The sequence below is a fragment of the uncultured Azonexus sp. genome (assembly GCF_937982035.1).
Lineage (GTDB): Bacteria > Pseudomonadota > Gammaproteobacteria > Burkholderiales > Rhodocyclaceae > Azonexus.
The window spans coordinates 1-115,343 of sequence record NZ_CALJNI010000008.1 but is presented as its reverse complement, the minus strand read 5'-3'; the positions used below and the strand labels follow the sequence as shown (position 1 = coordinate 115,343).

Genomic DNA, 115,343 nt, shown 5'->3' with positions numbered 1-115,343 from the left:
GACGCGCTCGACGGCATCCTGCATGAAGGCGAGGTCCGCGTTCTCGGCAAGCGCAGCAAGCCGCGTCTGATCCCCGTCGGCGCTCAGGCGCGGCGAGCCCTGGTGGCCTGGGCGGCGGTCCGCGACGAACTGGCGGCGGCCGATGAGCCGGCGTTGTTCGTCAATCGGCGCGGTCGGCGCATCAGTCCGCGTTCGGTCGAACTGCGGCTGGCGCAACGCGCGCTCCGGTTGGGTTTGCCGCAGCACGTCCATCCGCACATGCTGCGCCATTCATTCGCCTCGCACGTGCTGCAGTCCTCGGGCGATCTGCGCGCGGTCCAGGAGATGCTCGGCCATGCCAGCATCGCCTCGACCCAGGTCTATACTCATCTCGACTTCCAGCACCTGGCCAGCGTTTACGACAAGGCGCACCCGCGCGCGAAACGTTGAGGCGTGATGGCCGGCGGCGAAAACGGCCAAAAAATCAAGTGGTAATTGACCATCGGCGCGTCAACCCGGCATAATGCGCGTCTTTCAAAATTTCGCCGAAATCCGGAGTCATCCATGGCCATCAACCGTACCCGCCGCAACATCCTGGAACGCCGCTGTGTTTCCAAGTCCGTCAAGCGCCTGTTCAAGGGCGACGGCAAGACGACGTTCAAGACCATGTACGCCGTCGAGTGCCATCAGCGCAACCGCAAGCCGCTGGGCAACTAAGCCGCATCAAGCATTTCCGGCCCCGGTTATCGCAAGGTAACCGGGGCTTCTTGCATTTACCGGTCGAGAAAGTGATATGGCCCAGTTGATCCTGATGCCCGGCAAGGAACGGTCGGCGATGAAGCAGCGCCACCCCTGGCTGTTTGCAGGTTCGGTCGGCCGCCTTGAAGGGCGTGCCCGTCCCGGCGACACCGTCGAGGTGCTGGCCGACAACCTGCGTCCGCTCGGGCGCGCCGCCTACAGTCCGCAGTCGCAGATCCGCGCTCGTTTCTGGACCTTCGATGCCGACGAGTCGGTCGATGATGCCTTCTTCAAGCGCCGCATCGCCGTCGCCGTCGCCCGCCGCGATGCACTGCCGGAGTTGCGCGGCCAGGACGGCGTGCGCCTGATTCATGCCGAATCCGATGGTCTGCCCGGCGTCATCGCCGATCGCTACGGCGATACCGTCGTCGTCCAGCTGACCTCGGCCGGTGCCGACAAATGGCGCAAGGCCATCGTCGCCGGCCTGGTCAAGGCCACCGGCTGCGCCCGCGTCTACGAACGCTCGGATTCGGAAGTGCGCGCCCTCGAAGGGCTGGAGCCGACTACCGGCTGGTTGCACGGCGAGGCACCGGGCGAGCCGCTGTCGATCACGGAAAACGGCGTGCGCCTGGCGGTCGATATCGCCGGCGGGCACAAGACCGGCTTCTACCTCGATCAGCGCGAGAACCGCCGCCTGCTCGGCGAGCTGGCGGCCGGCAAGGATATCCTCAACTGCTTCTGCTACACCGGGGGGTTCTCGCTGCAGGCGCTGGCCGGCGGCGCCGCGAGCGTGCTGTCGATCGACTCGTCCGGCCCGGCGCTGGCGCAGGCCCGCGCCAACCTGGCGCTCAATCCGCAACTGCCGGCCGAACGCGCCGAATGGCAGGAAGCCGATGTCTTCCAGGCCTTGCGCGACTTCCGCCAGGCCGGCCGCAAGTTCGACCTGATCGTCCTCGACCCGCCCAAGTTCGCCCCGTCGGCGGCCCATGCCGAACGCGCCGCCCGTGCCTACAAGGACATCAATGTCCTCGGCTGCCGCCTGCTGCGTCCGGGTGGCATGCTGATGACTTACTCCTGTTCCGGCGGGATTGGCCTCGAACTGTTCCAGAAGATCGTCGCCGGCGCTGCCCACGACGCCGGCCGTGATGCGCGCATCGTCCGCCGGCTGGCCGGCGCGGCCGATCATCCGGTGGCGTTGAACTTTCCCGAGGGTGAGTATCTAAAGGGCTTGCTGGTCCAGGTCGATTGAAAGTGTGATGACATTTTCCTAGCCGCTGCCGTTGCCATAAATGGGCGGTGCGTGCTAAAACAGACACTCAGCGTGTGGAGTGGTCATGGTTTTTTCCTTCTTCAAGAAGCAGCCGCAAAAAATGCCGGAACGGACGGCGGCACGCCCGCGCGCGCCTTTGCCGGAAATGAAGCTGAACCCGCCGGTTGAAGAAGCGCCTGTTTCCTTGGAACCCTTGCCCGATCTCGAATTCAGCGTTGACAAGCCGGCGCCGGCAGTGGCCGGGCCAGCACCGGCCAAGCCGGTTGCTGCTGCCGTACCGCAACGCAAGATCGATGTCGCCATGGCTATCGATGATTTCGACAGCGATTTCACCGAGTCGAGCGTCATGGCAATCGACGTCGAGCACGACGTCGATCCCTTGCAGGCCGATGTCGAGCAGGTTGCGGTACTGTTTGCCAACGGTCAGGATGACGCGGCGCGCAGCATTCTCGAAAGCCTGTTGCGGGCCTATCCCGGGGATGAGGGAATACGCCTGTGGCGCTTGCTTTTCGATCTGCTGCAGATTCTTGGCGATCGGGCGGCTTTCGATCGCTACGGACTCGAGTTTGCCGAGCGCTTTGAATTGTCGCCGCCGGCTTGGCGGGCGGAGCAATGCCTTCAGGCATTGCCGGCGGAGGGCGGACAGGCGCTTGCCCTGCAGGGTGTGTTGACCGCCGACGATTGTCGTCAGGTCCAGCAATTGACCCAGTTGCTGGCGCAAGCCGGGGAGTTGCGCCTCGATTTCAGCCGCCTGGCCGGGTGCGACGATCTGGTGGCAGGCATGCTGGCCGAGGCACTGATCGACGCCCGGCGTCGCGGCAAGGCGCTGGCATTGACCGGTGCCGATGCCTTGATCAAGCGCCTGGACGAACGTCTGAAGGTCGGCGACGCGGCGCATGAACCGTCCTGGCGCCTGTTGCTCGAATTGCTGCAGCGTCATGGAACGCAGGAGCATTTTGAAGAGCGGGCAGTCGATTATGCGGTGACTTTCGAGCTGTCGCCGCCGTCCTGGGAGCCGCAGCGGGTCGCCGGCAAGAACAAGCCGACGAAGGCGGAGGCCGAGACGGCTCGCGGGGCCGAGATCCATTACCTGAGCGGCGACCTGAAAAGCGAGCGTTTCGAGGACATGCTCCCGCTGCTGGAAGGCAGCGACCAGCCGGTCATCGATTTTTCCTGCGTACGTCGGGTCGATTTTTATTCCGCCGGGCAACTGGTCAACCGGTTGGCACCGTTCAAGGCGGCCGGCAAGGAAATCGTCATCCGCAGCCCGAACCATCTGGTCGCCGAGTTGATGGCCGTGGTCGGCCTGAACAAGCAGGCGCGCATCATCGTTCCCAAGTCTTAAAAGGGTTTTCCATGGAGCAATATCACGGCACGACGATCCTGTCGGTGCGCCGGGGCAACGTCGTCACGATGGGCGGCGACGGTCAGGTGACCCTGGGTAACATCGTCATCAAGGGGACGGCGAAGAAGGTACGCCGGCTGTATCAGGGCAAGATTCTCGCTGGTTTCGCCGGCGGTACCGCCGATGCCTTCACGCTGTTCGAACGTTTCGAGGCCAAACTGGAAAAGCATCAGGGGCATCTGGTGCGTTCAGCGGTCGAACTGGCCAAGGACTGGCGGACCGACCGGGCGCTGCGTCGCCTGGAAGCGATGTTGTCGGTCGCCGACCGTGAATCGTCGCTGGTCATTACCGGCAACGGTGATGTGCTCGAGCCCGAATACGGCATCGTCGCCATTGGTTCCGGTGGCGCCTACGCGCAGAGCGCGGCGCGCGCCTTGCTGGAAAACACCGAACTGAGCCCGCTGGAGATCGTCACCAAGTCGCTCGAGATCGCCGGCGACCTGTGCATCTACACCAATCGCAACTTCACGCTGGAGACGCTGGAATGAGTGGCGCCACGATGACCCCGAAGGAGATCGTCTCCGAACTCGACAAGCACATCGTCGGCCAGAATGCGGCCAAGAAGGCGGTGGCCATCGCCTTGCGCAACCGCTGGCGGCGCGCCCAGGTGGCCGAGCCGCTGCGCCAGGAAATCACGCCGAAGAACATCCTGATGATCGGCCCGACCGGTGTCGGCAAGACCGAGATCGCTCGTCGCCTGGCACGCCTGGCCGATGCGCCTTTCATCAAGGTCGAGGCGACCAAATTTACCGAGGTCGGCTACGTCGGCCGGGATGTCGAGACCATCATCCGCGATCTGGTCGACATGGCGATCAAGGGGCACCGCGAACGGGCCATGAAAGCCAACCGCGGTCGAGCCGAGGATGCCGCCGAGGAGCGCATCCTCGACGTACTGCTGCCGCCGGCCCGCAGCCCCGGCTTCTACGCCGAGGACTCGGCGGCGAACAGCGATAACGCGACGCGCCAGAAATTCCGCAAGAAATTGCGCGAGGGCGAACTCGACGACAAGGAAATCGACATCGAGCTGGCCGCGCCGGCAATGCAGGCCGAAATCTTCGCGCCGCCGGGCATGGAGGAACTGACCCAGCAGATTCAGGGCATGTTCCAGAACATGGGTAGCGGCAAGAAAAAATCGCGCAAGTTGAAGATCAGCGAGGCGTTCAAGCTGCTGACCGACGAGGAGGCGGCGAAACTGGTCAACGACGAGGAAATCAAGCTGGCCGCCGTCAAGGCGGTCGAGCAGAACGGCATCGTTTTCATCGACGAGATCGACAAGGTGGCCAGCCGTTCCGACATGCAGGGGGCCGACGTGTCGCGCCAGGGCGTGCAGCGCGACCTGCTGCCGCTGGTCGAGGGTACGACCGTGTCGACCAAGTACGGCATGATCAAGACCGACCATATCCTGTTCATCGCCTCCGGCGCCTTCCACCTGTCCAAGCCGTCCGACCTGATTCCCGAACTGCAGGGCCGTTTCCCGATCCGCGTCGAGCTCGAATCGCTGTCGGTAGCCGATTTCGAATGCATCCTGACCCAGACCGATGCCTGCCTGACCAAGCAGTACCAGGCACTGCTGGCGACTGAGGGCGTCAGCGTCGATTTCGCCGCGGACGGCATCCGGCGCATGGCCGAGATTGCCTTCCAGGTGAATGAGAAGACCGAAAACATCGGCGCCCGGCGGCTGCACACAGTGATGGAAAAGCTGCTTGAGGAAGTTTCCTTCGAGGCCGGCAAGATCGGGCTGGAAAGGGTCGCGGTTGATGCCACCTACGTCAATGAAAAGCTCGGCGAAGTGGCGGCCGACGAAGACCTGTCGCGTTACGTCCTGTAAGCGTATTTCCCGATGTGCGGGCGGCGGCGTTGCCCGCACAACCCGCTTCCCCATCCTTTGCTGAGGCCGAACCGTGGACGAAAGCAGCCTGACCTTCCGCCTGTTGGCCATCCTCTTTCCGATCTTCGGCATCGTCGCCGCCGGCTATTTTTACGGCCGCAAGCACAAGCCGGAGATGGCGGTGGCCAACCGGCTGAACATGGATGTCTTCGTGCCGGCGCTGGTGTTTGCCGCGATGGCCGGCAAGTCCTTCGATCTCGCCGCTTATGCGCCGCTGGCACTTGGCGGCTTCATCGTGCTTGCCGTATGCGGCCTGCTCGCCTGGCCGATTGCCAGGCTCTGCGGCGTGCAGCCGAAGACGCTGGCGCCGCCGATGATGTTCAACAACTCAGGCAACATTGGCCTGCCGCTGGCCGTGCTTGCCTGGGGCGAAGCGGCGCTGCCGGCGGCGGTGATCCTGTTCATGGTCGAGAACACTCTGCATTTTTCCTTCGGTGCCAAGCTGCTCGACCCGAAAACGCGCATCCTGATGCTCTGGCGCATCCCGGTGGTGTTCGCCGCCATCGCCGGCCTCGCCGTGGCGGTGTTGAAGATTCCCGTCTGGCAACCGCTGGTCATTGCCATCAAGATGCTCGGCGACGTCTCGGTGCCGCTGCTGCTGTTCTCGCTCGGTGTCCGGATGACCGACGTCTCGTTCGGCGAGTGGAAACTGTCGGTGGGCAGCGCACTGCTGCGGCCGCTGGCCGGCATGGTGGTCGCCTATGGGGTGATCCAGCTGCTCGGCCTGGAAGGGCGTGATGCAGCGATGCTGCTGGTGTTCGGGGCATTGCCGCCGGCCGTGCTCAACTTCCTGTTTGCCGAGCGTTACAAGCAGGAGCCGCAGCGGGTGGCGTCGATCGTGCTGGTCGGTAACCTGGCGGCGTTGATCTTCCTGCCGCTGGCCTTGGCAATGGTGCTTGTGTAAGCTGGCTCAGAAACAAACCGGGGCGCCGGATTCCAGCGCCCGGTTATTTTCCCGGTGTTATTCAGCGCAGGCCGGATCGTCCGGGTTGGCGACGCAGTAATCGACATCCTCAGCCACGCAGTCCCAATGATTGCGATGACCGGAAGCCTTGTTTCCCGGTGCTTCGATATGGCCGTTGCCTTTACACCAGCCGGTGTGCTTGCCGTTGTCGCGAGCCTTGAAATCGAAGCCGCCGTTGCTGCTTACTGTGCTGGGATTCACGCCCTGCTTGGCGGCGACGGAAGACGGGCTGATGGCATGAGCCAGCGGGGCTGCGCAAAGCAAGGCAGCGAGAAGGTAGTTGTGAGTTTTCATGGCTTTCTCCGTGGGTGGCCGATTAAACAGCGCTTCTGGTTGTAGCTTAGGCAGTCTCTGCCGCAAATGCGTAAATTTTTGTAATTGGCTACTGGCGACCCACCTGGCCGAGTCGTCGCCGGTCGCGTTTGGTCGGTCGGCCGTGGATGTCGGCGGCCGGCTCGTGGGTGAATTTTCGGCGTAATTGCTCGGCTTCACGCGCAGCGATGCTGTCTGGCGTTTCTTCATAGAGCAGGCGTGCTTCGCTGGCTGGGCCACGTTTTTCCGACAGGCCGAGGACGGTAACCTGCCAGCGCGACTCGCCGTTCGATACGTCGAGCCGATCGCCGACCTTGACCTCACGCGCCGGCTTGGCTGGCGCGCCGTTCAGCTTGACCTTGCCACCGCCAACCGCATCGGTGGCCAGGCTGCACGTCTTGAAGAAACGCGCGGCCCACAGCCACTTGTCGATGCGTACGCCGTTCACTGCGGCAGGAGGGACTCGCCGGCGTAAAGCTGTTCGACGGTCTCGCGCTGGCGGATGACGTGTACCTGATCGCCGTCGGCCATGACTTCTACGGCGCGTGGGCGGGTGTTGTAGTTCGAGGCCATGGCCATGCCGTAGGCGCCGGCCGACATCACGGCGAGCAGGTCGCCCGGCTGGATGTTCAGCGGCCGCGACTGGCCGAGAAAGTCGCCGGTTTCGCAGACCGGGCCGACGACGTCGTAGTCGCGCGTGGCACCTGCCCGCGGCACGACCGGATCGATGTCGTGCCAGGCTTCGTAGAGCGCCGGGCGCATCAGGTCGTTCATCGCCGCGTCGATGATGGCGAAATCCTTGGCTTCGCCATGCTTGAGGAACTCCACGCGGGTTAGCAGCAGCCCGGCATTGCCGACCAGGCGGCGGCCCGGTTCGAGCACCACTTGCAGGCCACGGCCCTGCAGTTTGTCGAGCAGCGGATTCAGGTAGGCTGCGACGGTCGGCTGCACCTGATCGGCGCGGTACTTGATGCCGAGGCCGCCGCCGAGGTCGATGTGATGAATGTGTATGCCTTCTGCCGCCAATTGGTCGATCAACGCCAGGATGCGGTCGAGCGCTTCGGCAAACGGCGACGGATCAAGCAGTTGCGAGCCGATGTGGCAGTCGATGCCGGCGACGGCAATGTTCGGCAGCGCAGCGGCGCGGCGGTAGAGCGCCAGCGCGTCGTCGTAGGCGACGCCGAACTTGGCTTCCTTGAGGCCGGTCGAGATGTAGGGGTGGGTCTTCGGATCGACGTTTGGATTGACGCGCAGGCTTACCGGCGCCTTCTTGCCGAGTTGGCCGGCCACTTCGTTGAGGCGCTCGATTTCCGGGATCGATTCGATATTGAAGCAGAAGATGCCGGCTTCGAGCGCCAGCTTCATTTCTGCAGCCGTCTTGCCGACGCCGGAGAAGACGATCTTTTTCGGATCGGCGCCGGCAGCCAGTACGCGCTGCAGTTCACCGCCGGAAACGATGTCGAAGCCGGCGCCGAGGCGGGCAAACAGGTTCAGGATGGCAAGATTGGAGTTGGCCTTGACGGCGTAGCAGACGAGCGCGCCGGCACCGGCCGGATGCGCGCCGAGGACGTCGTGGAATTCCTTCAGCGATTCGCTCAGGGCGGCACGCGAATAGACGTAGGCCGGCGTGCCGAATTGTTCGGCGATGGTCGGCAGGGCGACGGATTCGGCGTGCAGGACGCCGTTCTTGAGAGCAAAGTGGGTCATCGGGCGGGGCTGCGTTGAGCCGTGCTACCATCTGTCGCACCGCCCTTGGGCGGCAATTCGAGCGGGCCTTTCATGCCGCAGGCGGCAAGGCTCAGGATGATCAGTACGGCGGCGATTCTGGACATGTTTGGGTCGCGGTCGGCGAAGTTGGGGATGTTAGCACACCATGGATGACAGCGAATTCAATGTCCGGGCCGAGCAGGCCATGAACAGGATCGAGGCTGCGCTGGAGGCAAGTTCGGCCGATATCGATTTTGAGCTGGCGAGCGGGGGTGTCCTGGAAATCGAATTTGCCGACAGCAGCAAGATCATCGTCAACCGGCATGCGGTGGCTCGGGAGATCTGGGTTGCGGCACGCAGTGGCGGTTTTCACTTTCGCTGGAACGGTCAGGCGTGGTGCGATACCCGCGACGGAGTCGAACTGATGGCACGGTTGTCGCTGCTCGCCAGCCAGCAGGCCGGCGAGCCGGTCGAACTTGAGTGATCAGTTGTTACCCATGAGGTGACGCAATTCGGCCGGCCAGCCTTCAGGTGGCGGCACGACCGGCGCGGTGCCGGAAGGTTTCTGGGTTTCCGTTGCGTTTGCTGCGGGCAGGTTTTCCGAGTAAACGTGACTCGAGGATGAGCCATCTTCGTTATTCACCACGCTCAGCCCATTTGGCATGAGCGGAAGCTGTTCCGGAACCTTTCTCAAGGCGGTATTCATGTAGCCGATCCAGATCGGCAGCGCAGCGACACCGCCGGTTTCACGGTTGCCGAGTTTTTTCGGCTGGTCGAAACCGACCCAGGCGCAGCCGGCAACGGTCATCTGGTAGCCGCAGAACCAGGCGTCGACGTACTCGTTGGTGGTGCCTGTCTTGCCGGCGAGATCGCGTCGTTTCAGCTGGTTCGATGCGCGGGCGGCGGTGCCGTAGATGGTGACGTCGCGCATCATCGAGTCGGTCAGGTAGGCATTGCGCGCATCGATGGCGCGTATCGATTCGTCGCCAGCCTGCAGGGGGGTGGCCATGGCGACGACCCGATCCTTCTCGTCACGGATTTCGCGCACGACATAAGGCGTCACGCGATAGCCGCCGTTGGCGAAGACGGCGTAGCCTGAAACCATTTGCCAGGGGGTGACCGAACCGGCGCCGAGGGCCATGGTCAGGTAGGGGGGGTGCTTGTCTGCGTCGAAGCCGAAACGGGTGACGTAATCCTGTGCGTATTGAGGGCTGATCGCCTGCAGCAGTCGTATCGACACCATGTTCTTCGATTTGGCCAACGCCGCGCGCATGGTCATCGGTCCTTCGTACTTGCCGTCGTAGTTCTTCGGCGCCCAGGCCTGTGAGCCCGTTTCTCCTGCCGAGATCATGATGGGTTCGTCCTCGATCATGCTGCCCGGGTGAAAGCCTTTTTCCAGTGCGGCGGAGTAGATGAAGGGCTTGAAGCTGGAACCGGGTTGTCGCCAGGCCTGGGTGACGTGGTTGAACTTGTTGCGGTTGAAATCGAAGCCGCCGACCAGGGCGCGGATGGCACCATCGCCCGGTTCGATCGCGACAAACGCGGACTCGACTTCCGGTAACTGACTGATCTGCCAGTGACCTTTGGCATCCTTGATTACCCGGATGATGGCACCACGCACAATGCGCTTCTTCGGCGGCGCCTTATCGCTGAGCATACGCGCCGCGAACTTGACGGACTCGCCGTTCAGGGTGATCGTCTCGCCACCCTTGACGTACGCGCGGATGCTGTTGGGGTCTGCGTTCAGGACCAGCGCCGGGCGAAGGTCGCCGGCGTCGCTGATGTCCTGCAGCAGGACGTCGATGTCCTCATCCTGTTCGGAGGAGATGTTCGTCATGTCCACTTGCGTTTCGACGCCCCGGTAACCGTTACGCCGGTCGTAGGCGAGCACGCCTTCGCGCAGCGCGCGATAGGCGGCCTCCTGTTCGTCACGGATCAGGGTCGTGTAGACCTTCATGCCGCGGGTGTATACGTCCTCGGGGAAGCGTTCGGCGGCGATCTGGCGAGCCATTTCAGCGACGAATTCGGCATTGACGGCGTATTCGGAGAGCTCGCGCTTGATGATCAAGGGCTCCTTGAGGGCGAGTTCGTGCTGCGCCTCGGTGATGTAGGAAAGTTCGAGCATTCGCCGCAGTACATATTCCTGGCGGATTCTGGCGCGCCTTGGGTTGGCAATCGGGTTGTAAGCCGAAGGGGCCTTGGGCAGGCCGGCGAGCATCGCCGCTTCGGCGATCGAAATGCTTTGCAGCGGTTTGCCGAAATAAATCTGAGCGGCAGCACCGAAGCCGTAAGCCCGCTGTCCTAGGAAGATCTGGTTGATGTACAGCTCGAGAATCTGATCCTTGCTGAGATTGCTCTCGATTTTCAACGACAGCAGGGCTTCATACAGTTTCCGCGTGTAGGTTTTTTCTGTAGTCAGGAAGAAATTCCGGGCAACCTGCTGAGTGATCGTCGATGCGCCCTGCTTTTTTCCGCCACTCAGCAGATTTGAGCTTGCGGCGCGAATGATACCGGTATAATCAATGCCGATGTGCTGATAGAATCTGTCGTCTTCGGCCGCCAGAATGGCTTGTTTCAGGATATCCGGAACATCGCCGATGGCCACGACGGCGCGACGCTCTTCGCCAAACTCTCCGATCAGGTGGCCGTCTGCCGTGTATACCCGCAGGGGGATTTTGGGGCGATAGTCCGTGAGCGCCTCAAGGGAAGGCAGATTCGGGTAGGCCAGCGCAATTATGATGGCGGCAACAGCCACGGCAATGGCGATGAGCCCGGTGATGGCAAGTAGCGGGTAGGCGAGCAGTCGAAGCAAAGGGGGCATTGGCGCAGGGGGTGTGGCAAGGGTGTTCGCATTATACGCTGTGGCAATTCACCGGGTATAAAAGTGCTTTACACTGTGAGGGCTTGTTGCTAGCATCTGAAGTGAATTATTGGTTCTTCTTCTAAGATCGTAATCTGTAAGGACTTTTCTGGGGGTGTGGTGGGCTTCGATATCTCCGCTCTGCTGAATCCGAAGGCGCGCCCTTTGCTCGGGCTCGATATCAGTTCGTCGGCTGTCAAGCTGGTGGAACTGACCGCCAACGGAAAGGAAGGGTATCGCGTTGAGCGCTACGCCATTGAGGTGTTGCCCAAGGATGCGGTATCGGACGGCAATATTGCCAATCTTGAGGCTGTGGTCGATGTCGTCAAGCGAGCCTGGAAGCGCCTGGGAACCTCGACGCGCAACGTGGCGATGGCACTGCCTGCCTCCGCGGTCATCACCAAGAAGATCATAGTTCCGGCCGGTTTGCGGGAGGAAGACCTTGAGGTGCAGGTCGAAACTGAAGCAAATCAATATATTCCGTTCTCCATCGATGACGTCAATCTCGACTACCAAGTGCTTGGTCCGGCGCCTGCCGTGCCGGATGAGGTCGAGGTGCTGATCGCCGCTTCCAAGAAGGAGCGTGTCGAGGACCGAGTGGCGGTTGCCGAAGCAGCCGGCTTGAAAGCCGTGCTTGTCGATGTCGAGTCCTACGCAACATTGGCTGCGTTCGAATTGATTGAGCGACAGTTGCCGGAAGGCGGGCGGAATCAGGTCGTGGCCCTGATCGATGCCGGCGCGAATTTGATGAACCTTACCGTCATGCGCAACGGTGTGCAGGTATATGCCCGGGAACAGGCCTTCGGCGGAAGTCAGCTGACGCTGGATATTTCCCGTCATTACGGCATGTCCATCGAGGATGCCGAAGCGGCAAAGCGCTCGGGAAATCTGCCCGAAGGGTACGAAGCCGAGTTGTTGAACCCCTTCATGGAAAACCTGGCGCTGGAAGTCTCACGGGCGCTGCAATTCTTCTTTACATCGACCCAGTTCAACCAGGTGGATCACATCGTCCTGGCCGGAGGCTGTGCCGTCATCCCGGGTATCGACGAGGTCGTGGCCACGCGTACGCAATTCAATACGCTGGTTGCCAATCCTTTTGCCAACATGCTTCTGTCGGACCGGGTCAGAGCGCGCAGCCTGCTTGCCGATTCGTCTTCGCTGATGGTTGCGTGTGGCTTGGCGTTGCGGAGGTTTGATCCAGCATGATACGCATCAACCTGTTACCGCATCGGGAAGAGGCGCGTAAAGCCAGGCGCGAGCAGTTCTACGTCCTTTCCGGTTTGATCAGTGTCCTGGCAATTGTCGTGATTTTTGCCGTTTATTCCCTGATTGATGCCCAAATTGAAGCGCAAGGCAGGAAGAACGACTTTCTGAAGCAGGAGATTGCCCTGCTCGACAAGCAGTTGGAGCAGATCAAGCGCCTTCGGGAACAAACCCAGGCCCTGCTGGCGCGCAAACAAGTCATCGAAGATCTGCAGCGTGATCGTGGAGAAACGGTCTATTTGCTCAGCGAGTTGGTCCGTCAGGTACCTGAGGGGGTCTATCTGAAGTCATTGAAGCAGGAAGGCGTCAATGTCAATGTGACCGGTTACGCCCAGTCGAATGCCCGGGTTTCTGCCTTGATGCGTAACATCGAAGGGTCGTCATGGATGGAGAACCCGCGTCTGATCGAAACCAAGGCAGTGGTACTCAATGGGCGCCGGGTTAACGAATTCGGGATGGACTTCACCTTGAGCCGCGCGGCGGTCGAGGAGAAATTGCAATGAAATCCAAGTCGCTCGCTCTGCCCGAAAAGCTGCGCCAGGTCGACTTTCAGGCGGCGCTGGAAGATTTTCGTCATTTGAATCCGAACGATCCAGGGGCGTGGCCGCTGGTTCCCAAGGTGACGATACTGATCGGTCTGTTCTTTGCTTTGCTGCTGGCCGGTTGGTGGTTCGTCTGGAGCGATCAGCTGAATACCCTGGAAACCCGAGAGAACGAGGAACTGACGCTCAAGGACCAGTTCCTGCTGAAGAAGCGGCAGGCGGTCAATCTCGATCTCTATACCCAGCAACTTGCGGAAATTGATCGCTCCTTCGGTACTTTGCTGAAGCAGCTGCCGAACAAGTCCGAAGTCGAGGCCTTGTTGATCGAAGTCAATCAGGCGGGTCTGGGACGGGGCTTGCAATTCGAGTTATTCCGGCCGGGCGCGGAAGTGGCGAAGGATTTTTACGCCGAGTTGCCGGTGACGGTCAAGATCAACGGCTCGTATCATGATATCGGTGCATTTGCTGCGGATATCGCCAAATTGCCGCGCATCGTGACGCTGAACGGCATATCGGTGACGCCGCTGAAGGGCGGTGATCTGACACTGGATGCGACGGTGAAGACGTTCCGTTATCTCGATGAGAGCGAAATTGCTCAGCAGAAACGTCCGGATCAAGGAGGTGGAAAGTGAGACTTCCGCTTCTGGCATCCGTATGTCTGTTGCTTGTAGCCTGTTCTGGTGGCGATCACGAGGACTTGCGGCAGTGGATGGACGAGAATACCCGGGATCTGCGTGGTCGGGTGACCCCGATTCCGGAAGTCACGCCGTATGAGCCGGTACCTTACGAAGTGAATGATCTGGTTGCCCCGTTCACGGCCAGCAAGATCGAGCCTGATTCCAAATTCCGCCAGGGGGCCGGCAAGGGGGGACAATTCCAGCCTGATTTCGAGGCCCGAGAATTGCGTAATAGCGTGTTGGAAAAATACCCTCTGGAATCGCTGTCGATGATCGGTCACATGGTCATCAATAATCGCCCGATAGCGGTCATCAAGTACGAGGACAACGTCAGGCAGGTTAAGGTCGGCGACTATTTGGGGCTGGATTTCGGCATGGTGACCGAAATTGCCGAAAACGAACTGAAATTGCGGGAATTGATTCAGGATTCTGCCGGGGAATGGAGCGAGCGCCAGAGTTCGCTGTACCTGCAGACCACGGAGGGGAGCGGTAAATGAAATTGTTCAACTACGCAGTGGCGATTGCGGCGACCTGCCTTGTGGCGGCCTCTCCGGTCCGGGCGGAAAAACCGGCGGCAAATGCGATAGAGGCGGTCAATGTCGCCCAGCAGGGTAATGAAACGGCGGTGAAGATTGATCTGCGCGAAGCGCTGGCGACACCTCCGGCCGGGTTTGCCGTGGCCAATCCGGCGCGGATCGCGTTCGATTTTCCATCCACCGCAAACGCACTGGGTAAAACCACGCAGGTATTGAACGAGGGGGATTTGCGTAGCGTCAACGTCGTTCAGGTCGCTGATCGCACTCGCCTGGTGCTCAATCTTGTGCGCAACATGAATTACCGCACCCGCATCGACGGTAAATCCCTTTATGTCACCCTCTCGCCCATTGAGCGGCTAAGCGATACGGTTGCCGAGCGTACGGTTCGTTTTGCCGAGGAAAGCGTCATTGGTGCTCGCCATGCTGTCCGTGACGTGATGTTCCGTCGGGGGCGGGACGGCGAAGGCCGAGTCCTGGTCGATTTGAGCGATGCCGGAACCGGGATTGACATCCGCAAGCAGGGCGCGAACCTGATCGTCGATTTCATGAAGACGAGTCTGCCGGATCACTTACGCCGCAAGCTTGATGTTACCGATTTCGCGACACCGGTCATCGGTGTCGAAACACGCAGCATCGGTGAGAATGTGCGCATGACCATCACCCCCAAGGGTTTGTGGGAGCACAATGCCTATCAAACCGATAATCAGTTCGTGATCGAGGTCAAGAAGATCGTCGAAGATCCGAACAAGCTGGTCCAGGGAAGCAAGATCGGTTATCAGGGGCCGCGTGTCAGCATCAATTATCAGAACGGCGACGTTCGCGCCCTGTTGCGCCTGATGGCCGAGGAACTTGGTCTGAACGCGGTGATCAGCGAAACCGTTACCGGGACGACGACTCTGGTTCTCAAGGATGTTCCGGCGGATCAGGTTATCGATATCATCTTCCAGCAAAAAGGGCTGGACATGCGTAAGAACGGCAACATCGTCATGATTGCGCCGCGCGATGAAATTGCAACGCGTGAGAAGCTGGAGTTCGAGTCGCGTCAGCAGATCAGCGAGCTTGAGCCCTTGCAAGTGGAGCAGTTTGTGCTGAACTACCAGCGCGCCGTTGATGTTTCGAAACTGCTGGCGGGAGAGTCTTCGGAGGAAGGTGCTGTGTCGACGCAGCGCATACTCAGCAAGCGTGGTAGTGCAGTTGCGGACCCACAGTCGAACATTCTGTTCGTGAACGATATTGCTACCAAGCTGGATGAAATCCGGACCTTCATCAGGACCATCGATGTCGGTGCCAGGCAGGTGCTGATCGAAGCACGAATCGTTGAGGCGAGTGATGATTTTAATAAATCAATCGGCACCAAGCTTGGCTTCATAAATAACAAGAAATTTTTAAATCGTGGAGATAGCGGAGTTGGTTTTTCTAGTGGAACCGTTACACCTGGTACTGTAAATGCAACTGCTACTTCTGTTACGGCCGGGCAGTCAGGGAATTTGCTAGGCGTAAATCTCCCTTCGTTTGAGTCAACCGGCGGAACCCTGGCCTTCTCGCTGTTCAACTCCAGTCTGACGAGAATTCTCAATATGGAAATTGCTGCCTTGCAGGCAGACGGTTTGGGTAAGCTGATTTCCAGCCCGCGGGTTATTACGGCAAACAACGTTCGGGCCAAGATTGAGGATGGTACTGAGATTCCTTATGTCACAACGTCCAGTAGCGGCGGTGTGGTGACGCAGACGGTCAGCTTCAAGCCGGCCAAGCTTTCGCTTGAAGCGACGCCGCAGATCACGCCCGAGGGAACCGTCAAGATGGCGTTGTTGGTCAAGAAGGAAGAGGCCGATTGGACGCGGGCGGTGCTGGGGAATCCGCCGATCAAGAGCTCTGTTGTTGAGACCAATGTGGTGGTCGAGAATGGCGGTACGGTGGTAGTCGGCGGTGTTTTTATCACCAACAGCCAGTCCAAGGTTGAAAAAGTACCGTTGCTCGGTGATGTTCCATTCTTTGGCTGGCTGTTCAAGTACAAGAACGATTTCGGGAACCGTCGCGAACTGCTGATCTTCATCACGCCGCGAATCATCTCGGAAAAGCTTCGCCTGGATTGATGCCTGGTAGGGGGAGAGGAAAAAGGCCGGCTTAGCCGGCCTTTTTTGTTCCTTTGCCTGAGTCGGCTAGAATCGCGGCGTGAACACGCATACCAATATCTATCTGGTCGGCCTGATGGGGGCTGGCAAAACGACGATCGGGCGCCAGTTGGCAAAGCGCCTGGAGAGAAATTTCTACGATTCCGATCACGAAATCGTGGCGCGTACCGGGGTGCCCATTCCCACCATCTTCGAGATCGAGGGGGAGGACGGCTTTCGCAAGCGGGAGCAACAGACCATCGCGGAACTGTCGACGATGTCGAATATCGTGATGGCCACGGGCGGCGGGGCGGTGCTGTCGGCGGAAAATCGCCGTTGCCTGCGCGAAAGTGGCTGGGTGGTGTACCTGAACGTGCCGCCGCTGATGCTGTATCAACGGACGCGCAATGACCGCAATCGGCCCCTGCTGCAGGTCGAGGATCCGTTGGCTCGCCTGGAGGCGTTGCATGCCGAAAGGGACCCGTTGTACCGTGAAACGGCAAATCTTGTCGTCGAGGGCGGGCAACTGGTGGCGGCCGGGGTGGTGCAGTATTTACTGAGGGAGTTTGGCCGTCTATGTACGAAAACCTGATGCGTACACTCGAAGTCTCGCTCGCGGAACGCAGTTATCCGATACACATCGGTCCGGGGCTGCTTGACCGTGCCGATTTGCTGCTGCCTGCTGTCAAGGCGAAGAAAGCAGTGGTTGTTACCAATGAAACCGTGGCGCCGCTCTATCTTGAACGTCTGAGCAAGACTCTGCGTCAGGGAGGGGTGATCGTCCAAACGGTGATTCTGCCGGATGGTGAATCATTCAAGAACTGGGAAACCCTGAATCTGATTTTCGATGCACTGCTGGGGACGCATTGTGAACGAAATACCCCGCTGATTGCGCTGGGTGGCGGTGTCATCGGGGATATGGGTGGGTTTGCTGCCGCCTGTTATCAGCGCGGCATGCCGTTCATCCAGGTGCCGACGACCTTGCTGTCGCAGGTCGATTCGTCGGTTGGCGGCAAGACGGCGATCAATCATCCGCTCGGAAAAAACATGATCGGTGCCTTTTACCAGCCGCGTCTGGTGCTGGCCGATATCTCGACGCTCGATACGCTGCCCGATCGTGAACTAAAAGCCGGTCTGGCCGAGGTCATCAAGTACGGCCTGATCCGCGACCCGGAGTTCTTGGGGTGGCTGGAGGCCAATATCGAACGCTTGCTGGCTCGCGATCAGGGGGCACTGATTCATGCGGTCGAACGTTCTTGTGCCAACAAGGCGGAAGTGGTGGCGCGCGATGAACGCGAGAGTGGTGAGCGGGCGCTGCTGAATCTGGGTCATACCTTTGGCCATGCAATCGAAACCGGGCTGGGTTATGGCGCCTGGCTCCATGGCGAAGCGGTGGCGGCGGGCACGATGGTTGCGTGTGAATTGTCGCGAATACTGGGGTGGCTGGCGCCGGCGGATGTGCTCCGAGTCAGGGATATCTTTTCCCGGGCTGGTTTGCCGGTTGTGGCGCCGCCCCTCGGTGTCGCGCGTTATCTCGAATTGATGCGGCACGACAAGAAGGTTCAGGACGGACGCTTGCGTCTTGTTCTGTTGCAGGAAGTCGGGCGGGCCGTTTTGTCGGATGTGGCGAGCGATGAACAGATCGCCGAGGCTATCCGCCAGGCCGGCACCTGATTGGTGTTTGTCCGGCCGTGCGGGCACGGCATTGGTGCGGGCCAGTTGCTTGAATTAGAAGGCCTTAATCCGCTACAATCGACGGTTGCCTGTATTTTTGTGCATCTTCGGACGGTATGGCGTCGTCCGGCTTTTTCATGATTGGCCAAGGTCACGGCCAGCTTAGTTGAAGGAATGCGTGTGATGGAATCGGCTGTACCTGAGCGGCAGGGTCTCTACGACCCCGCCAACGAGCACGACGCCTGTGGCGTGGGCTTCGTTGCCCATGTCAAGGGCCAGAAGAGCCATGCGATCATCGAGCAGGGTCTGCTGATCCTGAAAAATATCGATCATCGCGGTGCCGTGGGTGCCGATCCCCTGCAGGGTGACGGCGCCGGTTTGTTGATCCAGATTCCGGACCTGTTCTACCGCGAGGAAATGGCGGCTCAGGGCGTGGATCTGCCGCCGGCTGGCGAGTACGGTGTCGGCATGGTCTTCCTGCCGCAGGAGGCCGCATCGCGCCACGCCTGCATGGAAGAGATCGAGCGTTCGATCGCTGCCGAAGGCCAGCGTCTGCTGGGCTGGCGCGACGTGCCGGTCAATGCCGAGATGCCGATGTCGCCGACGGTCAAGGCCACCGAGCCGGTGATCCGCCAGGTCTTCGTCGGCCGCGGTCCGGACGTCTTCGTCACCGATGCCTTCGAGCGCAAGCTGTACATCATCCGCCGTCGTGCCGCCAACGCCATCAAGTCGCTGCACCTCAAGCACGGCCAGGAATTCTATGTGCCATCGTTCTCGGCGCGTACTGTCAACTACAAGGGTCTGCTGCTGGCCGATCAGGTTGGTCAGTATTACCTCGATCTTCAGGACAAGCGCACCGTTTCCGCGCTGGCCCTGGTGCACCAGCGTTTCTCGACCAACACCTTCCCGACCTGGGACCTCGCGCATCCGTTCCGCTACATCGCCCACAACGGCGAAATCAACACCGTGCGCGGCAACGTCAACTGGTTCAAGGCGCGCGAGCAGGCGATTTCCTCGCCCATCCTCGGCGACGACCTGAAGAAGGTGTGGCCGCTGCATTACCCCGGTCAATCCGACTCGGCCGCTTTCGACAATGCCCTCGAACTGCTGGTCATGGGCGGTGGCTACTCGCTCGCGCAGGCCGTCATGCTGATGATCCCGGAAGCCTGGGAAAAGCATGCGCTGATGGACGAAAGCCGTCGTGCCTTCTACGAATACCATGCCGCCATGATGGAGCCGTGGGACGGTCCGGCCGCCGTGGCCTTCACCGACGGTCGCCAGATCGGCGCAACGCTCGACCGTAACGGTCTGCGTCCGGCGCGTTACCTGGTTACCGACGACGATTTCGTGGTCATGGCCTCGGAATCCGGCGTGCTGCCGATTCCCGAGAAGAAGATCGTCAAGAAGTGGCGCCTGCAGCCGGGCAAGATGTTCCTGATCGACATGGAACAGGGCCGCATCATCGACGACAAGGAACTCAAGGATTCGCTGGCCAACGCCAAGCCTTATCGCGAGTGGATCGAGAAGATCCGCATCAAGCTCGACGAAGTGCCGGCTGCCGACGAAACCTGTGCCACCTCGGCGGCGTCGCTGCTCGACCGTCAGCAGGCTTTTGGCTACACCCAGGAAGATACCAAGGTCATTCTGGAGCCGATGGCCCAGCAGGGCGAGGAGCCGACCGGCTCGATGGGTACCGACTCGGCGCTGCCTGTGCTGTCGAAGAAGAACAAGACGCTGTACGCCTATTTCAAGCAGTTGTTCGCCCAGGTGACCAACCCGCCGATCGACCCGATCCGCGAGGAACTGGTCATGTCGCTGGTGTCCTTCATCGGGCCGAAGCCGAACCTGCTCAACACCGTCGACGTCAATCCGCCGATCCGCCTCGAAGTCTCGCAGCCGGTGCTGACCTGCACCGACATCGAAAAGCTGCGCAACATCGGCAAGTACACCTCGAACAAGTTCCGCTCGTTCGAACTCGACATCTGCTATCCGGTGGCCTGGGGCAAGGAAGGCATCGAAGCCCGTCTCGCCTCGCTGGCGGCGGATGCCGAGGATGCCGTGCGTTCCGGTGCCAACATCCTGATCGTCTCCGACCGCAAGGTCGATGCCGAGCATGTCGCCATCCCGGCGCTGCTGGCCACCTCGGCCATCCATCAGCATCTGGTCAAGCAAGGTCTGCGCACCAGCACCGGTCTGGTCGTCGAGACCGGTTCGGCGCGCGAAGTGCATCACTTTGCCCTGCTCGGCGGTTTCGGTGCCGAAGCTGTCCACCCCTACCTGGCGCTGGAAACCATCGGTGAAATGGCCAAGGGCGATGCCGAGAAGGCCGACAAGTACGTCAAGAACTTCATCAAGGCGATCGGCAAGGGCCTGTGCAAGGTCATGTCCAAGATGGGCATTTCGACCTACATGTCCTACACCGGCGCCCAGATCTTCGAGGCCATCGGCCTGAAGAAGGAGCTGGTCGACAAGTACTTTACCGGCACCCCGTCGAACATCGAGGGTATCGGCCTGTTCGAAGTCGCCGAGGAAGCCATCCGTCTGCACGACGAAGCCTTCTCCGCCGACCCGGTGCTGGCCAACATGCTCGACGCTGGCGGCGAGTACGCCTTCCGCATCCGTGGCGAAGAACACATGTGGACGCCGGATTCGATCGCCAAGCTGCAGCATTCGACCCGCTCCGGCAAGTACGAGACGTACAAGGAATACGCCAAGCTGATCAACGACCAGACCAAGCGCCATCTGACGCTGCGCGGTCTGTTCGAGTTCAAGCCGCAGGGGGCGCCGATTCCGCTTGAGGAAGTCGAATCCGCCAAGGAAATCGTCAAGCGTTTCGCCACTGGCGCCATGTCGCTCGGCTCGATCTCGACCGAAGCGCACACCACGCTGGCGGTCGCCATGAACCGCATCGGCGGCAAGTCGAATACCGGTGAAGGTGGCGAGGATGCCAAGCGCTTCCAGCCGCTGAAGGCCGGCCAGACCCTGTCGGAAATCGTCGGTGCCTCGCGCATCGAACGCGATTACGTGTTCAAGGAAGGCGATTCGCTGCGCTCGGCGATCAAGCAGGTGGCTTCCGGCCGTTTCGGTGTCACTACCGAATACCTGGTCAATGCCGACCAGATCCAGATCAAGATGGCCCAGGGCGCCAAGCCCGGCGAAGGCGGTCAGTTGCCGGGCACCAAGGTGTCCGAGTACATCGGCAAGCTGCGTCACTCGGTGCCGGGCGTGACCCTGATCTCGCCGCCGCCGCACCACGACATCTACTCGATCGAAGACCTGGCTCAGCTGATCCATGACCTGAAGAATGCCAATTCGCAGGCTTCGATCTCGGTCAAGCTGGTGTCCGAAGTCGGCGTCGGCACGGTTGCCGCCGGTGTCGCCAAGGCCAAGGCCGACCACATCGTGATCGCCGGCTTCGACGGCGGTACGGGGGCGTCGCCGGTGTCGTCGATCAAGCACGCCGGTACGCCGTGGGAACTCGGCCTGTCCGAAACCCAGCAGACGCTGGTGCTGAACCGCCTGCGTTCGCGCATCCGCCTGCAGGTCGACGGTCAGATGAAGACCGGTCGCGACGTGGCCATCGGCGCGCTGCTCGGTGCCGACGAATTCGGCTTCGCCACCGCGCCGCTGGTTGTCGAAGGTTGCATCATGATGCGCAAGTGCCATCTGAACACCTGTCCGGTCGGCGTCGCCACTCAGGATCCGGAACTGCGCAAGCGCTTCACCGGCCAGCCGGAACACGTCGTCAACTACTTCTTCTTCGTTGCCGAGGAAGTGCGCGAGATCATGGCCATGCTCGGCATCCGCAAGTTCGACGACATGGTCGGCCGCGTCGACCTGCTCGACATGCGCGCCGGAATCGAGCACTGGAAGGCCAAGGGCCTGGATTTCACCAAGGTCTTCCACCAGCCCAAGGTGCCGGCCGACGTGCCGCGTCGCCATACCGAAGGCCAGGATCACGGCCTCGACAAGGCGCTCGACCACAAGCTGATCGAACAGGCCAAGAAGGCGCTCGAAAAGGGCCAGAAGGTCCAGATCGAGACGAGCATCATCAACGTCAACCGGACCTGCGGCACCATGCTCTCGGGCGAGGTCGCCAAGCGCTACGGCAACGCCGGCCTGCCGGACGACACCATCCACGTCAAGCTGACCGGCACCGCCGGCCAGGCCTTCGGCGCCTTCCTGGCGCGCGGCGTGACGCTGGAACTGACCGGCGAAGGCAACGACTACGTTGGTAAGGGCCTGTCGGGCGGTCGCATCATCATCAAACCGAGCCCGGATTTCCGCGGCGACACGCAGCACAACATCATCGTCGGCAACACCGTCATGTACGGCGCGACTGAGGGCGAGTCCTTCTTCGCCGGTGTCGGTGGCGAACGCTTCTGCGTGCGCAATTCCGGCGGCACGGCGGTCGTCGAAGGTGTTGGCGATCACGGTTGCGAATACATGACCGGCGGTACCGTCGTCGTGCTCGGCATGACCGGGCGCAACTTCGCCGCCGGCATGTCGGGCGGCATCGCTTACGTGCTCGACGAGGACGGCAGCTTCAAGCAGCGTTGCAACCTGGCTCAGGTGGCGCTGGAGAAGGTGGTGCCGGCGGCGCGTCACGTTGCCGGCGAACCGCTGCACCGCGATCAGGCTGACGAAGTCCAGCTCAAGGAGCTGATCACCCGTCACGCCGAGTACACCGGCAGCGCCACTGCCAAGCGCCTGCTCGCCGACTGGGAAGCCAGCCGCGAGAAGTTCGTCAAAGTCTATCCGCATGAATACAAGCGCGCCCTCACCGAGATGGCCGCTGCTGCACGCAAGGAGGCCGCATAATGGGCAAGCCGACGGGTTTCATGGAGTTCGAGCGCCTGGAAGAGGCTTACGAACCGGTTGAAAAGCGCCTGACCCACTACAAGGAGTTCGTCCAGACCCTTTCTGACGACGCCGCAAAGACCCAGGGCGCGCGCTGCATGGATTGCGGCATTCCGTTCTGCAACAACGGTTGCCCGGTGAACAACATCATTCCGGACTGGAACGATCTGGTTTACAGGGGCAACTGGAAGCAGGCGCTGGAAGTGCTGCATTCGACCAACAACTTCCCCGACTTCACCGGCCGCATTTGTCCGGCACCCTGCGAAGCTGCCTGTACGCTGGGCATCAACGCGGCGCCGGTGGGCATCAAGTCGATCGAGCACTTCATCATCGACAAGGGCTGGGAAATGGGCTGGGTCGTGCCGCAGCCGCCGAAGGCCAAGACCGGCAAGAAGGTCGCCATCGTCGGCTCCGGCCCGGCCGGTATGGCCGCGGCCCAGCAACTGGCACGCGTCGGCCACGACGTGACCGTGTTCGAGAAGTCCAGCCGGATCGGTGGTCTGCTCGGCTTCGGCATTCCCGACTTCAAGTTGAACAAGTCGGTGATCGACCGTCGCGTCGCGCAGATGGAAGCCGAAGGCGTGGTCTTCCGGACCAAGGTCATCGTCGGCGACAAGGCCATCCCGGCCGGCATCAACAACGATGCGACCGAGACGGTTTCCGCCGAACAGCTGAAGAAGGATTTCGACGCGGTGATCCTGGCCGCCGGTTCCGAAGTGCCGCGCGATCTGCCGGTGCCGGGCCGTGAGTTCAAGGGCGTCTATGCTGCCCTGGAATTCCTGATTCCGCAGAACAAGGAAGTCCAGCAGGGCATCAAGAATCCGATCAACGTCAAGGGCAAGCACGTCGTCGTCATCGGCGGCGGCGATACCGGCTCCGACTGCGTCGGTACCAGCTATCGTCACGGCGCCGCCTCGGTGACCCAGTTCGAACTGATGCCGGCCCCGCCGGAGCAGGAAGACAAGCCGCTGGTCTGGCCGTACTGGCCGCTGAAGATGCGCACCTCGTCGTCGCACAAGGAAGGTGAAACCGTGCGCGAGTTCGCCGTCGCCACCAAGGCCTTCATCGACGATGGCCAGGGCAACGTCAAGGCCCTCAAGGCCGTGCGTGTCGAATGGAAGGACGGCAAGATGAGCGAGATCGCCGGTTCGGAATTCGAGTTGCCGTGCGACGCTGCGTTCCTCGCCATGGGCTTCGTCAATCCGGTTGCCAGCCTGCTCGACGCCTTCGGCGTGGACAAGGACGGCCGTGGCAACGCCAAGGCAACGACCGACGGCGAAGGCTGCTATCGCACCAACGTCGACGGCGTTTACGCTGCCGGCGATGTGCGTCGCGGTCAGTCGCTGGTGGTCTGGGCGATCCGCGAAGGCCGTCAGGCCGCCCGCGAAGTCGATGCCTTCCTGATGGGAACGACCGCACTGCCCCGCTGATTTTTTTCCGTGACACTATGGCAAAACCCCGCCGGTTTCGACCCGCGGGGTTTTTGTTTATGTGAAAATGTGGAATCGTTCCAAAGGGGGCAACATGAACAATAATTTACAAACTGCATTCCAGATCACCATGCCGGCGGGTGGCCTTGACGGTCACATGTTGCTGATTCTGGGGATCATGATCCTGGCCGGTATTCTGGGCGGCGCGGCGAATTATTTCCTGGCCGAGCGTCAGGCGGAGTCGGGCGGCAAGGACTGGATCAAGTACCCGGTGTTCGGCATGGTGGCGGCGCTCACCGTTCCACTTTTCCTGAACATGATTTCCAGCACCCTGCTCGAAGGGGCGCGGACCAAGCCGGTCGATTTCTACGTCTTCGCCGGCTTCTGCCTGATTTATGTGGTCGCTTCACGACGCCTGTTCGAGAATCTGGCGCATCGCCTGCTCGGCCAGATGGAGCAGGTGCGCCGCGATGTCGGACAGTTGCGCCAGAAACGCGATGAGGCCCTGCTAGTGCCGGCGCCCAAGCCCGAGCCGGAAGTGCCGAAAGCCAAGGAGGTCGATCCGCGCGAAGTCCTGTCGTACAACGATGTCGAAATCCTCCGCGCCCTGGCCGAAGAAAGCTTCGTCTATGGCAATCTGGCCGGCGTCTGTGATCGTACCGGCCTGCCGCGTGAATTCGTCAGTCAGCGTCTGACCGTGATGAAGTCACTCGGCGTGATCGAGACCCGGATCAACGACAAGAACGTGCTGCACTGGTTCGTCTCGCAGCGCGGCAAGGCCGTGCTGGATGAACTGCTGGGCACCCAGGGTGACCGCAAGAGCGCCTGAAAACCATTTCAAACAAGCAGAACGGCTTCATGAATATCGTCATTCTCGCTGCCGGCCAGGGCAAGCGCATGCACTCGAACCTGCCCAAGGTCCTGCATCCCGTCGCCGGCAAGCCATTGCTCGCCCACGTCATCGACACGGCACGCACGTTGTCTCCGGAAAAACTCGTCGTCGTGCGTGGCCATGGCGGCGATGTGGTGCAGGCCAGGGTGGCGGCACCGGACATCGGCTGGGCCGAACAGGCTCAGCAACTGGGGACCGGCCACGCGCTGGCCCAGGCGCTGCCGCAGCTCGGCGGCGCCGGACAGACCCTGGTGCTCTATGGCGATGTGCCGTTGACCACGCCGGAAACCCTGAAGCGTCTGCTGCATGCCGCCGGTGACGGCCTGGCTGTCCTGACGGTCAACCTGGCCAATCCCGCCGGTTACGGCCGCATCGTCCGCGATGCGGATGGCCGGGTGCGCAGCATCGTCGAAGAAAAGGATGCGACGCCTGCGCAGAAGGCCATTGCCGAGGTCAATACCGGCATCATGGCGATGCCGACGGCGCGGCTGGCCGACTGGCTGGGTGCCTTGAAGAACGACAACGCCCAGGGCGAGTACTACCTCACCGACATCGTCGCCCTGGCCGTCGCCGAAGGCTTGCCGGTCAGTACCGCACAGCCGGCGGGGGAATGGGAGGTGCTCGGGGTCAACAGCAAGGTCCAGCTGGCCGAACTGGAGCGCCAGCATCAGCGCAATATCGCCGACCATCTGCTGGTTGCCGGGGTCCGCCTGGCCGACCCGGCACGCATCGACGTGCGCGGCACACTGACCCATGGTCGCGACGTCGCCATCGACGTCGGTTGTGTTTTCGAAGGGACGGTCGACTTGGGCGACGCGGTCGAGGTCGGTCCCTACTGCGTGCTCAAGAACGTTCGCGTCGGTGCCGGGACGCGGATTGCCGCCTTCTGCCACTTCGAAGACGCGGTCATCGGTCCGGATGGCATCCTCGGGCCTTACGCCCGCCTGCGCCCGGGAACCGAACTGGGACCGGAAGTCCATATCGGCAATTTCGTCGAGGTGAAGAAAAGCCGTATCGGCGCCCAGTCCAAGGCCAATCACCTAGCCTACATCGGCGATGCCGAGATCGGTCAGCGGGTCAATGTCGGCGCCGGTACGATCACCTGCAACTACGACGGCGCCAACAAGTTCAAGACCATCATCGAAGACGATGTCTTCATCGGTTCGGACACCCAGCTGGTGGCGCCGGTTACCGTTGGCCGCGGGGCAACCCTGGGCGCCGGGACGACGCTGACCAAGGATGCGCCGGCCGATGCACTGACCGTGTCGCGGGCCAAGCAGATCACCCTGAGCGGCTGGCAACGTCCGGTCAAGGAGAAGAAATAATGGATGCCTGGTTCGTCACCTTTGCCATGGCCTCGTCGCTGCTGCTGGCCTGCGGTGCCGCGCTGCTGCTGGTCGGCTACATCAACACGCTGCCGGCGGCGCTGAATTTCGGCTGGCGCTTTGCGGTGCCGGTGATCCTGCTGCCGGTGGCCGGGCCCTTATGGTTCGCGTGGACCCGGGGTGAGGAATTCCGCCGGGCCCGCTATCAGTTGATCGGTGCGCTTGTCCTGCTGGCGCTGGCGGCGCTCCTGATTCTTGGCTACGGCCCGTATTTTGCGGAACGACTGGTGGCGGAGATGGCCGAGGCAGCCAAGATGCGCTACTGAGCCTTCGTTTGACAATTTGTTCAGGGAGAAGACGATGTCCAGCTACACACCCGATTCCCTACGCAGCATTGCCCTGGTCGGGCACGGTTCGGCCGGCAAGACCAGCCTGGCCGAAGCCCTGTTGCATGCCGCCGGTGCGATTCCGGCGCGCGGCAGCGTCGACAAGGGCAATACCGTCTGCGATCACGATGCCCAGGAAAAGGAAGCCGGGCATTCCCTGAGCAGCGCGGTCTTCTCGTTCGAGCATGAAGGTTGCCGCATCCATGCCATCGATACGCCGGGCTACCCGGATTTCGCCGGTCAGGCCATCGCCGCCCTGGCGGCGGTCGATACCATGGTGCTGGTGATCAATGCCCAGGCCGGCATCGAGGTCATGAGCGAGCGGATGATGCAGCTCGCTGCCGAGCGCCGGTTGTGCCGGATGATCGTCATCAACAAGATCGACGCCGATAACGTCGATCTGCCGGCCCTGCTTGCCGACATCCGCGAACGTTTTGGCCGCGAGTGCATGCTGCTCGACCTGCCGGCCCATGGTGGCGCCGATGTCGTCGAAGTGCTTGAGCACGACGCCGGCGATGCCGATTTCGCGTCGGTTGCCGCCGCCCACCGCGAGTTGATCGACCAGATCGTCGAGGAAGACGAAGACCTGCTGGCGCGTTATCTCGAAGACGGCGCCGACCCGGCCGGCGCCGAACTGCACGCCCCGTTCGAGAAGGCCCTGCGCGCAGGGCATCTGATTCCGGTGCTGTTCACCTCGGCGAAAACCGGTGCCGGCATCGGCGAATTGCTGCACGTACTGGCCAGCCTGGCACCGAGCCCGGCCGAGGGCAATCCGCCGCTGTTTTATCGCGGCGAACCCGGCGGTGAAGTCGAAGCCTTCGCCGCCGTGCCGGATCCGGAAAAGCATGTGCTGGCGCATGTGTTCAAGGTCATTGCCGATCCCTACATGGGAAAGATCGGGGTCTTCCGCGTGCATCAGGGCACGCTGCGCAAGGACATGCAGTTGTTTGCCGGCGACGGCAAACGGGCCTTCCGGGTCGCCCACCTCTATCGTTTACAGGGTAAGGATTGCATCGAGGTCGACAGCCTGCAGCCCGGCGATATCGGTGCCCTGGCCAAGGTCGACGATATCGTCTTCGATTGCGTGCTGCACGATTCGCACGACGAGGACCATATCCACCTGACGCCGCTGGCCTTTCCCCGGCCGATGGCCGGGCTGGCTGTGGAAACCTGCAAGAAGGGCGACGAGCAGCGGCTATTCGAAATCCTCGGCAAGCTGGCGATGGAAGATCCGACCTTCGTCGTCGAGCGGCATCCGGGCAACAACGAGACGGTGATCCGCGGCCTTGGCGAGATTCATCTGAAGGCCAAGCTGGCGCGCATGGCCGGGCAGTACAAACTGGAAGTCGACACCCGCCCGCCGAGCATCCCCTACCGCGAGACGATCACCGCGCCGGCCGAGGCGATGCACCGGCACAAGAAGCAGTCCGGCGGCGCCGGGCAATTTGGCGAAGTGCATCTGCGTATCGAGCCCAAGGGGCGCGGCGAGGGTTTCGAGTTCGTCGACGCGGTCAAGGGCGGGGTGATTCCTGGCGTCTTCATGCCGGCGGTCGAGAAGGGCGTGCGCCAGGCGTTGGCCGGCGGTGTCGTTGCCGGCTACCCGGTCGAGGATCTGAAGGTCACCGTTTTCGATGGCAAGACCCACGCCGTCGACGGCAAGGAAGTCGCCTTCACCATCGCCGGCCGCAAGGCGGTGATCGAGGCCATCCGCAACGCCCGGCCGATCGTCATGGAGCCCATCGTCAGTATCGAGATCGTCGTTCCGGAGGCCAACATCGGTGATCTCTCGGGCGATCTTTCCGGACGCCGCGGCCACGTCACCGGTACCGAAAGCCGCGGGCGCGGCCTGGCGCTGATCACCGGCGAAGTGCCGTTGGCCGAACTCAACGACTACCAGTCACGACTGAAATCGCTGACCGGCGGCCAGGGTAGCTACAGCATCGACTTTCTGCGTTACGCGCCGGTACCGCCGCAGTTGCAGCAGCAACTGGCCAGCCGCTTCCAGTTGCACGACGAAGACGAGTAAGTCCTCAGCCGTCGGTCGGGCCGTTATCGGCCCAGCTGACGGCAGCCAGGAACAGGTAGCCGGCGCCGTACACGGTCTTGATGAACGACGGGCTGTCGGTCTGTGGTTCGAGCTTGCGCCGCAGCCGCGAGATGCGCACGTCGATGGCGCGGTCGCTCGGGCTGACGTCGCGCGTGCCCATCAGCTTCTCGCGCTGCAGGATGCGGTTGGGGTGATTGACGAAAACCTTGAGCAGTTCGGCTTCTGCATTGCTCAGCACATGCTCTTCACCGTCCTGGCCGCATAGCGTGTTGTTGCCGAGATTGAAGCGCCAGTTGCCGAAACAGGCGATCTGGCTGGGTGGGGTGTCGCTGACCGTTTCCCGGCGGCGCAGGATGCTGCGTACCCGGGCGACCAGTTCGCGCGGCTCGAAGGGCTTGAGCATGTAGTCGTCGGCGCCCAGTTCCAGCCCCATCACCCGGTCACTGACGTGGGCCCGGCCGGTCAGGATCATGATCCCGCAATTGGTCTGTGCGCGGACGCGCTGCATGGCTTCGATGCCGTCCATGTCGGGCAGACCGAGGTCGATGATGCACAATACCGGCGACAGGTTGCGCAGGCGTCGCAACAGGTCGCCGCCGCTGCGGCACCAGGCGGTGCGGAAGCCGAAATCGGCGAGTACCTGTTCGATGATGCGGGCGACGTCCGGGTCGTCCTCGACGATGGCAATCAGCTTGCCGCCGTCGTTGTCCTTCACGCTGTCCTTCATTGTCTCTCCTTGTTGCCGCTGTGGCGCAGGGCTTCCGCCAGTTCCTGGCGGACGAAGGGCTTGGCCAGGATGGGCTGCTGGTTCTGCTCCTGGCGCGGCCCCTCTTCGTCGGCGTAGCCGCTCATCAGCACGATGCGCATCTGCGGGTGATCTCTTTTTATCTGTTCTGCCATCTGTCGGCCGTTGCAACTGCCGGGCATCAGGATGTCGCTGACGACAATTCCGATGTCGGGAATCTGCCCGACCATCGTCAATGCCTGGTCGGCGTCTTCGGCCTCAATGACCGGGTGGCCGAGGTCGATCAACTGCTGGCGGACGACCTGGCGGACGCTCGGGTCGTCCTCAACGAGCAGGACCAGTTCGCCGCTGGCTTCCGGTAGTCCGGGATCGTCCGGCAAAGGAATGGCGAGCGGGGCTGCCGTGGCCGGCAGGACGACGCTGACCTGCGTGCCATTGCCGGGGGTGCTCGACAGGCGCATGCCGCCGCCCGACTGGCCGATGAAGCCGGCGGCCATCGACAGGCCGAGACCGCTGCCGAGGCCGAGGCGCTTGGTGGTGAAGAAGGGTTCGCAGGCACGGGCCAGCGTCTCGCTGTCCATGCCGCAGCCGGTATCGCTGACTTCGATGCACACGTAGTCGCCCGGCGGGCAGTCGTAGCCGGCGGCGTCGGTCGCCAGCCTGAGGGCGCGGGCGGAGATTTCCAGCCGGCCGCCGTCGGGCATCGCATCTCGGGCATTGACGGCGAAATTGAGCAGGGCGCTTTCCAGTTGCGCCGGATCGACCCGCGCGTAAAGTCCGGGATCGTCGCAGCGGATGGCGATGCCGATGCTTTCCGGCAAGGAACGACGGATCAGCCGGCCGAGGTCGTCGATCAGGCGGCTGATCGCCACGGCCTGCGGCTCCGGCGGTTGTTGCCGGGAGAAACTGAGCAGGCGCTTGATCAACTGGGCGCCGCGGCGCGCCGATTGCAACGCCGGATCGACGAAGTCGGCCAGTGCCGGGTCGTTCGGGCGCTGGTCGCGGAGGGCGGCAAGGTTGCCGATGATGACCGTGAGCAGGTTGTTGAAGTCGTGGGCGAGGCCGCCGGTGAGCTGGCCGATGGCTTCCATCTTCTGCGCCTGCAGCAGCGCCGCCTGCATGCGTTTCTGTTCGGTGATCTCGTGCGAAAAAACGAAGAAGCCCAGGGTTTCGCCCTGCGTGCCGCGCTCCGGGACCAGGGTGCTGTGGGCGAAGACCTGCTGTCCCTGGCGTTGCATGTGGTACTCGTAACTCACCTGCTGGCCGGCCAGCGCCCGGCGCACGTAATCGCCGACCTGGGCATAGACTTCCGGGCCGGTCACCTCGATCACCGAGCGCCCGGTGACCTGGCCTTCCGGCAGACCGTACCAGTCCGAATAGCCTTTGTTGGCGTACTGGTAGATCTCGTTGTGGTCGACGTAGCCGATCAGGATCGGGATGGTGTCGTTGATCAGGCGCAAGCGCGCCTCGCTGCGGCCGAGAGCGGCGGCGATCTGCTCCTTCTCGGCATTGGCCCGGCGCAGGTTGGCGTTGGCGTTTTCGAGCTGGGCGGTGCGCCGGCGAACCTTCTCGTCGAGTTGCAGGTTCTGGTGTTCGCTCAGGTGCTCGAGGTAGCGTTGTTCGGTGACGTCGCTGTAGAGCGTGACGAAACCGCCGTGCGGCAACGGTTCGCCGCGCAGCAACAGCAGCCGGCCGTTGGGGCGGCGGCGTTCGCTGACATGGGCGGCGAAGGCGCCGGCGGCGGCCAGGCGTTCGCCCAGGAGCGCTTCGGCATCGCCGGCGTCGTATTCACCGCGGTCGATGTTGTAGCGGATGAAGTCGGCGAAGGGCGTGCCGACCCGGGCCAGGTACGCCGGAAATTCGAGCAGATCGAGGAAGGGGCGGTTCCACGCGACCAGGCGCAACTGGTCGTCGAAGACGCTGATGCCCTGGTCGAGCAGGTCGAGGCCGGCCTGCAGCATGTCCTGGCAGCGGGCGGGTTCGGCGGGCGGGGCGGTGAATGGCATCGCCGGATTCTAGAACATGGCGCAATCATTGGCAGAGTCTGCAATGATTCGTTACATTGCGCCAATACTTGCGCAAGAGTGTTCTGCGATGCTTCTGCCACCAAAAAATAAGACTTGCATAAAGGGAGAACAGCACTCCAAGCAAGTAACGAGAGGAGATGGGCCGGGCCGTCAGGTCCGGCCATCCTTTTCAGCCGATGTCGTAGCCAGGTCCGCGTTTGCGGACTGCCGGGCGCCTGTTCGCCACGGGTGCCGTCTACCCTGAAAGGAAGCTGTGAATGAGTAATTACATCGCCCCGCTGCGTGACATGCAGTTCGTGCTCAAGGATATCGCCGGTCTGGAGGAGATCTGCGCCCTGCCCGGCAACGAGGAATGCTCGGTCGACCTGGTCGAATCGATTCTCGAGGAAGCCGCCAAGTTTGCTTCCGGCGTGCTCGACCCGATCAACCGCAATGGCGACAATCAGGGCGCCGTAGTCAAGGACGGCGTGGTCACCACCTCGCCCGGCTTCAAGGACGCCTACCAGCTGTTCTGCGAAACCGGCTGGAACGCCATGCCCTTCTCGCCGGAATACGGTGGCCAGGGGCTGCCGGCGGCGGTGACGATGGCGGTCAACGAAATGTGGAAGTCGGCCAACATGGCCTTCGCGCTGTGTCCGATGCTGACCGGCGGCGCCATCGAGGCGATTGCCCACCACGCGTCCGACGAACTCAAGCAGAAGTACCTGCCGATGATGGTCGAAGGCACCTGGACCGGCACCATGAACCTGACCGAGCCGAACGCCGGTTCCGACCTGGCGGCGATCAGCACCAAGGCCGCGCGCGCCGCCGACGGCACGTTCCGCATCACCGGCACCAAGATCTTCATCACCTGGGGCGAACACGATGTCGCCGAAAACATCATTCACCTGGTCCTCGCCCGCCTGCCGGATGCGCCGCCGGGACTGAAGGGCATCTCGCTGTTCCTGGTGCCGAAGTTCCTGGTCAATGACGACGGTTCGCTCGGTGCGCGCAACGACCTGGTCTGCGCCTCGCTCGAACACAAGCTCGGCATCCACGGCAGCCCGACGGCGGTGATGTCCTATGGCGACAAGGAAGGTGCCATCGGCTACCTGATCGGCGAGGAAAACAAGGGCGTCGGCTACATGTTCACGATGATGAACCACGCCCGCGTCAATGTCGGCCTGGAAGGCGTCGGCATTGCCGAGCGCGCCTACCAGCACGCGCTGTGGTACGCCAGGGAGCGCATCCAGGGCGCCATCATCGGTGACAAGTCGGGCGAGAAGAAACCCATCCTGCACCATCCGGACGTTCGCCGCCTGCTCATGGAATGCAAGGCCCGTACCGAAGCCATGCGCACGCTGGCCTATTACGCCGCCGCCCAGATCGACAAGGCGCACGCCGGCGATGCCGCCGCGCAGGCGCGCATCGACCTGCTGACGCCGGTGGTCAAGGGCTGGAGCACCGAGCAGGGTGTCGAGCTGTCGTCGACCGCGTTGCAGGTCTTCGGCGGTGTCGGCTTCGTCGAAGAAACGGGGGCCGCGCAGTACTACCGCGATTCGCGCATCACCACCATCTACGAAGGCACGACGGCGATCCAGGCCAACGATCTGGTCGGCCGCAAGCTGGCCCGTGAAAAGGTGCCGGGTGCCGGTATGAAGGCCATGCTCGCCGAAATCAATGCCACCGCCGACGAGTTGGCGGCGAGCGGCGAACTGGCCGGCATGGGCGCCAACCTCAAGGCTGCCGCTGCCGCGCTGAACAGCGCCACCGACTGGATTCTCGCCACCTACGCCGAGCAGCCGCAGGCCGTGCATGCCGGTTCGGTGCCCTTCCTCAAGCTGACCGGCATCGTTACCGGCGGCTGGCTGATGGCCAAGTCGGCTGCGGTCGCCGCGGCCCGTATCGCGGCCGGCGATGCCGATCCCTTCTATCGCGCCAAGCTGGCGACGGCCGATTACTTCGCCGCCCACCAGCTGCCGTTTGCCGCTGCCTACGCCGCCGAAGTCATGGGCGGTGCGGCGTCCGCACTCGGCCTGGCCGAAGACCTGTTCTGAGCGCCATCATGCGGACTGATCGCGATGCGATGGAATACGATGTCGTGATCGTCGGCGGCGGCCCCTCGGGGCTGTCGGCGGCGATCCGCCTCAAGCAGCAGGCGGCCGCCGCCGGTCGCGAGGTGTCGGTGTGCCTGCTCGAGAAGGGCTCGGAAATCGGCGCCCATATCCTGTCCGGTGCCGTCATCGAGACCCGGGCGCTGGCCGAACTGTTCCCGGACTGGCGGGAACGCGGTGCGCCGCTGAACACGCCGGCCGGTGAGGATCGTTTCCTGTTCCTCACCGAGGGCGGTTCGTTCAAGCTGCCGACGCCGCCGCAGATGGCCAATCATGGCAACTACATCGTCAGCCTGGGCAATTTCTGCCGCTGGCTGGGCGAGCAGGCCGAGGCGCTCGGCGTCGAGATCTATCCCGGCTTCGCCGCCGCCGAAGTGCTCTATCACGAGGACGGTTCGGTCAAGGGCGTCGCCACCGGCGACCTCGGCATCGGCAAGGACGGCCAGCCCGGCCACAACTTCCAGCCGGGCATGGAACTGATCGCCCGCCAGACGATTTTTGCCGAAGGCTGTCGCGGTTCGCTGACGCGCGAGCTGTTCGAGCGCTTCAAGCTGCGCGACGGCGCCGACCCGCAGACCTACGGCATCGGCATCAAGGAACTGTGGGAAATCGACCCGGCCAAGCACCAGCCGGGGCTGATCGTGCATTCGGTCGGCTGGCCGCTGACCAACGACACCTACGGCGGTTCCTTCCTTTATCACCTGGAAGACAATCTGGTCGCCGTCGGTTTCGTCGTCGGTCTCGACTACAAGAATCCCTGGCTGTCGCCGTACGAGGAATTCCAGCGCTACAAGACGCATCCCTCGATCCGTGGCTTCTTCGAGGGCGGCCGGCGCATTTCCTACGGCGCCCGGGCATTGTCCGAAGGCGGTTTCCAGTCGGTGCCCAAGCTGACTTTCCCCGGTGGCCTGCTGGTCGGCGATACCGCCGGCTTCCTCAACGTACCCAAGATCAAGGGCACGCACATGGCCATGCAGTCGGCCATCCTCGCCGCCGACGCCGTGCTGGAACTGCTGGCGCGGGAAGACTGGGGCATGGAAGCGACCGGCTACAGCACGCAGGTCAGGCAAAGCTGGTTGTGGGACGAACTCCATCGCGTGCGCAACATCCGCCCGGCGTTCAAGTGGGGCCTGTGGGGCGGCATCGCCTATGGCGCCGTCGACACCTTCCTGTTCCGTGGCAAGGCGCCGTGGACCTTCGCCCACCACGACGATCACAGCCAGCTGGGCAGCAAGACGGCGTACGCCAGGATCGACTATCCGAAGCCGGACGGCAAGCTGACCTTCGACCGTTTGTCGTCGGTCTTCCTGTCGGCGACCAATCACGAGGAAAACCAGCAGAGCCATCTGCGCCTCAAGGACGCTTCGGTGGCGCTGTCGGTAAATTATGCCAAGTACGGCGCGCCGGAAACCCGTTACTGCCCGGCCGGCGTCTATGAAATCCTCGGTGAAGACGAAGGCGCGCCGCGCCTGCAGATCAACGCGCAGAACTGCCTGCACTGCAAGACCTGCGACATCAAGGACCCGACCCAGAACATCGTGTGGACGGTACCGGAAGGTGGTGGCGGGCCGAATTACCCGAACATGTGACGTTTACTCTGCGCAAGAGACCAGGGAGAACAGCAATCGACCGAGTCTCTTTCCTTTTACGGGGCCACGGGCCCCGTTTTTTTTGTATGATGTCGGACCATTTTCCCAAAAAAACAAGTTCATGCGCATGTTGACCAACGCCAATCAGTTCCGGGTACCGGGTTTGCTCGGCAAGCTGGGCATGATGACTTCGATCCGCGATACCGAGCTGCTTGAGCAAAGCCTGCTGCGTACGCTCGGCCCGCTGCTCGGCGTGCTCGACACCTCGCTGTACCGGCTCGACGATGCCCAGTTGCTGGCGCGGGTGATCCACTACCACCGCTCCAAAGTGGTCGAGGCCGACGGTGTCGCCCGCATGGTCGAGCGCATAGAGGAAATCGTCCAGGTTTCCGAAGTGCCGGAGGAGGTCATTGCCTTGACCGAAAACGTCCGCCTGCTCGGCAAGCCCTGCACGCGGGCGCTCGACGGCGAGATGCTGATTGCCTATCCCTTGCTTGGCGGCAACGAAGTGCGCGGTTACTTCGTCTTCAAGCGCGACCGCGAAGCCTCGCCCAACGAGGATGCGACGATCCGCGGCGTGCTCGAAGTATTCTCGAATTACTACGCGCTGCTTGATGTCAGCCAGCGCGACCGCTTGACCGGACTGCTCAACCGGCAGGCGCTGGAAAACAATTTCGAACGCATCTGGTCGGCAATGGCGCGGCCCGACAGCTTCCAGGAGCGTGCCGACGGACGGCGCAGCCAGTTGTCCGGCAAGTTCTGGCTGGCGGTCATCGACGTCGATCATTTCAAGCGCATCAACGATACCTTCGGCCACATGGTCGGCGACGAAATCCTGTTGCTGGCGGCGCGCCTGATGCAGTCCACCTTTCGTTCCTCGGACCTGCTCTACCGTTACGGCGGCGAGGAGTTCGTCGCCATCATCTCGGCCGAGAACGATGCCATTGCCCGTAATGTCTTCGAACGCGTCCGCCTGGCGATCGAAGCGCATGTCTTTCCGCGCATCGAATCGATGACTGTGAGCATCGGCTACGCCGAAGTCGATCCCGAAGTCCTGCCGGTGGAAGTGCTCAGCCGGGCCGACCGTAGCCTTTACCAGGCCAAGCAGGACGGCCGCAACCGCATCTACGACTTCCACGAACTGGTCGAGCGCGGCACCTTCGCCAGCCCCAGCTACGGCGAGACCGAACTGTTCTAGGTTTCCGACGACTGGACGATCGGCAGCCAGATGCGGAAGGTTGTTCCCTTGCCGGGCTCGCTATTGACATCCAGGCGTCCGTGGTGGCGCTTGACGATGATGTCGTAGGAAATCGACAGGCCCAGTCCGGTGCCTTTGCCGACCGGCTTGGTCGTGAAGAAAGGTTCGAAGATGCGTTGCCGGGTTTCCGCCGACATGCCGGTGCCGGTGTCCTCGATCTCGAACCAGACGTGATCGCGTTCGACGCCTGAACGCACGAAAATCTTGCCGCGCTCGGGGATGGCCTGGGCGGCATTGACCAGCAGGTTCATGAAGACCTGGTTCAGTTGCGCCGGCACGCAGTCGATTTCCGGGATGTCGCCGAGTTCGAGAATGACGTCGGCCTTGTACTTGAGTTCGTTGCGGACCACGTTCAGCGTGCTGTTCATGGCCGCGTTGAGGTCGGCCCGCTGGTGTTCGGCCTGGTCGACGCGGGAGAAATCCTTGAGATCCTGGACGATGCGGGTCACCCGGTCGAGGCCTTCCTGCGATTCGGCCAGCAAGGACGGCAGGTCTTCGCGCAGGAACTCCAGATCGGCGGCCTGGCGGGCGGTGGCGATGGCTTGCGGCTGTCCGCTCTCGTAGGCGTCGACCAGGCGCAACAGGTTGGCGGTGTAGCTTTTCAGCGAACCCAGATTGGAATTGACGAAGCCGATCGGGTTGTTGATTTCGTGGGCGACACCCGCCGCCAACTGGCCGATGGCCGCCATTTTTTCCGATTGCAGCAATTGTTGCTGGGCTTCGTCGATCTTGCCGAGCAGGGCGGTCAGTTCAGCTTGCTCTTGCTCCAGCTGACGGTTGGCGTTGGCCAGTTCGTGGGTCCGGGCCTCGACCTGGGCTTCCAGTTGTCCCTGGTATTTCAGCAGTTCTTCCTGGGCCAGGTGACGTTCGGTGACATCCTGCAGGGTTTCGATGGCGCCGATGACGCGGCCTTCGCCGTCGCGGATCGGAGCGGCGGTGAAGAACAGCCAGCGCCCGCTCTCGCCCAGGTTGGGGAAGAAATTTTCTGCCTCGAAGGCATCCTCGATGGTCTTCGAGCGGCGGAAGATGTTGTGGTAATAGGTGTCGAAACGCTCCTCCAGGCTGCCGTCGACGATCAGGTCGGCCATGATCGGTCGTGCCTCGGGATAGAAGGCCTTCCACTGATCCCAGGTGCCGACCATGCGTTCCGCCGGTAGCCCGCTGATGTTGGCGCAGGCCTTGTTCCAGTGGGTGATGCGGTTTGAGGCATCGATCACCAGGGTCGGCACGGGATCGCCGTCGATGATCTGCGACAGGAACAGTTCCAGGTTGCGCCGGGTTTCGGTCGCGCGCCGGTGCTCGGATTCGAGCAGGCGCCGGTTGCTTTCCTTGAGGGCCTCGGTGCGCTCCGCCACCTTGGCTTCCAGGCTGCGGTTGAGTTCGCTCAGGGCGTCGTTGCGGGCGCTGATGATGCGGTAGAGCGAGGCCATCGCGTCGAGCATGCTCGACGTCGCCGGGTCGGTGGTGATCTTCGCTGCGGCGTCGTAGGCCGCCTGCGGACTGTTGCCGCCGCGGATCAGTTCGATCTGGCGGACCATGGCCTTGTCCATGCCGAGGATGTGCTGGGCCAGCCAGCTGGTCAGGAAGTTGAGCAGGTATTCGAGGTCGCCGCCATCGGCGGACGAGTCGCGCAGGCGCACGACCTGTTCGGCGAAGCTGCGATGGACGGCGACGTGGCGCTCGACGAAGCGCGGATCGCAGTGGCTTTCGGCCATCAGGGCTTCTTCGTGGGCGAAGTGCACGACTGCATAATTCACCAGCTGGTCGAGTACCTGCGCGACCGCTTCGGGTGAGGCGTATCTTGACTGCAGGTCGATCAGCGCATTGATGATGCGCACCAGTTCCTGATGTTCGCCGTCGACCTGCGCTTCGCCGGTCATGTAGCGTTGGTCCCAGACAAAGGCATCCATGTTCAATCCTCTCCGGCCTGCGGGCCGAGTACGCGCAGGACTTCTTCAAAGGTGGTGGCGCCGGCGGCAATGCGTTCGGCGGCGTGGTGGGCGATGTTGCGTTGTCCCTTCTGGCGGACCAGACGACGGATTTCATGGATGCTCGCGCTGCCGGCAATGCGGTCGCGCAGATGGTCGTCGAGGGTCAGTACCTCGTAGATGCCGATCCGCCCCTTGTAGCCGCTGCCGTGGCAATGGTTGCAGCCGGTGCCCTGGCTGGTTTGCTTGATTGTCGAAAAGGCCGCGCCAAGACGGGCGCGCAGTGCCGGGTCAGCCTCCCGGATGGTGGCGCATTCCGGGCAGACGCGGCGGACCAGTCGCTGGGCGATGATGCCTTCGAGTGCGGTGGCGATGACGTAGGGCTTGAGGCCAAGGTCGAACAGGCGGGCAATGGTGGCGATGGCCGAGTTGGTGTGCAGCGTCGAATAGACCATGTGTCCGGTCAGGGCAGCGTGAAAGGCCACTTCGGCCGTCTCGAAGTCGCGTATCTCGCCGAGCAGGATGACGTCCGGGTCCTGGCGCAGCAGTGCGCGCAGCACGCTCGGGAAGGTCAGACCGATCTTTTCCCGGATCAGCACCTGGCCGGCCATGTCGAGGTAATACTCGACCGGGTCCTCGATGGTGACGTAATTCTTGTCCGGCGTAGCATCGTGCTGGAGCAGCGAGTACAGCGTCGTGGTCTTGCCGCTGCCGGTCGGTCCGGTGGCGAGGATGATGCCCTGCGGCCGGGCGACCATGTCGCTGACACGGCGCAGGTCGTCGGTGGCGAAACCGAGCCCGTCGAGCGAGTGCACCGCCCCGTTGCGGTCGAGGATGCGCATGACGATCTTCTCGCCGTTGATCGTCGGCAGCGTCGAGATGCGCAGATCGACCATGCGCATCGGCGTCTTCACCGTGATGCGGCCATCCTGCGGCCGGCGGCGTTCGGAGATGTCGAGCTCGGCCATGATCTTCAGGCGCGACACCAGCGATTGGTGGAGCTGGTGCGGTATCTGGATTTTGTCCGTGAGCACACCGTCGATGCGGTAACGTACGACGACGCTCTTGGTCCGGGGCTGGATGTGAATGTCGGAGGCGCCCAGGCGGATGGCTTCGAGAATGATCGCGTTGGCCAGCCGGATCGCCGGCGGCGCCTCGGTGTCGCGCAGCAGGTCCTCGAGGCGGGCATCGTCGCTGTCCTCGATGACGATTTCGATGCCTTCGTAAGGATCGGGGGAGCCAACCAGGGTTTCCAGTTCCTTGAAATCGACCTCGTCGTCCTTGCCGTAGATTTCGTCGATCTTGCGCCGGATGTCGGCGATGTCGGCGGTGACCGTGTCGATGTCGAGGCCGGCGGTGAAACGGATTTCCTCGATCAGCCCTTCGTCGAGGGGGTCGGCCATGGCCAGCAGCAGACGCCGGCCCTGCAGTTTCAGCGGCACCACCAGCTGCCGGCTGCAGAAACTGTGCGGAATCAGCTCGGTCAGGGCCTTGTCGACCTGGAACTCGGGGAGTTGCACCTCGTCGATCAGCATCTCGCTTTTCAGCAATTGGCGGATACGGCGTTCCGGGACCCAGTCCTTTTCCAGCAACAGGACGATCAGCGCTTCTTTCCGGCGTTCCTGGAGTTGGCTGAGTTCCTGCAGCTGCGCGGTGGACAGCAGGTTCTGCTTGTGCAGCATGATGCCCAGGCGGCTGCGGTTGGAGGCGGCGAGGCGCGACAGGGCCCAGATTTCCTTGCTCTTCTTTTCGTTCTCGGCCTTCAGCGCCCGGTTGCGGCTGATCAGGTCGTACTGTTCGAGGGCCAGGGCGACGGTCACGCGCAGGTCGTCGTCGTTCCAGGGTTTGAGAATGAACTTGTAGACCGCGCCCTCGTTGATCGCCCCCATCACGGCATCGGTGTTGGCGTGGCCGGTGAGCATGATGCGGATGGTGTCCGGCGAGCGCTGCTTGACCTCGCGCAGGAAGCGGGCGCCGTCCATGCCGGGCATCATGAAGTCGCTGATGACCAGGTGGAAGCTGCCTTCGGCCATGCGTTGCAGGCCTTCCTCGCCGCTGCCGGCCGTCACCACCTCGTAATTCTCCTGGCGGAAGACGCGGTTCAGGGCACGCACGATGCCCGGCTCGTCATCGACGATCAGCAGCCGGTAGCGCGGCGGCGTCAGATGGCTGGCCGGCGCCTGGGCGGCCGGGGTCTTGCCGGTAAACAGGTTGGAGTAGTCGGTCATGGCGGGGCGGGAAAGTCGATGGTGACGGTGGTGCCGGCATCCGGCCGACTGCTCAGGGAAATGGTCCCGCTATGCGCGAGGACGATGCTGCGCGCGGTGGACAGGCCCAGACCGGCACCGCGGCCGACGCCGCGGGTCGTGTAGAAAGGTTCGAAAGCGTGTTCGAGCTGATCCGCACGCATGCCGACGCCGCTATCCTGGATGCGGATGGACAGGGTGTCCGCGGTGGCCTGCGAGCTGACCTTGATGGTGCCGGGTTTGCCGCTGTCGCTGACGGCCTGGACGGCATTGCGCAGGATGTTGAACAGGGCCTGCTTGAGATGGCCGGGCAGGCAGACCATCGACGGCATGGGCAGCAGGTCGAGTTGCAGGCCGATGCCGGGTGGCAGTTGCGCTTCGATGACGGCCGCCGCCTGGCGGATGCATTCGTTGATGTCGGTGAATGCCTCGCTGGCGCGGTCAACATTGGAAAAGGCCTTGAGGTCGCCGACGATGCGGGCAATGCGCTCGAGTCCCTGGTCGCTTTCGTGCAGCAGTTCGCGGCCGTCTTCGATGAGGAAATCGAGGTCCAGGGCCTGCCAGGCCGGCAGGTCCGTGGTCAGGCGTTCGCGCAGGCTGGAAAACTGCGTCAGGTAGCGCTGGAAGCTGCTCAGGTTGCTGCGCACGAAGCCCAGCGGATTGTTGATCTCGTGGGCCATGCCGGCAGCCAGTTGACCGACTGAGGCCAGTTTTTCGGCTTCGTAGAGCATCTGCTGGCGCTCCTCGAGTTGTGCGACCTGGGCCTTGACGCGGGCGTCGAGCTCGGCCGCGAGCTGGCGGTAACGTGCTTCCGACGCCTGCAGGTGGGCATGCTTGCGCTTCAGGGATTCGAAATCCTCGGCCACGGCTTCCAGGTGGAGTGCCGAGGCCATGTGATAACGCACCTGGGTGCGCAGGATGCCATGCAGCAGTTCGCCGGCGGCGGCCAGTTGTCGGTCGTCGGCGCTGGCGCTGTAGACAACGGCCACCGGCTCGAGCTCCAGGGCAACCGCCCGGTGCCGGGCGCCGGGCGCGATCCGCCCGAAGCGGGCATTGCCGTTGCCGTCGGCAATGGCACAATCGCCACCGAGCAAGGTGGTCAATGCGCCGCCGACACGCGCCAGCTGGGCCGGATCGAGCAGGTCGCCGAGTTGCCATTCGCGGTCGAAATTGGCGTCGCTCATGGCTGTCCCAGCAGGCCTGCGACAAAGGCCGCTTCGCTCAGTCCGTGTTGTTCGGCCAGGCCGCAGGCCGCGTTCTGGCGGTGGTAGAGCAGGCTGAGCAGGGTGGCGAAGGTTTCGCGTACGCCGCGGCCGTGCAGGGCCGAAGCGAAATGCACCGGCCACGGCGTGTTGCCCCAGCGGCCGAGGATTTCGGCTTCGGGGACGGCGCTGGGCAGGTCGCACTTGTTGAACTGGACAAGCAGCGGCAGGCGTTCGAAATCGATGCCGACGCGGGCGCAGTTCTCGGTCAGGCTGCGGAAGGATTCGGCATTGTTGGTTTCCTGGTCGCGCTGGTTGTCGGCGATGAAGGCGACGCCGTCGGCGCGCGACAATACGGCCTTGCGCGTTCCGTCATGGGCGACCTGGCCGGGCACGGTGAACAGGCGACACTTGATCAGCAGGCCGGACGGCGCCCGAAAGCCGAGCGGCAGCAGGTCGAAGAACAAGGTGCGGTCGTCCTGCGTTTCCATGGTCATCACCTCACCCTTCAATTCCGGCGCCAGCAGGTCGTGCAGACGCAGGAGATTGGTCGTCTTGCCGCTTTGCGCCGGTCCGTAATAGACCAGTTTGAAACTCAGGCGCTTGTCGTCCAGTTCGGGCATGCGTCAATCCGGGGTGTCGTCGAGCACCACCGAGCCGTCGGGGCCCCAGTTCACCTTGGTGATGCCGGGTTCCATCCGCTCCAGGCGTTCGGCTTCGACCTGTTCGGCGGTCTTGTCGCCCATTTCCACGCGCACCAGATCGGCCAGCTGGCGGTTTTCCAGCAGCAGTTCGCGGTGGGCCAGGGCCTGGGCAATGGCCGACATCAATTCGTAATCGTTCCACGGCTTGCCGACGAAGCGCTCGATGCCGACTTCGTTGACCGCACGAACCAGAGCGTTCAGGTCGGCATAGCCGGACAGGATCAGGCGCGCGGCATCGGGCTGGATGGCCCGGGCCTGCTTGAGGAACTCGATGCCGTCCATTTCCGGCATCCGGTAGTCGCTGATGAACAGGTCGAATTCTTCCTGTCGCGCACGCTTCAGCGCGTCGCTGGGCAACTCGCAGGCCACGACTTCGAGCGCGAACTGCTTGTTGCCATAGACGCAGGGGGCGGCCCGCAGCAGGCGTTGCAGGGCTTTCAGGATGGAGGTTTCGTCGTCGACGATCAGGATGCGGCTCATTTTTCTTCCTGGCGAATGTAAACCGTGAGGTTGTATTGTTCGACCTGTTCCATGCGCTCCAGCTGGGCGATGATTTCGGCCTTGAGGACGCTGCCGGTGGCGAGCAGCAGGTAGCCGTCGCGGTGCATCAGGTCGCGGCTGACGACCATGCCCGGCTTCAGGTGCATGGTGCGCAGCGGGATCTCCACCGGTCCGGTCTTCAGCGTCTCGGCGATCATCGGCACGAAGGCATCGACGGCTGCCGGGTCATAGCGCTTGCCCCGGTTCTCGACCAGGAAATCCAGCGCTTCCGTGGGCTTCAGCGGGCGTTGCACCAGCGTGCCGACCTGCAGCGAGTCGTAGTCGTTGGCTACCGCCAGCAGCCGCGCGCCCTGGGGGATGGCGATGCCGGCCAGGCGGTCCGGGTAGCCGCTGCCGTCGTAGCATTCGTGATGGTGACGGACGATCAGCGCGGCATCGCGGAAACGTTCGATGCCGAGCAGGATGTTCTGGCCGATCACCGGATGTTTCATCACCTGGGTCCGCTGTTCGGCGCCGAGCAGGTTGTAGGGTTTGCCGAGCAGGTCGTCGGGCAGACCGAGCTTGCCGATGTCGTGCAGCAGGCCGGCGAGCATGATGTTCTGAACCTCGGCCTCGCCCAGGGCGAGGCGCTTGGCCAGCTTGCGGGCATTTTCGGCAACGCGCCGGCCGTGGCCGGCCAGTTGCTTGCCGGCCGGGCCGCTGCGCAGCTCGATAAGGCCGGCGAAGACCTGGACGCTGGTCATGAAGGATTTCTTCAGTTCGCCATGTGCCTGTTCGACGAAGGCCAGGGCCTGGCGCAACTCGGCCGTGCGGTCGGCAACCTTCTGTTCCAGGCCGGCATTGAGGGCTTTCAATTCCTCGTTCTGTGCCTGCGTCAGCGCGGTCAGCCGCCGGTTCTCGGATTCCAGGCGTTGCCGCTCCAGTGCCTCGCGGACGACGGTCTGGATCTCGTTGTCGTCCCAAGGCTTGGCGATGTAGCGGTAGATTTCGCCTTCGTTGATCGCGGCCACGGTCGAACTGATGTCGGCGTAACCGGTGAGCAGGATGCGCATGATCTGTGGCCAGCGCTGTCTGACCTGCTTGAGGAAGGTGGCGCCGTCCATTTCCGGCATGCGCATGTCGGAAATGATCAGGTCGACCGTTTCGCGTTCGAGGATTTCCAGCCCGGCGGTGCCGCTTTCGGCCGTCAGGATGCGATAACCCTGCGGACGGAACAGCCGGCGCAGGGCGGACAGGATGCTGGCTTCGTCGTCGACGAGCAGCAGGGTGGGCGCGTCGCTGGGCTCGCTCATTGTTTTCTCTCCTGGGCGGCGCTGGTGTCGGGGTGGATGGGCAGGGTGATGCGGAAGGTCGTGCCGCGGCCGGGTTCGCTGTCTACGCTGAGTTGGCCCTGATGGCGCTGGACGATGTTGTAGGACACCGACAGGCCGAGGCCGGTGCCCTGGCCGACCGGCTTGGTGGTGAAGAAGGGCTCGAAGATGCGGCGCAGGTTTTCCGGCGGAATGCCCTTGCCGGTGTCGGCAATCTCGATGCACACCTTGTCGTCATCCAGACGGCGGGTGCGGATGGTGATCGTTCCCTTCTGCTCGATCGCGTGCCCGGCATTGACCAGCAGGTTCATGAACACCTGGTTGAGTTGCGAGATCAGGCAGAACACCGGCGGAAGCTCGCTGTATTCCTTGACCACCTGGCATTTGTACTTGAGTTCGTTCCAGACGATGTTCAGCGTCGAATCCAGCCCCTGATGCAGGTCGGCCTCCTGCCATTCCTGCTCGCCGACGCGGGCGAAGGTCTTCAGGTCCTGGACGATCTTGCGCACCCGGCCCAGGCCGTCCTTCGATTCGGCGAGCAGCTTGAAGATGTCGTCGCGGACGAAATCGAAGTCGCGTTCTTCACGCAGTTGCTCGATGGATCTCAGGTTGGGGCAGTTTTCTCCCTGGTGCGCAGCCGCATCGGCGTAGGCGTCGAGGATGGTCATCAGGTCGTTGAGGTAGCCGGTCAGTGTGCCCAGATTGGAATGGACGAAGCCGATCGGATTGTTCAGCTCGTGGGCAATGCCGGCCGCCAACTGGCCGATGGAAGCCATTTTTTCCGATTGCAGCAACTGGTTGTTGGCGTCTTCCAGGCGTTTGTTCAATTGCTGCTGACGGGCCAGGTTGTCGGCGATCAGCAGCTGCTGTTCCTTGCGTTCGGTGATGTCGGTCAGCACCCCGTCGTAGAAAACCGGCAGTCCGTGCGCGTCGCGAGTCACCTTGGTCCGGTCGACGACCCAGATCACCCGATTGTCGGCGGTGATCAGTCGGTATTCCTGCTCGTAGCCGGTGGCGCCGGCCGCCGTATGGCGCATGACCTCGTCGCCGACCCGGACCAGGTCGTCGGGGTGCACGATGCTGGCGAAGTCGGGCTGGCCGGATTGCAGCTGCTCCGGTGTGTAGCCCCACTGGCTGACGTTTTCCGAAACGAACACCACCGGCCAGCCGTTGCTGGCGGCCCAGCGGAAACAGACCACCGGGCTGGCGTTGACTACCTGCATGGCCAGCCGCAGGGCGCGGTCAGCTCGCTGGCGGCGGACGATGCGCCAGGTTTCGTTGGCCAGCAACTGGACGGTTTCGACATCGTAATTGTCGTAATCCTCGCGGCTGTTGCCGACGCTGAAGATCATCCGCACTTGCCGGTCTTCGCAGACCGGGACGCTGATCAGGCGGTGCAGCAAGGGCATGGCTTCATTACTGATGTTGTTCAGGCGTAGGGCGCTGGCGCTGTGAGCCACCTCATGCCAGGGCGCGCTGCGGTCGTTACCCAGCGTCTCCGGCGTCTTGCGCGAACAGATCTGCAATTCGATCGGCTGGTCCTCGGCGGCGACGATGTGGAGCAGGGCGAACTGACTGCCGGTCAGCGATTCCGCGCGTTCCAGTGCCTGTTGCATGAATTCCCGTTCGTCGAGGCCCTCGGCCTGCTGCGGTAGTTCGATCAAGGCTAACGAGCGGCTGACCTGGTTGGCGAATTGCCTTTCGGCCAGTTGGCGCTGGGTGATGTCCTCGATGACCACGGTGAAATAATCGACCTGGCCGTTATCCAGCCGGATGGCCCGGGCCGCCAAGCTGACGAAAACGATGCTGCCGTCGGGGCGGAGAAAACGTTTTTCCAGATTGAAACCGTCACGCTCGCCGGCCAGCACACTGTTGAATAACTGGATGTTGAGTTCCCGGTCGTCGGGGTGCGTCAGGGTGATCCAGTCGCAATGCGTCAGGAAGTCCTCGCTGTAGCCGAGCATCCGGCATAGGGCGGGATTGACCTCGACCCAGTGGCGGTCGATGGTCGAGCGCGCCATGCCGACCGTGGCATGGTCGAAGAAGGCGCGGAACTGCTGCTTCTCGCGCTGCAGGCGGTTCAGCAGCAGGCGCGGCAAGACCAGGGCTAGCAGACCGAGCAGGGCAACCAGCGGCCAGGCCAGGGTCGACAAGTTGCCGGGGTCATTCGGGGTCATGATGTCTCCCGATCATGATTGTCCTGCTGCTTGTCCTTGGCCAGGCGGAAAGCTTCGCGGATTTCCTCGCGCAACTGGTCATCGTCCCAGGGCTTGGTCAGGAATTTGTAGATGGCACCCCGGTTGATGGCGCCGGTGACCGAGTCGAGGTCGGTGTAGCCAGTGAGCACGATGCGGATGGTTTCCGGGTAAAGCTGGCGTACCCGGGCAAAGAACTCGGTGCCGGACATGTCGGGCATGCGCTGGTCGGAGAGGATGACGTGTACCGGCTGCTTGGCCAGGTGCTCGAAAGCGTCGAGCGGCGAGGTCGCGGTCAGGATCTGGAAGCCTTCGCGGCGCAACAAGCGCGACAGGGCGTTGAGGATGTTCGGTTCGTCGTCGACGATGAGCAGGGTCTGCTTGCCGCTCGACGGGATGTCGGCGATCGGCAGGCTGGTCCGCCCGGCCAGCAGTTGTTCGAATTCGGCGGCCGGCAGGGCCGGGCTGAACAGGAAACCCTGGATCGCATCGCACCGGCGGCCGCGCAGGAATCGCGCCTGGGCTTCGGTTTCGACACCCTCGGCGAGGATGGCCAGGTTCAGGCTGCGGGCCATGACGATGGCGGCCGTGGCAATGGCGGCGTTGACCGGGTTCTCGATGATGTCTTCGACAAAACTCTGGTCGATCTTGATCTTGTCGAAAGGAAAGCGCGAGACATAGGAGAGCGAGGAGTAGCCGGTGCCGAAGTCGTCGAGCGAGAGCTTGACGCCGAGTTGCTTGAGCTTGCGGCACATGGCGATGGCTTCGTCGGCGTCGTGGATGAATGCGCTTTCGGTGATTTCCAGTTCGAGCAGATCGGCGGGCAGGCCGCTTTCGGCCAGCGCCCGGGCCACCGTGCGATCCAGTCCGGGCTGGCGGAACTGGCGGGCCGACAGGTTGACGGCCAGGCGCAGGGGGGCGGTCAGGCCCAGGTCGTGCCAGCGGCGTGCCTGGGCGCAGGCGGTGAACAGCACCCATTCGCCGATCGGAATGATCATTCCATTGTCTTCGGCCAGGGGGATGAACTCTGCCGGAGAGACCTTGCCGAAAGCGGGATTCTGCCAGCGTAGCAGGGCCTCCATGCCGATCACCCGGCCGGTTTCGAGACTGACCTGGGGCTGGTAGTGGATCGACAGTTCGTCGTTCTTGAGCGCACTGCGCAAGGCGCTTTCCAGGCCGAGCCGGCGGGCCGCGTCGGCATCCATTTCCGGCGCGTAGAAGCGGAAGGTGTTGCGCCCGGCCTGCTTGGCGCGGGACAGGGCGATGTCGGCGGTCTTGAGCAGGTCGTCGGCGCCGTTCCCGTCACGTGGCGCCAGGCTGATGCCGATGCTGGCAGTGAGCAGCAAGGTCTGCTCGCCGATCATGAAGGGGTCGCCGATGGCATCGAGCAATCGCTGGGCCAGGGCGATGGCATCGCGTTCGTGGCTGAGGTTGGCCATGACGAAACCGAATTCGGTACCGGAGCGTCGGCCCAGGGTGTCGCCTTCGCGCAGCAATCCCTGCAGGCGGCGGGCGACTTCCTGCAGCAGTGCGTCGCCGACCGGCGGCCCGAAGCTCTCGTTGACCAGGCGGAAATGGTCGAGGTCGAGCAGGATCACCGCCGTCTGGCGTTCGAAGCGGCCGGCGTTGATCAAGGCCTGGGCCAGGCGGTCGGTCAGCAGGCTGCGGTTGGGCAGGTCGGTCAGCGGATCGTAGCTCGACAGGTACTGGATGCGTTCGGCGGCCTCGCGTCGTTCCGACAGGTCGCTGAACAGGCCGACGTAGTGGGTCAGCTTGCCGTTGCTGTCGCGTACGGCGGAAATGTGCAGCCATTCATTGACCAGTTCGCCGTTCTTGCGCCGGTTGGTGATTTCACCCTGCCAGCTATCCTCGTTGTTGAGCTTGTCCCACAAACCCTGGTAGAAGGCTTGGCCGTGCACGCCGGACTTGAGCAGTGCCGGCGTCCGGCCGACGGCCTCGTCGGCGCTGTAGCCGGTGACCTGGACGAAAGCCTCGTTGACGGTGAGGATGCGGGTATCGGGGTCGGTGATGCAGATGCCGTCGCTGATCCCCGTGAACACCACGGAAGTGAGCTGGCGTTCGCTCTCGATCTGCTTGCGGCGGCTGATGTCGGTGATCGTGCCGGCGCTGAGCAGCGAGCCGCCGCCTTCGTCGATACGCAGCGACTGTCCGCGTCCCTCGACCCACAGCCAGTGTCCGTCGGCGTGGCGCAGACGGAATTCCTCGACCGAGATCTCGGTGCCGGGCGGCGGCGGGTGACGGACGGCCCGCTCGATCCGGGCGCGGTCCTCCGGATGGACATGGGCCAGACTGGCGCTCAGCGTCCCCGGCGACTCGCCCAGGCCGAGCATCCGGCAAAGATCGGGATTCCATTCCATGCGCTCGCCGTCGCGATGAAATTCCCAGATGCCCAGGCCGGTGGCCGACAAGGTCAGTTGCAGGCGGGTCGCCAGTTGCTGGTTTTCCAGCAGGCGCCGCGACACCTCCTGCTCCAGCGAGGCGTTCTGGCGGGCCAGTTGGTCCCTGGCCAGCTTGAGCTCCAGGTGGTTGCGCACGCGGGCCCGGAAAACCGGCGCCTGCAGGGGCTTGGCGATGTAGTCGACGGCGCCTTCGAGCAGCCCGGAGTGCTCGTCGCCGGGCGAGTCGAGGGCCGTGACGAAGATCACCGGGATGTGCCGGGTGGCCGGGTTGGCGCGCAGTCGCGCCAGTACCTCGTGACCGTCCATGTCGGGCATCATCACATCGAGCAGGATGAGGTCGGGTTGCGGAGCGAGTTCCGCGTACTGCAGGGCGGTCGGGCCATCCTCGGCAAGGCGGATATCGACGTCCAGTTCTTCCAGCATGGCCGAGGCCACTGCAAGGTTCGATGGCAGATCATCGACAGCCAGCACAACCGGGCGCTGCGTCCTGCCTGTCAGGGATTCCGGTTCTGCCATCAGATCCTCCTTGCGGATTTGTCAGTATTGTTATTTTGTTCCCCTGCCACGGTCAAGGCAAGCCGCCAAGGTTAAAATGTGCAACTTTTGCGTGTCATGGGCAAGCGCCATGGGTGCTCTGTCGGCACGCCGGATCAATTTTCCGCAGGAAATCCTCATGCTGCAAAAACTCGCTGCTTTCCCCGGCGTTGCCGGTCCTGTTGTGGTCATCGTCATGGATGGCTACGGTTTGCCGGCCAATGATGCGGGCAGTGCCATTGCCGCGGCCCGCAAGCCGAACCTGGACCAGTTGTTTGCCACCTGCCCGAATATTCGCCTGCGGGCTCATGGTACCGCCGTTGGCATGCCGTCCGACGACGACATGGGTAATTCCGAGGTCGGTCACAACGCCATCGGGGCCGGCCAGGTTTATGCCCAGGGGGCGGCGCTGGTCGCCAATGCGATTGCCGACGGCGCGATCTGGGCCGGCGAGGCCTGGCAGCAGATCGTTGCCGGCGCCAAGGCCGGGCGTGGCGTGATCCACTTCATCGGGCTGTTTTCCGACGGCAATGTGCACAGCCATATCGATCACCTGAAGGCCATGGTCCTGCGCGCCAAGGCGGAAGGTGTCGCCTGCGTGCGCATCCACGCGCTGCTCGACGGTCGCGACGTGCCGGAAACCAGTGCGCTCGACTACGTTGTGCCCTTCGAAGCCTTCCTGGCCGAGCAGTCGACCGGAGGGTTCGACGCCCGCATCGCCTCCGGCGGTGGGCGCCAGTACATCACCATGGACCGCTACGACGCCAACTGGGCGATGGTCGAGAAAGGCTGGAAGACGCATGTGCTGGGCGAAGGCCGGCAGTTCCCGAATGCGACGGCGGCGGTGAACGGCTTGCGTGAAAGCCATCCCGGTACCATCGATCAAGACTTGCCCGAATTCGTCATCGCCGACGAAGGCCAGCCGATCGGTACCATCGAGGATGGCGATTCCGTCGTCTTCTTCAATTTCCGTGGCGACCGCGCGATCGAGATCACCCGCGCCTTCGTCGAAGCGGATTTCGACAAGTTCGACCGCGTCCGCTACCCGCAGGTGACCTACGCCGGCATGCTCCAGTACGACGGCGACCTGCAGTTGCCCAAGCGTTTTCTGGTGGCGCCGCCGGCGATCAAGGACACCTCCGGCGAGTGGTTCAGCAAGCTTGGCCTGGCGCAATTCGCCTGTTCCGAGACGCAGAAGTTCGGCCATGTCACCTATTTCTGGAACGGCAACCGTTCCGGCAAGTTCGCCGGCGAAACCTGGCAGGAAGTCCCGAGCGACGTCGTGCCCTTCGAGCAGCGGCCTTGGATGAAGGCGGCCGAGATCGCCGACGCCATGATCGCGGCGATCGAGTCCGGTCAGTACCAGGTGCTCCGCTGCAATTTCGCCAACGGCGACATGGTCGGCCACACCGGCAATTTCCGCGCGGCGACGATGGCCGTGGAAGCCGTCGACCTGGCGCTCGGACGTTTGCTGAAAGCGGTCGAGGCGGCCGGCGGCGTGGCGCTGATCACCGCCGATCACGGCAACGCCGACGAAATGTTCGAACTCGACAAGAAAACCAAGCAGCCGGCGCAAAATCCGGATGGCTCGTTCAAGGCCAAGACCGCGCATACGCTCAACCCGGTGCCGCTGATCCTGTTCGACGCCGCCAGCGGCGGCCGGCTGGCCCTGCGCCAGACGGAAAGTGCCGGCCTGTCGAACATTGCGGCGACCGTCGCTGCGTTGCTCGGTTACGAGCGCCATCCGGCCTGGGACGAGAGCCTGCTAAGCGTTGGCTGAGCTCGGCAGTCTGCCGGCAAGCCACTTGTCGAGCATGGCGAACAGCACTTCCGGCCTGACCGGTTTGGCGATGAAATCGTTCATGCCGGCTTCGAAGCAGCGGGCCTTGTCCTCGACGAAGGCATTGGCCGTCATCGCCAGGATGGGGGTGTCGGCGTAGTCCGGGAGTTCGCGGATGCGCCGGGTGGCTTCCAGGCCGTCCATGTGCGGCATCTGCATGTCCATCAGGATCAGGTCGTAGGCGGTTGCTGACGCCATCTGCAGTGCCTTCTGGCCGTCTTCGGCGCAGTCGACCCGCAGGCCGATTTCGTCGAGCAGCATCTGCGTGATTTCCCGGTTGATCGGCTCGTCCTCGGCCAGCAACAGGCGGATGTTCCGGTTGCGCAGGTCTTGCGGGGGCGCCGGCGATGGCTCGTTCGAAAGCTCGTTGCCGGCGGTCTGTCCGCGCTTCAGGCGGGCGGTGAACCAGAAGGTGCTGCCCTGGCCGGGGATGCTGTCGGCACCGACCTGGCCGTCCATCAGTTCCGCCAGCTTGCGGGTGATCGCCAGACCGAGGCCGGTTCCGCCGTACTTGCGGGTGGTCGAGTTGTCGGCTTGTTCGAAAGCCGAGAACAGGCGTTCCAGCGCTTCGGGCTCGATGCCGATGCCGGTATCGGCGACAGAAAAACGCAGCAGCACGGAATTGCCGGCGTCTTCGAGTACCTCTGCCGACAGCTTGATGCTGCCGTGTTCGGTGAACTTCAGGGCATTGCCGGCATAGTTGAGCAGCGCCTGTTGCAGACGGATCGGGTCGCCGGTCAGCGGGTCGGGCAGTGGCGGCACATTGACGATCAGGCGGATGTTCTTGCTTTCCGCTTTCGGCTGCAGCATCGAGACAATGTTGCCGAACAGCGCGGCGATATTCACCGAGGTGCTTTCCAGCGTGAATTTCCCGGCTTCGATCTTGGACAGGTCGAGTACGGTATTGATGATGTTGAGCAGGTGGGTGCTTGCCGACTCCAGTTTGTCGAGGCGTTCCCGCTGCTCGTCGGTCAGGCCGGCGCGGCGGATGAGGTGGGCCATGCCGGTGATGGCGTTGAGCGGGGTGCGGATTTCGTGGCTCATGTTGGCCAGGAACACGCTTTTCGCGACATTCGCGCTCTCCGCGGCTTCCTTGGCAATTTCCAGTTCTTCGGTACGCCGCGCCACCAGTTCTTCCAGGTGCTGGCGGTAGTGCGCCAGTTCGGCTTCGGTGCGACGGCTTTCGGTAATGTCGCGGGCGATGACCATCAGCGCCAGGCGGCTGCCATCCCTGGCCATGAGCGGGAACTTGCGGACTTCGCAGATGCGCTGCGGTTGATTGTCCGCATTCAGGTATTCGATGCTGCAGGAAATGTCGCCGGCGCCCCAGGCCGCCTCGTCGGTGCTCGCCGCCTGCTCGTGGAATTTCCGGAAGGCCGGGCGTTCGCGCGCCAGTTCGCGGTTGGTCTTGCCCAGCCAGGGAAAGCCGTGCAGTGCCAGGATGTCTTCAGCGGCATGGTTGATCTGCTGCCAGCGGTTGTTGCCGTCCTTGAGCACGACGGCGTCGGGCAGGGCATCGATGAAGCTGGCCAGACGGGCGTTGCTGTCGCGCAGCGCGGCATGGGCGTTGTCGATATCGGTGATGTCGCGGAAGGCAACGACCGAGCCGCAATGGCGACCGTCGCGCCACAAGGGATTGACCGTCAGGATGACCGGGAAACCGCTGCCGTCCTTGCGCCAGAACCAGTCGTTGCCGCTGCGCAGCAAGCCGTCGCTGACGGTCTTGTGCACCGGGCAGTCGTGGGCCGGATAGATGCTGCCGTCGGCATGGTGATGGTGGAACAGTGCGTGGGTGTCGGCGTTGAGGATTTCCTCGGCGGCATAGCCGAGCAGTTCGCAGGCGGCCGGGTTGACGAAGATGCAGCGGTGCGCCTCATCAAGCCCGAAAACGCCTTCGCCGAGCGCTTCGAGTATCGATTGCTGGCGGGTCAGATGGGCGGCCAGTTCCTCGATGCGGGTTTCGACGGCACTGGCCATGACGGCGAAATTCTGGCTCAGTTCGCCGATTTCGTCGGTGACCGTCGCCGGCAGCGGTGCCCGGTAATCGCCTGCGGCAATCCGGCTGCTGGCGGCGGCCAGCATGGCCAGGTGGCGGGTCAGCCAGTAACCGGCCGCGGCCAGCACCAGCGTCGTCAGCAGGATGCCGACGATGGCGATCAGCGAGCCTTGCCAGAGCAGTTCGCGGCGGGCTTCGTTGAGGAATTTCAGGGACAGGCCGTACTGCAGGTCGCCGTAATGCTGGCCGTAAATTTCGATGGGAAAGCGCGCGTGAATCAGGTCGTTGCCCTGTCGGCCGGGGGGCGGCAGAGCATCGCTTTCCGGCCAGCGGCTGCTGGCCAGGCGGTGGCCTTCCGGGTCGGTGAGCACCAGGTAGTCGATGTCCTCGTTCTGTTGCCAGCCATCGAGAATGTCGCGCAACGTGGCGTAATCGCGGGTCGCCAGCGGGACCACCACGGCGACACGGTAGGCTTGCTGGATGGCTTCCTGATGGCGAAGCGTCTGCGTGTTGAGCCGGTCGTCGATCAGGCGCAGGCCGTTGGCGATCAGCACCGCGAGGACCAGCAATTCGATGGCCAGTGCGGCGAGGAGGAGGCGGAAGCGCAAACTGCGGGTGAATGCCGGAAGCTGCAAGCGGATTACCTCATCATCTGCCGGGTTGGTTCGATGAAGTCCTGCAGGCTGTCGAGGTCTTCTTGCGAGACCGGGACATAGGCCTTGTAGCCGGTTTCGATGAAGAAGGCCTTGCCTTCCGGCGTGTCCGGGAATGCTGCGATGGCGAGCCGGATGCGCTCGATGTCGGCATTGCCCAGGCGCCGGTTGACCAGGGTCATGACATGGGGGACGCTGATGTCGCTGGTCAGCAGCCGGGTGCGGGAGCGGACATCCTCGGGAATCTGACGCAGCGGCGTGTGCGTGGTGATTGCCGCGTCGGCCGTGCCGGCGACGACGGCGGCGACGGCGGCGCCGTGCGAACTGTACTCGACGACGCGGAAATCGCGATTGAGGACGAAACCCTTGTCCTGCAGCCACTTGATGCCGCCGATGGAGGAAATCGATAGACGGCTGGAGAGGGCGATGGTCTTGCCGCGCAACGCTTCCGCGGCGTTGATCGGTCCATCCTGGCGGACCACGAAAACCGGTTGCAGGTCGATCGCATAGCGGAACAACAGCAGCATTTCCCGATTGGCGGCCATCGCTCCGAAATGCGGTCCGGTGATGGCCAGGTCGAAGTCGCCGGCAAGCAACTGGTTGACGTGCGTGAAGTAGTCGGGCGAGGTGTAGACCACGACCTTTCTGCCCAGTTTGCGTTCGAGGTGGGCGGTCAGCGGCTGGTGCGCCTTGATCAGGGCCAGCGGACTGTTGAAGGGCATGATGCCCAGCTTCAGCGGGGGGGCTTCGCCGGCACCGACGGAGGTCGCCATTCCCAGGCTGGACAGGGCGGCAATGCGCAGTAAGCCGGCAAGTCGAGACAGTAGGGTCATGATATCCCTGAAGCGGCTGCGGGAATGCAGCGCCCGAATTGTCACTCAGAAGCCCGGTGGCGGCAACTTCTCGAGACAGTGTTGCCGCTTAGTCCTGGTGCGCAGCCCAGCGCCGCCGGTAGTGCGCCGGCGCCATTCCGGTCCACTCGACGCAGGCACGATAGAAGGCCGACGTGTCGTTGTAGCCGAGATCGGCGGCGATGCGGGCGACCGGGTCGCGGGTCTTGACCAGCCGGGCCAGCGCCATGTCGCGGCGGAGCGCATCCTTGATGCTGCGGAAACTCGAACCTTCCTCTTCGAGCCGGCGGTGAACCGTTCTCGGCGACAGGTGCAACCGGGCGGCCACGTCGTCGAGTGCCAACGGCGCTGGCATGGCGGCGCGCAACAGGTCGCGCACGCGGATGACCATTTCACGGTCGCGCCGGTAGAGCGTGGTGATCTTGCCCGGGGCGCCGTCGAGAAAGGTGTTGAGCGCCGCTTCGTCGCGGCGTAGCGGCAGTTCCAGCAGGTTGGCGTTGAAGCTGGCGATCAGGCTGCCCTTGCCGCCGGGCAAGGTTGGTGCGAAGCGTGAGTCCTCGGTGAAGATCAGCGCGTAGTCGGCGGCATGCGCCGGACGGCGATAGGGGAATATCACATGGTCGAGCGCCAGGCCGCGGCCGGCCAGCCAGCACGACAGGCCATGCAGCAGGCGCAGCAGCCATTCGAAGGCGAAGATCCGGCCGGGGTCGTCGCATGCCTCGGCCAGCCGGCGTGTTTCGCCGATGACCAGTTCCGCCTGGCCGTGAGCGCGGCGTACGGATACGGCGAGATCGGGCAGGGCGATGCGCAGGAAGCGGCTGGCCCGGTGCAGCGCTTCGGCCAGTGTCGGGGCGCTGAGGCAGGCACGGCAGAGAAATTCGAAACTGCCGCAGCGCATCGGTTGCGAGAACAGGCCGAAGCCTTCGTCGTCGAATTCGTGGTTGATCAGGTTGTACAGCGCCGCATAGCGTTCGATGGGAATGCGCCTGGCGGTGTCTGCAATATCGATGTCCGTGGCCCGCAGTAGCGGGCCGGGATCGATGCCCCGTCGCTCAAGTCCGGCCAGCATGCCGGTAACAAAGCCCATCGCGACAGAGGCTTGCCTGCGGTTTGTCGGTGCGGGATTGGTGCGATGCAGCATCTTGGCCGGTCCGGAATGCTCTGGTGGCATAGACTAACATCTTGGCGGAATTTGCACGATAGGCGTCAATCCCCACAATGGTGCGATGGGCAAAGCGGCCTAAGATGAATGCCTTTCCATCCGTACTGCCGAGGTTGCCGTCATGACCGATCTTTCCGTCGCCAAGAAACTCGTCCCCTACAAGCCGAAGAACAAGGTCCGTTTCGTCACTGCCGCCTCGCTGTTCGACGGTCACGATGCGTCGATCAACATCATGCGCCGCATCCTGCAGTCGACCGGTTCCGAGGTCATCCACCTCGGCCACAACCGCTCGGTGCAGGAGATCGTCAATGCCGCGCTGCAGGAAGACGCGCAGGGCATCTGCATCACCTCCTACCAGGGCGGTCACGTCGAGTTTTTCAAGTACATGATCGACCTGCTCAAGGCCAACGGCGGCGAGCACATCAAGGTCTTCGGCGGCGGCGGTGGTGTTATCGTGCCGTCCGAGATCAAGGAACTGCACGCCTACGGCGTGACCCGCATCTACGCGCCGGAAGACGGCGTGCAGATGGGCCTGCAGGGCATGATCAACGAAGTCGTCGAGAAGTCGGACTACGACGTCGCCGACCAGGGCGTACCGAGCGCCGAGCAGGTCGTTGCCGGCCTGAAGGGGGGCGACCGCCGTCTGCTGGCGCGCGTCATCACGCTGCTCGAGAACGGCTCGGCACCGCAACTCAAGGAGCCGCTGCTCAAGGCGGCGGCCGAACTGAGCACGCCGGTGCTCGGCATCACCGGCACCGGCGGCGCCGGCAAGTCGTCGCTGACCGACGAGCTGGTCCGCCGCTTCCGCCTCGATCAGGGCGACAGCGTGAACATCGGCATCGTCTCCATCGACCCGTCGCGCAAGCGCACCGGCGGCGCGCTGCTCGGCGACCGCATCCGGATGAACGCCATCGAACATCCGAACATCTTCATGCGCTCGCTGGCCACCCGCGACACCGGCAGCGAAATCTCGGTCGCACTGCCCGAGGTCATCGCCGCCTGCAAGCTGGCCGGCTTCGATCTGGTCGTCGTCGAGACTTCCGGTATCGGTCAGGGCAATGCTGCCATCGTCCCCTTCGTCGACCTGTCGCTGTACGTGATGACGCCGGAGTTCGGTGCCGCCTCGCAGCTGGAGAAGATCGACATGCTCGACTTCGCCGACTTCGTCGCGATCAACAAGTTCGACCGTAAAGGCGCCGAGGACGCGCTGCGCGACGTGCGCAAGCAATACCAGCGCAACCGCGAACTGTGGACGACGCCGACCGAGGACATGCCGGTGTTCGGGACCATGGCCGCCCGTTTCAACGACGACGGCGTCACCGCCCTCTACCAGGCGCTGGTTCCGGCGCTGACCGAGAAGGGCCTGAAGCTGAAGCCGGGTTCGCTGCCGCTGGTCACCGTCAAGCAGTCGTCGGCCAGCCGCGCCATCGTGCCGACCGCCCGCGTTCGCTATCTGGCCGAGATCGCCGATGCGGTGCGCGGTTATCACAAACATGTCGACGAACAGGTCAAGATCGCCCGCGAGCGCCAGTCGCTGCGCATCGCCAGGAACGTGTTCGCCGGCTGCGACAAGAATGTCGCCGACTTTGACGAACTGCAGGCGTTCAAGGACAGCCAGCAGGATCCGAAGGCGAAGAAGCTGCTCGACATGTGGCCGCAGACGCTGGAAGCCTATTCCGGCGACGAATACGTGGTGAAGATCCGCGACAAGGAAATCCGCACCAAGCTGACGTCCGAATCGCTGTCCGGCACCAAGATCCGCAAGGTGATCCTGCCCAAGTACACCGACGACGGCGAAATCCTGCGCTTCCTGATGAAGGAAAACGTTCCCGGTTCCTTCCCCTATACCGCCGGCGTCTTCGCCTTCAAGCGCGAGGGCGAGGACCCGACACGGATGTTCGCCGGCGAAGGCGATGCATTCCGCACCAATCGCCGCTTCAAGAAGGTGTCGGAAGGCATGCCGGCGCACCGTTTGTCGACCGCCTTCGACTCGGTCACGCTCTACGGCTGCGACCCGGACGAGCGTCCGGACATCTACGGCAAGATCGGCAACTCCGGCGTGTCGATCGCCACGCTCGACGACATGAAGGTGCTCTACGACGGCTTCGACCTGGTCTGCCCGACGACCTCGGTGTCGATGACGATCAACGGCCCGGCGCCGATCATCCTGGCCTGCTTCTTCAACACCGCCATCGATCAGCAGATCGCCAAGTTCGAGCAGGAAAACGGTCGCCAGCCGACCGAGGACGAAGCCGAGAAGATCCGCGAATGGGTGCTCAAGACCGTCCGCGGTACCGTCCAGGCTGATATTCTGAAGGAGGACCAGGGCCAGAACACCTGCATCTTCTCGACCGAATTCGCGCTCAAGATGATGGGCGACATCCAGGAGTTCTTCGTCCATAACCAGGTGCAGAACTTCTACTCGGTGTCGATCTCCGGCTATCACATCGCCGAAGCCGGGGCGAATCCGATCAGCCAGCTCGCCTTCACGCTGTCCAACGGCTTCACCTACGTGGAAAGCTACCTGGCGCGCGGCATGCACATCGACGACTTCGCGCCCAACCTCTCCTTCTTCTTCTCCAACGGCATGGACCCGGAATACTCGGTGATCGGCCGTGTCGCCCGCCGCATCTGGGCCGTGGCGATGAAGAACAAGTACGGCGCCAACGAGCGCAGCCAGAAGCTGAAGTACCACATCCAGACGTCCGGCCGTTCGCTGCACGCCCAGGAGATGGACTTCAACGACATCCGCACGACGCTGCAGGCGCTGATCGCCATCTACGACAACTGCAACTCGCTGCACACCAACGCTTACGACGAAGCGATCACGACGCCGACGGAAGAGTCCGTGCGCCGCGCCATGGCTATCCAGCTGATCATCAACCGCGAGTGGGGCGTCGCCAAGAACGAGAACCCGAACCAGGGTGCCTTCGTCATCGACGAACTGACCGACCTCGTGGAAGAAGCCGTGCTCAAGGAATTCGAAGCCATCGCTTCGCGCGGCGGCGTGCTCGGCGCCATGGAAACCGGCTACCAGCGCGGCAAGATCCAGGAAGAGTCGATGTACTACGAGCACAAGAAGCACGACGGCTCCTACCCCATCATCGGCGTCAATACCTTCCTCAATCCGAAGGGCATGGCCCAGCAGGAAATCGAACTGGCTCGCTCGACCGAAGAGGAGAAGCAGTCGCAGATCAAGCGCCTGCGCGATTTCCACGCACGCAACGCCGATAAAGCACCGGCCATGCTGGAAAAGCTCAAGCAGACCGTGATCGAGGACGGCAACGTCTTCGCCGTGCTGGTCGATGCAGTGCGCTGCTGCTCGCTCGGCCAGATCAGCTCGGCACTGTACGAAGTCGGCGGCCAGTACCGCAGAAGCATGTAAGCAGGCCCCGCAAGGGGAAAGGCATTCCGGACCCGAACAGGGCGGAGGAGAAAATAAGACGGCGAGGCGATGTACCTCGCCGTTTTCCATTGCGGTGCCGGTTGGCCTGGCGACGCTTGCCAAGATGCACGTGCTGGGATTTAATAACTGACCAGTCAGTCATTAACGGATGTGCCCAGATGTTTTCTCCTGCTTCCCGGTCCTTTGTGTGCAGTGACGCACGCTCCATCGAAGGGGCTGCGTGTGTCTGACTCCTCCATTCCCGTGCAGCGCCGCCGGCGCAAGGAAGCCCGGCCGCATGAGCTGACCGCCGCCGCCCTGACCCTGTTCGTCGAAAAGGGCTATGCCGCCACGCGTCTGGACGAGGTTGCGGCGCGGGCCGGTGTGTCGAAGGGGACGCTCTATCTGTATTTCGACAGCAAGGAGGCCTTGTTCCAGGCTGTCATCCGCGAGGGCGTGGTGCCGGCGATCGAGGCCGGCGAAGCGATGTTCGCCGAGCCGGGCAGCGATCCCCGCGCCTTGCTGCGCGCTTTTCTCGAAGCCTGGTGGGCGCGCATCGGCAGTACCGAACTGGGGGGCATTCCCCGGCTGATCATGGCCGAGGCCGCGAATTTTCCCGAGGTTGCGCGTTACTACAACGATGCCGTCATCCAGCGCGGGCTGGCGCTGCTGCGCGGTGCCGTGCAGCGCGGCATCGATCAGGGCGTCTTCCGGGCGGTCGATACGACGGTGATCGACGTCCTGCTGATTTCGCCGCTGATCCATCTGGCCGGCTGGCGCAGTTCGCTGGCGCCCTGCTGCGGTAGCAACATCGACCCCGATGCTTATGTTCAGGCGCATATCGACATGGTTCTGCATGGTCTTGCAGCGACGCCTTCCGGAGCCAGTTCATGAAACCGTCCGTCATTCAGGCTGCCCTGATCCTGTCCTTGCTGGTGAGCGCTTGCTCGCCGCCGCCGGACGCGCCGCCGGCGCCCCGGGCAGTGCTGGTGCGTACGCTGGGAAGCGCCGCCGATGCGGCGCAGGCGCAGGTTTATTCCGGGGAAGTGCGGGCCCGCCATGAGAGCGAACTGTCTTTCCGGGTCGGGGGCAAGGTGCTCGAACGCAAGGTTGACGCCGGGGCTCAGGTGCAGGCCGGGCAATTGCTGGCCCGGCTCGATCCGCAGGACGCGCGTTTGTCGTCCAGCGCGGCGGCTGCCCAGGTGGCCGCCGCCGAAGCCGAGGCCGGCCTGGCGCGGGCCGAATTCAAGCGCAGCGAAGCCTTGCTGCAGCGCAATTTCATCAGCGCTTCGGCACTCGACCTGCGGCGCAGCGCGCTTGACGCCGCCGAGGCGCGCTTGCGCCAGGCGCAGGCGCAGGCCGCCGGCACCGCCAATCAGCAGTCCTACACCGAGTTGCTGGCCGACAGCGCCGGGGTGATCACGGAAGTCAGCGTCGATGCCGGCCAGGTGGTGGCGGCGGGTCAGCGCGTGCTGCGCCTGGCCAGGCCGGGCGAGCGCGAGGTGCTGGTGCATGTGCCGGAAAGCCGCCTGGCCGGTCTGGTCGTCGGCGCGCCGGCCACGGTGCGTTTGTGGATGGCGCCGGAACGCAGTCTGTCGGGCCGGGTGCGCGAAGTGTCGCCGTCGGCTGACCGGGCGACCCGGACCTATGCGGTACGGGTGGCGATTGCCGATGCCGACGATCTGCCGCTGGGCGCGACGGCGACCGTGGCGCTGGCCGATGGCGGGCCGGCACAACTCGCCCTGCCGCTGGCGGCGGTGACCCAGCGCGAGGGCAAGGCCACGGTGTGGCTGGTCGACGCGCAGCAGAAGGTGGTGCCGCAGACGGTCGAGATCGCAGCCTTGCGCGAGGATGCGGCGATCCTGAAGACAGCCCTGCCGGCCGGCTCAAGAGTGGTGGTGGCCGGCGTGCACCGGCTGATCGAAGGCGAAAGCGTGCGTCCGCTGGAAGCGGGTAGTGCGCCGGCCCTGGATGTGCGGCGATGAAAGCCCGGCGGCAGCGCTTCAATATTTCCGAATGGGGTTTGCAGCATCAATCGCTGGTGCTGTATTTCCTGGTCGCCCTGACGGTGATCGGGCTCTATTCCTATACCCGCCTGGGCCAGTCCGAAGACCCGCCGTTCACCTTCAAGGTCATGGTGGTGCGGGCCGAATGGCCGGGTGCCAGCGCGCGCGAGATGGCCGAGCAGGTCACCGACAAGATCGAGAAGAAGCTGCAGGAAATTCCCGAGATCGATGTTGCCCGCAGCTATTCCAAGCCCGGCGAAAGCATGGTCTTCTTCCTTGCCCGCGATTCGGTCCATTCGCAGCGCATGCCGGCGGTGTGGTACCAGGTGCGCAAGAAGATCGGCGACATCCAGGGCACGCTGCCCAGCGGCGTGCGCGGCCCGTACTTCAACGACGAATTCGGCGACACCTACGGCAACCTGTTTGCCCTGGTCGGCGAAGGGGTGTCGCCGGCCGACCTGAAACGCCACGCCGATGCGATCCGCAGCGAATTGCTGCGGGTGCCCGACGTGGCCAAGGTCAGCTTTTTCGGCGAACAGTCGCAACGCATCTACATCGAACTGTCGAATACCAAGCTGGCGACCCTGGGGGTCGGCATCGCCGAGATCGCCAATGCCCTGTCGGCGCAGAACGCAGTCACCGGCGCCGGCTTTTTCGAGACCGACGAGGAGCGTATCTGGCTGCGCCCGTCCGGCGCTTTCGACGAAGTCGAGGCGATTGCCGACACGCTGATCCGCATCGGCGGGCGCAGCTTCCGTCTCGGCGATGTCGCCGAGGTCCGGCGCGGGGTTGAGGATCCGCCGAGCGAACGCATGCGCTTCATGGGCGAGGACGCTTTCGGCATCGGCGTGTCGATGCGTGCCGGTGGCGACATCGTCGCCCTGGGGCGCAATCTGGATACGGCAGTGCAGCGGATCGAGGCGCAACTGCCGGTCGGTATCCGCTTCGAGCGGGTCGCCGACCAGCCGCGGGCGGTGCGCAATTCGGTCAGCGAGTTCGTCAAGGTGCTGGTCGAGGCGGTGGCCATCGTCATGGCGGTCAGCCTGCTGTCGCTCGGCCTGCGCACCGGGGTCGTCGTCCTGATCATCATCCCGGTGGTGCTGGCGATCACATTCATGTTCATGCACATGCTCGGCGTCGGCCTGCACAAGATTTCGCTCGGCGCCTTGATCATCGCTCTCGGCCTGCTGGTCGACGATGCGATCATCGCCGTCGAGATGATGGCGACCAAGATGGAGCAGGGCTGGGAACGCACCCGGGCGGCGAGCTACGCCTACACCTCGACGGCGATGCCGATGCTGTCCGGCACCCTGGTCACCGCTGCCGGCTTCCTGCCCATTGCCACCGCGGCTTCCGGGGTTGGTGAGTACACACGTTCGATCTTTCAGGTGACGGTGATCGCGCTGCTCGTGTCCTGGGTGGCGGCGGTGTTGTTCGTGCCTTATCTGGGTTTTCACCTGCTGCCCGATTTCCGTAAAAAGCATTGCCAGCCGTCGCGACTGGCCGGACTGCTGACGCGTCTTTCCCCGGCACTCGGCCGCCGCCTGGCCGAGCGTGAGGTCGCGCACGAGCAGGTTCACGACGAATATGCGATCTATCACACGCCCTTCTACCAGCGCTTCCGTCGCCTGGTCGATGCTTGCGTGCGCCACCGCTGGCCGGTGATAGGGCTGACCGTGCTGGCCTTCGCGCTGTCCATGGTCGCCTTCGTGCGCCTGGTGCCGCAGCAGTTCTTCCCCGACTCGACGCGCCCGGAGCTGCTGGTCGATCTGCGCCTGGCCGAAGGCGCTTCGCACCAGGCGACGGAAGCGGCGGTTCATCGTCTCGAACAGTTCCTGACCGAGCAGGAAGGCATCGACAACTACGTTGCCTGGCTGGGCGGCGGCAGCCCGCGTTTTTACCTGCCGCTCGACCAGCAACTGGCGCAGACCAATTTTGCCCAGTTCGTCATCCTCACGGCCGGTGTCGAGGAGCGTGAAGCCCTGCGCGGCAAACTGATCCGCCTGTTCGAGGAGGAACCCTGGCCGTTACGGGCCATGATCAACCGCCTGGAAAACGGGCCGCCGGTCGGCTTCCCCGTCCAGTTCCGGGTGAGCGGCAGCGATACCGGCGAATTGCGGCGTATCGCGCATCAGGTGGCGGCGCTGCTGCGCGAACATCCCGAACTGTCGAACGTCCATCTCGACTGGGAAGAGCCATCCAAGGTCGTGCGCCTGAAAATCGACCAGGACAAGGCTCGCCTGCTCGGCGTGTCGAGCAGCGACATCGCCCGCCTGCTGTCCACTTCGCTGCAGGGGACGACGGTGACGCAGTATCGCGAGGGCAACGAAACCCTGGCCGTGGTGCTGCGCGGTGCCCGTTCCGAACGCGTCCATCTCGGCCAGCTGCCCAACCTCGCGGTGCCTGTCGCCGGCGGGCGCAGCGTGCCGCTGGCCCAGATCGCGACCGCCGAATACGGCTTCGAGGAAGGCGTGATCTGGCGTCGCAACCGCCTGCCGACGGTGACCGTCCGCGCCACCCTGTACGGCAAGGTACAACCGGCGGTGGTGGTCGGCCAGCTGACCCCGGCCGTCGATCAGGTGCGCAGCGCCCTGCCGCTCGGTTACCGGGTCGAGGTCGGCGGCGCCGTCGAGGAAAGCGCCAAGGGCGGCAGCTCGGTGGCGGCCGGGGTGCCGTTGTTCATCCTGGTCGTGCTGACCGTGCTCATGCTGCAACTGCAGAGTTTCTCGCGCACCGTCATGGTAGTGCTCACCGCCCCGCTCGGCATGATCGGCGTGACCCTCTTCCTGCTCGCCTTCAATCGGCCGTTCGGCTTCGTCGCCATGCTCGGAACGATTGCCCTGTCGGGCATGATCATGCGCAACTCGGTGATCCTGGTCGACCAGATCCGCCAGGACATGGCCGCCGGCCGTCACGCCTGGGAAGCCATCGTCGAATCCACCGTGCGCCGTTTCCGGCCCATCGTGCTGACCGCCGCGGCCGCCATTCTGGCAATGATCCCGCTGTCGCGCTCGGCCTTCTTCGGGCCGATGGCGGTGGCGATCATGGGCGGGCTCACCGTTGCCACCCTGCTGACCATGCTCTTCCTGCCGGCACTCTATGCCGCCTGGTACCGGGTCCGGCCGCCGGCCTGAGCTCGCGGGCAGCAACAATTCCTTACGCAATCGCTGCCGTTTTTGCCGGACAATTCAGCTCATCAAGGATAGACCCGAGGAGACCGCCATGTCCAAGCACGATGAACTTTCCCGCAATCTTCAGCGCAACGGCGTCACCCGCCGCCAGGTGCTCTGGCTGTTCGGTGCGGCGGCGGTGTCCGGGTGCGCGCAGTCGCCGGTCGGCGGCAAGTCCATCCTGGTCGGCATGAGCGAGGCGCAGGAGAAGAGCATCGACCAGCAGGTCTCGCCGCAGCAGTTCTCGCAGGATCTCGGACCGGTGCAGGATGCGCGGATCAACAGTTATGTCAGTTCGGTCGGCCAGCGGCTCGACAAGCTGACGCACCGGCCGCAGATGCCGTACTCCTATCGCGTGCTCAACGCCAATTACGTCAACGCCTATACCTTCCCGGGCGGGGCGATGGGGATCACGCGCGGCATCATGGTCGATCTGCAGAACGAAGCCGAACTGGCGGCCCTGCTCGGTCATGAAATGGGCCACGTCAATGCGCGCCACGCCGCACAACGCCAGGGGCAGGCGATGGTCGCCCAGGTCGCGGTGGCCGGTGCCAGCATTGCCGCGTCGAACAGCCAGTGGGGCGGGCTGGTCTCGATCGGCAGCCAGTTGGGCGCCAGCGCCCTGCTGTCGAGCTATTCGCGCGACAACGAGCGCGAAGCCGATGCGCTGGGGCAGGAATACATGGTCCGGGCCGGTTATCCGGCCAGCGGCATGGTCGCCCTGCACCAGTTGCTGGTCGATCAGCAGAAGGAATCGCCGGGCCTCTTGCAGACCATGTTCTCGACGCATCCGATGAACGTCGAGCGGCGCGACACGGCGCAGCGGCTGGCCCAGGAGAAATATGCGGCCAGCCTCAAGCGCGATGCCGGACGCGAACGCTTCATGGACAGCACGGCCAGCCTGCGCCGGATCAAGCCGACCATCGCCGCCTGCCAGAACGGTGAAATGGCGATGGCCGGCAAGCAGTACGCCAAGGCCGAAGGCGAGTTCCGCTCGGCCCTGCAGAAGACGCCGCGCGACTACGCCGGCAACGTGCTGATGGCCCAGTGCCTGCAGGCCCAGAACAAGACCGGCGACGCCATGCGTTACGCCGAGGCGGCCAAGGAAATCTATCCGCAGGAAGCGCAGGCGCACAAACTGTCCGGCGTGCTGGCGCTGGGCTTGAAGGATCCGGCCGCGGCTTTCGCCAACCTTGATCGCTACGACCGCATGCTGCCCGGCGACGCCGGCATCACCTTCCTCAAGGGCGTGTCGCTGGAGGGCATGGGCAAGCGTCAGGAAGCGGCGAATCACTACGCGGCTTTCCTGCGCCGTCAGCAGCAGGGCGACGCCGCAAAATATGCCTACAGTCGCCTGCAGGGCTGGGGTTACGTGAAGTAAGCCTCAGTCGCCGAAGCGGCGCAGGCCGTCGAGGTCGATGACGTTGATGCCGCCGTATTCGCTGCGTACCAGGCCGGCTTCTTCCAGTACCTTGAGGCCCTGGTTGGCACGCTGGCGGGAAACGCCCGCCAGATAGCCCAGTTCTTCCTGCGAAATCTGCAGCAGGCGGTTGGTGCCGGGGTAGAGCACAGGATTGAACAGGGCGGCCAGGACGCGGGCGATCCGCGTGTCGATGTCGAGCATGCGCTCGTTTTCCATCATGCCGATGAACTGGCCCAGGCGTTCGTTCAACTGGGCGATCATGTAGCGGTTGAACGGAATGCTGTGGTCGAGCAGCCACAGGAAAGTGGCGCGGTTCATGAAGGCCACGCGCGTCTCGCGGATGGCCATGACATCGTAGCGGCGCGGCTCCTCCTTGAGCAGCGAGCCCTCGCCGAACCAGCCGCCGGTGGTGATGCCGGTCAGCGAGGTGGTCTTGCCGGTGGTCCAGTGGCTGGCCATCTTGCCCAGACCGCTGACGATGCCCATCCAGTGCGTGACCGGTTCGCCCTTCATGCAGATGAAGGCGCCCGGCGCAAAGCTGCGCTCGACCGTGCCGGCCAGGGCGCGCTGCATCTCCTCTTCGCTCAGTGCCTGTCCCCACTGGGATGCGCGTAGCAGTTCCTCAGCGTTTTTCATTTTTTTTCCGGATTGTCTGCCGAACGACAATTATACGCTGCACCTGTGCTTACACTGGGTCTCAGGTCAGGAAAAGCCGGCGCCTGCAAGTCTGGTGTAAGAATGCCGGCGCCACAATGAAGCAAATGACAGATGACCGCGAACAACGAGTCGCGGCGGAGGAGACAATTTATGCCCACGCAGGCGAAAATCGCCGCGCTGGATGGTTTGCACACCTTCCCGCGCCTGCTGTTGCATCACGCATCCACTCGTCCCGGTGCGCCGGCCATCCGCGAGAAATCGCTGGGTATCTGGCAGACCTGGACCTGGTTCGACGTCGCCGAGCGCGCTCGCGCGCTGGCCTGCGGCCTGGCTGAACTGGGCTTCAAGCGCGGCGACAACCTGGCGATCATCGGTGACAACCGTCCTCACCTGTACATGATGATGGCCGCCGCCCAATGCCTCGGTGGCGTGCCGGTGCCGCTCTACCAGGATGCGGTGGCCGCGGAAATGCTGTTCGTCCTGCAGGATGCCGGTGTCCGCTTCGCCATCGTCGAGGACCAGGAACAGGTCGACAAGCTGCTCGAGATCAAGGACCAGCTGCCGGCACTCGAACACATCATCTACGACGATCCGCGCGGCATGCGCCATTACAACCAGACCTTCCTGCACGACGTGCATGAACTGATGGAAATGGGCCGCATCCACGACCGCAATCATCCCGATTTCCTCAACCGCGAGATCGAGCAGGGCCATTTCGACGATGTCTCGGTCATGCTCTACACCTCCGGTACCACCGGCAAGCCGAAGGGCGTCTGCCAGACGCACGCCTCGTTCATCGCCGCCGCCCGTGGCGGCATCGAAGTCGACCGGCTGACCGCCGACGAGGACATCCTCTCCTACCTGCCGATGGCCTGGGTCGGCGACCACCTGTTCTCGTTTGCCCAGGCGATGGTCGCCGGGTTCACGATCAACTGCCCGGAGTCGGGCGAGACGGTGATGACCGACCTGCGCGAGATCGGGCCGACCTATTACTTCGCCCCGCCGCGCGTTTTCGAAGGCCTGCTGACCTCGGTGATGATCCGCATGGAGGACGCCGGCAAGATCAAGCAGAAGCTTTTTCATCACTTCATGGATGTGGCCAAGCGCTGCGGTGCCGACATTCTCGACGGCAAGCCGGTTTCCGCCGGTGACCGCCTGCAGTACGCACTCGGCAACCTGCTGGTTTACGGGCCGCTGCGCAACGTGCTCGGCATGAACCGCATCCGCGTCGCCTATACCGCCGGGGCGGCGATCGGGCCGGAACTGTTCAGCTTCTACCGCTCGATCGGCATCAACCTCAAGCAGCTCTACGGCCAGACCGAAACCTGCGCCTACGTCTGCCTGCAGCCTGACGGCCACGTCAAGTCCGACACCGTCGGCGCGCCCGCGCCGGGCGTCGAGATCAAGATTGCCGACAACGGCGAAGTGCTGGTCAAGGGGCCGATGCTGCTCAAGGGCTACTACCAGCGTCCGGACGCCACCGCCGAATCGATCAACGCCGACGGTTACTTCCTCACCGGCGACGCCGGCTTCCTCGATGCCGACGGCCAGCTGAAGATCATCGACCGGGCCAAGGACGTCGGCAAGCTGACCAATGGCGGCATGTTCGCGCCGAACTACATCGAGAACAAGCTGAAGTTCTTCCAGTTCATCAAGGAAGTGGTCTGCTTCGGCAACGAGCGCGACATGGTCTGCGCCTTCGTCAACATCGACGTCGGTGCCGTCGGCAACTGGGCCGAACGGCGCGGCATCGCCTACGCCGGCTACACCGACCTGGCCGGCAAGCCGCAGGTGCTGGAACTGATCCGCGAATGCGTCGAGGAGGTGAACGCAGCGCTGGCCGGCGATGCCATGGTTGCCGATTCGCAGGTGCATCGTTTCCTGGTGCTGCACAAGGAACTCGACCCGGATGACGACGAGCTGACGCGCACGCGCAAGGTGCGGCGCAATTTCGTCTCGGAAAAATACAAGGTGCTGATCGATGCGCTGTACGAGGGCAAGGCCTCGCAGTTCATCGAAACCGAGGTCAAGTTCGAGGACGGACGCCGCGGCAAGGTATCAGCCGACTTGAAGATCGTCGACGCCAAGACCTTCCCGGTCGCCGGCAAGACGGCGTAAGGAGAACAGAACGTGAGCAGAAAAATCGGCGACGTCATCCTTGACCTGCAGAACATCTCGCTGCGCTTCGGCGGGGTCAAGGCACTGACCGACATTTCCTTCGATATCCGCGAGCACGAAGTGCGCGCCATCATCGGCCCGAACGGGGCCGGCAAGAGCTCGATGCTCAACGTCATCAACGGCGTCTACCACCCGCAGGAAGGCAAGATCTTCTATCGCGGCGAAGAACGTCGCAAGATGGAGCCGCACATGGCGGCCAGCACCGGTATCGCCCGCACCTTCCAGAACATTGCGCTGTTCAAGGGCATGAGCGTGCTCGACAACATCATGACCGGGCGCAACCTGAAGATGAAGACCAACATTCTGCTCCAGGCCCTGTGGCTGGGTCCGGCGCAGAAGGAGGAAATCGAACACCGGCGCAAGGTCGAGGAAATCATCGACTTCCTCGAAATCCAGCATATCCGCAAGACCCCGGTCGGCCGCTTGCCCTATGGCCTGCAGAAGCGTGTCGACCTCGGCCGGGCCCTGGCCATGGAGCCGCAGATCCTCCTGCTCGACGAACCGATGGCCGGCATGAACGTCGAGGAAAAGCAGGACATGTGTCGCTTCATCCTCGACGTCAATGACCAGTTCGGCACCACCATCGTGCTCATCGAGCATGACATGGGTGTGGTCATGGACATTTCGGACCGGGTGGTCGTACTCGACTACGGCAAGAAGATCGGCGACGGCGTACCCGATGAAGTACGCAGCAATCCGGAGGTCATCAAGGCCTACCTGGGTGCCGGACACTAAGCGGAGCGGAACATGGGATTCTTTGTTGAAACACTGATCGGCGGCCTCATGGCCGGCATGCTGTATTCCCTGGTGGCACTGGGCTTCGTGCTCATCTTCAAGGCCTCGGGGGTCTTCAACTTCGCGCAGGGGGCGATGGTGCTGTTCGCCGCGCTGGCCATGGCGCGCTTCTCCGAATGGGCAAACATCGCGCTGGGCGGTGACAGCCTGTTCCTGGCCAACCTGATCGCCTTCCTCGGTGCCGGCGTGGTGATGTTCATCGTTGCCTGGATCATCGAGCGGCTGGTGCTGCGCAACCTGGTCAACCAGGAAGGTGCGACGCTGCTGATGGCCACCCTCGGTATTGCCTACGTGCTCGAAGGCGTCGGCCAGACCATCTTCGGCGGGCAGATCTACACGATCGACGTCGGCATGCCGAAGGACCCGGTGATCATGTTCGAGTCGCTGTTCGAGGGCGGCATCATGATCAACAAGGAGGACTTCATCGCCGCACTGATCGCTGCCGTGCTGGTCGGCGTGCTGACGCTGTTCTTCCAGAAGACGCCGACCGGTCGTGCCCTGCGCGCGGTGGCTGACGATCACCAGGCGGCGCAGTCGATCGGTATTCCGTTGAACCGGACCTGGGTCATCGTCTGGTGTGTCGCCGGTATCGTCGCTTTGGTGGCCGGCATCATCTGGGGTTCCAAACTCGGCGTTCAGTTCTCGCTGGCGACCGTGGCGTTGCGCGCGCTGCCGGTGGTCATCCTCGGCGGCCTGACTTCGGTCCCCGGCGCGATCATCGGTGGCCTGATCATCGGTGTCGGCGAAAAGCTCTCCGAAGTCTATCTCGGCCCTTATGTCGGCGGCGGTATCGAAATCTGGTTCGCTTATGCGCTGGCCCTTGTTTTCCTGCTGTTCCGTCCGCAAGGACTGTTCGGCGAGAAAATTATCAACCGCGTCTGACCACGGCTAAACGGGAGAATACAAAGTGATTTATCGCGAAAATGGCCAGTTCAAGACGACTTACGCGGCCGACCAACAAATCTTCACCATCGCCCAGGACAAGTGGTTCGTCCTCGGCCTGATCGCCTTCGCCTTCATCGGCGTGCCGATGCTGGCCGACGAGTACATGTTCCGGGCGATCCTGATTCCCTTCCTGATCCTGTCGCTGGCGGCGCTGGGGGTTAACCTCCTGGTCGGTTACTGCGGCCAGATCACGCTCGGGGCGGGGGCCTTCATGGCCATCGGCGCCTACGCGGCGTACAACTTCATGATCCGCGTCGATGGCGTGCCGCTGGTCGCGGCCTTGCTGCTCGGGGGCGCGACGACTGCAGCGCTGGGTATCATCTTCGGGATTCCCAGCTTGCGTGTGCGCGGCCTCTACCTGGCGGTGGCGACGCTGGCGGCGCAGTTCTTCTGCGACTGGGCCTTCCTGCGTCTGGGCTGGTTCACCAACTATTCGCCGTCGGGTTCGGTGTCGATCTCCAACCTCAGTGCGTTTGGCTGGGCGATTGACAGCCCGGTCGAGAAATACCTGTTCTGCCTGCTTTTCCTGGTCGCCTTCGCCTTCTTTGCCAAGAACCTGACGCGCGCCAGCATCGGTCGGCAGTGGATGGCCATCCGCGACATGGATGTGGCCGCCGAGGTCATCGGCATCCGGCCGATGTGGGCCAAGCTGTCGGCGTTCGCCGTGAGTTCCTTCTTCATCGGCGTCGCCGGTGCCTTGTGGGGCTTCGTGCACCTGGGTTCCTGGGAGCCGGCCGCCTTCTCGGTCGACCGCTCCTTCCAGTTGCTGTTCATGGTCATCATCGGCGGTCTCGGTTCGATCATGGGCAGTTTCTTCGGTGCCGCCTTCATCGTCATCATGCCGATCTTCCTGAACCAGGCCCTGCCGGCGCTGGGCAGCCTGTTCGGTATCGCCATCTCGACGGCGGGCGTTGCCCACGCCGAATTCATCATCTTCGGTTCGTTGATCGTGTTCTTCCTGATCGTCGAGCCCCATGGCCTTGCCCGCTTGTGGGCAATCGCCAAGGAGAAACTGCGTCTGTGGCCATTCCCCCACTGACGCGGCATGCGCAGTACCCACGCTTCACTTATAACAGGAGGAGACAACCCATGAAATTTCGTTCCCTGGCCCTTGCGGCCGCCATTGCCTCGGTTGGCCTGAGTGCCGCTGTCGTCAGCCCCAGTGCTCATGCCCAGGCTAAGGAGCAGTTCTTCCCGGTGCTCGTCTATCGCACCGGTGCCTACGGTCCCAACGGCACGCCGTGGGCCAACGGTTACGTCGATTATCTGAAGCTGGTCAATGCCAAGGGTGGCATCAACGGCGTCAAGATCAGCTTCGAAGAATGTGAATTCGCCTACGCCACCGACCGTGGTGTCGAGTGTTACGAGCGCCTCAAGGGTAAAGGCGCCACCGTCTTCCAGCCGCTGTCCACCGGGGTGACCTTCGCCCTGACGGAAAAGGCGCCGGTCGACAAGATTCCGCTGGTGACTGCCGGCTACGGCCGCAGCGAGTCGCAGAACGGTGCCGTGTTCGACTGGAACTTCCCCTTGCTCGGAACCTACTGGGTCGGCGCCGACGTCGCCATCCAGCATCTGGGCAAGCAGTACGGCGGTCTGGACAAGTTGAAGGGCAAGAAGATCGCGCTGGTTTACCACGACAGCCCGTACGGTAAGGAGCCGATCCCGCTGCTGCAGGAACGGGCGAAGATGCACGGCTTCACCCTCCAGTTGCTGCCGGTTGCCCACCCGGGCGTCGAGCAGAAGGCGACCTGGCTGCAGATCCGCCGCGAGCGTCCGGACAACGTCCTGCTGTGGGGCTGGGGTGTGATGAACTCGACCTCGCTGAAGGAAGCCCAGGCGACCGGCTATCCGCGCGAGAAGATGCTGGGTATCTGGTGGGCCGGTGCCGAACCCGATGTCAAGGACGTCGGCATGGGCGCCAAGGGCTACAGCGCGATCACGCTGCAACACGGTGCCGAGCCGAATTCCAAGGTGGTCAAGGACATGCTGGCGATGGTCCACGCCAAGGGCCAGGGGACCGGCCCCAAGGATGAAGTCGGTTCCGTGCTCTACATGCGCGGCCTGATTTCGGCCATGGTCGCCGTCGAAGGCGTGCGCAAGGCGCAGGAACGCTATGGCAAGGGCAAGGTCATGACCGGCGAACAGACTCGCTGGGGCCTGGAAAACCTGAACCTGGACGACAAGGCGCTGGCCGACCTGGGCTTCGCCGGCGTGCTGCGTCCGATCCAGACCTCCTGTACCGACCACATGGGTTCGCCGTGGGCGCGTATCCATACCTGGGACGGCGCCAAGTGGAACTTCTCTTCGGATTGGTACCAGGCCGACCAGAAGGTGCTGCGTCCGATGGTGATGTCTGCTTCGACGCGTTACGCCGAGGAGAAGAAGATCACCCCGCGTACGCCGGAACAGTGCAAGCAATAAGCTGAAACAAACGTCCGCGCCCTTCGGGGCGCGGACGTACTGAACAGAGAGTCGACGATGAATGCTGCCAACGCGACATTCCTCAATGTGAACAACATCGAGGTCATCTACAACCACGTCATCCTGGTCCTCAAGGGCGTTTCCTTCAGCGTGCCGGAAGGGAAGATCGTTGCCCTGCTGGGCGGCAACGGGGCTGGCAAGACAACCACGCTGCGCGCGGTCAGCAATCTGCTGCACGGCGAGCGCGGCGAAGTGACCAAGGGCTCGATCGAGCTCAAGGGCGAACAGGTCCAGGCGATGACGCCGGGCGATCTGGTGCGTCGCGGCGTCGTCCAAGTGATGGAGGGGCGGCATTGCTTCGGCCACCTGACCATCGAGGAAAACCTGCTGACCGGGGCGTATACGCGTACCGACGGCAAGGCCGCCGTCCAGGAAACCCTGGAAAAGGTCTACAACTTCTTTCCCCGGCTGAAGACCCGGCGCACCAGCCAGGCCGCCTACACCTCGGGCGGCGAGCAGCAGATGTGCGCGATCGGTCGCGCCCTGATGGCCAAGCCCAAGCTGGTCCTGCTCGATGAGCCGTCGATGGGCCTGGCGCCGCAGATCGTCGAGGAAGTATTCACCATAGTCAAGGAATTGAACGAGAAGGAGGGCACGACCTTCCTGCTGGCCGAACAGAACACCAATATCGCCCTGCGCTATGCCGACTTCGGCTACATCCTGGAAAACGGCCGGGTGGTCATGGAAGGGGCAGCGAGCGAGCTGCGCGACAACGAGGACGTCAAGGAGTTCTACCTCGGGCTGTCGTCGTCGGGCCGCAAGTCCTTCCGCGAGGTCAAGCATTACCGTCGGCGCAAGCGGTGGCTGTCGTGAGCTACTACGATACCCTGGAAACCCGCGCGCCGGCCGAGCGCGAGGTGCAACTGTTCGCCCAGTTGGCGCGTCAGGTGGCGCACGCCAAGGCGCATGCGCCGCATTACGTGCGTCTGCTGGCCGACGTCGATCCGGCGGCTTGCGTCAGCCGCCAGGCCTTGAGCCGTTTGCCGCTGACCCGCAAGCGCGACCTCATCGAACTGCAGAAATCCTGCCCGCCCTTCGGCGGACTGAATGCCGGGCCGCGTTCGCGGGCGCGTCGGGTGTTTTCGTCGCCGGGGCCGATTTACGAAGTCCAGAGCCAGGAAACCGATCACTGGCGGATGGCACGCGCCCTTTACGCAGCCGGCTTCCGCCAGGGTGACCTGGTGCATAACTGCTTCTCCTATCATTTCACGCCGGGTGCCTTCATCTTCGAGGGCGGCGCCCGCCAGCTCGGCTGTTCGGTTTTCCCCGGCGGCACCGGGCAGACCGAACAGCAGATCCAGGCCATGGTCGATCTGCGTCCCGACGGTTACGTCGGCACGCCGTCCTTCCTGCGCATCCTGATCGAGAAGGCTGAGGAGAGCGGCGCTGACATCCGCAGCCTGCAGAAAGCCTGTGTTTCCGGCGAGGCCTTGCCCGGCGTCGTCCGCCAGTGGCTGGGTGAGCGCGGGATCACCGTCCGCCAGTGTTATGCGACGGCCGAGATCGGAGTGATTGCCTACGAGAGCGAGCCCGATGCCGGCCTGGTGGTCGACGAAGGTGCGCTGGTCGAGATCGTCCGCCCCGGAACCGGTGATCCGGTCGCCGAGGGCGAGGTCGGCGAAGTCGTGGTCACCACCTTCAATGCCGATTACCCGCTGATCCGCTTTGCCACCGGCGACCTGTCGGCGGTCATGCCCGGCGTCTCGCCCTGCGGGCGGACCAACATGCGGCTCAAGGGCTGGATGGGACGGGCCGACCAGACGACCAAGGTCAAGGGGATGTTTGTCCACCCCGAGCAGATTGCCGAAGTGGCCAAGCGCTATCCGCAGATTTCCCGGATGCGCCTGGTCGTCGACAATCCCGACGCTCAGGACCGGATGGTGCTTTGCTGCGAAGCCGGCGCCAGCGACGCCGCGCTGGCGGAAAGTCTGGTCAACGCGTTGCGCGAACAAACCAAATTGCGCGGCAGCGTGGAATTTTTTGCGCCCGGGGGCTTGCCGAACGATGGAAAGGTGATCGAAGATAAGCGGGTCTATTGATCCGGAATTTTCCAATGCGTTTTCTGGCGCTTGTCCTGGCCGTGCTGGCCTTGCCCCTGCAGGCTGAAGAGCCCGCCCTGAGGCCATCGGCGGGCTTGTTGTTCAAACATCCCGAGCTGGTCCGGCCGGGCAGTTGCGTTGCCTATCGCGAAGGCGGGGCCGGCTGGATCCTGGTCGAACCGCTGTACTACCTGCGCGGCACCGTCAGTTCTTCCGAGGTGACGACGCGCCGCCTGGTGCAGTGTCCGGCGGTCGCGGGCAAGACCCGCGAACAATACAGCCGCGACGAGTATGTCCGCCTGGTTCGAGCCACCCCCTGCCTGGCGGCCGGCGAGGCGGAACGTGAGGAACAGGTCGGCCTGGTCCGGCTGCGGGTCGAGTCCTGGGAAACGCCACACATGCGCAAGGCCGAAAATGCCGGGCGTTTGTACCGCGGCATGTTCCTCGACCAGCCCCTGAAAAAGGGCATGGAAGTCGAACTCGAGGCCGACCTGCTCGGCCCCTGTTCCTGATTCGCCTCAGCCGCCCAGCGTTACCGCGCCGAGGCTGACCAGACGCTCGATCTCCGCCTCACTCAACCCCAGTGCCTGCAAGCGTTCGCGGCTGTGCTCGCCGAGCAGCGGCGGGGCAGCCTGTACTGCCGCCGGCGTTCTTGAGAGTCGTGGTGCCGGCGATGGCTGACGCACCCCGGCGATGTCCACAAATGCCTGGCGCGCCTGGTTGTGCGGGTGCTCGGTCGCTTCCCGCATGCTCAGTACCGGCCACACGCAGTCGTCGCTGTCGGCGAACAGCGCCTCCCAGTGGGCTAGCGGCTGCCGGCTGAAGATTTCGCTCAGCCGCTGTTTCATGCGCGGCCAGGTTTGCGTGTCGTACTGCCGGCCGCTGAAATCCGGATCGTCGTTGAGGCCGAGGCGGGCGACAAAGGTCGCGTAAAACTGCGGTTCGAGCGGGCAGACGCTGAGCCAGCGCCCGTCGGCGCAGCAATAGACGTCGTAGAACGGGGCACTCGAATCGATCGCACATTGGCCGTGCCATTCTCCCAGTGCGTCGAGGTTGAACAGGCCGTGGGCGAGCAGGGCGGCGCCCTCGCACATGGCGGCATCGATGACCTGACCCTGGCCGCTGTTCCTGGCTTCGATCAGCGCACAGGCGATGCCCCAGGCCAGCAGCAGGCCGCCGCCGCCCATGTCGCCGACCAGGGTCGGTGGCGCCCACGGGGCGCCGCCGTGACGGCGACCGGTATCGAGAACGCCGGCGATGGCCGCATAGTTGGCGTCATGGCCGGCGCGCGGTGCCAGCGGGCCGTCCTGGCCCCAGCCGGTCATGCGTCCGTAGATCAGGCGCGGATTGGCGGCCAGGCAGACCTCGGGGCCGAAGCCCAGACGCTCCATGACACCGGGTCGGAAGCCTTCGATCAGGACATCGGCTTCGGCGATCAACTGCATGACCAGCGGCCGCACCGCCGGATTCTTGAGGTCGATGCACAGCGATTTCTTGCCGCGGTTGGCCACGGCCTTGCGACCGCCGCCGAACAGTTGCGAGGCGAAGGTGCCACCGGCGCGTTCGAGCAGCGTGACTTCGGCGCCCATGTCGGCGAGCAGCATGCCGCAAAAGGGGCCGGGGCCGATGCCGGCGAATTCGACGACCTTGATGCCGGCGAGCGGCCCGGTGGCTTTTGTTGCTGATGTCTCCATGTGGATTTTCTCGTTGTTGATGTCGGCCAAGTATCGCATGCACCGGCGGCTTCGGGCATGATCGCGGATTCAAGAGAGGATGGGTCGATGAAGGACAAGATAGATGAGCTGCTGGCACGTATTGCGGCGCTGCAGGACGAGCTGGATAACGAATATCGCCGGGCACGCGAGGACTGGGCCCGCAAGAAGGCCGAACTGGCCGATGAGCTGGCCCGCCAGCAGCGACGCTACAAGACCGGACTGTTCCGTTTCATCGTCCGTTCGCGCATTCTGGTCCTGCTGACGGCCCCGGTGATCTACGTCGGCTGGATTCCTTTCCTGGTGATCGATCTGTTCGTCACGATCTACCAGAGCATCTGCTTTCCCGTCTATCGCATTCCCAAGGTCCGCCGGGCCGACTACATCGTCTTCGACCGCGAAGACCTGCCTTACCTGAACCTGATCGAGAAATTCAACTGTTTCTATTGTTCCTATGGCAACGGTGTGGCGGCCTATGTCCGGGAAGTGGCGGCGCGGACCGAACAGTACTGGTGCCCGATCAAGCACGCGCGACGCATCCGCGCGGCGCATGACCGCTACCCCAAGTTCTTCGATCATGGGGATGCGGAGGCCTTCCAGCAGGGATTGAACCGACTGCGCCGGCAGTACGACGACGTCGATGAGGTCAAGGCGCCGGCAAGCCGGCGCGACGACTAGGCCTTGCGTCCGAACAGGCCGCGCACAGCTTCCTGCAGGTCGGCAGGGAGAACCACCAGCTTGGCGTTGTCCTTCTCGCCCAGGCGCTCCATGGCGGCAATGTATTTTTCGCCGAGCATGTAGGACATCGGGCCGGTCTGATCGCCGATGGCGGCGGTAATGCGGCGGATTGCCTCGGCCGAGGCCTCGGCCAGCATGACCTGGGCGTCGGCGTCGCGCTTGGCCGATTCCAGTCGCGCTTCCGCTTCCAGGATGGCCGACTGCTTGGCGCCTTCGGCGCGGGTGACCACGGCCTTGCGCTCGCGTTCGGCGGCGGCCTGCATCTCCATGGCCTTCTGCATCGATTGCGACGGCTTGATGTCCTGGATTTCGACCGACTTGACCGTCAGGCCCCAGTCCACCGCCTCGTCGGCGATGCTTTCGCGCAGTCGCGCCTTGATCTTGTCGCGCGATGACAGCGCCTCGTCGAGTTCCATTTCGCCGACGATGGAACGCAGCGTGGTCATGATCAGGTTACGGATGGCCTCCGAGAAGTCGGTGACGCCATAGACCGCCTTGACCGGGTCGGTCACTTTGACGAAGGCGATGGCGTTGGTCAGGATCACCGCGTTGTCGCGGGTGATCACTTCCTGTTCCTGGACGTCGAGGATGATGTCCTTGGTGATCAATTGGTAGGCGATGCGGTCGATATAGGGGATGACCACGTTGAGGCCGGGTTTCAGCGTGCCGTGATATTTGCCCAGGCGCTCGACGATCCACTCCTCGCCCTGCGGCACCAGGCGCACCCCCTTGGCGATGGTGACGGCGACGAAGACGAGTACGACGACACTGACGATCAGGCCTGCTTCCATGTTTAAACTCCGGTTCTGGTGACTTTGAGGAAACTGCCTTCAACGGCAACGACACGCACCCGCTCGCCGGCGGCAATGCTCTCGTCGGCCAGGCATACCCATTCGTCGGATCCCAGCAGCGGTCGCTGGAAACGTACCCGCCCCTTGGCGAAAGGTTCGATGGCGGCAACCACCAGGCCGGCCTCGCCGATGACCTCGCCGGCCGTGCCGCTGCGGGTGCGTTCGAAGCCCTGGCGGAAGACGCGGAACCAGAGCACGGTCATGGCCAGGGAAGCGATGATCCACAGGCTGATCTGGGCGGTTCCCGACAAGCCGGGCGCGAGCAGGACGATGAGGCCGACCAGCAGCGCGCCGAGACCGAACCAGATGATGTAGAAAGCGGGAATGGCCAGTTCGGCCAGGGTCAGCAGCACGCCGCCGACAATCCAGTGCCACCATTCGGGCTGCATCGGGCTTTCCTTCGAGGCTTATTTCTTGGCCGTGCTGCGACGGGATTTGGGTTTTTCCGGTGCCGGCTGTGCTGCCTGGGTGGCGGCTTCGGCATTCTGCTGCATGTGCTCGCGCATCTGCTGCATCATCTGCCAGGGCCACAGCGCGGCTTCCGAGAGTGCGCCGGGCGCTTCTGCCGGCGCCTCCGGTGCGGCTTCCTCGTTCATCTTGCGGGCGGCATCGGAGGCCATCTGGCCCATGGCCTGGACCGTGCTGACCGTGGTCCGCTGCATTTCGAGTCCCTGGATGGTCATCTGCAGCATCGACAGGTTCATGCGCAGCCAGCCTTCGACCGCCTTCATGTCCTTGATCCGCTTGTCGAGTTCTTCCAGGTCGAAGGTCGGAGCGACCATGCCGGGCAGGGAGAAGCCCATGTTGCCCCACATGTTGCGCATGAAATTGAGTGGGTCGTGTGCCTGTTCGTCAGCCATGATCGTCTCCCTGAGTTAATGCATGTGACGATCTTAAACCACTTTGTGTCGCAAAATGATAAATTACCCGTCGTTATGAAAGGGGAATAGATGCTCAAGTTGCTGGTAGTGGAAGATCACGCCCTGGTACGTGAAGGTCTGGTCGGTCTGTTATCCCAGATGGAGGATGGCGTCGAGGTGTACGAAAGCGCCGATTTCGAGAGCGCGCTGGGCATGCTCGACAGTGAGGGGGATTTCGATTTGGTCTTGCTTGATCTGGCCCTGCCGGGGATAGACGGGTTTGCCGGGCTGGACATCCTGCGTCGTCGTTACCCGGCCATGCCGGTTGCCGTGGTGTCGGCCTTCGACGACATGCCGACGGTGACGCGGGTGCTCAACCTGGGGGCTTCGGGGTTCATTCCCAAGGCCATGAACGGCGAATGCCTGCTGAACGCCGTGCGCGAAGTGCTGGCCGGGAACATTTTCCGACCCAGCGGGCAGCAGCCGGCCCGCATGGACGATGCCATTCCCGTGCCGCCGTCGAGCGTCAGCGTGCGGCCCGAGGAAATCGGCCTGACCGAACGTCAGGCCCAGGTCTTGTGCCTGATGGTGCGTGGCTTGTCGAATCGCGACATCGCCGAGCAACTCGATCTCTCCGAAGGTACCGTCAAGATCCACGCAACCGCCGTATTCAAGGCGCTGGGCGTCAATAGCCGGACGCAGGCGCTGGTTACCGCGGCGCGTTACGGCATCGATTTCAGCGACGTTTTCTAGCCGGCCTGTGGCCGGCGCAGTGCGCTGGCCCGCAACAGGGCGCGCAGGCGGGCCGGACGCAACGGCAAGCCCAGGCGGTGGCTTCCTTTGGGGAGGGGCATCTCGGGCGGGCTGCCGAGTATGATCAAGGGCATGTCCGGATCGATGTCGGGGATGTTTTCCGCATCGCAGATGACGATGCTGTCGCTGCGCAACTGAGCCACCGACGCGCAGTCGCCCTCGCTGATCCGGTAGTTCCAGCTGGCGACCAGCGCCCGCGACGCCAGCAGGTCCGGCGAATTGCCGACGAAATGCACCAGGCCGACCGTGCCGTTTTGCTGTGCCACTGTTTCCTGGGAGGGTGCCCGGGCGCGCTGAACGAGCAGGCCGAACGTCGTGCCGTTGCCGATTTCCGAATCGAGCGATACCTCGATGTCCAGGCCTTTGGCCAGGCGCTCGACGATGGACAGGCCGAGGCCGAGGCCACCGTCCTGCTCGCGGGCGACGTTGGCGACCTGGAAAAATTCGGCGAAGATCGCCGCCCGGTACTCGCGGGCAATGCCGATGCCGCTGTCGCGAATCTCGATGCGGATGGCGTCCTCCCGAATGCGGGCGCCGACCAGCACGCTGCCGCCGGCCGGGGTGTAGCGCAGGGCATTCGCGATCAGGTTGCCGATCATCCGCTCCAGCAGGCGCGGGTCGCTGCGCAGGTAATAGCGATTGGGATGAAAGCGTAGGCGCAGGCCATGGGCCTCGGCCTGGCGGTGGAAGGCGCCATGCAGTTGGCGGAAGACATCGTTGAGCGCAAACACCTGGATCTCGGGGCGGACGCCGTCGATGTCCAGGCGCGAGATATCGAGCAGCGCATTGAGCATGTCGCCCAGCGTCTGTGTCGACGCGCCGATCTGTTCGGCAATGCGCGGGACCTCGCGCAGACGGCCTGCCGCCGCCTGGCGCTGCAGGTCGGTGGTGAACAGGGAGAGGGCGTGCAGCGGTTGTCGCAGGTCATGGCTGGCAGCGGCCAGGAAGCGGCTCTTGGCCGCGTTGGCGCGTTCGGCCGCATCCTTTTCCGCCGCCAGTGCGGCGGTCGCCTGGTCGATCCGGGTTTCCAGCTGGTCGCGACTGTCGGAAAGGGCTTCGGTCATTTCCCGCAGTTCGCCGACCTGACGGCGCAAGAACATCGCGCCGCTGAACATCAGCGCGATCAGCATGGCCCCGAGCGTACCGATTTCAAAGCGCCGGTTGCGCCAGCCGGCAAGCACGGAATCGGTGGGAATGATGGCAACCATGCGCAGATCCGGGAAACCGGGTACCGGCGAGGTCGAGATCAGCAGGCCGTTGCCGCGCGCCAGGCCGGTTTCCGGAATCAGGCCGGCCGGCCGGCCGTCGAACAGGGTGCTGCCGGCCGGCCGGCCGAGGATGCCGGAATAGGTGCTCAGGTCGGCCGGGCGGCAGGAGGCGACAATTTCGCCCCGGGCATTGGTCAGCACGGCATCGAAATCGTCGGACAGGCGGTTGGACCAGCAGAAGTCCTGCATGTAGGCCGGCTCGATGGCGGCGAAGGCGGCACCGGCAAAGCGGTTTTCGGCATCGGTCAGGCGATGGGCGATGGCGTAGGTATAGCGTCCGGAATTACGTCCGACGTAGGGACCGAACGTGGACCAGGGGGCGCCGTTTTCCAGCGCGACGAAGTAGGGGCGGTCGCGTACGTTGATCGGCGGCGGCGGGAAATAGGTCGAGATGAAGCGCTGATTGCCCAGCTGGTCGAAGACGATCAGGTCGCGCAGTTGCGGCATCGCCCGGGAATGGCGCTGGGCGATGTACTCCCAGCCGCGTACCGGCTCCCAGTCGGGCCAGTTGTTGCGACTGTGGGACAGATCGGTGGCGACTTCCTTGACCAGCACGTCGACCGCCTCGAAGGCACGGGCGGTGTGTTCGGCCATCATCACCGAAAACTGTTGCAGACGCTGTTCCCCGGTGTCGATGTCGCGCTTGTAGGACAGCGTCAGGTCGACCACGAAGGCGATCAGGACGGCCAGTGTCCCGGCCAGGGCCAGGCTCAGGGCGAGCTGTTCCGGCTGGCGCTTGAACATGCGTCAGATCCGGTAGCAGTACAGCGGTCGCGGCGGCGTGCAGGCGACGTCGATAACGCATTCCGGCGCCACGCCGGGGATGGGGAAGCTGTTGCTGACCAGCAGGCTGCCCGGTTTCATCTCCGCCTTGGCCTTCTCCCAGAGTTGCGGCATCGGTGCCGGCGACAGGAAGGCATAGACCACGGCGTGCTCGTGTAGTGGCATCTGCCACATGTCGCCCCAGCGCCATGACAGATTGGGTCGGCCGACGCTGAGCAGTCGGCCGGCCAGCCAGGTGGCCGGTGCATTCTCGATGCCGGTGAATTGGCGGTCGGGCCAGCGGTCGGCCAGCGGGATGACGGTGCTGCCCAGGCCGGCGCCGAGGTCGAGGAAGCTCTCGGCCTCCTCCTTGCCGAGCAGTTCGTCGAGGGCAGCGACGGTTTCCGGATTGGACAGATAGAGCGGGACCTGGCCGCTCAGTGCGCCGCGATAGACGAGCAGCAGCAGGATGAATGCGAGCAGGAACCAGCCCGGGTCGATGGCCAGGTGGTAGGTCACCCAGACCAGAGGCATGAACAGCGCATGCATCACGCGCCACCACCAGGGCTGGCGGCTCAGGGTGGCGAAGACCAGGGCGACGGCGCCGATGGCCAGGCTGGTTTGCTGCCAGGGCATGGCTTCCGCCTGCCAGCCGTAATACGGCCAGGCGAGCGAGAGAACGACGATGACGGCGGCCCCTTGCAGGGCGAGTTGGCGGGTCGGGGTGGAAATCATGGCAGGATTCTAAGGGAAATCGCCCGGCCAGGTTTGCCGGGCGAGCACATGACTCCTGCCTATCGAGATGCCTGCAGCAAGCCCTCCCGGGTTTTGGCCGCTCGTGCGGCCGCCTGCTGGCGTACCGGGCCGAAGCCGCGTACCGATTCCGGCCAGGCGGCCAGTGCCAGACGTCCGGGGCCGGACGGCATGGTGGCGATACGTTTCAGGTCGGCTTCGTAATCCGCCAGCAATTGCCGATCCAGGCGGGCCTCCTCGCCGTTGCGCCAGGGGTCGAGCCAGCTGCCGCGCCAGCGGCGGGCACGGGCGAGCAGACGAAGCAGGGGCAGCAGCCAGGGACCGAAATGGATTTTCCGAGGTCGGCCGTCGCTGCCTTGACGGGAAAGTCCCGGGGGCGCCAGATGGAAGCCGAGCTTGAGCTTACCGTCGAAGCGGGCGGCAAATTGCGCCAGGAAACTTTGCGCGCTGAGCAGGCGGGCCACCTCCCAGGGGTCTTTCGGCGCCAGCAGGCGCGCGTACTGGACGGCGACGACCCGGCTCAGGGCGTCGTCGCCCAGCGCCTGGATGGGCGCCAGTCCGGCCCGGTAGCGGGCGGCCAGCGCTGCATCCTGGTAAGCGCTCAGGTGTTCGACGCGGCGGGCAATCAGTTCGTCCAGCGATTGCTGGTCGATGCCGGGGCGCGCCGGGCGCTCGCCGACCACGGCCGCGACGGCCTCGGGGTGAGCGGCGACGCGGCGGCCCCAGAGGAAGGCCTGGCGGTTGGCGTCGACGGCGGCACCGTTGAGGGCGATGGCCTGGTCGATGGCGCCGGCCGACACCGGGACCAGCCCCTGTTGCCAGGCGCAACCGAGCAGCAGCATGTTGGCGTAGAGCGCGTCGCCCATCAGCAGGCTGGCCAGGTGCTGCGCGTCGACGAAACTGACGCGGTCGGCGCCCAGCGTTTCCTCCAGTTGCCGTTGCAGGCCGGCCTGCGGGAAGCGCCAGTCGCGGTTGCGGGTGAATTCGGCGGTCGGCGTGGCGGTGCAGTTGACGATGGCGCGGGTGTGGCCTTCCAGCATTTTTGCGCAGGCTTCGGGGCTGGCGCTGACGACCAGGTCGCCGCCCAGGATGGCGTCGGCTTCCCCGGTTGCGATGCGGGCGGCGTGGATGTCCCCGGGGCGGTCGGCAATGCGCAGGTGCGAGAAGACGGCGCCGTATTTCTGCGCCAGTCCGGTCATGTCCAGTGTCGACACGCCCTTGCCGTCGAGGTGTGCGGCCATGCCGAGCAGGGCGCCGAGGGTGATCACGCCCATGCCGCCGACCCCGGTGATCAGCAGGTTGTACGGCTGTTCGGTCGACGGCAGGGTGGGCAGCGGCAGGCTCGCCCAGCCGTCATGCTGGGTCGCAGCGGCCTTTTTCGGTCGGCCGCCGGCGACGGTGACGAAACTCGGACAGAAGCCCTTGAGGCAGGACAGGTCCTGATTGCAGGCCGACTGGTCGATCTGGCGCTTGGTACCGAAATCGGTCTCGACCGGCACCACCGACAGGCAGTTGGATTGCACCGAACAGTCGCCGCAGCCTTCGCAGACATCCTCGTTGATCACGACGCGCCGGCTGGCGGCTGGCATCTTGCCGCGCTTGCGCCGGCGCCGGGCCTCGGTGGCGCAGACCTGGTCGTAGATGAGGACGGAGACGCCGGGAAACTCGCGCAGCTCGCGCTGGACGACGTCGAGTTCGTCACGGTGGCGGACCGGAACGTTCGGGGCGAGGTCGGTGATGCCGGCGTATTTCTCCGGCTCGGCGGCGACGATGACCATCTTGCCGACGCCCTCGGCCTCCAGTTGCCGGGTGATCCGGGCGACGCTCAAGACGCCGTCCACCGGCTGGCCGCCGGTCATGGCGACGGCGTCGTTGTAGAGGATCTTGTAGGTGATCGGCACTTTCGCCGCAATCGATTGCCGGATGGCCAGCAAGCCGGAGTGGAAGTAGGTGCCGTCGCCGAGGTTGGCGAAGATGTGCTTTTCCTCGGTGAATGGCGCCTGGCCGACCCAGGGCACGCCTTCGCCGCCCATGTGGGTGAAGGTCGAGGTCGACCGGTCCATCCAGGTCACCATGTAGTGGCAGCCGATGCCGGCGACGGCGCGCGAACCTTCCGGTACTTTGGTCGAGGTGTTGTGCGGGCAGCCCGAGCAGAAGTGCGGTTTGCGCTCGGCCAGCACGATCGGGGTCCTGGCGGCTTGCTGCTTGTTTTCGATCAGCTTCAGCCGGGCTTCGATGGTCGGCGAGGTGAAGAAGCGGCCGATGCGCCGGGCGATGACGCGAGCGATGCTGGCCACCGGCAATTCGCCGGCAGCCGGTAGCAGCCAGTCGCTGTGCGCCAGGTAGCCGCCGTCGCCTTCGACGGTCCATTCGCCTTTCTCGTCGAACTTGCCGACGATGCGCGGGCGCACGTCGTCGCGCCAGTTGTACAGCTCTTCCTTCAGCTGGTATTCGAGCAACTGGCGTTTTTCCTCGACGACCAGGATTTCTTCCAGCCCTTCGGCGAAGTGGCGCACGCCTTCCGGCTCCAGCGGCCAGACCATGCCGACCTTGTACAGGCGGATGCCGATCTGCGCGGCGAGCGTTTCGTCGATGCCGAGTTCGTCGAGTGCCTGGCGTACGTCGAGGTAGCTCTTGCCGGCGGTGAGGATGCCGAGCCGGGGCGCCGGCGAATCGATGATCACGCGGTCGAGCCGGTTCGCCCGGCAGTAGGCCAGCGCCGCGTAGAGCTTGTGGTTGAGCAGGCGGGCTTCCTGGACCAGCGGCGGGTCCGGCCAGCGGATGTTGAGGCCGTCGGGCGGCAGGCTGAAATCGTCCGGAATCCTGATGTCGACAGCGCTCGGGTCGATATTCACCGAGGCCGAGGTCTCGACCGTGTCGGCCAGCGCCTTGAACGCCACCCAGCAACCGGAGTAGCGGCTCATCGCCCAGCCGTGCAGGCCGAAGTCGAGGTATTCCTGCACGTTGGCCGGATAGAGCACCGGCATCATCACCGCCTTGAAGACGTGCTCGGTCTGATGCGGCAGCGTCGAGGATTTGGCCGCGTGATCGTCGCCGGCAATCACCAGCACGCCGCCGTGTCTGGCCGTGCCGGCAGCGTTGGCGTGGCGGAAGACGTCGCCGCAGCGGTCCACGCCCGGCCCCTTGCCGTACCACATGGCGAACACGCCGTCGTATTTGGCGCCGGGGAACAACCCGACCTGCTGGCTACCCCAGACGGCGGTGGCGGCGAGGTCTTCGTTGACGCCGGGCTGGAAGGTGACGTGGTGCTCGGCCAGGTGGGTCTTGGCCTTCCACAGACCGAGATCGAGGTTGCCGAGCGGGCTGCCGCGGTAGCCCGAGACGAAGCCGGCAGTGTTGAGTCCGGCGGCGAGGTCGCGTTCGCGCTGCAGCATCGGCAGGCGGATCAGTGCCTGGGTGCCGGTCAGGAAGACGCGGCCGCTGTGGCGGGTGTATTTGTCGTCCAGGGTCGCGGATAGCGACGCCGGCAAATCGGGCTTGCCCATGTTTGTCTCCATTTATGCGGCCTTGTGGGCCGGTTGCTGTATTCCCGAACACCGGGGGTGGTGGTTTTCGGAATCTGGAGCTTGGAGTATCGGGGCGGGAGGATGGTTCGTGCAAGCGCCGCGGCGGGCGAAATTTCGTCTTGACGTTGGAGTATGTGTATGCGCAGAATCGTTACCTGTTGTTTCCAACACCCTTCCCCCATTCAGGAGACCTACCGATGCAAGCCAAGCTTTCCGTAGTAGCCCTTTCCGTTGCAGCAGCCTTCGCTCTTTCCGCCTGTGGCCAGAAGGACGCGCCCGCCCCCGTCGCCGCGCCGGCCGCCCCGGAAGCCAAGCCTGAAATCGTCGTCAAGCTCGGCCACGTCGCGCCGATGACCGGCCCGCAGGCTCACCTGGGCAAGGACAACGAGAGCGGCGCCTTGCTCGCCGTCGAAGAACTGAATGCACAAGGCCTGGAAATCGGCGGCGCCAAGGTCAAGTTCCAGCTGGTCTCGGAAGACGACCAGGCCGATCCGAAGCAGGGCACCATCGTTGCCCAGAAGCTGATCGACGCCAAGGTCAATGGCGTGGTCGGCCATCTCAATTCGGGCACCACCATCCCGGCTTCCAAGCTCTACTTCGACGCCGGCCTGCCGCAGGTTTCGCCGTCGGCGACCAATCCGAAGTACACGCAACAGGGCTTCAAGACCGCCTTCCGCGTGATGGCCAACGACATCCAGCAAGGCAAGGTACTCGGCGAGTTCGCCGCCAAGCAGGGCGTCAAGACCGTCGCCATCATCGATGACCGTACCGCCTACGGCCAGGGCCTCGCCGACGAGTTCCGCAAGGCTGCCGAAGCTGCCGGCCTGAAGGTCGTCGCCAACGAATATACCAACGACAAGGCCACCGACTTCAAGGCCATCCTGACCAAGATCAAGTCGACCAAGGCCGAACTGGTCTTCTACGGCGGCATGGATGCCCAGGGCGGTCCGCTGGTCAAGCAGATGAAGGATCTCGGCATCAAGGCCAAGTTCCTCGGCGGCGACGGCGTGTGCACGCCGGAATTCATGAAACTGGGCGGTCCGGCTGCCGACGGCGAATACTGTTCGCTGCCGGGCGTGCCGCTGGAGCAACTGGCCAAGGGTCCGGAGTTCAAGAGCAAGTTCGAAGCCAAGTTCGGTTACCAGATCCAGCTGTACGCACCGAACGCCTACGATGCAGTGATGGTCATCGCCGATTCGATGAAGCGTGCGGGCTCCGTCGAGCCGGCAGCCTATCTGCCGGAAATTGCCAAGACCAAGCTTGAAGGGGTCAGCGGCAACATCGAATTCGACCAGTTCGGTGACCTGACCAGCGGCGCGATTACCGTCTACCAGTACCAGGGCGGCGCGCTGAACTACGTGGAGACCCTGGGCGGCGCCCCGGCCGCACCGGCAGCACCGGTCGAAGAGAAGAAGTAAGCAGCCAGACTGCACCAGGAAACGGCACCGCAAGGTGCCGTTTCCATATCCCGGCCTCAACGGATTCAAAATGGATATTTTCCTTCAACAGATCATCAACGGCCTGGTCCAGGGCAGCATCTACGCGCTGGTCGCGCTGGGCTACACCATGGTCTACGGCATCATGGGGCTGATCAATTTCGCCCACGGCGAAGTCGTCATGATCGGCGCGCTGATCAGCATCACCGTGACCAGTACCCTGGCCGCCGCCGGCATGCCGCTCGGACTCGCCGGCCTGTTCGGGCTGGTCGCCGCCATGCTGACCTGCATGGCGCTCGGCTGGAGCCTTGAGCGCATTGCCTACCGCCCGCTGCGCGGTTCGCCCCGGTTGACACCCCTGATCACGGCGATCGGCATGTCGATCGTCCTGCAGAACCTGGCGATGATCTTCTGGGGGCGCAATTACATGACCTTCCCGCCGCTGTTGCCCAAGGTCAATTTCGAATTTGCCGGCACCCATTTCACGCTGGTCCAGGTGGTCATCGTGCTGTTGTCGGCGGCGCTGATGGCCGGTCTGGTCTTCCTCGTCTATCGCACCAAGCTCGGCATGGCGATGCGCGCCACCGCCCAGAACCCGGCCGTGGCCAGCCTGATGGGGGTCAATATCAACCGCGTCATCGCCTCGGCCTTCGTCATCGGCTCGGCGCTGGCTGCCGTTGCCGGTGTCATGGTCGGCAGCTATTACGAAATCGCCCACTACCAGATGGGCTTCATGCTCGGCCTCAAGGCCTTTACCGCGGCCGTGCTCGGCGGTATCGGCAACCTTGCCGGGGCGATGGCCGGCGGCATCCTGCTCGGCATCATCGAGGCGCTGGGTGCCGGCTATATCGGCGACTTCACCGGCGGTTTCCTCGGCAGCCATTACCAGGACATCTTTGCCTTCATCGTGCTGATCGTCGTGCTGATGTTCAAGCCTTCCGGGCTGTTCGGTGAAAAGACGGGAGACCGCGCATGAAGAACTGGCTTTCCCCCAAATCGATGACCGGCATCGCGCTGATCGCCATTGCCTTGATCGTGCTCCCGCACGTGGTCGGCATGGGCGGGCAGGCGTGGGTGCGCATCCTCAACTTCGCCATCCTCTATGTCTTCCTGGCGCTCGGTCTGAACATTGTCGTCGGCTTTGCCGGTCTGCTCGACCTTGGCTACATCGCCTTCTATGCGGTCGGTGCCTATTGCTGGGCGCTGCTCGCCAGCCCGCATTTCGGCCTGCATTTCCCGGTCTGGGCGATCCTGCCGATCGGCGCCTTGATGGCCTGCGTTTTCGGCGTCCTGCTCGGCTCGCCGACGCTCAAGTTGCGCGGCGACTACCTGGCCATCGTGACGCTGGGCTTCGGCGAGATCATCCGCATCTTCCTCAACAACCTGAATTCGCCGGTCAACATCACCAACGGCCCGCAGGGCATCACCCTGATCGACCCGGTCAAGATCGGCGATTTCAGTTTTGCCGGGACTTCCCAGGTCTTCGGCATGACCATGACCGGACCGGAGAAGTATTACTACCTCCTGGTCGCGCTGGCATTGCTGGTCATCATCATCAACGTCCGCCTGCAGCACTCGCGCATCGGCCGTGCCTGGCAGGCGATCCGCGAAGACGAGATCGCCGCCAAGGCGGTCGGCATCAACACCCGCAACATCAAGCTGCTGGCCTTTGCCATGGGCGCCTCGTTCGGCGGTATCGCCGGCGGCATCTTCTCGGCCATGCAGGGCTTCGTGTCGCCGGAGAGCTTCTCGCTGATCGAGTCGATCATGGTCCTGGCGATGGTCGTGCTCGGCGGCATGGGGCATATTCCCGGGGTCATCCTCGGTGCCGTGCTGCTGACCTTCCTGCCGGAGGTGCTGCGTTACGCGGTGACGCCGGTGCAGATGGCCCTGTTCGGCAAGATCCTGGTCGACCCGGAAAGCCTGCGCATGCTGGTCTTCGGTCTGGCACTGGTGCTGGTGATGCGCTTCAAGCCGGCCGGCCTGTGGCCGTCGCCGGAGCGTAGCCGGGAATTGAGCGAAAAGCCGGTGGAGGCCGTCAAATGAGCGACATTCTCCTGCAGGCCAATGCGGTGGCCAAGCACTTCGGCGGGGTCAAGGCCCTGCGTGACGTCAGCCTGTCGATCCGGCGCGGCGAAGTCTATGGCCTGATCGGCCCGAACGGTGCCGGCAAGACGACCTTTTTCAACTGCATGACCGGTCTCTACATTCCGGACGGCGGCGGTTTCACCTTCGACGGCGTGACCTTGCAGGCCGACGCGCCGCATCGCGCGGCCGAACTCGGCATTGCGCGGACCTTCCAGAACATCCGCCTGTTCGGCAACATGACGGCGCTGGAAAACGTCATGGTCGGCCGCCACGTGCGGACCAAGGCCGGCGTCTTCGGCGCGATGTTCCTCAACCGGGCAACGCGCGACGAGGAAGCGGCGATCCGCCAGCGGGCGGTCGAGTTGCTCCACTACGTCGATATTGCCGATCGTGCCGACGACCTGGCCAAGAACCTTTCCTACGGCGATCAGCGCCGGCTGGAAATCGCCCGCGCACTGGCCACCGAGCCCAAGCTCCTGTGCCTCGACGAGCCGGCGGCCGGCATGAATGCCACCGAGACCGAGGAACTGCGCGTGCTGATCGAAGGCATCCGCAGGGACGGGACGACGGTGTTGTTGATCGAACACGATGTGAAACTGGTCATGGGCCTGTGCGACCGTGTCGCCGTGCTCGACTACGGCGCGCTGGTGATCGAGGATGTGCCCGCCGTGGTACAGAAGGACCAGCGTGTCATCGAAGCTTACTTGGGGGCGTGAATGCTTGAAGTAACGGGACTCCACGTCGCCTATGGCGGCATTCAGGCGGTGCGCAGCATCACCTTTCACGTGAACGAAGGCGAGACCGTGGCCCTGATCGGCGCCAACGGCGCCGGCAAGACGACGACGCTGAAGGCCATCTCGCGGATGGTCGAGGCCACCGGCGACGTCCATTTCTGCGGCGAGAAGATACTCCGGATATCTCCGCACGAGATCATCCGCAAGGGCATCGCGCTGGTGCCCGAAGGGCGCGGCGTCTTTCCGCGCTTGTCGGTGCTGGAAAACCTGCGCATGGGCGCTTTCGTCCGCGACGACAAGGCCGGCATCGCCGACGACATCGAGCGAATGTACGCCTACTTCCCGCGCCTGAAGGAACGCGCCGACCAGCTGGCCGGCACGCTTTCAGGCGGCGAGCAGCAGATGCTGGCGATCGGCCGGGCGCTGATGAGCCGGCCGAAGATGCTGCTGCTCGACGAACCGTCGATGGGTCTGGCGCCGATCATGGTGCAGAAGATCTTCGAGGTCGTCCGCAACGTCGCCGCGGCCGGCATGACCATCCTGCTGATCGAGCAGAATGCCAAGCTGGCGCTCGAATCGAGCCAGCGCGCCTATGTGCTGGAAAGCGGTGAAATCACCCTGAGCGGCGAGTCGGCCGAACTGCTGCACGATCCCAAGGTCAAGGCCGCTTACCTCGGCGAGTGAGCCTGCGCCGCCCGCCCGGCGGCGGCGCGCAATGTGCTGACAGTATTTCGTCGGCCTTCCGGCCGGGCTTCGAGGCAAGCAGGTGCTTGTTACCTTCGGGCAACAATGAATGTCGAATGGCAAGGGAAACGGGCTTGGGCGGTTGTTTGTAACAGTGTGACGCGACAAAATGCGTCCCGAGTTTCAAATTCCCCTTTCATCAGATGCAAGCACGCCGTCATCCGGCCTGATTTTCATGATGCACGCCCTTGCCTACGAGCGGATCACTGCGCTCTACGCGATCACTGCCGACCACCAGTCCGCCCTTGACGAAAAGCTCCGCGCGCTTCTCGACCTCGGTCGGCAGACATTCGAACTGGATTTCGCCTGTGTCGCACGCATCGCCGACGATACCTACGAGGCAGTCGCCACCTCGCCGGCGCCCGGGCTGCTGTCGTCGGGTGACTGCCTGCCGCTGTTGCGAACCTATTGCAGCCGCACCATTGACTCCCCCGAGCCGGTGGGCTTCGACCGTGCCACCGGATCCGACTGGGAGCAGCACCCGTGTTTTCAGGAGTTCCGTCTCGAGGCCTATCTCGGCGCCCGTATCCTGGTCGACGAAAAGCCCTGGGGAACGCTGAGTTTTTCGAGTCGGGCGCACGTCGCTCATCCCCATCCGCACGAGGATTTCCTGTTCATCAAGCTGATGGCGCAGTGGGTCGGCCATGAGCTCGAAAGGGAGATGCACGCCAGCAACGTCGATCGCCTCAAGGAGTCGCAGAAGACGCTGGAAATCCAGGCAGCCCTGGCCCGCGCCAACGAGATCAGCCAGAGCATCGTGCATGCCATCGGCGAAGGCGTGGTTGGCGTCGACGACGCGGTGCCGCACCGCATCCGCTTCCTCAATCCGGCCGCCCAGGAACTGCTTGGGGTGGATGAGGGCGAGGTCATCGGCCAGCCGCTGACCGACGTCATCCGCCGTTTTCCCGACGCACCCGGCCAGACTGCGTGTCTGCTCAGCCGGCTGGTGCATGGGCAGACCTTCGAGTGCATGATTTCCACGCCGGGCCGGGAGATGCCGTTTCCCGCGCAGTTCGTTTCCTCGCACACGCTCGACGACAGCGGCTTGATCGTGCTCACGGTGCAGGATGTCAGCAGCCGTTGGGAGGCGGCGGAGCAACTGCGGCTGGCCGAGCAGGTTTTCGAATACAGCCCGGAAGCCATTCTGGTGACCGATGGCGACGGCACCATCCTGCGCGTCAACCCCGCCTTCACGCTGATTACCGGTTACCAGCCGGAAGATGCAATCGGGCGCAATCCGCGCATTCTCCGTTCCGACCGCCATGACGAGGCCTTCTATCGCGAGATGTGGCGTAGTCTGGCCGACGAGGATCACTGGCACGGCGAGATCTGGGATCGGCGCAAGAATGGGCAGATTTATCCGAAATGGCTATGCATCAACGCGGTCCGGCTGGCGCAGGGAAACACCCGCTATGTCGCGCTCTTCGCCGATATTTCGGAGCGCAAGGCGCACGAGGAACGGATCGATTACCTGGCCCGTCACGATGCGCTGACCGGTCTGGCCAATCGCCGTCTGCTCGAAGACCGCTTCTCCAAGCTGGTGGCCGCCGCGCGCCGCAGCGACGAGGGCGTGGCCTTGCTGCTGATCGATCTGGATCGCTTCAAGCAGGTCAACGACAGCCTGGGGCATCAGGTCGGCGATCAGTTGCTGGTCGAGGTGGCGCGCCGTCTCAATGTCAGCATTCGCGCCGGAGACACCGTTGCCCGTCTTGGCGGCGACGAGTTCGTGGTCCTGCTTGCCGGCATCAAGACGCATCGCGATGTGGTTCCGGTCGCGGAAAAGATACGGGGGGCCGTGACGCAGCCGGTACAGACGCCATTGCATCTGCTGCATACCTCGCCCAGTATCGGCGTCAGCCTGTTTCCCGGGGATGGGGAAGATCTCGACAGCCTGCTGCAGGCTGCCGATATCGCCATGTACCAGGTCAAGGCCGCCGGCAGGAATGCCTGGATGTTCTTCGAGGCACAGATGAACGAGGAGGTGCGCATCCGGCACCGTCTGGAGAACGATCTGCGCCTGGCGCTCGAGCGCGGGGAATTCCTGCTGCATTACCAGCCGCAATTCGATGTCGGCGGTGACCGGGTGATTGCCTGGGAAGCCTTGTTGCGCTGGCAGCATCCGGTGCACGGCTGGATCGAGCCGACCGATTTCATTCCGGTCGCCGAGGATATCGGTCTGATCATTCCGCTCGGCGAATGGGTGCTGGCGGCAGCCTGCCGGGAGGCCGTCAAGTGGACAGGGCTGCGTCAGTGTCATGAACGTCTGGCGGTCAATGTATCCGCCCGTCAGCTCGAGCAAGGCGATCTGGCCGAGGTGGTCGCGAGGGTCCTGAAGGAAACCGGGCTGGCGCCGGAGCGCCTGGAACTGGAACTGACCGAGAGCGCACTGATGAGCAACACGCCCAAGGTGCAGCACACCCTGCGCGATCTGAAGGCGCTGGGCGTCCATCTGACGCTCGACGATTTCGGTACGGGATACTCCTCGCTGGCCTATCTGAGCACTTTCACGGTGGACCGGCTGAAGATCGACCGCTCGTTCATGCGCGATATCGAAAACAAACCGAATAATGCGGCCATCATTCTTGCCGTTGTCGCCCTGGCCAAGGCCCTCGGGCTCGAAGTCGTCGCCGAAGGGGTGGAAACCTTGCAGCAGCGCGCATTTCTGGCAGGCAACGGCTGCCTGAAAGCGCAGGGCTTCCTGTATGCCAGGCCAATGCCGGCGGGGTCGGTGGCGGGCTTCATGCCGGCCATGCAATAACCCTACTGACGAAATAGTTGGCCTTGCGACGCATTCTCATTTAGTGTGGAACTGGATGCGACGCGTTTCACTAAGCGCCGGGACACCCCAGTCAAGGGAGATGGACCGATGAAAAAGAAAAGCAATGGCCAGTATCTGGAAAACAGCCGGCGGGGCGAGATTCTCGTTGCCGCCGCCGCGCTGTTCCGGGCCAAGGGTTACGAGGCAAGCACCATTCGCGATATCACCACGGCGGTCGGCATCGCCTCGGGTTCGACCTTTTGCCATTTTCGCAGCAAGCGCGAGATTCTCGATGCCGTTGCCATCGAGGGCATGCGCCACGTGCTGGCCGGCGCCGAGACGGTCGCCGGTCGCCAACTGCCGCCGGAAACCTGCCTGAAGGTGCTGATCCGCCAGCACATCGGCTTTCTGCACGATCCGCCGTCACGGGATTTCGTGACGGTGCTGCTCTATGAAACGCGAGCATTGTCGGCCGGGGCCAAAAAGGAAGTGATGCGCCTGATGGCGCTTTACGAAGACGTCTGGAAGGCCTGCCTGCAGGGGCTGGTGCCTGTTTCGAACGGCCGGCTGCGCGGTGCGGTCAGCGATTCGCTGTTGCATCGCCTGCTCTTCGGTGCGCTGAACTGGAGCGTGCATTGGTATTCGCCCGACGATGACCTGCCACCTGAAGTGCTTGCGGAAGCGCTGGCCGAACTGGTGCTGCCGGCCATGCGCGGTAGCGCCGAATCTGACGTTATCGGCCGCTCAGCAACTTGACGCCGAAAGCGATCAGCGCGGCGCCGGCCAGTTTTTCCAGCGCCCGTGCGGCTGTCGTACCGCCTTGCAGGCGGGCGCCGAACCAGCGGGCGATGGCGATCGCCGTGACGCAGTAGAGCAAGGTCAACACGGCGATGCTGGCCGCCATGAAAGCGAAGGTGGGCAGGCCGAGATGGCGCGCCGGATCGACGAAGAGCGGAAAGAAGGCCATGTAGAAAACGATGGCCTTGGGATTCAGCAGCGTGATCAGCAGCGCCTGGCGCAGGTAGTGGCGCGGCTTGATGTCGAGGATCGGTGCCGCACCCGGTTTGGCCAGCAGCATCCGCCCGCCGAGCCAGGCCAGGTAGGCGGCACCGCCCCACTGGATGGCGGTGAAGATCGCCGGGTGCGCGGCCAGCGCCGCAGCGACGCCGGCGACGGCCAGCCACATCAGCACCTGATCGCCGAGGATGACGCCGAGGGTCGCCGCCAGTCCGCCGCGCACGCCGCCCTTGGCGGTCGAGGTCAGCAGTGCCAGGTTGCCCGGGCCGGGAATGGCCAGAAAAATCAGCACGGCAACCACGAAGGCGCCATAGTCGGCGACGCCGAACATGCTCAGGTCGCCGAGAAGGTGAAGGCGTCGGAGAAGAACTCTTCCTCAGGCAGGCCGCATTCGCCGACGAAATCCTTGCGGGCGACGTCGATCATCACCGGCGAGCCGCAGGCATAGACCTGGAAGCCCGACAGGTCGGGGAAGTCGGCGACCACGGCGCGATGGACGAAGCCGGTGCGGCCCTGCCAGTCGTCACCGGCAGCCGGTTCCGAGAGCACCGGCACATAGTGGATGTTGGCGTGGGCGTTGGCCCAGGTCGCGGGCAGGGCTTCCTGGTAGAGGTCGACACGTGCCTTGGCGCCCCAGTAGATGTACAGCGGATGCGGGTAGCCGTCGGCGATGGCCTGCTCGACGATGGCCTTGATCGGCGCGAAGCCGGTGCCGCCGGCCAGCAGGATGACCGGCTTGGCAGCTTCGTTGTGCAGGTAGAAGCCGCCGTGCGGGCCGTTGAAACGCAGGATGTCGCGTTCCTTCATGGTGGTGAACACCTGCTCGGTGAAGAAACCGCCGGGCACATGGCGGATGTGCAGTTCGAGCAGCTTGCCTTCGCCGGGCGCATTGGCCAGCGAGAAGCTGCGCTTGCGGCCGTCCTTGAGCAGGATGTCGATGTACTGGCCGGCGAGGAACTGCAGGCTTTCGTTGGCCGGCAGGCGCAGGAACATCTCGATCACGTCCGGTGCCAGCTTGTTCATTTTCTCGATCCGTGCCGGCAGCGTCTTGACCGGGATGTCGTGCGCCGTGCGCAACTGCCTGCATTCGATGACCAGGTCGGAGGTCGCCCGGGTGCAGCAGTAAAGCGCCTGGCCGGCGGCCTTGTCTTCGTCGGAAAGCTGGGATTTGCCATGATCGACGCTGCCTTCGATGACCTGGCCTTTACAGGCGCCGCAGGCCCCGTCCTTGCACCCGTAGGGCATGGTCAGCCCTTGCCGCAATGCGGCGTCGAGCAGGGATTCATCGGCTTCGGCCTCGAACTGGCGGCCGCTCGGCTGGACTGTGACTTGGTAGCGCATCGGTTCCCCTTGGTCGTCGGCTACAATGCCGGCGTGCAAAAAATCCTGATCGTCGGCAGCGGGGACGTCGCCCGCCGCATCCTTGCCCAACTCGCCCCGCAATACCGGGTATTCGCCCTGGTGCGCAATGCCGGACGCGCCGCCGAGTGGCGCCGCGCCGGCGCCGTGCCGGTGTCCGGTGATCTCGACGCACGCCACAGCCTGGATCGCCTGGGCGGCCTGGCCGACATCGTCCTGCATCTGGCACCGCCGCCAACGACTGGCGAAAACGACACCCGCACCCGCCATCTACTGGCCGCGCTGGACAAGGCGCGAAGTCTACCACGGCGCCTGATTTACGTAAGCACGACAGGGGTTTACGGCGATTGTGCCGGTGCCCTGATTGACGAGACCCGGCGCCTCGCCGCCGACAATCCGCGCGCCCGGCGCCGCGTCGATGCCGAACGGCAGTTGCGCGCCTGGGGCCGGCGCCGCGGCGTCGTCGTCAGCATCCTGCGCGCACCCGGCATCTATGCCGCCGACCGCCTGCCGCTGGAGCGCCTGGAAAAGCGTCTGCCGGCGCTGATCGAGGCCGACGACGTGTACACCAACCACATCCACGCCGACGACCTGGCCGCTGCCTGCCGCGCGGCGATGCGGCGCGGCGGCGCCAATCGGGCCTACAATGCGGTCGATGATTCCTGCCTGAAAATGGCCGACTACTTCGACCGGGTCGCCGATGCCTTCGCCTTGCCGCGGCCGCCGCGCCTGCCCCGGGCGGAACTGGCCGCCGTCGTGTCGCCGCTGCAGTTGTCGTTCATGCGCGAATCGCGACGCATCGGCAATCGTCGCCTGAAAACAGAATTAAAACCGAGTCTCGCCTACCCGACCGTTGAGGTCGGGATTGCCGAGGCCGTCTCAAGGAGAAACGCATGCTCGTTCTGAAGACCCTGCACATCTGGATGGTCATTTCCTGGTTCGCCGGCCTGTTCTACCTGCCGCGCATCTATGTGAACCTGGCGATGGTGCCGGCCGACAGCGTCGCCGAGCGCGACCGCCTGCTGCTGATGGCGGGCAAGCTGTACAAGTTCATGACGCCGCTCGGCGCCCTTGCCGTGGCTACCGGCCTGTGGCTGTGGTTCGCCTACGGCTTCACCGGCGCCTGGCTGCACGCCAAGAGCACGCTGGTGCTGGTGCTGGTCGGTTATCACCTGTATTGCGGCCGGCTGCTCAAGGAGTTCGCCCACGGTCGCAACACGCGCTCGCATGTCTGGTTCCGGTTCTTCAACGAAGTGCCGGTGGTGATCCTGCTGATTGTCCTTTTCCTCGTCGTTCTCAAGCCCTTCTGACATGAACAAATATTTCGCCATCTGCCCGCGCGGCCTCGAAGAACTGCTGCTTGAAGAACTGCGCGGCGTCGGCGCCGGCGACCTGCAGACGACGCACGGCGGCGTGCATTTTTCCGGTGACTGGTCGGTCTGCTACCGCGCCAACCTCGAATCGCGGCTGGCCACGCGTATCCTCTGGCACATTGTCACCGGGCCGTATGCCAAGGAAGACGACATCTACCGGCTGGCCGTGCGTCAGCTGTGGCCCAACCATTTCGCCGTGTCGCGGACGATGCGCGTGGTGACGACGGCGATCAAGTGCCCGCTCAAGTCGCTCGATTTCGTCACGCTGCGCGTCAAGGACGCCGTCTGCGACCGCTTCCGCGAGGACCTCGGCGAGCGTCCGAACATCGAGACGCGCAATCCGGACGTCAGCATCCACGTTTTCCTGACCGAGAACACCTGCACGCTGTACCTCGACACTTCCGGCCAGCCGCTGTGGCAGCGCGGTTTCCGCAAGGCCAGCGTCGACGCGCCGCTGAAGGAGAATCTCGCCGCCGGCATCCTCAAGCTGAGCGGCTGGCAGCCGGGCATGCCGCTGATCGACCCGATGTGCGGCAGCGGCACCTTCCTGCTCGAAGCCGTGCAGGTTGCGCTCGACCGTGCGCCGGGTCTGGATCGCGGTTTCGCCTTCGAACTGCTGAAGAAATTCGATGCCCTGGCCTGGGCCGGCATCCGCGCCGCCGCCGAAGCGCGCGTCAAACCCGCCGAACGCATGGATATCCGGGGCTGGGACAACGACGACCGCGCCGTGCGCGCCACCCGGCGCAACCTGCAGGAAGCCGGGTTCGGCAACATCGTCACGGTCGACCAGGGCGATATCCTGGAAATCGCCCCGCTCAACGAAACCGGCATTCTCGTCACCAATCCGCCCTACGGCGAACGCATCGGCGAACAGGACGAACTGGCGGCCTTCTACCCGCAACTGGGGACGGCGCTGAAGCGCAACTGGGCCGGCTGGAACTGTTTCTTCTTCACCGCCGACCTGCGCCTGCCCAAGCTGGTCGGCTTGAAGCCCAGCCGCAAGACGCCGTTGTTCAACGGACCGCTCGAGTGCCGTCTGTTCGAGATCCGCATGGTCGCCGGGAGCAATCGCAAGGTTTGAATGCTGCGCTGCGGCATGGAAGGGGTTTGATTCTCCCGGGGTTTACGCAGACAATGCGGATCGACTTCGGTCACGACCAAAAAACAAAACTCAGGAGAACAGCATGTCCGTCCAGTCACTCTACCAGTCCAAACGCATGTCGGCCGCCGACGCCATCCAGGTGCTCAAGGATGGCGACACCATCGTCGTTCCCACCGGCGTTGGCGAGCCGCCCAGCCTGCTGACCGCGCTCTCGGACGCACGCCGCAATTACCGTGACATCAAGGTGTCGCAGATCCTGCCGCTGCGCAAGTACGGCTACATCGACCCGGAAACCACCGCGCACGTCCGCCACAGCGCCTACTTCTTCGGTGGCGCGACCCGTCCGGGTGGTCAGGAAGGCTGGATCGACTTCGTGCCGGCCTACTTCTCCGAACTGCCGATGCTGATCAAGCGCGGCCTGACGCCGTCGGAAGTGGTGTTCTCGATGGCCTCGCCGATGGACGAACACGGCTTCTTCTCGCTGTCTCTGGCGCCGGACTACACCATGGCCGCCATTGAGAAGGCGCGCGCCGTCGTGCTCGAAGTCAATCCCAACGTGCCCTTCGCCAACGGCGACTGCCACATTCACATTTCCCAGGTCGCCGCCCTGACCGAAAGCAGTGACCCGCTGCTTGAAGTCGGCCTGCCCAAGATCGGCCCGGTCCAGGAAGCTATCGGTAGCTACGTCGCCGAGATGATTCCCGACGGCGCAACGCTGCAGATTGGCTACGGCGGCATTCCCGACGCCGTGGTCATGCAGTTGACCAACAAGCACGACCTCGGCATCCATACTGAAATGGTCGGTGACGGCATCATGACCCTGGTCGAAGCCGGCGTTGTGAACAACCTGAAGAAGAACTACCACCGCGGCAAGATGCTGGCGACCTTCGCGCTCGGCTCGAAGAAGCTGTACGACTTCATGCACCGCAACCCGGCGCTGGAAATGCACCCGGTCGATTTCACCAACGACCCCTATCTGGCCGGCAAGAACGACAACCTGCACTGCATCAACGCGACCATGCAGATCGACTTCATGGGCCAGTGCGGCTCCGAAAGCCTCGGCGCCAAGCCCTACTCGGGTACCGGCGGCCAGGCCGACTTCGTCCGCGCCGCCAACCGCTCGAACGGCGGCAAGGCCTTCATCGTGCTGCCGTCGACGGCCAAGGACGACACCATCTCGCGCATCGTCCCGACGCTGACGCCGGGCACGCATGTGTCGACCAGCAAGAACGACATCAACTACGTCGTCACCGAACACGGTGTCGCCCAGTTGCGCGGCAAGTCGGCCAAGCAGCGCTGCGAAGCGCTGATCGCCATCGCGCACCCGAATTTCCGGGCGGAATTGCGTGAAGCGGCGAAGAAGATGAACCTGCTGTGAGGCATTGATGCACCTGCAAAAGCGCTTTTCCGACCAGGAACTGGAACAGATCGTCGAAGAAGCGACGATCTACATGTGCGCTTGCCCGGGGCAGGTGGCGGTGCAGTTGCGCAGTTTGCGCGAACTGTTCCGCTACCAGAGCCGCTGTGAGATCGAGCCCGGTAACGATCTCAGGGTGCATCGAACCATTGCCGAAGCGACCCTGCGCGCCCATGCACTGATGGAAGAGTGCATGGAGCGCGTCCTGGAGATCGAAGGCTGGGACCGGACCACGCTGAAAATGCCGGAAGGCCTGCGGCGTAAGCGGGCCGAAATGATCGAACGCGACGAAGGGATGTAGTCGCTTACAAATTGTAGCAATCCCGTGCTATCCGCCTGCGTCCTTGTCGTCTAAGCTGATCGCTCAACAAGGTGATTCCCGGCATGCGAACTTCCCGCTTCCTGCTGCTTTTCCTCTGCCTGTCCGTACTGGTTGGCCAGGATGCCTGGGCGCACGCGCCGCGCGCCCGCGCCGGCGTGGTTTTCGGCCCGGTCTGGGGGCCGTTCTGGTATCCCCCGCCGTGGCCGTATTACCCGCCGCCGGTGGTCGTCGCACCGCCACCGCCGCCGGTCTATATCGAGCAGGCGCCCGCTGCGAATCAGGCCGAAGCTGTCTGGTATTACTGCCGAAGTGCCGGTGCCTACTATCCGGCGGTCGGGACCTGCGCCGAAGACTGGCTACCTGTCCTGCCCGAACCCGCCAAGTGAAAGGTCGATCATGAACGCGCCCCGCCTGCTTCCCCTGCTTCCTCTGGTACTGCTGCTCGGCGCCTGCACGGTCATCCCGACGGGGCCGACGGTGATGGTTCTGCCCGGGACCGGACAAAGCATAGAGCGTTTCCGCGCCGACGAAGCCTGGTGCAAGGACGACGCACTGCGCCAGATCGGCGGCAAGACCGCCAGCGACGCTCGTCGCGAATCGGCGCTGACCAGCGCGGCCGTCGGCACGGCGGTCGGCGCCGTCGCCGGTGCAGCAATCGGCGGTGACAGCCGCGGCGCCGCCGTGGGTGCCGGTGTCGGTCTACTGGCCGGTAGCGCAGCCGGCGGCGAGTCCGGCCGCAGTTCCGGCGTCGGTACCCAGCAGCAATACGACAACGCCTACATCCAGTGCATGTACGCCAAGGGACACCGTGTCCCCGTCTCGGGCAAGGTCACCTATTCCCAGCCGGTCCGCGCCGTCGATGCCGGCATCCCGCCACCGCCGCCGGGGAAGCCGCCTGCCCCGCCGCCCGGCGTCCGCTGACCCACGGTCGTTCAGCGATTCGGGAGTCGTGGATTGTCAGCCAACGCCAGCCTCAATGAGGCGGTCCCGGCACGGACAGGTTTGACATTCTTTCGAGCGACGAACTATAGTCCGCTCATGGCTCAGTTCCCGCTCACTACCCTGATTGCCTTCGCGCCCTGTGCGGCCGCGATGATGGGCGGTGCCACATCGCTTCACCCGGAACGCCCAGGAGTCTGCGCGACTGCCGCAGATTTCTGAGCCCGGCGATACGCTTTTCCCAATAGCGCACAAAACGATCGCCGGGCATCAACTGATGCGAGCTGGCGGCTGACCCTTGTCGGCCCTGCGCTTTCATATCCCCTTTTTTCTGTTTCACATCGTCATCGTGCCCGTTGTGCACGCCGCGTTCATTCGCCTGATTCGTCAGCGATGGCCGGCGGCTGCCTCGGCCTCCTTTTCGGCACTGTCCGGTGCCGGACAACACTTGTCATCGAGGGTATTCATGAACGTCCATAACCACAGTATCTGGCCGCCACCGTTCGCCGCCAATTCCGACTCCCGGCACATGCTTTTGTCCCCGGCTTGTGCCTGGCTGTTCAACCTGTCGGATCAGGAGTGAAGGCGATGGATATTTCGCGTCAGTTCGTCCGCCAGAAAAACCCCTGTGCCGATGGCTTCCGCTGGTTCATGCGCCACTTCCAGGAGGGGGCGGATTACCAGCCTCTGCTGGATGCGCTCGTCGCAGCAGGGCGGGTCTCGGATGCCTGCTGGTTGATGGACCAGTTCGGGCCGACCAAGGAAGTGCTGGAACTCGACACCCTGGAGACCGACGACTTCGTGTTTGCCGGCAGTCTGCATGTTCGCGGCCCGGTCGATGTGGATAGCGTGCTGCGCATCGGTGGCAGTGTCCGGGCGGAATCCGGTATCCGGGTCGGGCGTAGCCTGCAGGTGGGGGGAGACCTGTGGGCTGCTGGAAACCTCCGTTCGCTGGGCAGCCTGCAGGTGGATGGGGATGTACGTGTCGACTGGAACCTGCTGGTAGCGGAACGCCTGGATTGTGGAGGCGACCTGCGCATCGGTTGGGATGTCGAGGTCGGGACGGATTGCAGGATTGCCGGCCAGGCGACAGTGGGCGGTGACGCTACGGTCGGCGCTGCCTTGAAGTGCCTGAGCAATTTACGCGTCCGAGGTGGGCTGAAGGTCGGCGGCAGCGTCTGGTCGGCGCATGGCATCGAGGTCAATCAGGGTATCGACGTCAGGGAGCATCTGGAGGCGTGCTGGGGGATCGTCTCCGGCAAATCCATCGTCGCGGGCGGAGCCATCAAGGCCGGAGAGAGTCTGGCGGCAGAGGACATGATCGAGGCAGGGGAAGGCTACGGCGTTTATGCCGGACTCAATGTGCCTGTCGCGGTCTGGGAGGCCAGTGCCTGGGTGCGTGCCCGGGTAATGCCGAAGCAGCTCTTGAGCGGCCATTGGCAAGCGCCGGCCGCGACCTGAGTGATGCGGTCTGTCCGCATCTTTCCCATCCTTCTGCAGGAGTTTATCGATATGAACATGCCTTTCGTTTCCCTGAGCCCCGAGATCACCCGGGCAAATGCACTGACACTGATGACGTGGCTGGAAGATGAGGATGTCACCCGTTACCTGAGCGACTCGCATGATGTCTCCCGCTCGATCGAGCAGGTCATCGAGCGGGTCCAGCTACCCATCCTGACCCATCTGTTCAACCAGGGCGGTCGTTTTTTCATGGTCTACGACCAGCACGATGTGTCGGTGGGCTTCGTCCGTCTCGTCAAGCGTGGCCGGGACTGCGAAATGGTCCTGGTCATCGGCGATCGTGGTAACTGGGGGCGCAAGCTCGGCGCCAGCGCCATTCGCGAAGGCATGAAGATCGCCTTCTTCGAGACGCGGGCGGAGAGGGTGATTGCCAAAATCCACCGGGACAACGCGCGTTCGCTGAACGCTTTCCTGCACAGCGGTTTTTTGCTGGACCGCGAGACGGCGGCGATGAAGTCCCTGGTCATGAACGCCGCGCGCTATCTCCAGCTCTTGCGCAAGCATCCGGCGGTGCACGCTGCCGACATCTACATCACCGAGATCGACAAGGCGAGGTTGAGGAATCTGATTGACTTCGAGCTGGGCCCGGATATTTTCGAGCTTGAGCATGAAATCGAGCGAGCCATTGTCGTCGACGCCAGGAAAGTGACGGACGATGTCGTCACGATGAACTCAAGGGCATTACTGCACGTGAATGACGAGGCAATGGAAATCGCCCTGGTGTACCCGGAGGAAGCGGATGATCGTTCCGGAAAACTATCGGTTTTCTCCGGTATTGGCACCGCGATCCTGGGCTACAGGGAGGGCGATGTTTTCAACTGGCGGATGCCGGGCCATACCTGCCGTATCCGGATCGGGAAAGTGCTTTATCAGCCGGAGGCGGCCGGGCATTTTCATCTCTAGATTTTCAGGCTTGCCGCGGTGCCCCCTGACAACAGGGGGCACCGATGGGGCTGGTGATTAGACAGCGACGCCAGCGCTATGCGCCTGCTGGTCGGCCCAGTAGCTGGAGCGGACCATTGGGGCGCAGGCGGCGCCGGTGAAGCCCATTTTCTTGGCTTCTTCCTCGTACATCTTGAACACGTCCGGATGGACGTAGCGCGTCACCGGCAGGTGGTGGCCGGACGGCGCCAGGTACTGGCCGATGGTCAGCATTTCGACGTCGTGGGCGCGCAGGTCGCGCATGACTTCCAGGATTTCGTCGTCGGTTTCGCCCAGGCCGACCATCAGGCCAGACTTGGTCGACACGTTTGGATAGCGCGCCTTGAACTGCTTGAGGAATTCCAGCGAGTGCTTGTAGTCGGCGCCGGGGCGGGCCTGCTTGTACAGGCGCGGCACGGTTTCCATGTTGTGGTTGAGGACGTCGGGCAGGGCGCCGCCGAGGACGTCGAGGGCCACGTCCATGCGCCCGCGGAAGTCGGGGACCAGGGTTTCGACGGTGGTCGTCGGCGACAGCTGGCGGACGTTGCGGATCACGTCGACGAAGTGCTGGGCGCCGCCGTCGCGCAGGTCGTCGCGGTCGACGCTGGTGATCACGACGTAGCGCAGCTTCAGCGCGGCGACCGATTCGGCCAGTTCGCGCGGCTCGTCCGGGTTGGGCGGCAGGGGTGCCCCATGACCGACGTCGCAGAACGGGCAGCGGCGCGTGCAGATGTCGCCGAGGATCATGAAGGTCGCGGTGCCGCGGCCGAAGCATTCGCCGATGTTGGGGCAGGTGGCTTCCTCACAGACGGTGTGCAGCTTCCGCTCGCGCAGCATGGACTTGATCTCGCCGAAGCGGCCGGCGCTGTTGCCGGCCTTGACGCGGATCCACTCGGGCTTCCTCAGCGGTTCGGCGACCGGGACGATCTTGATCGGGATGCGTGCGGTCTTCAGTTCGCCCTTTTGCTTGACGCCTTTTTGCTTGGTTTCAGCCATGTTGTTTGTCCAGTTGCTGCAGCAGTTGCTGCGAGAGTTGCTCGCCCGCCTCGTGAACGGTGAGCGGAATGCCCAGATCCTTGGTCTGGATCACCTGCAGGCCGGGATAGCCGCAGGGGTTGATCGCTTCGAACGGCGACAGGTCCATGTCCACGTTCAGCGAGACGCCGTGGTAGGAGCAGCCGTTGCGGATGCGCAGGCCGAGCGCCGCCACTTTGGCCGGGCCGACATAGACGCCGGGGGCGCCGTCGCGGCGTTCGGCAGTGACGCCGTGAGCGGCGAGCAGGTCGATGACCGCCTGCTCGATGGCGGTGACCAGTTCGCGCACCTTGATCTTCAGCCGAGAGAGGTCGAGCAGCAGGTAGATCACCACCTGGCCGGGGCCGTGGTAGGTGACCTGGCCGCCGCGGTCGATCTTGACGGTGGGGATGCCGACGTCGCGCAGGATGTGTTCGGGTTTGCCGGCCTGGCCGAGGGTATAGACCGGCGGGTGCTCGACGATCCACAACTCGTCCGGCGTTTCGGCCGTGCGGGCGGCGGTGAAATCGAGCATGGCCTGGTAGGTCGGCGCGTAGTCGACCCGGCCCAGGCGTTTGACGAGCGGATTCACCTTAGAGGACGACCTTCACCAGCGGATGCGCGGTCAGGTCCATGTACAGCGCGTCGAGTTGCGGTTTCGAGGTGGCGACCACGGTGCAGGTCAGGCTCAGGTAGTTGCCGCCGGAGCTGGCACGCATTTCCATCGTCGCGCCGTCGAAATCGGGAGCGTGCCGGGTGACGATGGTCAGCACCGCCTGGGCGAGTTCGTCGTGCGCCTTGCCCATGATCTTCAGGGGAAAGTCGCAGGGAAATTCGAGGAGGGTGTCCTTGTACGAAGCCATCTCAGCCTTTGCGCATTACCGTGTTCTTGAAATCCTGATACCACTGCCACATCCGTTCGCCGACCGGGCCGGGTTTTCCGTTGCCGACAGCTTCGCCGTCGAGCGTGGTGATCGCCAGCACTTCCTTGGTCGACGAGGTCATCCAGACCTCGTCGGCGGCGCGAAGTTCCGTTTCGCTGATTTCGCGCACTTCCAGAGGCAGCTGGTGCTGCTGCGCCAGTTCGAGGATCACGTCGTAGGTGATGCCGGGCAGCATCAGTTGCGTCTTCGGCGGGGCGATCAGCAGGCCGTCCTTGACGATGAAGATGTTCGACGCCGCGCCTTCCTTCATGAAGCCGTCGCGGATCAGCAGAGCTTCGGCGCAACCCTGGTCGACCGCCTGCTGGCGGGCCAGCACGTTGGCCAGCAGCGAGATGACCTTGAGGTCGCAGCGGCTCCAGCGCAGGTCGGGCACGGTGATCGCGGCAACGCCGCGGGCGCGCACCTCGGCCGGTGTCGTCACCAGCGGCGAGGCAAAGGCGAAGGCAGTCGGTGGTACGCTGGCCGGCGGGAAGGCGTGGTCGCGCTTGTTGTCGGCGCCGCGGGTGACCTGCAGGTAGATCGACTGATCGTCCCAGGGGGCGGCAGCGATCAGCTTGGCGATCACCGCTTTCCAGCCTTCGGTCGACAGCGGATTGCCCATCTGGATGCCGGCCAGCGTCGCCTGCAGGCGAGCCAGGTGTTCGTCGATGCGGAAAGCCCGGCGGGAATAGACCGGGATGACCTCGTAGACACCGTCGCCGTACAGGAAGCCCCGGTCGAGCGGCGAGATGCCGGCGTCGGCCAGGGGCAGGAAGTCTCCGTTGAGATAGACGGGGTCGGCAACGTATGGGGTCATGGGATCAGTTGAACCAGAGTTTGACGGCGTCGATGGCTCTGCCGAATATGCCGGCGACCGGGACATTTTCAAGGGCCTGGATCGGATATTCGCCATAAGGCTTGCCTTCCAGGCTGACCTTCAGCGTGCCGACCGTCTGGCCGCGCTGGATCGGCGCCATCAACGGCTGTTGCGAGACCAGTTCGACCTGCAGTGTCTTCGCCGTGCCCTTGGGGACAGCCAGGATGAAATCGTTCGGGAAGCCGGCCTGGACCTTGTTCTTGCTGCCCTTCCAGGCGCGCAGCGAGGAAATGCCCTGGTCCTTGCGGTAGAGGAGGGCGGCGTCGTGCGACAGGAAGCCCCAGTTGAGCAGCTTCAGCGATTCGCTGCTGCGGGCGGCGTCCGAGTTGGTGCCGAGGACGACGGCGAGCAGGCGGCGCTGGTCGCGGATCGCCGACGACACCAGGCAGTAGCCGGCAGCCTCGGTATGGCCGGTCTTCATGCCGTCGACCGAAGGGTCGTTCCACAGCAGGCGGTTGCGGTTCGGCTGGGTGATGTCGGCGTAGCGAAATTCCTTCATCGAGTAGTACTTGCGGTATTCCTCGGGGAATTCCTTGATCAGCGCGGTGGCCAGGATCGACAGGTCGCGGGCGGTGGTGTAGTGCTCGGGGTCGGGCATGCCGGTCGAGTTGCGGAAATTGGTCTGCGTCATGCCTAGGCGGCGGGCCTCGCGGTTCATCATCTGGGCAAAGTTTTCCTCGCTGCCGGCAATCGCTTCGGCAAGGACGATGCAGGCATCGTTGCCGGACTGGACGATCATGCCCTTGATCAGGTCCTCGACGCTGACCCGGGTGTCGACCTTGACGAACATTTTCGACCCGCCCATGCGCCAGGCCCTTTCGGAGACCGGCAACGGCTGGTCGAGCGTCAGCGTCCGCTGGCGGAGGGCGGAGAAGGTCAGGTAGGCCGTCATCAGTTTGGTCAGCGATGCCGGTTCGAGGCGTTGGTCGGGCTGTTCGGCGGCCAGCACCTGGCCGGAGGACATCTCGATCAGCAGCCAGGATTTGGCCGCCAGCACGGGCGGTACGGGGCGTTGCTGGGCGAGGGCGGAAAACGACAGGAACAGGGCAAACAGGAAGAGGAACGACTGGCGAAGGGACATGGGTTGGGGATTCTTGGGAAGCTGGGGGACTGGCTATTATAAAGTCGCCGGTGAGCCGGCCTGTGCCGGAATGTTACAAAGCACCTCGATCGCCGGGTGGCGGATGCGGCGCTCGTTGGATATGGCGTAGATGTGCTCGTTCACGCCTTCCATCTCGCCGATGGCGTGCGCATCGTATTCGCCGGAAAGCTGATCGGCCAGGATCAGCGGTGCCGGGAACAGGCCCAGCCCGCCCCGGCCGAAGGTGGTCAGCAGGGCGCTGTCCTCGAATTCGCCGACGATCTTGGGGTGGAGCTGGTGCTCCTCCAGCCAGCGGTCAATTCGCCCGCGCAAGGCGTTATGCCGCGTCGGCAGCAGCATTGGCGCTTGTTCCAGGCAGGCCGGGAAGTTGCCTTGATACTGTCCGGCCAGTGCCGCCGAGGCATAAATGCCGGTGGGGAATTCGCCGAGGCGCGTGCTGAAAACCTTGAGGTTGCCGCCTTGCGGCGCGGCGCGGTCGGTCAGGACGACGTCGAGGCGGTGCAGGGCAAGTTCGGCCAACAGATTCTCGAATTCGCCTTCGTCGCAGATCAGTCGGACATCGCCCGGCATTGCCGTGACCCGGCTGAGCAGGCGGTAGGCGAGCAGCTTGGGAATGCCGTCGGAAATGCCGACGCGCAGGCGCAGGGTGTTTTCCTCGCTGGTATTCTGCATGGCTTCCTCGAGTTGCTCGCCGAGCTGGAAAATCTGGTCGGCGTAGCCGAGCGCCTTGCGGCCGGCCTCGCTGAGCACCAGGCCGCGCCCCTGGCTGTTGAAAAGGGTCTTGCCCAGCTGGCGTTCGAGCAGACCGAGCTGGCCGCTGATCGTCTGGATGGCAACGCCCAGGCGCTCGGCGGCACGGGTGATGCTGCCTTCCTTGGCGACGACCCAGAAATAGTGAAGATGCTTGTAATTGATCATGGCCTGTAGAAAAAAACGGAAACTGGCTCAATTTTGCTCCGTTTTTTTCAGGAATCCAATTGGTGTACCATCGCAGCGTTTTCATCACCTACGGAGTTCAACATGAAACGCGTCGTGCTTTTCCTGATGACCAACCTGGCGGTCATGCTCGTGCTCAGCGTGGTGACCAGCCTGCTCGGCGTCAATCGTTTCCTGACCCAGAATGGCCTCGATCTCGGTATGCTGCTGGCGTTCGCCGCAGTGATCGGTTTTGGCGGTTCCTTCATCTCGCTGCTGATGTCCAAGCCGATGGCCAAGTGGAGTACCGGCGCCCGGGTCATTACCAACCCGTCGTCGTCGACCGAAGTCTGGCTGATGGATACGGTCGCCCGCCTGGCCAAGCGCGCCAACCTGCCGATGCCGGAAGTCGCCATCTACGACGGCGAGCCGAATGCCTTCGCCACCGGTGCCAGCAAGAACAGTTCGTTGGTCGCGGTGTCCACCGGCCTGCTGCAAAGCATGACCAAGGAAGAAGTCGAGGCGGTGCTGGCGCATGAGGTGGCCCACGTCGCCAACGGCGACATGGTCACGTTGACGCTGATTCAGGGCGTGGTCAACACCTTCGTCATCTTCATCTCGCGGGTCATCGGCTACCTGGTCGATTCCTTCCTGCGCCGCAACGATTCCGAAAGCAGCGGTCCGGGCATCGGCTACATGGTGACCAGCATCGTCTGCGAAATCGTCTTCGGCATCCTGGCCAGCATCATCGTTGCCTGGTTCTCGCGCCAGCGCGAGTTCCGCGCCGACGCGTCGGCGGCTGCGCTGATGGGGACGCCGGTGCCGATGCAGAACGCCTTGCGTCGCCTGGGCAACCTGCATACCGAAGGCCTGCCGCAGAACATGGCGGCTTCGGGTATTGCCGGTGGCAAAGGCGGTTTCGGCGCGCTGTTCGCCACGCATCCGCCGCTGGAAGACCGCATCGCTGCGCTGGCCGGTCGCTGAGCGACGGCCGCAACGGCAAGAAGGGAGGCTGCGGCCTCCCTTTTTCATGGGGTCAGTATTCGATGGCGCGCAGGGCGGATTCGATCAGCGCCAGTTGCTGGGCGATGTCATGCGCCGCCTGATCCTGGATGGTTTCGCTGGCGTCACTGAGCTGTAGGGCGAAATTCTGCAGCTGGCGCGCTAGGTGGTAGATGCCCCACATCTCGATCTGTTCGGCGTGCTGGATCAGTTCGCCGGCTTCGAGTTCGAGCGCGTACACATCGATCGGCAGGACTTCCAGTGCCTCGTGCATGCGTTGCAGGCGTTCCTCGCTGTCCTGGACGAACAGGCGGTCGAGCACATCCGAACGTTCGCCGGGCTTGGTCGAGGGGCGCAGGGCGGTTTCCAGGCGGCCGGTGAAGTGCCGCAGGCGCTCGCCGAAATGCGGATTTTCCAGTCCGCCTTCGTCGAGCAGTGCTTCGGTCGTCGCCGTCAGTGCGGCACTGAGGCGGTTGCCGGGTGGCTGGTGTTCGAGATGGTCGGCCACGCTGGCCAGGGTTTCGCCAAAGCGCAGGCAATCGGCTTCGCCGGTTTCGATGGCGACAGACAGCAGCGCGAAGACCCGTGGCCGGATTGTCTGCGGGTCGGTCCGGCCATGCTTGATCCAGTCATCGGCCAGTTCCTTGCAGGCGGTTTGCCAGCGTTTGTTGAGTTCCGGCGGATAGCGGACCGGTTGCGACTTGCCGACCCAGGGCAGGATAGCGGCCATGGCATCCATGGCCGGGGCGAGGGCGGTGCGGGTTTTCTCGAGATCGTCGTCGGGAATGTCGGCCATCGTCCTCGCTCCTGTCTGGTGAATTACCCCGCTAGTTTAGCGAAAGCGTCGACCACTTCGGGCGGTGCCTGAACCAGTTCGACGAGAACGCCTTCGCCGCCGATCGGAAATTCCTCGTTGCCTTTCGGGTGCAGGAAGCAGATGTCGAAACCGGCGGCGCCTTTACGGATGCCGCCCGGGGCGAAGCGTACGCCGTTGGCGGAAAGCCATTCGACGGCCTTGGGCAGGTCGTCGATCCACAGGCCGACGTGGTTCAGCGGAGTGGTGTGCACGGCCGGCTTCTTTTCCGGGTCGATCGGCTGCATCAGGTCGACCTCGACCTTGAACGGGCCTTTACCCATGGCGCAGATGTCCTCGTCGACATTCTCGCGTTCGGACTGGAATGTGCCGGTGACTTCGAGGCCGAGCTTGTCGACCCACAGGGTCTTGAGTTTTTCCTTGGACGGGCCGCCGATGGCGATTTGCTGGATGCCGAGCACCTTGAATGGACGAGTCATGCGTGTCTCCCTGACGGGTTATGGGTTGGGTAATCCATAATTATAGGGATTTCTTCCGGCAGGCAAAGACGATCAGCGCGATGCCGGCGAGGATCATCGGCAGCGACAGCCACTGGCCCATGCTGACCAGGTAGGACTGGCCGAAGATGCCATGGTCCGGTTCGCGGAAGAATTCGGTGATGAAGCGGAAGGCGCCGTAACCGATCAGGAATACACCGGAAGCGAAGCCGGTCGGGCGTGGTCGGGCGGTAAGCAGCCAGAGCAGGGCGAACAGTGCCAGGCCCTCGAGGGCTACGTGATAGAGCTGAGAGGGGTGGCGTGGTTCGAAACTGCCGGACTGCGGAAAGACCATTGCCCAGGGCAGGCTGGTGTCGGTGATCCGGCCCCACAGTTCGCCGTTGATGAAGTTGCCGACCCGGCCGGCCGCCAGGCCGAGCGGGACCAGTGGGGCGATGAAGTCGGTGACGGCCAGCCACGGCAGCCGGGTTTTCCTGGCCCACAGGGTCATGGCAACAAGAACGCCGAGAAAGCCGCCGTGAAAACTCATGCCACCCTTCCATACGGCAAGGATTTCCAGTGGGTTGGCGAGATAGTGGGCCGGCTCGTAGAACAGCACCTGCCCGAGACGGCCGCCGACGATCACGCCGAGGACGCCGTAGAAGAGCAGATCATCGAGTTGTTCGGCATTCATCGGCGCCTGCCCCTGGCGGATGCGCCAGCGGCCGAGGGCAATGAACTGGAAGAAGGCGAGCAGGTACATCAGGCCGTACCAGTGGATGGCAACCGGGCCGATGGCCAGGGCAACGGGGTCGAACTGCGGGTGGGTCAGCATTGTCAGAGTGATTCGGCTAGAATTGGCCGATTATAGTTCGCGACCGTGACAACAGGATTCCGGCGCCAAATTCGACACGGAGAGTCTCATGCCCCAGTATCGTTCCCGTACCTCCACCCACGGCCGCAACATGGCCGGCGCGCGCGCCCTGTGGCGCGCCACCGGCATGAAGGATGGCGATTTCGGCAAGCCGATCATCGCTGTCGTCAATTCGTTTACCCAGTTCGTTCCGGGGCATGTGCACCTGAAGGATCTGGGCCAGCTGGTTGCCCGCGAGATCGAGGCGGCCGGCGGCATTGCCAAGGAATTCAACACCATCGCCATCGACGATGGCATCGCCATGGGCCACAGCGGCATGCTGTACTCGCTGCCGTCGCGCGACCTGATCGCCGACTCCGTCGAATACATGGTCAACGCCCACTGCGCCGATGCCATGGTCTGCATTTCCAATTGCGACAAGATCACTCCGGGCATGCTGATGGCCGCCATGCGCCTGAACATCCCCGTGATCTTCGTTTCCGGCGGTCCGATGGAGGCCGGCAAGGTCAAGATTCAAGGCCAGGTGGTCCACCTCGATCTGGTCGACGCCATGGTCAAGGCTGCCGATGCTTCGGTGTCGCAGGCCGATGTCGATGAAATCGAGCGTTCCGCGTGTCCGACCTGCGGCTCGTGTTCCGGCATGTTCACTGCCAATTCTATGAACTGTCTGACCGAGGCGCTCGGCCTCAGTCTGCCCGGCAACGGCACCGTTGTCGCCACGCACGCCGACCGCAAGCAATTGTTCCTGCGCGCCGGTCGTCAGGTCGTGGAATTGTGCAAGCGCTACTACGAGCAGGAGGATGCCTCGGTCCTGCCGCGTTCGATCGCCACCAAGGCAGCTTTCGAGAACGCCATGACCCTGGACGTCGCTATGGGCGGTTCGACCAATACCGTGCTGCACATCCTGGCAGCCGCCCAGGAAGCCGGAGTGGATTTCACCATGGCCGACATCGATCGCATCTCGCGTTCCGTGCCCTGTCTGTGCAAGGTGGCGCCGATGACCGACAAGTATCACATCGAGGACGTGCATCGTGCCGGCGGTATCTTCGGCATCCTCGGCGAACTGGATCGAGCCGGCCTGCTCAATCGCGAGCAGCCGACCGTGCACGCCAGGACGCTCGGCGAGGCCATCGACCGCTGGGACGTGGTCCGCGAGCACGACGTTACGGTGCATGACTTCTTCAGGGCGGCGCCGGGCGGGGTGCCGACCCAGGTGGCGTTCTCTCAGGATCGTCGCTTCAACGAGCTCGATCTTGATCGCACCAAGGGTTGCATCCGCAACAAGGCCAATGCTTATTCCCAGGACGGCGGTCTCGCCGTGCTTTCCGGGAATATTGCCGTCGATGGTTGCATCGTCAAGACCGCCGGCGTCGACGAGTCGATCTGGAAGTTTGCCGGTCGCGCGCGCGTTTTCGAAAGCCAGGATGACGCGGTGGCGGGTATCCTCGGCGGCCAGATCGTTGCCGGCGACGTCGTGGTCATTCGCTACGAAGGCCCGAAGGGCGGGCCGGGCATGCAGGAGATGCTCTATCCCACCTCCTATCTGAAATCGATGGGGCTGGGCAAGGCGTGCGCGTTGCTGACCGATGGTCGTTTCTCCGGCGGTACCTCCGGTCTGTCGATCGGCCACGTCTCCCCGGAGGCGGCCGATGGCGGTGCCATCGGTCTGGTCGAGGAAGGTGACCGGATCGAGATCGACATCCCGGCGCGTCGCATCCAGCTGATGGTCAGTGACGAAGAACTGGCCGCGCGTCGGGCGGCGATGGACGCGCGCGGCGCGGCTGCCTGGAAACCGGTTGATCGTCAGCGCGTGGTCTCGGCTGCGCTGCAGGCGTACGCGCTGATGACCACCTCGGCCGACAAGGGCGCGGTGCGGGATCTGTCGCAGCTCCAGCGGCGAAACTGAAAGGAAGTGTCAACTTTTCCCGGATTCTGACGTTAAACTTCGGGTCCGGGAGCGGTTCAGGTCTTCGGGCTGACTGAAACCAATTGTTGCATTTGATTGTTTGCAGTGGGTAATGAAGGGCTATATCATCCGTTCATGATTTACTGCCGGTGAACCATCAAGGCACTAGACATCGTTTAACTTACTAAAAAACGGAGCGACAAAATGAAAGCTGCTTACATTGCCATCATGGCTGCCGCCGGCATCGTCATGACCGGTCAGGCACAGGCTGACGAAGCCCTGGCCAAGGCCAAGAACTGCATGACCTGCCATGCGCTGAACAAGAAACTGGTTGGCCCGTCGTACCATGACGTCGCTGCCAAGTACAAGGGCGACAAGGGTGCCGTTGCAATGCTGGCCGGCAAGATCAAGTCGGGTGGCAAGGGTACCTGGGGCGCCATTCCGATGCCGCCGAACAAGGTTACCGACGAAGAAGCCACCAAGCTGGCCACGTGGGTCCTGTCCACCAAGTAAGTGTCGGGGTTGCGATGAAAAGCCGGGTCAGCCCGGCTTTTTTATTGCGAAATAGTTGTTCAGCCTGTTGACAGGCTTCCCGAGGGTCCGGATAATCCCGGCTTCTCCCGGAGGGGTACCCAAGCGGTCAACGGGAACAGACTGTAAATCTGTCGGCTCTGCCTTCGAAGGTTCGAATCCTTCCCCCTCCACCAGATTGATGCTGTAGCGGTTTGTGCTGCGGGCAGGGGTTAAGCGGGTGTAGCTCAATGGTAGAGCTGAAGCCTTCCAAGCTTAAGACGAGGGTTCGATTCCCTTCACCCGCTCCACGACGCGGTACGGCTGGAGTTTTAAGGTAGGCCCATGTGGCTCAGTGGTAGAGCACTCCCTTGGTAAGGGAGAGGTCGGCAGTTCGATCCTGCCCATGGGCACCACCGATTAGCTTTGATTCTGGATTGTTTGCTAATTTAATTATTGAGGAACTGGAATGGCTAAGGAAAAATTCGAGCGTACCAAGCCGCACGTGAACGTTGGCACCATCGGTCACGTTGACCACGGCAAGACCACGCTGACGGCAGCGATCACCACCGTGTTGGCAGCCAAGTTCGGCGGCGCCGCCAAGGCATACGACCAGATCGATGCGGCCCCGGAAGAAAAGGCTCGCGGTATCACGATCAACACGGCGCACGTCGAGTACGAAACCGCCAACCGTCACTATGCTCACGTTGACTGCC

At 63.6% G+C, this 115,343-nt stretch carries 98 protein-coding genes and 3 tRNA genes (1 of these 101 running past the window's edge); 64 read left to right on the top strand and 37 right to left on the bottom strand.

Annotated features, from left to right (window positions below):
* The 7 genes from xerC to Q0799_RS06460 all read left to right on the top strand — a co-directional run.
* Positions 1–429 carry the end of a tyrosine recombinase XerC gene (xerC, locus tag Q0799_RS06490; protein ID WP_298395940.1) on the top strand. 465 nt of this gene lie to the left of the window's left edge, so the window shows 429 of its 894 coding nt (coding positions 466–894); its start codon lies beyond the left edge, outside the window; it ends in the stop codon at positions 427–429.
* A 114-nt stretch (positions 430–543) separates the two neighbouring features.
* Positions 544–696, top strand: a complete 153-nt coding sequence (locus tag Q0799_RS06485) for a hypothetical protein (protein ID WP_169720478.1) — start codon at positions 544–546, stop codon at positions 694–696.
* A 76-nt stretch (positions 697–772) separates the two neighbouring features.
* Positions 773–1,966, top strand: a complete 1,194-nt coding sequence (locus Q0799_RS06480) for a class I SAM-dependent rRNA methyltransferase (RefSeq protein WP_298395931.1) — start codon at positions 773–775, stop codon at positions 1,964–1,966.
* 85 nt (positions 1,967–2,051) lie between these two features.
* Positions 2,052–3,332 (top strand): STAS domain-containing protein, encoded by a 1,281-nt coding sequence (locus Q0799_RS06475; protein WP_298395928.1) that lies wholly within the window; start codon positions 2,052–2,054, stop codon positions 3,330–3,332.
* 11 nt (positions 3,333–3,343) lie between these two features.
* Complete coding sequence (hslV, locus tag Q0799_RS06470) at positions 3,344–3,880, top strand: ATP-dependent protease subunit HslV (protein WP_028994104.1); 537 nt, start codon at positions 3,344–3,346, stop codon at positions 3,878–3,880.
* 11 nt (positions 3,881–3,891) lie between these two features.
* A complete protein-coding gene (hslU, locus tag Q0799_RS06465; RefSeq protein WP_298396457.1) occupies positions 3,892–5,220 on the top strand; it encodes an ATP-dependent protease ATPase subunit HslU in 1,329 nt (442 codons plus the stop codon).
* 73 nt (positions 5,221–5,293) lie between these two features.
* Positions 5,294–6,184: an AEC family transporter gene (locus tag Q0799_RS06460; RefSeq protein ID WP_298395923.1), complete on the top strand. Its 891-nt coding sequence runs from the start codon at positions 5,294–5,296 to the stop codon at positions 6,182–6,184.
* Between the two features lie 57 nt (positions 6,185–6,241).
* Here Q0799_RS06460 and Q0799_RS06455 read toward each other — a convergent pair whose 3' ends face one another.
* From Q0799_RS06455 to Q0799_RS06440, 4 genes are all read right to left on the bottom strand, one after another.
* Complete coding sequence (locus Q0799_RS06455; RefSeq protein ID WP_298395920.1) at positions 6,242–6,538, bottom strand: hypothetical protein; 297 nt, start codon at positions 6,536–6,538, stop codon at positions 6,242–6,244.
* A gap of 88 nt (positions 6,539–6,626) precedes the next feature.
* Positions 6,627–7,004, bottom strand: coding sequence for an RNA-binding S4 domain-containing protein (locus Q0799_RS06450; protein WP_298395917.1), 378 nt, complete (start codon positions 7,002–7,004; stop codon positions 6,627–6,629).
* Positions 7,001–8,263, bottom strand: a complete 1,263-nt coding sequence (lysA, locus tag Q0799_RS06445; protein ID WP_298395914.1) for a diaminopimelate decarboxylase — start codon at positions 8,261–8,263, stop codon at positions 7,001–7,003. Before lysA ends, Q0799_RS06450 begins: the two co-directional genes overlap by 4 nt.
* Positions 8,260–8,388 carry a lipoprotein gene (locus Q0799_RS06440; protein ID WP_298395910.1) on the bottom strand — a complete coding sequence of 43 codons (129 nt, stop codon included), beginning with the start codon at positions 8,386–8,388 and terminating at the stop codon, positions 8,260–8,262. Before Q0799_RS06440 ends, lysA begins: the two co-directional genes overlap by 4 nt.
* Before the next feature lie 41 nt (positions 8,389–8,429).
* On the opposite strand from Q0799_RS06440, the gene cyaY reads away from it, so the two are divergent.
* Positions 8,430–8,747 (top strand): iron donor protein CyaY, encoded by a 318-nt coding sequence (gene cyaY / locus Q0799_RS06435; protein ID WP_298395906.1) that lies wholly within the window; start codon positions 8,430–8,432, stop codon positions 8,745–8,747.
* Here cyaY and Q0799_RS06430 read toward each other — a convergent pair whose 3' ends face one another.
* Positions 8,748–11,084, bottom strand: coding sequence for a penicillin-binding protein 1A (locus tag Q0799_RS06430; protein ID WP_298395903.1), 2,337 nt, complete (start codon positions 11,082–11,084; stop codon positions 8,748–8,750). It abuts the gene before it with no gap.
* A gap of 159 nt (positions 11,085–11,243) precedes the next feature.
* On the opposite strand from Q0799_RS06430, the gene Q0799_RS06425 reads away from it, so the two are divergent.
* From Q0799_RS06425 to fusA, 13 genes are all read left to right on the top strand, one after another.
* On the top strand, positions 11,244–12,329 hold the full coding sequence (locus tag Q0799_RS06425) for a pilus assembly protein PilM (RefSeq protein WP_298395901.1): 1,086 nt from the start codon (positions 11,244–11,246) through the stop codon (positions 12,327–12,329).
* Complete coding sequence (locus Q0799_RS06420; protein ID WP_298395899.1) at positions 12,326–12,889, top strand: PilN domain-containing protein; 564 nt, start codon at positions 12,326–12,328, stop codon at positions 12,887–12,889. The genes Q0799_RS06425 and Q0799_RS06420 overlap by 4 nt, the downstream gene beginning before the upstream one ends.
* Positions 12,886–13,560: a type 4a pilus biogenesis protein PilO gene (locus tag Q0799_RS06415; RefSeq protein WP_298395898.1), complete on the top strand. Its 675-nt coding sequence runs from the start codon at positions 12,886–12,888 to the stop codon at positions 13,558–13,560. Before Q0799_RS06420 ends, Q0799_RS06415 begins: the two co-directional genes overlap by 4 nt.
* Positions 13,557–14,102, top strand: coding sequence for a pilus assembly protein PilP (locus Q0799_RS06410; RefSeq protein WP_298395896.1), 546 nt, complete (start codon positions 13,557–13,559; stop codon positions 14,100–14,102). Before Q0799_RS06415 ends, Q0799_RS06410 begins: the two co-directional genes overlap by 4 nt.
* A complete protein-coding gene (pilQ, locus tag Q0799_RS06405; RefSeq protein WP_298395893.1) occupies positions 14,099–16,234 on the top strand; it encodes a type IV pilus secretin family protein in 2,136 nt (711 codons plus the stop codon). Before Q0799_RS06410 ends, pilQ begins: the two co-directional genes overlap by 4 nt.
* A 79-nt stretch (positions 16,235–16,313) precedes the next feature.
* The gene (locus Q0799_RS06400) at positions 16,314–16,844 is read left to right on the top strand and encodes a shikimate kinase (RefSeq protein ID WP_298395890.1); all 531 of its coding nucleotides are present in this window, start codon (positions 16,314–16,316) and stop codon (positions 16,842–16,844) included.
* Positions 16,844–17,926, top strand: a complete 1,083-nt coding sequence (gene aroB / locus Q0799_RS06395; RefSeq protein WP_298395887.1) for a 3-dehydroquinate synthase — start codon at positions 16,844–16,846, stop codon at positions 17,924–17,926. Before Q0799_RS06400 ends, aroB begins: the two co-directional genes overlap by 1 nt.
* Before the next feature lie 183 nt (positions 17,927–18,109).
* A complete protein-coding gene (gltB, locus tag Q0799_RS06390; protein WP_298395884.1) occupies positions 18,110–22,747 on the top strand; it encodes a glutamate synthase large subunit in 4,638 nt (1,545 codons plus the stop codon).
* Positions 22,747–24,216: a glutamate synthase subunit beta gene (locus tag Q0799_RS06385; protein WP_298395881.1), complete on the top strand. Its 1,470-nt coding sequence runs from the start codon at positions 22,747–22,749 to the stop codon at positions 24,214–24,216. The genes gltB and Q0799_RS06385 overlap by 1 nt, the downstream gene beginning before the upstream one ends.
* 94 nt (positions 24,217–24,310) lie before the next feature.
* On the top strand, positions 24,311–25,045 hold the full coding sequence (locus Q0799_RS06380; RefSeq protein WP_298395878.1) for a YEATS-associated helix-containing protein: 735 nt from the start codon (positions 24,311–24,313) through the stop codon (positions 25,043–25,045).
* A gap of 29 nt (positions 25,046–25,074) precedes the next feature.
* A complete protein-coding gene (gene glmU, locus Q0799_RS06375) occupies positions 25,075–26,433 on the top strand; it encodes a bifunctional UDP-N-acetylglucosamine diphosphorylase/glucosamine-1-phosphate N-acetyltransferase GlmU (RefSeq protein ID WP_298395874.1) in 1,359 nt (452 codons plus the stop codon).
* Complete coding sequence (locus Q0799_RS06370) at positions 26,433–26,759, top strand: hypothetical protein (RefSeq protein ID WP_298395871.1); 327 nt, start codon at positions 26,433–26,435, stop codon at positions 26,757–26,759. Before glmU ends, Q0799_RS06370 begins: the two co-directional genes overlap by 1 nt.
* Before the next feature lie 34 nt (positions 26,760–26,793).
* On the top strand, positions 26,794–28,845 hold the full coding sequence (gene fusA, locus Q0799_RS06365) for an elongation factor G (protein ID WP_298395868.1): 2,052 nt from the start codon (positions 26,794–26,796) through the stop codon (positions 28,843–28,845).
* Between the two features lie 4 nt (positions 28,846–28,849).
* Here fusA and Q0799_RS06360 read toward each other — a convergent pair whose 3' ends face one another.
* Positions 28,850–29,593, bottom strand: a complete 744-nt coding sequence (locus tag Q0799_RS06360) for a response regulator transcription factor (RefSeq protein ID WP_298395864.1) — start codon at positions 29,591–29,593, stop codon at positions 28,850–28,852.
* Positions 29,590–31,617, bottom strand: coding sequence for a PAS-domain containing protein (locus Q0799_RS06355; RefSeq protein WP_298395861.1), 2,028 nt, complete (start codon positions 31,615–31,617; stop codon positions 29,590–29,592). Before Q0799_RS06355 ends, Q0799_RS06360 begins: the two co-directional genes overlap by 4 nt.
* 278 nt (positions 31,618–31,895) lie before the next feature.
* Between Q0799_RS06355 and Q0799_RS06350 the strand changes: the two genes are divergently transcribed.
* From Q0799_RS06350 to Q0799_RS06340, 3 genes are all read left to right on the top strand, one after another.
* Positions 31,896–33,674, top strand: coding sequence for an acyl-CoA dehydrogenase C-terminal domain-containing protein (locus tag Q0799_RS06350; RefSeq protein ID WP_298395858.1), 1,779 nt, complete (start codon positions 31,896–31,898; stop codon positions 33,672–33,674).
* Between the two features lie 8 nt (positions 33,675–33,682).
* A complete protein-coding gene (locus tag Q0799_RS06345) occupies positions 33,683–35,320 on the top strand; it encodes an electron transfer flavoprotein-ubiquinone oxidoreductase (RefSeq protein ID WP_298395855.1) in 1,638 nt (545 codons plus the stop codon).
* A 121-nt stretch (positions 35,321–35,441) separates the two neighbouring features.
* Positions 35,442–36,518 carry a GGDEF domain-containing protein gene (locus tag Q0799_RS06340; RefSeq protein WP_298395852.1) on the top strand — a complete coding sequence of 359 codons (1,077 nt, stop codon included), beginning with the start codon at positions 35,442–35,444 and terminating at the stop codon, positions 36,516–36,518.
* Here the strand turns inward: Q0799_RS06340 and Q0799_RS06335 are convergent.
* The 8 genes from Q0799_RS06335 to Q0799_RS06300 are packed head-to-tail and all read right to left on the bottom strand — an operon-like array spanning position 36,515 to position 49,600.
* Entirely contained in the window at positions 36,515–38,488 is a 1,974-nt protein-coding gene (locus tag Q0799_RS06335; RefSeq protein WP_298395849.1) for a bacteriohemerythrin, read from the bottom strand. The two genes, Q0799_RS06340 and Q0799_RS06335, sit on opposite strands and share 4 nt — an antisense overlap.
* A gap of 2 nt (positions 38,489–38,490) precedes the next feature.
* Positions 38,491–40,734 (bottom strand): ATPase, T2SS/T4P/T4SS family, encoded by a 2,244-nt coding sequence (locus tag Q0799_RS06330; protein ID WP_298395846.1) that lies wholly within the window; start codon positions 40,732–40,734, stop codon positions 38,491–38,493.
* Entirely contained in the window at positions 40,731–41,936 is a 1,206-nt protein-coding gene (locus tag Q0799_RS06325) for an ATP-binding protein (RefSeq protein WP_298395843.1), read from the bottom strand. The genes Q0799_RS06330 and Q0799_RS06325 overlap by 4 nt, the downstream gene beginning before the upstream one ends.
* On the bottom strand, positions 41,933–42,577 hold the full coding sequence (locus Q0799_RS06320; RefSeq protein ID WP_298395840.1) for a GTPase domain-containing protein: 645 nt from the start codon (positions 42,575–42,577) through the stop codon (positions 41,933–41,935). The genes Q0799_RS06325 and Q0799_RS06320 overlap by 4 nt, the downstream gene beginning before the upstream one ends.
* Positions 42,578–42,580: 3 nt before the next feature.
* Entirely contained in the window at positions 42,581–43,138 is a 558-nt protein-coding gene (locus Q0799_RS06315; protein ID WP_298395837.1) for a response regulator, read from the bottom strand.
* Positions 43,135–44,451, bottom strand: a complete 1,317-nt coding sequence (locus Q0799_RS06310; protein WP_298395835.1) for an HD domain-containing phosphohydrolase — start codon at positions 44,449–44,451, stop codon at positions 43,135–43,137. Before Q0799_RS06310 ends, Q0799_RS06315 begins: the two co-directional genes overlap by 4 nt.
* The gene (locus Q0799_RS06305) at positions 44,448–46,646 is read right to left on the bottom strand and encodes a PAS domain-containing protein (RefSeq protein WP_298395832.1); all 2,199 of its coding nucleotides are present in this window, start codon (positions 46,644–46,646) and stop codon (positions 44,448–44,450) included. The genes Q0799_RS06310 and Q0799_RS06305 overlap by 4 nt, the downstream gene beginning before the upstream one ends.
* Positions 46,643–49,600: an EAL domain-containing protein gene (locus Q0799_RS06300; RefSeq protein WP_298395829.1), complete on the bottom strand. Its 2,958-nt coding sequence runs from the start codon at positions 49,598–49,600 to the stop codon at positions 46,643–46,645. Before Q0799_RS06300 ends, Q0799_RS06305 begins: the two co-directional genes overlap by 4 nt.
* 157 nt (positions 49,601–49,757) lie before the next feature.
* Here Q0799_RS06300 and gpmI point away from each other — a divergent pair, with 157 nt between their 5' ends.
* A complete protein-coding gene (gene gpmI / locus Q0799_RS06295) occupies positions 49,758–51,398 on the top strand; it encodes a 2,3-bisphosphoglycerate-independent phosphoglycerate mutase (RefSeq protein WP_298395826.1) in 1,641 nt (546 codons plus the stop codon).
* Here the strand turns inward: gpmI and Q0799_RS06290 are convergent.
* The 3 genes from Q0799_RS06290 to Q0799_RS06280 form a co-directional block, all read right to left on the bottom strand.
* Positions 51,384–54,089: a response regulator gene (locus tag Q0799_RS06290; RefSeq protein ID WP_298395823.1), complete on the bottom strand. Its 2,706-nt coding sequence runs from the start codon at positions 54,087–54,089 to the stop codon at positions 51,384–51,386. The two genes, gpmI and Q0799_RS06290, sit on opposite strands and share 15 nt — an antisense overlap.
* Before the next feature lie 5 nt (positions 54,090–54,094).
* Complete coding sequence (locus tag Q0799_RS06285) at positions 54,095–54,940, bottom strand: PhnD/SsuA/transferrin family substrate-binding protein (RefSeq protein WP_298395820.1); 846 nt, start codon at positions 54,938–54,940, stop codon at positions 54,095–54,097.
* Positions 54,941–55,028: 88 nt separating this feature from the next.
* Complete coding sequence (locus Q0799_RS06280) at positions 55,029–56,045, bottom strand: AraC family transcriptional regulator (protein WP_298395817.1); 1,017 nt, start codon at positions 56,043–56,045, stop codon at positions 55,029–55,031.
* Positions 56,046–56,241: 196 nt separating this feature from the next.
* Here Q0799_RS06280 and icmF point away from each other — a divergent pair, with 196 nt between their 5' ends.
* The 5 genes from icmF (at position 56,242) to Q0799_RS06255 (ending at position 66,062) form a co-directional block, all read left to right on the top strand.
* Positions 56,242–59,505 carry a fused isobutyryl-CoA mutase/GTPase IcmF gene (icmF, locus tag Q0799_RS06275; RefSeq protein ID WP_298395814.1) on the top strand — a complete coding sequence of 1,088 codons (3,264 nt, stop codon included), beginning with the start codon at positions 56,242–56,244 and terminating at the stop codon, positions 59,503–59,505.
* 243 nt (positions 59,506–59,748) lie between these two features.
* Complete coding sequence (locus Q0799_RS06270) at positions 59,749–60,399, top strand: TetR/AcrR family transcriptional regulator (RefSeq protein ID WP_298395811.1); 651 nt, start codon at positions 59,749–59,751, stop codon at positions 60,397–60,399.
* Positions 60,396–61,490, top strand: coding sequence for an efflux RND transporter periplasmic adaptor subunit (locus Q0799_RS06265; RefSeq protein WP_298395808.1), 1,095 nt, complete (start codon positions 60,396–60,398; stop codon positions 61,488–61,490). The genes Q0799_RS06270 and Q0799_RS06265 overlap by 4 nt, the downstream gene beginning before the upstream one ends.
* A complete protein-coding gene (locus Q0799_RS06260) occupies positions 61,487–64,645 on the top strand; it encodes an efflux RND transporter permease subunit (RefSeq protein ID WP_298395805.1) in 3,159 nt (1,052 codons plus the stop codon). The genes Q0799_RS06265 and Q0799_RS06260 overlap by 4 nt, the downstream gene beginning before the upstream one ends.
* Positions 64,646–64,733: 88 nt before the next feature.
* Positions 64,734–66,062, top strand: coding sequence for a M48 family metalloprotease (locus tag Q0799_RS06255; RefSeq protein ID WP_028994139.1), 1,329 nt, complete (start codon positions 64,734–64,736; stop codon positions 66,060–66,062).
* A 3-nt stretch (positions 66,063–66,065) separates the two neighbouring features.
* On the opposite strand, the gene Q0799_RS06250 is transcribed toward Q0799_RS06255, so the two are convergent.
* A complete protein-coding gene (locus tag Q0799_RS06250) occupies positions 66,066–66,740 on the bottom strand; it encodes a Crp/Fnr family transcriptional regulator (RefSeq protein WP_028994140.1) in 675 nt (224 codons plus the stop codon).
* Positions 66,741–66,911: 171 nt separating this feature from the next.
* Between Q0799_RS06250 and Q0799_RS06245 the strand changes: the two genes are divergently transcribed.
* The 8 genes from Q0799_RS06245 to Q0799_RS06210 are packed head-to-tail and all read left to right on the top strand — an operon-like array spanning position 66,912 to position 75,711.
* Positions 66,912–68,879 (top strand): AMP-binding protein, encoded by a 1,968-nt coding sequence (locus Q0799_RS06245; RefSeq protein WP_028994141.1) that lies wholly within the window; start codon positions 66,912–66,914, stop codon positions 68,877–68,879.
* Positions 68,880–68,891: 12 nt separating this feature from the next.
* Positions 68,892–69,674: an ABC transporter ATP-binding protein gene (locus Q0799_RS06240; protein ID WP_028994142.1), complete on the top strand. Its 783-nt coding sequence runs from the start codon at positions 68,892–68,894 to the stop codon at positions 69,672–69,674.
* 12 nt (positions 69,675–69,686) lie between these two features.
* Complete coding sequence (locus Q0799_RS06235; RefSeq protein ID WP_028994143.1) at positions 69,687–70,616, top strand: branched-chain amino acid ABC transporter permease; 930 nt, start codon at positions 69,687–69,689, stop codon at positions 70,614–70,616.
* A gap of 25 nt (positions 70,617–70,641) precedes the next feature.
* A complete protein-coding gene (locus Q0799_RS06230) occupies positions 70,642–71,718 on the top strand; it encodes a branched-chain amino acid ABC transporter permease (protein WP_028994144.1) in 1,077 nt (358 codons plus the stop codon).
* Positions 71,719–71,768: 50 nt separating this feature from the next.
* A complete protein-coding gene (locus tag Q0799_RS06225) occupies positions 71,769–73,100 on the top strand; it encodes an ABC transporter substrate-binding protein (RefSeq protein ID WP_028994145.1) in 1,332 nt (443 codons plus the stop codon).
* Positions 73,101–73,157: 57 nt separating this feature from the next.
* Complete coding sequence (locus Q0799_RS06220) at positions 73,158–73,973, top strand: ABC transporter ATP-binding protein (protein WP_028994146.1); 816 nt, start codon at positions 73,158–73,160, stop codon at positions 73,971–73,973.
* Positions 73,970–75,199, top strand: coding sequence for an AMP-binding protein (locus tag Q0799_RS06215; protein ID WP_298395788.1), 1,230 nt, complete (start codon positions 73,970–73,972; stop codon positions 75,197–75,199). The genes Q0799_RS06220 and Q0799_RS06215 overlap by 4 nt, the downstream gene beginning before the upstream one ends.
* Positions 75,200–75,213: 14 nt before the next feature.
* Positions 75,214–75,711, top strand: a complete 498-nt coding sequence (locus Q0799_RS06210; RefSeq protein ID WP_028994148.1) for a hypothetical protein — start codon at positions 75,214–75,216, stop codon at positions 75,709–75,711.
* A 6-nt stretch (positions 75,712–75,717) separates the two neighbouring features.
* Here the strand turns inward: Q0799_RS06210 and Q0799_RS06205 are convergent, their stop codons facing one another.
* Positions 75,718–76,932, bottom strand: a complete 1,215-nt coding sequence (locus tag Q0799_RS06205) for a CaiB/BaiF CoA-transferase family protein (RefSeq protein ID WP_298395780.1) — start codon at positions 76,930–76,932, stop codon at positions 75,718–75,720.
* Positions 76,933–76,980: 48 nt separating this feature from the next.
* Between Q0799_RS06205 and Q0799_RS06200 the strand changes: the two genes are divergently transcribed.
* Positions 76,981–77,589, top strand: a complete 609-nt coding sequence (locus Q0799_RS06200; protein WP_298395778.1) for a hypothetical protein — start codon at positions 76,981–76,983, stop codon at positions 77,587–77,589.
* Here the strand turns inward: Q0799_RS06200 and Q0799_RS06195 are convergent.
* From Q0799_RS06195 to Q0799_RS06185, 3 genes are read right to left on the bottom strand one after another with little or no spacing between them, the layout of a single operon-like run.
* Positions 77,586–78,440 carry an SPFH domain-containing protein gene (locus Q0799_RS06195; protein ID WP_028994151.1) on the bottom strand — a complete coding sequence of 285 codons (855 nt, stop codon included), beginning with the start codon at positions 78,438–78,440 and terminating at the stop codon, positions 77,586–77,588. The genes Q0799_RS06200 and Q0799_RS06195 overlap by 4 nt on opposite strands.
* Before the next feature lie 2 nt (positions 78,441–78,442).
* The gene (locus tag Q0799_RS06190) at positions 78,443–78,889 is read right to left on the bottom strand and encodes an NfeD family protein (protein WP_028994152.1); all 447 of its coding nucleotides are present in this window, start codon (positions 78,887–78,889) and stop codon (positions 78,443–78,445) included.
* 18 nt (positions 78,890–78,907) lie between these two features.
* Positions 78,908–79,360: a PhaM family polyhydroxyalkanoate granule multifunctional regulatory protein gene (locus Q0799_RS06185; RefSeq protein ID WP_028994153.1), complete on the bottom strand. Its 453-nt coding sequence runs from the start codon at positions 79,358–79,360 to the stop codon at positions 78,908–78,910.
* Between the two features lie 90 nt (positions 79,361–79,450).
* Here Q0799_RS06185 and Q0799_RS06180 point away from each other — a divergent pair, with 90 nt between their 5' ends.
* Positions 79,451–80,113 carry a response regulator transcription factor gene (locus tag Q0799_RS06180; protein ID WP_028994154.1) on the top strand — a complete coding sequence of 221 codons (663 nt, stop codon included), beginning with the start codon at positions 79,451–79,453 and terminating at the stop codon, positions 80,111–80,113.
* Here Q0799_RS06180 and Q0799_RS06175 read toward each other — a convergent pair.
* Genes Q0799_RS06175 through Q0799_RS06165 form a run of 3 tightly spaced genes read right to left on the bottom strand, consistent with a single transcriptional unit; the run spans position 80,110 to position 86,462 of the window.
* Entirely contained in the window at positions 80,110–82,185 is a 2,076-nt protein-coding gene (locus Q0799_RS06175; protein WP_051295256.1) for an ATP-binding protein, read from the bottom strand. The two genes, Q0799_RS06180 and Q0799_RS06175, sit on opposite strands and share 4 nt — an antisense overlap.
* Before the next feature lie 3 nt (positions 82,186–82,188).
* The gene (locus Q0799_RS06170) at positions 82,189–82,938 is read right to left on the bottom strand and encodes a trans-aconitate 2-methyltransferase (RefSeq protein WP_028994155.1); all 750 of its coding nucleotides are present in this window, start codon (positions 82,936–82,938) and stop codon (positions 82,189–82,191) included.
* Positions 82,939–82,997: 59 nt separating this feature from the next.
* Positions 82,998–86,462, bottom strand: a complete 3,465-nt coding sequence (locus tag Q0799_RS06165) for an indolepyruvate ferredoxin oxidoreductase family protein (RefSeq protein WP_298395768.1) — start codon at positions 86,460–86,462, stop codon at positions 82,998–83,000.
* 218 nt (positions 86,463–86,680) lie between these two features.
* Between Q0799_RS06165 and Q0799_RS06160 the strand changes: the two genes are divergently transcribed.
* The 7 genes from Q0799_RS06160 to Q0799_RS06130 all read left to right on the top strand — a co-directional run bounded on the left by Q0799_RS06160 (position 86,681) and on the right by Q0799_RS06130 (position 94,999).
* Positions 86,681–87,901 (top strand): branched-chain amino acid ABC transporter substrate-binding protein, encoded by a 1,221-nt coding sequence (locus Q0799_RS06160; RefSeq protein WP_298395766.1) that lies wholly within the window; start codon positions 86,681–86,683, stop codon positions 87,899–87,901.
* 70 nt (positions 87,902–87,971) lie between these two features.
* Positions 87,972–88,895, top strand: coding sequence for a branched-chain amino acid ABC transporter permease (locus tag Q0799_RS06155; RefSeq protein ID WP_298395764.1), 924 nt, complete (start codon positions 87,972–87,974; stop codon positions 88,893–88,895).
* Positions 88,892–89,965: an ABC transporter ATP-binding protein gene (locus Q0799_RS06150; RefSeq protein ID WP_298395762.1), complete on the top strand. Its 1,074-nt coding sequence runs from the start codon at positions 88,892–88,894 to the stop codon at positions 89,963–89,965. Before Q0799_RS06155 ends, Q0799_RS06150 begins: the two co-directional genes overlap by 4 nt.
* Complete coding sequence (locus Q0799_RS06145) at positions 89,962–90,723, top strand: ABC transporter ATP-binding protein (protein WP_298395761.1); 762 nt, start codon at positions 89,962–89,964, stop codon at positions 90,721–90,723. Before Q0799_RS06150 ends, Q0799_RS06145 begins: the two co-directional genes overlap by 4 nt.
* Positions 90,724–91,425 (top strand): ABC transporter ATP-binding protein, encoded by a 702-nt coding sequence (locus tag Q0799_RS06140; protein WP_298395760.1) that lies wholly within the window; start codon positions 90,724–90,726, stop codon positions 91,423–91,425.
* Between the two features lie 235 nt (positions 91,426–91,660).
* Positions 91,661–94,243 carry an EAL domain-containing protein gene (locus Q0799_RS06135; protein ID WP_298395758.1) on the top strand — a complete coding sequence of 861 codons (2,583 nt, stop codon included), beginning with the start codon at positions 91,661–91,663 and terminating at the stop codon, positions 94,241–94,243.
* Positions 94,244–94,351: 108 nt separating this feature from the next.
* Positions 94,352–94,999: a TetR/AcrR family transcriptional regulator gene (locus Q0799_RS06130; protein ID WP_298395757.1), complete on the top strand. Its 648-nt coding sequence runs from the start codon at positions 94,352–94,354 to the stop codon at positions 94,997–94,999.
* Here Q0799_RS06130 and Q0799_RS06125 read toward each other — a convergent pair.
* Together Q0799_RS06125 and Q0799_RS06120 are read right to left on the bottom strand one after the other, a co-directional pair.
* A complete protein-coding gene (locus tag Q0799_RS06125; RefSeq protein WP_298395756.1) occupies positions 94,977–95,591 on the bottom strand; it encodes a LysE family transporter in 615 nt (204 codons plus the stop codon). The two genes, Q0799_RS06130 and Q0799_RS06125, sit on opposite strands and share 23 nt — an antisense overlap.
* Before the next feature lie 2 nt (positions 95,592–95,593).
* On the bottom strand, positions 95,594–96,601 hold the full coding sequence (locus tag Q0799_RS06120) for a CDP-6-deoxy-delta-3,4-glucoseen reductase (RefSeq protein ID WP_298395755.1): 1,008 nt from the start codon (positions 96,599–96,601) through the stop codon (positions 95,594–95,596).
* 33 nt (positions 96,602–96,634) lie between these two features.
* Here Q0799_RS06120 and Q0799_RS06115 point away from each other — a divergent pair, with 33 nt between their 5' ends.
* The 10 genes from Q0799_RS06115 (at position 96,635) to Q0799_RS06070 (ending at position 104,196) form a co-directional block, all read left to right on the top strand.
* The gene (locus tag Q0799_RS06115) at positions 96,635–97,525 is read left to right on the top strand and encodes an SDR family oxidoreductase (protein ID WP_298395754.1); all 891 of its coding nucleotides are present in this window, start codon (positions 96,635–96,637) and stop codon (positions 97,523–97,525) included.
* A complete protein-coding gene (locus Q0799_RS06110) occupies positions 97,513–97,929 on the top strand; it encodes a CopD family protein (RefSeq protein WP_298395752.1) in 417 nt (138 codons plus the stop codon). The genes Q0799_RS06115 and Q0799_RS06110 overlap by 13 nt, the downstream gene beginning before the upstream one ends.
* Position 97,930: 1 nt before the next feature.
* Positions 97,931–99,073 (top strand): THUMP domain-containing protein, encoded by a 1,143-nt coding sequence (locus tag Q0799_RS06105; RefSeq protein ID WP_298395750.1) that lies wholly within the window; start codon positions 97,931–97,933, stop codon positions 99,071–99,073.
* A gap of 103 nt (positions 99,074–99,176) precedes the next feature.
* Positions 99,177–100,472 (top strand): acetyl-CoA hydrolase/transferase C-terminal domain-containing protein, encoded by a 1,296-nt coding sequence (locus Q0799_RS06100; protein WP_298395748.1) that lies wholly within the window; start codon positions 99,177–99,179, stop codon positions 100,470–100,472.
* Positions 100,473–100,479: 7 nt separating this feature from the next.
* Positions 100,480–100,812, top strand: a complete 333-nt coding sequence (locus Q0799_RS06095; protein ID WP_298395746.1) for a hypothetical protein — start codon at positions 100,480–100,482, stop codon at positions 100,810–100,812.
* An 83-nt stretch (positions 100,813–100,895) separates the two neighbouring features.
* The gene (locus tag Q0799_RS06090; protein WP_298395744.1) at positions 100,896–101,219 is read left to right on the top strand and encodes a hypothetical protein; all 324 of its coding nucleotides are present in this window, start codon (positions 100,896–100,898) and stop codon (positions 101,217–101,219) included.
* Positions 101,220–101,229: 10 nt separating this feature from the next.
* Complete coding sequence (locus Q0799_RS06085; RefSeq protein ID WP_298395742.1) at positions 101,230–101,754, top strand: YMGG-like glycine zipper-containing protein; 525 nt, start codon at positions 101,230–101,232, stop codon at positions 101,752–101,754.
* 316 nt (positions 101,755–102,070) lie between these two features.
* Positions 102,071–102,355 carry a hypothetical protein gene (locus Q0799_RS06080; protein ID WP_298395740.1) on the top strand — a complete coding sequence of 95 codons (285 nt, stop codon included), beginning with the start codon at positions 102,071–102,073 and terminating at the stop codon, positions 102,353–102,355.
* A gap of 5 nt (positions 102,356–102,360) precedes the next feature.
* Complete coding sequence (locus Q0799_RS06075) at positions 102,361–103,233, top strand: hypothetical protein (protein ID WP_298395737.1); 873 nt, start codon at positions 102,361–102,363, stop codon at positions 103,231–103,233.
* A gap of 51 nt (positions 103,234–103,284) precedes the next feature.
* Complete coding sequence (locus Q0799_RS06070) at positions 103,285–104,196, top strand: GNAT family N-acetyltransferase (RefSeq protein WP_298395734.1); 912 nt, start codon at positions 103,285–103,287, stop codon at positions 104,194–104,196.
* 57 nt (positions 104,197–104,253) lie between these two features.
* Here Q0799_RS06070 and lipA read toward each other — a convergent pair whose 3' ends face one another.
* Genes lipA through nhaR form a run of 6 tightly spaced genes read right to left on the bottom strand, consistent with a single transcriptional unit; the run spans position 104,254 to position 109,048 of the window.
* A complete protein-coding gene (gene lipA, locus Q0799_RS06065) occupies positions 104,254–105,210 on the bottom strand; it encodes a lipoyl synthase (protein ID WP_298395732.1) in 957 nt (318 codons plus the stop codon).
* Positions 105,203–105,820: a lipoyl(octanoyl) transferase LipB gene (gene lipB, locus Q0799_RS06060; RefSeq protein WP_298395730.1), complete on the bottom strand. Its 618-nt coding sequence runs from the start codon at positions 105,818–105,820 to the stop codon at positions 105,203–105,205. The genes lipA and lipB overlap by 8 nt, the downstream gene beginning before the upstream one ends.
* A 1-nt stretch (position 105,821) precedes the next feature.
* Entirely contained in the window at positions 105,822–106,091 is a 270-nt protein-coding gene (locus Q0799_RS06055; RefSeq protein WP_028994172.1) for a DUF493 domain-containing protein, read from the bottom strand.
* A gap of 1 nt (position 106,092) precedes the next feature.
* Positions 106,093–106,968 carry a D-amino acid aminotransferase gene (locus Q0799_RS06050; protein ID WP_298395726.1) on the bottom strand — a complete coding sequence of 292 codons (876 nt, stop codon included), beginning with the start codon at positions 106,966–106,968 and terminating at the stop codon, positions 106,093–106,095.
* A 4-nt stretch (positions 106,969–106,972) separates the two neighbouring features.
* Complete coding sequence (locus Q0799_RS06045; RefSeq protein ID WP_298395724.1) at positions 106,973–108,109, bottom strand: D-alanyl-D-alanine carboxypeptidase family protein; 1,137 nt, start codon at positions 108,107–108,109, stop codon at positions 106,973–106,975.
* A 36-nt stretch (positions 108,110–108,145) separates the two neighbouring features.
* Positions 108,146–109,048 (bottom strand): transcriptional activator NhaR, encoded by a 903-nt coding sequence (gene nhaR / locus Q0799_RS06040; protein WP_298395722.1) that lies wholly within the window; start codon positions 109,046–109,048, stop codon positions 108,146–108,148.
* A 102-nt stretch (positions 109,049–109,150) separates the two neighbouring features.
* On the opposite strand from nhaR, the gene htpX reads away from it, so the two are divergent.
* Positions 109,151–110,029, top strand: coding sequence for a protease HtpX (gene htpX, locus Q0799_RS06035; protein ID WP_298395721.1), 879 nt, complete (start codon positions 109,151–109,153; stop codon positions 110,027–110,029).
* Positions 110,030–110,081: 52 nt separating this feature from the next.
* Here the strand turns inward: htpX and Q0799_RS06030 are convergent, their stop codons facing one another.
* Genes Q0799_RS06030 through lgt form a run of 3 tightly spaced genes read right to left on the bottom strand, consistent with a single transcriptional unit; the run spans position 110,082 to position 112,172 of the window.
* Entirely contained in the window at positions 110,082–110,843 is a 762-nt protein-coding gene (locus tag Q0799_RS06030; RefSeq protein WP_298395719.1) for a hypothetical protein, read from the bottom strand.
* Positions 110,844–110,866: 23 nt separating this feature from the next.
* Positions 110,867–111,340, bottom strand: coding sequence for a VOC family protein (locus tag Q0799_RS06025; RefSeq protein ID WP_028994178.1), 474 nt, complete (start codon positions 111,338–111,340; stop codon positions 110,867–110,869).
* 40 nt (positions 111,341–111,380) lie between these two features.
* The gene (gene lgt / locus Q0799_RS06020) at positions 111,381–112,172 is read right to left on the bottom strand and encodes a prolipoprotein diacylglyceryl transferase (RefSeq protein WP_298395716.1); all 792 of its coding nucleotides are present in this window, start codon (positions 112,170–112,172) and stop codon (positions 111,381–111,383) included.
* 88 nt (positions 112,173–112,260) lie between these two features.
* Here lgt and ilvD point away from each other — a divergent pair, with 88 nt between their 5' ends.
* The 6 genes from ilvD to Q0799_RS05990 all read left to right on the top strand — a co-directional run.
* Positions 112,261–114,117: a dihydroxy-acid dehydratase gene (ilvD, locus tag Q0799_RS06015; protein ID WP_298395714.1), complete on the top strand. Its 1,857-nt coding sequence runs from the start codon at positions 112,261–112,263 to the stop codon at positions 114,115–114,117.
* A gap of 204 nt (positions 114,118–114,321) precedes the next feature.
* Complete coding sequence (locus tag Q0799_RS06010; protein ID WP_298395712.1) at positions 114,322–114,630, top strand: c-type cytochrome; 309 nt, start codon at positions 114,322–114,324, stop codon at positions 114,628–114,630.
* Positions 114,631–114,739: 109 nt separating this feature from the next.
* A tRNA-Tyr gene (locus Q0799_RS06005) sits at positions 114,740–114,824 on the top strand.
* 40 nt (positions 114,825–114,864) lie between these two features.
* Positions 114,865–114,938: transfer RNA gene (locus tag Q0799_RS06000), tRNA-Gly, on the top strand.
* Between the two features lie 30 nt (positions 114,939–114,968).
* Positions 114,969–115,043 (top strand) — tRNA-Thr (locus Q0799_RS05995).
* Between the two features lie 53 nt (positions 115,044–115,096).
* A partial coding sequence (locus Q0799_RS05990; RefSeq protein WP_298395709.1) for a GTP-binding protein occupies positions 115,097–115,343 on the top strand: 247 nt, incomplete at its 3' end.

What these genes read in the sequence shown, in the direction of transcription:
- Q0799_RS06485 (WP_169720478.1), top strand. Translation starts at nt 544, where the DNA reads ATGGCCATCAACCGTACCCGCCGCAACATCCTGGAACGCCGCTGTGTT.
- Q0799_RS06480 (WP_298395931.1), top strand. Translation starts at nt 773, where the DNA reads ATGGCCCAGTTGATCCTGATGCCCGGCAAGGAACGGTCGGCGATGAAG.
- Q0799_RS06475 (WP_298395928.1), top strand. Translation starts at nt 2,052, where the DNA reads ATGGTTTTTTCCTTCTTCAAGAAGCAGCCGCAAAAAATGCCGGAACGG.
- hslV (WP_028994104.1), top strand. Translation starts at nt 3,344, where the DNA reads ATGGAGCAATATCACGGCACGACGATCCTGTCGGTGCGCCGGGGCAAC.
- hslU (WP_298396457.1), top strand. Translation starts at nt 3,892, where the DNA reads ATGACCCCGAAGGAGATCGTCTCCGAACTCGACAAGCACATCGTCGGC.
- Q0799_RS06455 (WP_298395920.1), bottom strand. Translation starts at nt 6,538, where the DNA reads ATGAAAACTCACAACTACCTTCTCGCTGCCTTGCTTTGCGCAGCCCCG.
- lysA (WP_298395914.1), bottom strand. Translation starts at nt 8,263, where the DNA reads ATGACCCACTTTGCTCTCAAGAACGGCGTCCTGCACGCCGAATCCGTC.
- Q0799_RS06440 (WP_298395910.1), bottom strand. Translation starts at nt 8,388, where the DNA reads ATGTCCAGAATCGCCGCCGTACTGATCATCCTGAGCCTTGCCGCCTGC.
- cyaY (WP_298395906.1), top strand. Translation starts at nt 8,430, where the DNA reads ATGGATGACAGCGAATTCAATGTCCGGGCCGAGCAGGCCATGAACAGG.
- Q0799_RS06430 (WP_298395903.1), bottom strand. Translation starts at nt 11,084, where the DNA reads ATGCCCCCTTTGCTTCGACTGCTCGCCTACCCGCTACTTGCCATCACC.
- Q0799_RS06420 (WP_298395899.1), top strand. Translation starts at nt 12,326, where the DNA reads ATGATACGCATCAACCTGTTACCGCATCGGGAAGAGGCGCGTAAAGCC.
- Q0799_RS06415 (WP_298395898.1), top strand. Translation starts at nt 12,886, where the DNA reads ATGAAATCCAAGTCGCTCGCTCTGCCCGAAAAGCTGCGCCAGGTCGAC.
- pilQ (WP_298395893.1), top strand. Translation starts at nt 14,099, where the DNA reads ATGAAATTGTTCAACTACGCAGTGGCGATTGCGGCGACCTGCCTTGTG.
- aroB (WP_298395887.1), top strand. Translation starts at nt 16,844, where the DNA reads ATGCGTACACTCGAAGTCTCGCTCGCGGAACGCAGTTATCCGATACAC.
- gltB (WP_298395884.1), top strand. Translation starts at nt 18,110, where the DNA reads ATGGAATCGGCTGTACCTGAGCGGCAGGGTCTCTACGACCCCGCCAAC.
- Q0799_RS06385 (WP_298395881.1), top strand. Translation starts at nt 22,747, where the DNA reads ATGGGCAAGCCGACGGGTTTCATGGAGTTCGAGCGCCTGGAAGAGGCT.
- Q0799_RS06380 (WP_298395878.1), top strand. Translation starts at nt 24,311, where the DNA reads ATGAACAATAATTTACAAACTGCATTCCAGATCACCATGCCGGCGGGT.
- glmU (WP_298395874.1), top strand. Translation starts at nt 25,075, where the DNA reads ATGAATATCGTCATTCTCGCTGCCGGCCAGGGCAAGCGCATGCACTCG.
- Q0799_RS06370 (WP_298395871.1), top strand. Translation starts at nt 26,433, where the DNA reads ATGGATGCCTGGTTCGTCACCTTTGCCATGGCCTCGTCGCTGCTGCTG.
- fusA (WP_298395868.1), top strand. Translation starts at nt 26,794, where the DNA reads ATGTCCAGCTACACACCCGATTCCCTACGCAGCATTGCCCTGGTCGGG.
- Q0799_RS06360 (WP_298395864.1), bottom strand. Translation starts at nt 29,593, where the DNA reads ATGAAGGACAGCGTGAAGGACAACGACGGCGGCAAGCTGATTGCCATC.
- Q0799_RS06355 (WP_298395861.1), bottom strand. Translation starts at nt 31,617, where the DNA reads ATGCCATTCACCGCCCCGCCCGCCGAACCCGCCCGCTGCCAGGACATG.
- Q0799_RS06350 (WP_298395858.1), top strand. Translation starts at nt 31,896, where the DNA reads ATGAGTAATTACATCGCCCCGCTGCGTGACATGCAGTTCGTGCTCAAG.
- Q0799_RS06345 (WP_298395855.1), top strand. Translation starts at nt 33,683, where the DNA reads ATGCGGACTGATCGCGATGCGATGGAATACGATGTCGTGATCGTCGGC.
- Q0799_RS06340 (WP_298395852.1), top strand. Translation starts at nt 35,442, where the DNA reads ATGCGCATGTTGACCAACGCCAATCAGTTCCGGGTACCGGGTTTGCTC.
- Q0799_RS06335 (WP_298395849.1), bottom strand. Translation starts at nt 38,488, where the DNA reads ATGGATGCCTTTGTCTGGGACCAACGCTACATGACCGGCGAAGCGCAG.
- Q0799_RS06330 (WP_298395846.1), bottom strand. Translation starts at nt 40,734, where the DNA reads ATGACCGACTACTCCAACCTGTTTACCGGCAAGACCCCGGCCGCCCAG.
- Q0799_RS06325 (WP_298395843.1), bottom strand. Translation starts at nt 41,936, where the DNA reads ATGAGCGACGCCAATTTCGACCGCGAATGGCAACTCGGCGACCTGCTC.
- Q0799_RS06320 (WP_298395840.1), bottom strand. Translation starts at nt 42,577, where the DNA reads ATGCCCGAACTGGACGACAAGCGCCTGAGTTTCAAACTGGTCTATTAC.
- Q0799_RS06315 (WP_298395837.1), bottom strand. Translation starts at nt 43,138, where the DNA reads ATGAGCCGCATCCTGATCGTCGACGACGAAACCTCCATCCTGAAAGCC.
- Q0799_RS06310 (WP_298395835.1), bottom strand. Translation starts at nt 44,451, where the DNA reads ATGAGCGAGCCCAGCGACGCGCCCACCCTGCTGCTCGTCGACGACGAA.
- Q0799_RS06305 (WP_298395832.1), bottom strand. Translation starts at nt 46,646, where the DNA reads ATGACCCCGAATGACCCCGGCAACTTGTCGACCCTGGCCTGGCCGCTG.
- Q0799_RS06300 (WP_298395829.1), bottom strand. Translation starts at nt 49,600, where the DNA reads ATGGCAGAACCGGAATCCCTGACAGGCAGGACGCAGCGCCCGGTTGTG.
- gpmI (WP_298395826.1), top strand. Translation starts at nt 49,758, where the DNA reads ATGCTGCAAAAACTCGCTGCTTTCCCCGGCGTTGCCGGTCCTGTTGTG.
- Q0799_RS06285 (WP_298395820.1), bottom strand. Translation starts at nt 54,940, where the DNA reads ATGACCCTACTGTCTCGACTTGCCGGCTTACTGCGCATTGCCGCCCTG.
- Q0799_RS06280 (WP_298395817.1), bottom strand. Translation starts at nt 56,045, where the DNA reads ATGGGCTTTGTTACCGGCATGCTGGCCGGACTTGAGCGACGGGGCATC.
- icmF (WP_298395814.1), top strand. Translation starts at nt 56,242, where the DNA reads ATGACCGATCTTTCCGTCGCCAAGAAACTCGTCCCCTACAAGCCGAAG.
- Q0799_RS06265 (WP_298395808.1), top strand. Translation starts at nt 60,396, where the DNA reads ATGAAACCGTCCGTCATTCAGGCTGCCCTGATCCTGTCCTTGCTGGTG.
- Q0799_RS06260 (WP_298395805.1), top strand. Translation starts at nt 61,487, where the DNA reads ATGAAAGCCCGGCGGCAGCGCTTCAATATTTCCGAATGGGGTTTGCAG.
- Q0799_RS06255 (WP_028994139.1), top strand. Translation starts at nt 64,734, where the DNA reads ATGTCCAAGCACGATGAACTTTCCCGCAATCTTCAGCGCAACGGCGTC.
- Q0799_RS06250 (WP_028994140.1), bottom strand. Translation starts at nt 66,740, where the DNA reads ATGAAAAACGCTGAGGAACTGCTACGCGCATCCCAGTGGGGACAGGCA.
- Q0799_RS06245 (WP_028994141.1), top strand. Translation starts at nt 66,912, where the DNA reads ATGCCCACGCAGGCGAAAATCGCCGCGCTGGATGGTTTGCACACCTTC.
- Q0799_RS06235 (WP_028994143.1), top strand. Translation starts at nt 69,687, where the DNA reads ATGGGATTCTTTGTTGAAACACTGATCGGCGGCCTCATGGCCGGCATG.
- Q0799_RS06225 (WP_028994145.1), top strand. Translation starts at nt 71,769, where the DNA reads ATGAAATTTCGTTCCCTGGCCCTTGCGGCCGCCATTGCCTCGGTTGGC.
- Q0799_RS06220 (WP_028994146.1), top strand. Translation starts at nt 73,158, where the DNA reads ATGAATGCTGCCAACGCGACATTCCTCAATGTGAACAACATCGAGGTC.
- Q0799_RS06210 (WP_028994148.1), top strand. Translation starts at nt 75,214, where the DNA reads ATGCGTTTTCTGGCGCTTGTCCTGGCCGTGCTGGCCTTGCCCCTGCAG.
- Q0799_RS06205 (WP_298395780.1), bottom strand. Translation starts at nt 76,932, where the DNA reads ATGCGATACTTGGCCGACATCAACAACGAGAAAATCCACATGGAGACA.
- Q0799_RS06200 (WP_298395778.1), top strand. Translation starts at nt 76,981, where the DNA reads ATGAAGGACAAGATAGATGAGCTGCTGGCACGTATTGCGGCGCTGCAG.
- Q0799_RS06195 (WP_028994151.1), bottom strand. Translation starts at nt 78,440, where the DNA reads ATGGAAGCAGGCCTGATCGTCAGTGTCGTCGTACTCGTCTTCGTCGCC.
- Q0799_RS06190 (WP_028994152.1), bottom strand. Translation starts at nt 78,889, where the DNA reads ATGCAGCCCGAATGGTGGCACTGGATTGTCGGCGGCGTGCTGCTGACC.
- Q0799_RS06185 (WP_028994153.1), bottom strand. Translation starts at nt 79,360, where the DNA reads ATGGCTGACGAACAGGCACACGACCCACTCAATTTCATGCGCAACATG.
- Q0799_RS06180 (WP_028994154.1), top strand. Translation starts at nt 79,451, where the DNA reads ATGCTCAAGTTGCTGGTAGTGGAAGATCACGCCCTGGTACGTGAAGGT.
- Q0799_RS06175 (WP_051295256.1), bottom strand. Translation starts at nt 82,185, where the DNA reads ATGTTCAAGCGCCAGCCGGAACAGCTCGCCCTGAGCCTGGCCCTGGCC.
- Q0799_RS06170 (WP_028994155.1), bottom strand. Translation starts at nt 82,938, where the DNA reads ATGATTTCCACCCCGACCCGCCAACTCGCCCTGCAAGGGGCCGCCGTC.
- Q0799_RS06165 (WP_298395768.1), bottom strand. Translation starts at nt 86,462, where the DNA reads ATGGGCAAGCCCGATTTGCCGGCGTCGCTATCCGCGACCCTGGACGAC.
- Q0799_RS06160 (WP_298395766.1), top strand. Translation starts at nt 86,681, where the DNA reads ATGCAAGCCAAGCTTTCCGTAGTAGCCCTTTCCGTTGCAGCAGCCTTC.
- Q0799_RS06155 (WP_298395764.1), top strand. Translation starts at nt 87,972, where the DNA reads ATGGATATTTTCCTTCAACAGATCATCAACGGCCTGGTCCAGGGCAGC.
- Q0799_RS06150 (WP_298395762.1), top strand. Translation starts at nt 88,892, where the DNA reads ATGAAGAACTGGCTTTCCCCCAAATCGATGACCGGCATCGCGCTGATC.
- Q0799_RS06145 (WP_298395761.1), top strand. Translation starts at nt 89,962, where the DNA reads ATGAGCGACATTCTCCTGCAGGCCAATGCGGTGGCCAAGCACTTCGGC.
- Q0799_RS06140 (WP_298395760.1), top strand. Translation starts at nt 90,724, where the DNA reads ATGCTTGAAGTAACGGGACTCCACGTCGCCTATGGCGGCATTCAGGCG.
- Q0799_RS06135 (WP_298395758.1), top strand. Translation starts at nt 91,661, where the DNA reads ATGATGCACGCCCTTGCCTACGAGCGGATCACTGCGCTCTACGCGATC.
- Q0799_RS06130 (WP_298395757.1), top strand. Translation starts at nt 94,352, where the DNA reads ATGAAAAAGAAAAGCAATGGCCAGTATCTGGAAAACAGCCGGCGGGGC.
- Q0799_RS06125 (WP_298395756.1), bottom strand. Translation starts at nt 95,591, where the DNA reads ATGTTCGGCGTCGCCGACTATGGCGCCTTCGTGGTTGCCGTGCTGATT.
- Q0799_RS06120 (WP_298395755.1), bottom strand. Translation starts at nt 96,601, where the DNA reads ATGCGCTACCAAGTCACAGTCCAGCCGAGCGGCCGCCAGTTCGAGGCC.
- Q0799_RS06110 (WP_298395752.1), top strand. Translation starts at nt 97,513, where the DNA reads ATGCTCGTTCTGAAGACCCTGCACATCTGGATGGTCATTTCCTGGTTC.
- Q0799_RS06105 (WP_298395750.1), top strand. Translation starts at nt 97,931, where the DNA reads ATGAACAAATATTTCGCCATCTGCCCGCGCGGCCTCGAAGAACTGCTG.
- Q0799_RS06100 (WP_298395748.1), top strand. Translation starts at nt 99,177, where the DNA reads ATGTCCGTCCAGTCACTCTACCAGTCCAAACGCATGTCGGCCGCCGAC.
- Q0799_RS06095 (WP_298395746.1), top strand. Translation starts at nt 100,480, where the DNA reads ATGCACCTGCAAAAGCGCTTTTCCGACCAGGAACTGGAACAGATCGTC.
- Q0799_RS06090 (WP_298395744.1), top strand. Translation starts at nt 100,896, where the DNA reads ATGCGAACTTCCCGCTTCCTGCTGCTTTTCCTCTGCCTGTCCGTACTG.
- Q0799_RS06085 (WP_298395742.1), top strand. Translation starts at nt 101,230, where the DNA reads ATGAACGCGCCCCGCCTGCTTCCCCTGCTTCCTCTGGTACTGCTGCTC.
- Q0799_RS06075 (WP_298395737.1), top strand. Translation starts at nt 102,361, where the DNA reads ATGGATATTTCGCGTCAGTTCGTCCGCCAGAAAAACCCCTGTGCCGAT.
- Q0799_RS06070 (WP_298395734.1), top strand. Translation starts at nt 103,285, where the DNA reads ATGAACATGCCTTTCGTTTCCCTGAGCCCCGAGATCACCCGGGCAAAT.
- lipA (WP_298395732.1), bottom strand. Translation starts at nt 105,210, where the DNA reads ATGGCTGAAACCAAGCAAAAAGGCGTCAAGCAAAAGGGCGAACTGAAG.
- Q0799_RS06055 (WP_028994172.1), bottom strand. Translation starts at nt 106,091, where the DNA reads ATGGCTTCGTACAAGGACACCCTCCTCGAATTTCCCTGCGACTTTCCC.
- Q0799_RS06050 (WP_298395726.1), bottom strand. Translation starts at nt 106,968, where the DNA reads ATGACCCCATACGTTGCCGACCCCGTCTATCTCAACGGAGACTTCCTG.
- Q0799_RS06045 (WP_298395724.1), bottom strand. Translation starts at nt 108,109, where the DNA reads ATGTCCCTTCGCCAGTCGTTCCTCTTCCTGTTTGCCCTGTTCCTGTCG.
- nhaR (WP_298395722.1), bottom strand. Translation starts at nt 109,048, where the DNA reads ATGATCAATTACAAGCATCTTCACTATTTCTGGGTCGTCGCCAAGGAA.
- htpX (WP_298395721.1), top strand. Translation starts at nt 109,151, where the DNA reads ATGAAACGCGTCGTGCTTTTCCTGATGACCAACCTGGCGGTCATGCTC.
- Q0799_RS06030 (WP_298395719.1), bottom strand. Translation starts at nt 110,843, where the DNA reads ATGGCCGACATTCCCGACGACGATCTCGAGAAAACCCGCACCGCCCTC.
- Q0799_RS06025 (WP_028994178.1), bottom strand. Translation starts at nt 111,340, where the DNA reads ATGACTCGTCCATTCAAGGTGCTCGGCATCCAGCAAATCGCCATCGGC.
- lgt (WP_298395716.1), bottom strand. Translation starts at nt 112,172, where the DNA reads ATGCTGACCCACCCGCAGTTCGACCCCGTTGCCCTGGCCATCGGCCCG.
- ilvD (WP_298395714.1), top strand. Translation starts at nt 112,261, where the DNA reads ATGCCCCAGTATCGTTCCCGTACCTCCACCCACGGCCGCAACATGGCC.
- Q0799_RS06010 (WP_298395712.1), top strand. Translation starts at nt 114,322, where the DNA reads ATGAAAGCTGCTTACATTGCCATCATGGCTGCCGCCGGCATCGTCATG.